The sequence below is a fragment of the Rheinheimera texasensis DSM 17496 genome (assembly GCF_000711985.1).
GTDB classification, from domain to species: Bacteria; Pseudomonadota; Gammaproteobacteria; order Enterobacterales; family Alteromonadaceae; genus Pararheinheimera; species Pararheinheimera texasensis.
In genome coordinates this window covers 315,313-430,655 of sequence record NZ_KL544005.1, presented here as the reverse complement: position 1 = coordinate 430,655, position 115,343 = coordinate 315,313, and the positions used below count along the sequence as shown (strand labels likewise).

89 protein-coding genes and 1 other RNA gene (2 of these 90 only partly in view) are annotated in these 115,343 nt (G+C 53.0%); 60 read left to right on the top strand and 30 right to left on the bottom strand.

Annotated features, from left to right (window positions below; translation table 11 throughout):
* The 4 genes from Q399_RS0112535 to Q399_RS0112520 form a co-directional block, all read right to left on the bottom strand.
* A protein-coding gene (locus Q399_RS0112535; RefSeq protein WP_245612882.1) for an alpha/beta hydrolase crosses the window boundary here: on the bottom strand, window positions 1-39 show its beginning. Its footprint begins 996 nt before the window's first position; only the first 39 of its 1,035 coding nucleotides appear in the window; its start codon is at window positions 37-39; the stop codon falls past the left edge of the window.
* 116 nt (window positions 40-155) lie between these two features.
* Window positions 156-572, bottom strand: coding sequence for an organic hydroperoxide resistance protein (locus Q399_RS0112530; RefSeq protein WP_031568946.1), 417 nt, complete (start codon window positions 570-572; stop codon window positions 156-158).
* A 594-nt stretch (window positions 573-1,166) separates the two neighbouring features.
* The gene (gene feoB, locus Q399_RS0112525; RefSeq protein ID WP_031568945.1) at window positions 1,167-2,984 is read right to left on the bottom strand and encodes a ferrous iron transporter B; all 1,818 of its coding nucleotides are present in this window, start codon (window positions 2,982-2,984) and stop codon (window positions 1,167-1,169) included.
* A 75-nt stretch (window positions 2,985-3,059) separates the two neighbouring features.
* Window positions 3,060-3,332, bottom strand: coding sequence for a FeoA family protein (locus Q399_RS0112520; protein WP_051685951.1), 273 nt, complete (start codon window positions 3,330-3,332; stop codon window positions 3,060-3,062).
* 214 nt (window positions 3,333-3,546) lie between these two features.
* Here Q399_RS0112520 and Q399_RS0112515 point away from each other — a divergent pair, with 214 nt between their 5' ends.
* Window positions 3,547-4,182, top strand: a complete 636-nt coding sequence (locus Q399_RS0112515; protein WP_031568943.1) for a hypothetical protein — start codon at window positions 3,547-3,549, stop codon at window positions 4,180-4,182.
* Between the two features lie 78 nt (window positions 4,183-4,260).
* Here Q399_RS0112515 and Q399_RS0112510 read toward each other — a convergent pair whose 3' ends face one another.
* Window positions 4,261-4,860: a hypothetical protein gene (locus Q399_RS0112510; RefSeq protein WP_031568942.1), complete on the bottom strand. Its 600-nt coding sequence runs from the start codon at window positions 4,858-4,860 to the stop codon at window positions 4,261-4,263.
* A 27-nt stretch (window positions 4,861-4,887) separates the two neighbouring features.
* Complete coding sequence (locus Q399_RS21590) at window positions 4,888-7,305, bottom strand: collagenase (RefSeq protein ID WP_051685950.1); 2,418 nt, start codon at window positions 7,303-7,305, stop codon at window positions 4,888-4,890.
* A gap of 823 nt (window positions 7,306-8,128) precedes the next feature.
* Here Q399_RS21590 and Q399_RS21920 point away from each other — a divergent pair.
* The 13 genes from Q399_RS21920 to Q399_RS0112440 all read left to right on the top strand — a co-directional run bounded on the left by Q399_RS21920 (window position 8,129) and on the right by Q399_RS0112440 (window position 16,026).
* A complete protein-coding gene (locus Q399_RS21920; RefSeq protein WP_031568940.1) occupies window positions 8,129-8,476 on the top strand; it encodes a 2OG-Fe(II) oxygenase family protein in 348 nt (115 codons plus the stop codon).
* A 97-nt stretch (window positions 8,477-8,573) separates the two neighbouring features.
* On the top strand, window positions 8,574-9,008 hold the full coding sequence (locus Q399_RS0112495) for a hypothetical protein (protein ID WP_031568939.1): 435 nt from the start codon (window positions 8,574-8,576) through the stop codon (window positions 9,006-9,008).
* Window positions 9,009-9,094: 86 nt separating this feature from the next.
* A complete protein-coding gene (locus Q399_RS0112490; protein WP_031568938.1) occupies window positions 9,095-9,805 on the top strand; it encodes a DUF4184 family protein in 711 nt (236 codons plus the stop codon).
* Between the two features lie 37 nt (window positions 9,806-9,842).
* A complete protein-coding gene (locus Q399_RS0112485; protein ID WP_031568936.1) occupies window positions 9,843-10,298 on the top strand; it encodes a hypothetical protein in 456 nt (151 codons plus the stop codon).
* Window positions 10,299-10,358: 60 nt separating this feature from the next.
* Entirely contained in the window at window positions 10,359-10,811 is a 453-nt protein-coding gene (locus Q399_RS0112480; RefSeq protein WP_031568935.1) for an SRPBCC domain-containing protein, read from the top strand.
* A 111-nt stretch (window positions 10,812-10,922) separates the two neighbouring features.
* Window positions 10,923-11,657 (top strand): AKAP7-like phosphoesterase domain-containing protein, encoded by a 735-nt coding sequence (locus Q399_RS0112475; protein WP_031568933.1) that lies wholly within the window; start codon window positions 10,923-10,925, stop codon window positions 11,655-11,657.
* Window positions 11,658-11,788: 131 nt separating this feature from the next.
* Complete coding sequence (locus tag Q399_RS0112470; RefSeq protein WP_031568931.1) at window positions 11,789-12,085, top strand: DUF6172 family protein; 297 nt, start codon at window positions 11,789-11,791, stop codon at window positions 12,083-12,085.
* Between the two features lie 102 nt (window positions 12,086-12,187).
* A complete protein-coding gene (locus Q399_RS0112465) occupies window positions 12,188-13,522 on the top strand; it encodes a DEAD/DEAH box helicase (protein ID WP_031568929.1) in 1,335 nt (444 codons plus the stop codon).
* Between the two features lie 164 nt (window positions 13,523-13,686).
* Complete coding sequence (locus Q399_RS0112460) at window positions 13,687-14,412, top strand: SIMPL domain-containing protein (protein ID WP_031568928.1); 726 nt, start codon at window positions 13,687-13,689, stop codon at window positions 14,410-14,412.
* A gap of 70 nt (window positions 14,413-14,482) precedes the next feature.
* Entirely contained in the window at window positions 14,483-14,926 is a 444-nt protein-coding gene (locus Q399_RS0112455; protein ID WP_031568927.1) for a hypothetical protein, read from the top strand.
* 127 nt (window positions 14,927-15,053) lie between these two features.
* A complete protein-coding gene (locus Q399_RS0112450) occupies window positions 15,054-15,266 on the top strand; it encodes a DUF4287 domain-containing protein (RefSeq protein WP_031568925.1) in 213 nt (70 codons plus the stop codon).
* Window positions 15,267-15,316: 50 nt separating this feature from the next.
* A complete protein-coding gene (locus tag Q399_RS21135) occupies window positions 15,317-15,742 on the top strand; it encodes a DUF1801 domain-containing protein (protein WP_051685949.1) in 426 nt (141 codons plus the stop codon).
* Entirely contained in the window at window positions 15,742-16,026 is a 285-nt protein-coding gene (locus Q399_RS0112440) for a hypothetical protein (RefSeq protein WP_031568922.1), read from the top strand. The genes Q399_RS21135 and Q399_RS0112440 overlap by 1 nt, the downstream gene beginning before the upstream one ends.
* A gap of 130 nt (window positions 16,027-16,156) precedes the next feature.
* On the opposite strand, the gene Q399_RS0112435 is transcribed toward Q399_RS0112440, so the two are convergent.
* Genes Q399_RS0112435 through Q399_RS0112415 form a run of 5 tightly spaced genes read right to left on the bottom strand, consistent with a single transcriptional unit; the run spans window position 16,157 to window position 25,776 of the window.
* Window positions 16,157-18,478 (bottom strand): GH92 family glycosyl hydrolase, encoded by a 2,322-nt coding sequence (locus Q399_RS0112435; RefSeq protein WP_031568921.1) that lies wholly within the window; start codon window positions 18,476-18,478, stop codon window positions 16,157-16,159.
* Window positions 18,479-18,480: 2 nt separating this feature from the next.
* Entirely contained in the window at window positions 18,481-20,898 is a 2,418-nt protein-coding gene (locus Q399_RS0112430) for a GH92 family glycosyl hydrolase (RefSeq protein WP_031568919.1), read from the bottom strand.
* A gap of 1 nt (window position 20,899) precedes the next feature.
* Window positions 20,900-22,111: an AGE family epimerase/isomerase gene (locus tag Q399_RS0112425; RefSeq protein WP_031568917.1), complete on the bottom strand. Its 1,212-nt coding sequence runs from the start codon at window positions 22,109-22,111 to the stop codon at window positions 20,900-20,902.
* Window positions 22,112-22,135: 24 nt separating this feature from the next.
* Window positions 22,136-23,371, bottom strand: coding sequence for a sugar MFS transporter (locus tag Q399_RS0112420; RefSeq protein ID WP_031568915.1), 1,236 nt, complete (start codon window positions 23,369-23,371; stop codon window positions 22,136-22,138).
* The gene (locus Q399_RS0112415) at window positions 23,371-25,776 is read right to left on the bottom strand and encodes a GH92 family glycosyl hydrolase (protein ID WP_051685948.1); all 2,406 of its coding nucleotides are present in this window, start codon (window positions 25,774-25,776) and stop codon (window positions 23,371-23,373) included. The genes Q399_RS0112420 and Q399_RS0112415 overlap by 1 nt, the downstream gene beginning before the upstream one ends.
* 457 nt (window positions 25,777-26,233) lie before the next feature.
* Here Q399_RS0112415 and Q399_RS0112410 point away from each other — a divergent pair, with 457 nt between their 5' ends.
* The 12 genes from Q399_RS0112410 (at window position 26,234) to Q399_RS0112340 (ending at window position 47,380) form a co-directional block, all read left to right on the top strand.
* Window positions 26,234-27,241, top strand: a complete 1,008-nt coding sequence (locus tag Q399_RS0112410) for a LacI family DNA-binding transcriptional regulator (RefSeq protein ID WP_031568912.1) — start codon at window positions 26,234-26,236, stop codon at window positions 27,239-27,241.
* A gap of 558 nt (window positions 27,242-27,799) precedes the next feature.
* Entirely contained in the window at window positions 27,800-30,778 is a 2,979-nt protein-coding gene (locus tag Q399_RS0112400) for a TonB-dependent receptor (RefSeq protein ID WP_084164292.1), read from the top strand.
* Window positions 30,779-30,822: 44 nt separating this feature from the next.
* Window positions 30,823-33,657 (top strand): discoidin domain-containing protein, encoded by a 2,835-nt coding sequence (locus Q399_RS0112395; protein WP_211253313.1) that lies wholly within the window; start codon window positions 30,823-30,825, stop codon window positions 33,655-33,657.
* A 31-nt stretch (window positions 33,658-33,688) separates the two neighbouring features.
* Complete coding sequence (locus tag Q399_RS0112390; RefSeq protein ID WP_051685947.1) at window positions 33,689-34,723, top strand: glucosamine kinase nucleotide-binding domain-containing protein; 1,035 nt, start codon at window positions 33,689-33,691, stop codon at window positions 34,721-34,723.
* Entirely contained in the window at window positions 34,720-35,778 is a 1,059-nt protein-coding gene (locus Q399_RS0112385; RefSeq protein ID WP_211253311.1) for a glycosylasparaginase, read from the top strand. The genes Q399_RS0112390 and Q399_RS0112385 overlap by 4 nt, the downstream gene beginning before the upstream one ends.
* Complete coding sequence (locus tag Q399_RS0112380) at window positions 35,775-37,697, top strand: endo-beta-N-acetylglucosaminidase (RefSeq protein WP_031568902.1); 1,923 nt, start codon at window positions 35,775-35,777, stop codon at window positions 37,695-37,697. Before Q399_RS0112385 ends, Q399_RS0112380 begins: the two co-directional genes overlap by 4 nt.
* On the top strand, window positions 37,694-38,401 hold the full coding sequence (locus tag Q399_RS21130; RefSeq protein WP_051685946.1) for a copper homeostasis protein CutC: 708 nt from the start codon (window positions 37,694-37,696) through the stop codon (window positions 38,399-38,401). The genes Q399_RS0112380 and Q399_RS21130 overlap by 4 nt, the downstream gene beginning before the upstream one ends.
* 120 nt (window positions 38,402-38,521) lie before the next feature.
* Window positions 38,522-41,149: a beta-mannosidase gene (locus Q399_RS0112365; RefSeq protein WP_051685945.1), complete on the top strand. Its 2,628-nt coding sequence runs from the start codon at window positions 38,522-38,524 to the stop codon at window positions 41,147-41,149.
* Complete coding sequence (locus Q399_RS0112360; RefSeq protein ID WP_211253309.1) at window positions 41,149-42,960, top strand: sodium:solute symporter family protein; 1,812 nt, start codon at window positions 41,149-41,151, stop codon at window positions 42,958-42,960. The genes Q399_RS0112365 and Q399_RS0112360 overlap by 1 nt, the downstream gene beginning before the upstream one ends.
* Before the next feature lie 5 nt (window positions 42,961-42,965).
* Window positions 42,966-45,185 (top strand): GH92 family glycosyl hydrolase, encoded by a 2,220-nt coding sequence (locus Q399_RS0112355; RefSeq protein ID WP_037046107.1) that lies wholly within the window; start codon window positions 42,966-42,968, stop codon window positions 45,183-45,185.
* Between the two features lie 27 nt (window positions 45,186-45,212).
* A complete protein-coding gene (locus Q399_RS0112350; RefSeq protein ID WP_084164290.1) occupies window positions 45,213-46,109 on the top strand; it encodes an endonuclease/exonuclease/phosphatase family protein in 897 nt (298 codons plus the stop codon).
* 1,037 nt (window positions 46,110-47,146) lie between these two features.
* A complete protein-coding gene (locus Q399_RS0112340; protein WP_157836288.1) occupies window positions 47,147-47,380 on the top strand; it encodes a hypothetical protein in 234 nt (77 codons plus the stop codon).
* Between the two features lie 22 nt (window positions 47,381-47,402).
* On the opposite strand, the gene Q399_RS0112335 is transcribed toward Q399_RS0112340, so the two are convergent.
* Window positions 47,403-48,473: a zinc-binding alcohol dehydrogenase family protein gene (locus Q399_RS0112335; protein ID WP_245612881.1), complete on the bottom strand. Its 1,071-nt coding sequence runs from the start codon at window positions 48,471-48,473 to the stop codon at window positions 47,403-47,405.
* 144 nt (window positions 48,474-48,617) lie between these two features.
* On the opposite strand from Q399_RS0112335, the gene Q399_RS0112330 reads away from it, so the two are divergent.
* Window positions 48,618-49,526: a LysR family transcriptional regulator gene (locus Q399_RS0112330; protein ID WP_031568888.1), complete on the top strand. Its 909-nt coding sequence runs from the start codon at window positions 48,618-48,620 to the stop codon at window positions 49,524-49,526.
* A 14-nt stretch (window positions 49,527-49,540) separates the two neighbouring features.
* Here Q399_RS0112330 and Q399_RS0112325 read toward each other — a convergent pair whose 3' ends face one another.
* Both Q399_RS0112325 and pyrC read right to left on the bottom strand, forming a co-directional pair.
* Window positions 49,541-51,523, bottom strand: coding sequence for a tetratricopeptide repeat-containing sensor histidine kinase (locus tag Q399_RS0112325; protein ID WP_031568887.1), 1,983 nt, complete (start codon window positions 51,521-51,523; stop codon window positions 49,541-49,543).
* Window positions 51,524-51,602: 79 nt separating this feature from the next.
* Entirely contained in the window at window positions 51,603-52,637 is a 1,035-nt protein-coding gene (gene pyrC / locus Q399_RS0112320; protein ID WP_031568885.1) for a dihydroorotase, read from the bottom strand.
* Window positions 52,638-52,758: 121 nt separating this feature from the next.
* Here pyrC and Q399_RS21585 point away from each other — a divergent pair, with 121 nt between their 5' ends.
* The gene (locus Q399_RS21585) at window positions 52,759-54,675 is read left to right on the top strand and encodes an ATP-binding protein (RefSeq protein ID WP_051685943.1); all 1,917 of its coding nucleotides are present in this window, start codon (window positions 52,759-52,761) and stop codon (window positions 54,673-54,675) included.
* The gene (locus tag Q399_RS0112310) at window positions 54,672-55,361 is read left to right on the top strand and encodes a DUF599 domain-containing protein (RefSeq protein WP_031568881.1); all 690 of its coding nucleotides are present in this window, start codon (window positions 54,672-54,674) and stop codon (window positions 55,359-55,361) included. The genes Q399_RS21585 and Q399_RS0112310 overlap by 4 nt, the downstream gene beginning before the upstream one ends.
* Window positions 55,362-55,406: 45 nt before the next feature.
* Here Q399_RS0112310 and Q399_RS0112305 read toward each other — a convergent pair whose 3' ends face one another.
* From Q399_RS0112305 to Q399_RS0112290, 4 genes are read right to left on the bottom strand one after another with little or no spacing between them, the layout of a single operon-like run.
* Complete coding sequence (locus tag Q399_RS0112305; protein ID WP_031568879.1) at window positions 55,407-55,955, bottom strand: BON domain-containing protein; 549 nt, start codon at window positions 55,953-55,955, stop codon at window positions 55,407-55,409.
* Window positions 55,956-55,966: 11 nt separating this feature from the next.
* The gene (locus tag Q399_RS0112300; protein ID WP_031568875.1) at window positions 55,967-56,557 is read right to left on the bottom strand and encodes an SIS domain-containing protein; all 591 of its coding nucleotides are present in this window, start codon (window positions 56,555-56,557) and stop codon (window positions 55,967-55,969) included.
* 12 nt (window positions 56,558-56,569) lie between these two features.
* A complete protein-coding gene (locus Q399_RS0112295) occupies window positions 56,570-56,911 on the bottom strand; it encodes a YraN family protein (protein WP_031568873.1) in 342 nt (113 codons plus the stop codon).
* Window positions 56,908-58,791 carry a penicillin-binding protein activator gene (locus Q399_RS0112290; RefSeq protein ID WP_157836287.1) on the bottom strand — a complete coding sequence of 628 codons (1,884 nt, stop codon included), beginning with the start codon at window positions 58,789-58,791 and terminating at the stop codon, window positions 56,908-56,910. Before Q399_RS0112290 ends, Q399_RS0112295 begins: the two co-directional genes overlap by 4 nt.
* Window positions 58,792-58,931: 140 nt before the next feature.
* On the opposite strand from Q399_RS0112290, the gene rsmI reads away from it, so the two are divergent.
* Window positions 58,932-59,789 carry a 16S rRNA (cytidine(1402)-2'-O)-methyltransferase gene (rsmI, locus tag Q399_RS0112285; protein WP_031568866.1) on the top strand — a complete coding sequence of 286 codons (858 nt, stop codon included), beginning with the start codon at window positions 58,932-58,934 and terminating at the stop codon, window positions 59,787-59,789.
* 184 nt (window positions 59,790-59,973) lie between these two features.
* The gene (locus Q399_RS0112280) at window positions 59,974-64,911 is read left to right on the top strand and encodes a tetratricopeptide repeat protein (RefSeq protein WP_031568864.1); all 4,938 of its coding nucleotides are present in this window, start codon (window positions 59,974-59,976) and stop codon (window positions 64,909-64,911) included.
* Between the two features lie 188 nt (window positions 64,912-65,099).
* Here Q399_RS0112280 and Q399_RS0112275 read toward each other — a convergent pair whose 3' ends face one another.
* Window positions 65,100-65,672 carry a porin family protein gene (locus Q399_RS0112275; RefSeq protein WP_031568862.1) on the bottom strand — a complete coding sequence of 191 codons (573 nt, stop codon included), beginning with the start codon at window positions 65,670-65,672 and terminating at the stop codon, window positions 65,100-65,102.
* Window positions 65,673-65,832: 160 nt separating this feature from the next.
* Between Q399_RS0112275 and rnpB the strand changes: the two genes are divergently transcribed.
* Window positions 65,833-66,197, top strand: an RNA gene (rnpB, locus tag Q399_RS21745) — RNase P RNA component class A.
* A 97-nt stretch (window positions 66,198-66,294) separates the two neighbouring features.
* Here rnpB and Q399_RS0112270 read toward each other — a convergent pair.
* Entirely contained in the window at window positions 66,295-70,311 is a 4,017-nt protein-coding gene (locus Q399_RS0112270) for a S8 family serine peptidase (protein WP_031568860.1), read from the bottom strand.
* A 389-nt stretch (window positions 70,312-70,700) separates the two neighbouring features.
* Here Q399_RS0112270 and Q399_RS0112265 point away from each other — a divergent pair, with 389 nt between their 5' ends.
* From Q399_RS0112265 to lpxC, 18 genes are all read left to right on the top strand, one after another.
* Complete coding sequence (locus tag Q399_RS0112265) at window positions 70,701-73,787, top strand: efflux RND transporter permease subunit (RefSeq protein WP_031568858.1); 3,087 nt, start codon at window positions 70,701-70,703, stop codon at window positions 73,785-73,787.
* Entirely contained in the window at window positions 73,774-74,880 is a 1,107-nt protein-coding gene (locus tag Q399_RS0112260; RefSeq protein ID WP_051685942.1) for an efflux RND transporter periplasmic adaptor subunit, read from the top strand. The genes Q399_RS0112265 and Q399_RS0112260 overlap by 14 nt, the downstream gene beginning before the upstream one ends.
* A gap of 486 nt (window positions 74,881-75,366) precedes the next feature.
* Complete coding sequence (mraZ, locus tag Q399_RS0112255; RefSeq protein WP_031568854.1) at window positions 75,367-75,837, top strand: division/cell wall cluster transcriptional repressor MraZ; 471 nt, start codon at window positions 75,367-75,369, stop codon at window positions 75,835-75,837.
* Entirely contained in the window at window positions 75,834-76,790 is a 957-nt protein-coding gene (gene rsmH / locus Q399_RS0112250; RefSeq protein WP_031568851.1) for a 16S rRNA (cytosine(1402)-N(4))-methyltransferase RsmH, read from the top strand. The genes mraZ and rsmH overlap by 4 nt, the downstream gene beginning before the upstream one ends.
* The gene (gene ftsL / locus Q399_RS0112245; RefSeq protein WP_031568849.1) at window positions 76,787-77,095 is read left to right on the top strand and encodes a cell division protein FtsL; all 309 of its coding nucleotides are present in this window, start codon (window positions 76,787-76,789) and stop codon (window positions 77,093-77,095) included. Before rsmH ends, ftsL begins: the two co-directional genes overlap by 4 nt.
* Window positions 77,092-78,837, top strand: a complete 1,746-nt coding sequence (locus Q399_RS0112240) for a penicillin-binding transpeptidase domain-containing protein (protein ID WP_031568847.1) — start codon at window positions 77,092-77,094, stop codon at window positions 78,835-78,837. Before ftsL ends, Q399_RS0112240 begins: the two co-directional genes overlap by 4 nt.
* Entirely contained in the window at window positions 78,827-80,338 is a 1,512-nt protein-coding gene (locus tag Q399_RS0112235; protein WP_031568845.1) for a UDP-N-acetylmuramoyl-L-alanyl-D-glutamate--2,6-diaminopimelate ligase, read from the top strand. The genes Q399_RS0112240 and Q399_RS0112235 overlap by 11 nt, the downstream gene beginning before the upstream one ends.
* On the top strand, window positions 80,338-81,714 hold the full coding sequence (locus Q399_RS0112230) for a UDP-N-acetylmuramoyl-tripeptide--D-alanyl-D-alanine ligase (RefSeq protein ID WP_031568843.1): 1,377 nt from the start codon (window positions 80,338-80,340) through the stop codon (window positions 81,712-81,714). The genes Q399_RS0112235 and Q399_RS0112230 overlap by 1 nt, the downstream gene beginning before the upstream one ends.
* Window positions 81,708-82,790: a phospho-N-acetylmuramoyl-pentapeptide-transferase gene (gene mraY / locus Q399_RS0112225; RefSeq protein WP_031568841.1), complete on the top strand. Its 1,083-nt coding sequence runs from the start codon at window positions 81,708-81,710 to the stop codon at window positions 82,788-82,790. Before Q399_RS0112230 ends, mraY begins: the two co-directional genes overlap by 7 nt.
* 19 nt (window positions 82,791-82,809) lie before the next feature.
* Window positions 82,810-84,144, top strand: a complete 1,335-nt coding sequence (murD, locus tag Q399_RS0112220) for a UDP-N-acetylmuramoyl-L-alanine--D-glutamate ligase (protein WP_031568840.1) — start codon at window positions 82,810-82,812, stop codon at window positions 84,142-84,144.
* Complete coding sequence (gene ftsW, locus Q399_RS0112215; RefSeq protein ID WP_051685941.1) at window positions 84,141-85,340, top strand: putative lipid II flippase FtsW; 1,200 nt, start codon at window positions 84,141-84,143, stop codon at window positions 85,338-85,340. Before murD ends, ftsW begins: the two co-directional genes overlap by 4 nt.
* Entirely contained in the window at window positions 85,333-86,442 is a 1,110-nt protein-coding gene (murG, locus tag Q399_RS0112210) for an undecaprenyldiphospho-muramoylpentapeptide beta-N-acetylglucosaminyltransferase (protein ID WP_051685940.1), read from the top strand. Before ftsW ends, murG begins: the two co-directional genes overlap by 8 nt.
* 1 nt (window position 86,443) lies before the next feature.
* Window positions 86,444-87,901 (top strand): UDP-N-acetylmuramate--L-alanine ligase, encoded by a 1,458-nt coding sequence (gene murC, locus Q399_RS0112205; protein WP_031568836.1) that lies wholly within the window; start codon window positions 86,444-86,446, stop codon window positions 87,899-87,901.
* Window positions 87,898-88,812, top strand: a complete 915-nt coding sequence (locus Q399_RS0112200; RefSeq protein ID WP_031568834.1) for a D-alanine--D-alanine ligase — start codon at window positions 87,898-87,900, stop codon at window positions 88,810-88,812. The genes murC and Q399_RS0112200 overlap by 4 nt, the downstream gene beginning before the upstream one ends.
* Window positions 88,809-89,570 (top strand): cell division protein FtsQ/DivIB, encoded by a 762-nt coding sequence (locus tag Q399_RS0112195; RefSeq protein ID WP_031568831.1) that lies wholly within the window; start codon window positions 88,809-88,811, stop codon window positions 89,568-89,570. The genes Q399_RS0112200 and Q399_RS0112195 overlap by 4 nt, the downstream gene beginning before the upstream one ends.
* Window positions 89,567-90,802: a cell division protein FtsA gene (gene ftsA / locus Q399_RS0112190; protein WP_031568830.1), complete on the top strand. Its 1,236-nt coding sequence runs from the start codon at window positions 89,567-89,569 to the stop codon at window positions 90,800-90,802. Before Q399_RS0112195 ends, ftsA begins: the two co-directional genes overlap by 4 nt.
* Window positions 90,803-90,827: 25 nt before the next feature.
* The gene (gene ftsZ, locus Q399_RS0112185) at window positions 90,828-92,039 is read left to right on the top strand and encodes a cell division protein FtsZ (RefSeq protein ID WP_031568828.1); all 1,212 of its coding nucleotides are present in this window, start codon (window positions 90,828-90,830) and stop codon (window positions 92,037-92,039) included.
* 142 nt (window positions 92,040-92,181) lie between these two features.
* Window positions 92,182-93,093 carry a UDP-3-O-acyl-N-acetylglucosamine deacetylase gene (gene lpxC / locus Q399_RS0112180; RefSeq protein ID WP_031568826.1) on the top strand — a complete coding sequence of 304 codons (912 nt, stop codon included), beginning with the start codon at window positions 92,182-92,184 and terminating at the stop codon, window positions 93,091-93,093.
* A 65-nt stretch (window positions 93,094-93,158) separates the two neighbouring features.
* On the opposite strand, the gene Q399_RS0112175 is transcribed toward lpxC, so the two are convergent.
* Window positions 93,159-93,638, bottom strand: a complete 480-nt coding sequence (locus Q399_RS0112175; RefSeq protein ID WP_031568823.1) for a DUF721 domain-containing protein — start codon at window positions 93,636-93,638, stop codon at window positions 93,159-93,161.
* 26 nt (window positions 93,639-93,664) lie between these two features.
* Here Q399_RS0112175 and Q399_RS21120 point away from each other — a divergent pair, with 26 nt between their 5' ends.
* The 3 genes from Q399_RS21120 (at window position 93,665) to mutT (ending at window position 97,873) form a co-directional block, all read left to right on the top strand.
* Window positions 93,665-94,618: a M23 family metallopeptidase gene (locus Q399_RS21120; RefSeq protein WP_051685939.1), complete on the top strand. Its 954-nt coding sequence runs from the start codon at window positions 93,665-93,667 to the stop codon at window positions 94,616-94,618.
* An 18-nt stretch (window positions 94,619-94,636) separates the two neighbouring features.
* Entirely contained in the window at window positions 94,637-97,348 is a 2,712-nt protein-coding gene (gene secA, locus Q399_RS0112165; protein ID WP_031568817.1) for a preprotein translocase subunit SecA, read from the top strand.
* A gap of 120 nt (window positions 97,349-97,468) precedes the next feature.
* Window positions 97,469-97,873 carry an 8-oxo-dGTP diphosphatase MutT gene (gene mutT / locus Q399_RS0112160; protein ID WP_031568816.1) on the top strand — a complete coding sequence of 135 codons (405 nt, stop codon included), beginning with the start codon at window positions 97,469-97,471 and terminating at the stop codon, window positions 97,871-97,873.
* Here the strand turns inward: mutT and yacG are convergent.
* The 9 genes from yacG to Q399_RS0112110 form a co-directional block, all read right to left on the bottom strand.
* Window positions 97,870-98,106 (bottom strand): DNA gyrase inhibitor YacG, encoded by a 237-nt coding sequence (gene yacG, locus Q399_RS0112155; RefSeq protein WP_031568814.1) that lies wholly within the window; start codon window positions 98,104-98,106, stop codon window positions 97,870-97,872. The two genes, mutT and yacG, sit on opposite strands and share 4 nt — an antisense overlap.
* Window positions 98,107-98,147: 41 nt before the next feature.
* Window positions 98,148-98,909 carry a cell division protein ZapD gene (gene zapD / locus Q399_RS0112150; RefSeq protein WP_031568812.1) on the bottom strand — a complete coding sequence of 254 codons (762 nt, stop codon included), beginning with the start codon at window positions 98,907-98,909 and terminating at the stop codon, window positions 98,148-98,150.
* A 36-nt stretch (window positions 98,910-98,945) separates the two neighbouring features.
* Window positions 98,946-99,587, bottom strand: a complete 642-nt coding sequence (gene coaE / locus Q399_RS0112145; RefSeq protein WP_031568810.1) for a dephospho-CoA kinase — start codon at window positions 99,585-99,587, stop codon at window positions 98,946-98,948.
* Entirely contained in the window at window positions 99,588-100,481 is an 894-nt protein-coding gene (locus tag Q399_RS0112140) for a prepilin peptidase (RefSeq protein WP_281172240.1), read from the bottom strand.
* Window positions 100,481-101,707 carry a type II secretion system F family protein gene (locus Q399_RS0112135; RefSeq protein WP_031568807.1) on the bottom strand — a complete coding sequence of 409 codons (1,227 nt, stop codon included), beginning with the start codon at window positions 101,705-101,707 and terminating at the stop codon, window positions 100,481-100,483. The genes Q399_RS0112140 and Q399_RS0112135 overlap by 1 nt, the downstream gene beginning before the upstream one ends.
* A gap of 25 nt (window positions 101,708-101,732) precedes the next feature.
* Entirely contained in the window at window positions 101,733-103,427 is a 1,695-nt protein-coding gene (pilB, locus tag Q399_RS0112130) for a type IV-A pilus assembly ATPase PilB (protein ID WP_031568805.1), read from the bottom strand.
* A gap of 187 nt (window positions 103,428-103,614) precedes the next feature.
* The gene (locus tag Q399_RS0112125) at window positions 103,615-104,031 is read right to left on the bottom strand and encodes a pilin (RefSeq protein ID WP_031568804.1); all 417 of its coding nucleotides are present in this window, start codon (window positions 104,029-104,031) and stop codon (window positions 103,615-103,617) included.
* 392 nt (window positions 104,032-104,423) lie between these two features.
* Window positions 104,424-105,305: a carboxylating nicotinate-nucleotide diphosphorylase gene (gene nadC / locus Q399_RS0112115; RefSeq protein WP_051685938.1), complete on the bottom strand. Its 882-nt coding sequence runs from the start codon at window positions 105,303-105,305 to the stop codon at window positions 104,424-104,426.
* A 7-nt stretch (window positions 105,306-105,312) separates the two neighbouring features.
* The gene (locus Q399_RS0112110; RefSeq protein ID WP_031568801.1) at window positions 105,313-105,867 is read right to left on the bottom strand and encodes a retropepsin-like aspartic protease family protein; all 555 of its coding nucleotides are present in this window, start codon (window positions 105,865-105,867) and stop codon (window positions 105,313-105,315) included.
* 114 nt (window positions 105,868-105,981) lie between these two features.
* On the opposite strand from Q399_RS0112110, the gene ampD reads away from it, so the two are divergent.
* The 7 genes from ampD to Q399_RS0112065 all read left to right on the top strand — a co-directional run.
* Window positions 105,982-106,533, top strand: coding sequence for a 1,6-anhydro-N-acetylmuramyl-L-alanine amidase AmpD (gene ampD, locus Q399_RS0112105; protein WP_031568798.1), 552 nt, complete (start codon window positions 105,982-105,984; stop codon window positions 106,531-106,533).
* Window positions 106,530-107,435 carry a regulatory signaling modulator protein AmpE gene (gene ampE, locus Q399_RS0112100; RefSeq protein WP_031568795.1) on the top strand — a complete coding sequence of 302 codons (906 nt, stop codon included), beginning with the start codon at window positions 106,530-106,532 and terminating at the stop codon, window positions 107,433-107,435. The genes ampD and ampE overlap by 4 nt, the downstream gene beginning before the upstream one ends.
* A 309-nt stretch (window positions 107,436-107,744) precedes the next feature.
* Entirely contained in the window at window positions 107,745-108,506 is a 762-nt protein-coding gene (pdhR, locus tag Q399_RS0112095; RefSeq protein ID WP_031568793.1) for a pyruvate dehydrogenase complex transcriptional repressor PdhR, read from the top strand.
* A 65-nt stretch (window positions 108,507-108,571) separates the two neighbouring features.
* The gene (gene aceE, locus Q399_RS0112090) at window positions 108,572-111,238 is read left to right on the top strand and encodes a pyruvate dehydrogenase (acetyl-transferring), homodimeric type (protein WP_031568791.1); all 2,667 of its coding nucleotides are present in this window, start codon (window positions 108,572-108,574) and stop codon (window positions 111,236-111,238) included.
* 11 nt (window positions 111,239-111,249) lie between these two features.
* A complete protein-coding gene (gene aceF / locus Q399_RS0112085) occupies window positions 111,250-112,887 on the top strand; it encodes a pyruvate dehydrogenase complex dihydrolipoyllysine-residue acetyltransferase (RefSeq protein WP_031568789.1) in 1,638 nt (545 codons plus the stop codon).
* Between the two features lie 219 nt (window positions 112,888-113,106).
* A complete protein-coding gene (gene lpdA / locus Q399_RS0112075) occupies window positions 113,107-114,519 on the top strand; it encodes a dihydrolipoyl dehydrogenase (protein ID WP_031568787.1) in 1,413 nt (470 codons plus the stop codon).
* 325 nt (window positions 114,520-114,844) lie between these two features.
* On the top strand, window positions 114,845-115,343 hold the beginning of the coding sequence (locus Q399_RS0112065; protein ID WP_031568785.1) for a glycine C-acetyltransferase. Its footprint extends 698 nt past the window's final position; only the first 499 of its 1,197 coding nucleotides appear in the window; the start codon lies at window positions 114,845-114,847; its stop codon lies off the right edge, out of view.

The window sequence follows — 115,343 nt, the reverse complement described above, 5'->3', positions numbered from 1 at the left end:
AATGCTGTAACCAATAGATTTCTGTAAATTTTTCATCATCTTGCTCCGGTATTCAGTGTGCGGCCTGTGGCCTGCTTGGGTTAATGCTTGCTAGTTCGTTAAATGTTATTGCGATAACTATCTACTGAAAAAAAACCGTCCGGGACGGACGCTGGTTACACCAGCGTCAGACGAACTTGTAAAGAGTTACGGGTCGCATTTGAGTACGGACACACCTGATGGGCTTTTTGCACCAGCTCGTTCGCCACATCTGCTGAAACACCTGGCAGGTCGATGAAGAGCTCTACATCCAGACCAAAACCGCCCGGGATTTGGCCGATGCCAACTTCAGCGCGAATGTTCGCGTCAGCCGGGATGACGATTTTGCTTTGGCCAGCGACATATTTCACGGCGCTTAAGAAACAGGCTGAGTAGCCGGCAGCAAACAGTTGTTCCGGGTTCGTCGCAGCACCACCGGCACCACCCAGTTCACGTGGCGTGCTTAATTTCACATCCAGGTTGTTGTCGCTGGACACTGCACGTCCGTCACGGCCTGAAGTACTGGTTACAACTGCTTTATAGATAACTTGCATGATTCATCTCCAATGTTTGATTTGTGATTTTCGCGCTTTGCGTATTTCGCAAAGTGTTATCGCGATAACTATTTACTTAAAAAAACAACCTTCGTTTTGTTGCTGCAGGCAGGGTGTTCACCGTACCGCAGTCTGCTCACCAGGTCATTTGTGTTCTGGCTTGGATGTATATTATTGCGATAACTATTATTGCGCAAGCATAATTTTTTAATTTGAGTGAATTTGATGTATGCACTTGATTATTAACTAATAATTTTTTTGGTGATTGGATTTATCAGGTGAAGCTGACCTTGCGGGCAGTTAGATATTGGCTTGGTCGCTGTGATAGACATGAAATCTGGGTTTCATTGTACGGCGACGCTTCGCTCGCCGATACCTACCCATTCATTCGCCGCGTAAGTATTGCCCAGCGTCAGCGCTGCCGTACTCATTCATTCTCATTGTAGGTATCGGCCAGCGTCAGCGCCGCCGTACAGAACCTGTCAAACGATGGCAGCTTGCCTCTGGACGCCAGGAAGAGCATAGATGGTTACGGCAGATGGAAGAGGAATGGATAGGGCGATTGCCAGTCAGCAATCGCCCGATTAGGTGTATTTACAGCAGATTCGCCGCCAGATAGGCCAGCGCATAGGCCAGCAGGCCATAACCGATCACCAGCCCTGCCGCGATGCGGTTGCTGCCGGTTTCTGCGCGGATAGTCGCGACCGTCGCAACACATTGCAGCGCGACCACGTAGAACAGCAGCAGGCCAAAGCCGGCGCCAAACGCCAGGCCGTCAGCCTGAATATTGGCGGCAAGACCGGCGATGTTCTCGTCCGCGCCATCGATACCAAACAGCGTGCCGAGTGCGCCAACAAAGACTTCGCGCGCCAGGAACGACATCAAAATCGCCACGCCATAACGCCAGTCAAGGCCAAGCGGTTCAAACACCGGTTCAATAAAATGACCAATCTGGCCTAAATAAGAATGCTCCAGGCCACCGGCATCATGCGGGAAATAACCGAATAACCAAATCAGCACAGTCACGGCAAAAATCACCGGGCCTGAGCGATAGACAAAGCTTTTTGCTGCACTCATCACGCGCACAATCAACGGCTTCCAGTGCGGTAGCCGGTAGTTTGGCAGTTCCAGAATAAACGGCATATCGGATTTTTCGTCACGGCTTACCACAAAACGCGACAGCATCAGACTGACCAGCAGCGCCACGATAATGCCCATCAGATACAGGCCAAAAAACGCCACGCCCTGTAAATTCACCAGGCCACCCAGATAAGCGCGCTCAGGAATAAGCACAGAAATCAGCAGCGCATAAACCGGCAAGCGGGCAGAGCAGGCCATCAGCGGAATCGTCATCATAGTGATTAAGCGTTTGCGCGGCGATTCAATAGTGCGCGCCGCCATAATGGCCGGAATGGCGCAGGCGTGGCCCGACAGATACGGGATAAAACTGCGACCGGATAAACCAAAGTAACTCAAAGGCCGGTGGCAAATCAGCGCCGCGCGAGCCAGATAACCACTGTCTTCCAGCAGGCCGATGATCAGCGTCAGCATCATAATTTGCGGCACGAACACCAGGAATGAACCAACACCGCCAAAAATGGCATCGTTAAGGAAATCGCTGGTTGTGCCTTCGCCGATAAAACCGGTGACCCAATGTGCGACGGCACCAATACCGGCTTCCACGGCATCCATCAAAGGTGCAGCGAGGGTGAAAATGCTCTGGAATAACAGGAACATCACCAGCAAAAAGGCAAGGCCGCCACTTAAGTTATTCAACATAAAGCGGTCGATGCGATTTTGGTTTTTCAGCACCACACTGGACGCCAGACCATAAGTACGGGCCAGGCTGCGGCTGAACTGACGCAGCGCCTGTTCATCGCCGTGCTCCAGCGCCGGCACTGCCGGTTCGGCCGCATTGGCAAGTGCCAGCAAGCCCTGACGAAACTCATGAATACCCAATAAGGTTTTGGCAGAAATGGCAAATACCGGGCTACCAAGTGCGGCGCTTAATGCGGCGGTGTCGAGCTGATGGCCAAAGCGTTGCAGTTCGTCAGCCATATTTAACGCAAATACCAGCGCTTTTTGATGAGCACGCGCTAACGCCTGCACCTGCAAACCAAACATCAGGCTGCTTTCCAGCCGTGTTGCATCGAGATTACAAATCACCAGCGCGGTATTAGGGTCTTGCAGCGCTTCATTGAGTTTATTCACGGCAATTTCTTCGTCGCGCGACAAACTACTCAGTGAATAAGCGCCCGGATAATCAATCAGTTCAAACTGTTCAAAACGGCCGCTTTTCAGCTCAACGGTGACTCCGGGATAATTAGCGACTTTCTGCCGTAAACCGGTCAGCTGGTTGAATAACAGGCTTTTACCGGAATTGGGTTTACCTACCAAAACGATTTTTTTCATCAGAAGCCTTTTCTGCAAGCTGGCGCTGGGGGTTCGCCCGGCGCCCGGAGAATATCAAGGGCGGTGATACCGCTGTTAAAGCTGCGGTTCGATCAGAATATGCTGAGCGACCTGTTGCTCCAGCGTGTAAACGCAATCCTGGATCTGCACAACAACAGGGCCATTAAATGGGCCGCGGCCTAAACAGATCAGCGGCTGGCCGGGTTCCAGCCCCATTTCTCGCAAGCGGTTCAGCACCAGTGGGTTCAGGCAGGCAGCGAGTTCTACCACAGATACAGCAGCTTTTTTCGGCGCGTCCCACAAAGTGTGACGTGCAGAAACAGCACCCGCAGGGTTTAATACAGTCATCAGGCCACAACTCCCGGCAAGCTAAATGATAATAATTGTCATTGTCGCTAAATTAGCTGCCGAATTCAAACGCAATTTGCTGAAAGTCACACACTAACGGCTGTCATGGGCAGCCAGACTCGACGGCCTCAGCAAGATGCACCGTCAATGGCTCCGATGACGGCACAGCTTTTGCAAACTCCGCTTCAGGCACTTTTACCTGAGGCGGATCTTCATGTCACTGCAACTCCAGGCCGCAGCTACGCTGTGGCCAGCCAACACCACCGGGGTTTCCGGCAATCTCAGTGCACTGCAACAATCTGCCGGCGACAAGGCAGAACATGGCAACGAGCTTGCCAGTGAATTTGCCGCCGCGATGCAACAATCACAGGTTTTACAGCAGCAGCTGCGCAGTGCTCCGGCCGAAGCAGAGCAGGCCGAAGCCGGCGCTATCACTTCAAGCCAGAACGGCCAGAGCGTGAGCGGCAGTAGCCAGACCCGCGGGTCCTCCGGCAACAACACAGGCGATGAGTCAAACAGCGAACCCAACAGTGAACAAGCGCAAAAATTCCTCGATGGCCTGATGGAGCAGTTGCTGGCGAACCGGCTTGGGATTAATAAAAAAGAAATGGACCGGCTGAAAGAGAAAATTGCTGAGTTGGAGTTAAAACGTAAAGAGCTGGCAGATCAGATGAATAAAGGTGGCAATGATCAAAATCTGGGGAATTCTATCCGGCAGATTGACCAGCAAATCACCGCGCTGGAAAAACAACTGCAGCAGCTGGTGCGTGAAAACGAGCTGAGTAAAAACAACCCGGACGATGATAAGCGTCGGGAGTGGTCGGCACAGAGTTTGGGCCAGTCGGCATAATCCGCTCGGTGTAGCAGTGTATTGCTGATTGAGAGGCAGACTGCAACAGTCTCCGGCCCGTTGCAGTCTGTCGTCAGCTTATTGCTTTATAGCAGCGCGACGCTGCCGCACCAGCAATAACAAAGCACCACACATCAGCAACAACGGCGCCGGTGCCGGCACTGTGGTGGTATCAGTGACACTGAATCTGCTGCCAATCCAGTCAGCGCCTTCCAGCTCGCCACCGGCGGTCAGGAACCCCAGATACGCCGGGTCCAGATTCAGGTTGAATAAACCAGTGCCGCTGGCTTTAAACTGGATAGTCGCCAAAATGAAACTGCCGTTTTGCTTGGCGGCTAAAGTCGCCAGTGCAGCAGCCCAGTCAGCATATTCTTCCAGCGCCAGCCGGCCTGAGCTGTGGTCTGAGAACTGGTAAGAGCCAAAACCATCATCAAAGCCGCCGCCAAAGCTGAAGTTTTGCAGCGACAACTGCCCCGGCTGATACTGCAGCGCCAGGAAAAAGCCGGTCAGCACGTCGCTGAATGCATTGGCTTTAACCGTGGCTGTGATGAGCTCGCCGCTTTGATAACTGCTTTTGTTGGTCTCAATCTGAATCACACCGGCTTGCGCCGTGCTGCCCAGGCTACAGGCGCTGGCAGCCAGCAATAAACTACTTAATAATTTTCTGATTTTATTCATGATATGACTTCTCTTTAATTATTTGTTTTAGCCGGCAATTGCACAGCGGGCGCGGTCACAGAGTTTGCTCATGGCGCTAACATCACGCTGGTCGACTTTTTTGTCGCCGTTAAAATCTAAATCCATGGTTAAGTTGGTTTTTGTCCGCAGGCGCTGGTTAAACAGGTTGATGTCGCGGCTGTCGATGGCGCCGTTTTGGTCTAAATCAGCCGGGCGGTACTGACTGCAGCTGCCGTTGCCTGCCACCAGACAATCCAGCCATTGGTGGAAGCTCACATCAAAGCTGGTGCCCCAGCGGGTCAGAATGTCCTGATAAGGCGTATGCGGCGGTAATTGTGGTTCAGCAGTTTTTTGCTGGCCACAGGTCCAGACCCAATAACCCGAGCCCCAGGCGCTGTCGTCATAGAGCCAGCTCCAGTTGTTGGCTATCGCCACTGGTTTTTCCTGCCAGCCCCAGGCAAAGCTGCAAGGAGCTGAAGAAATCACATATTTGGCGGCGCGTAATGACGGCAACAACGGGTCGTTGATTTCAGCGCGCTGGCGTTCAAACATGTAACGTACGGCGAGGTAACCCCAGTGATAAGTGCGGCTGGTGTTGCTGTTGGAGTAGGTGGTCTGGAACAGCTGGCTGAGCTGGTAAGTTTTTTGTGGTGCTGCGGCCAGCGCATTGGCGTTGGTTGGTGGCTGCGACAGATATTCGGCCAGGCCTTCACCCCACCAGACGGAGTTTTCCGGCTGGTCATTAAAGCTGCCCCACTGGTTATAACGGCCATCCAGATAATGGATATATTCGTGCTCTAAGTTCCATACAACAAAAGCCGGCTGCAACCAGGTGGCCTGATAGGCGATGAATCGTGCCTGATTGTCCGGGTCAGACGGCGTGCCTTCGAGATACATACCGCCATTATTGGTATTGATATCAAAGAATTGACCGGCATAGTTCTGATAGTCAGTGGAGGATTTGAAGATCACCATTTCAAGATCTTCGTTCTGGTCATTGGCCACCGGCCGATTGCTTTGGGTACCAAAAGTCTGGTGGAACAACTGTTCTTCCGCACCGAGTTTGCTACAGATCTGGCTTAAGTTGGCGGCGCTGATACTACCCTGATAACGCAGTTTTAGCCTGTTGCTGCACTGATGTTTGCCGGAAAGCACAGTGTCTTCGAGGTTAAAAGTACAGGCGTTGCCGTACAAAGCGCAGTTGGCGCTGTCGTAGGCTTTGACCATGCCCTGCGCATTGACCCAGGCCTGCGAGCCGGTGCCGCCATAGCTGTAAGTACTCAGGATGTGCTGCAGCGCCGGGCGCACTGTGTCGGCTACAGTGCCACCGAGTTTCAGCAGGCGGCCGAGTTCAGACACTGCATCATTCAGTTGATATTCGCGGGTATGACCGAGCAGCCACTGGCCGTCCGTCAGCACAAAATCACGCAGCCGGGTGACGATTTGCGGCTGCTGCGCCAGCAAAGTTTGCAGCTCAGCGCTACCCTGATTGACCGCATTAAAATAATGCGTCAGCAGCTGGGTCATGCCGTTTTCTTCATAGGCGATGCCCCAGTTATTGGCGCGGTTGACACTGCTGGCATAACCGCTGATGGCTTCGCTGATGCGCGGTAAAAACTGCAGCGACTCTGTGCCTGAGCTGTTGATTAAAATCAGCATTTCATAGCGCAGCATAAAATTACGCGACACATCACCGTCAAAGCGGACAAAATGCGCACCGTTCACATATTGGCGCAGCGCCTGTTCTAACTGGGTTTTATAAGCGCTCTGGAACACCCGGCCGTTGCCAGACTCCGCCCAGTGCATCGCCCGCAAATATGTCACCAGCTTTTCCAGCACGGCAGCGCCGGTGGCGTCCGAACCGTCAAACACGGCCAGTTTGCTGTTGATAGCAGTGGCGACGGTCAAAATTTTCTGGTCGCTGAAATGTGCAGTACCAACATAAGCCACGTTGTACAGCTGATACAAACAGCTGGTCAGGCTGCTGTTGCTGATGGCGTCAATCAGTGCCTGGTCCTGCAGTGGCAATAAATCAGCCGGGCTTGTGCAGCCAGCAGCCTGCAAGCTGGGAGCATCTACTGCTTGTTCGTTGCTGGTCTTTTGTATTTTGGCGGCTGACTGGCTGGGCTGATCTGCGGTTAAAAATGCTTGTTGTGCCGCGGTTTGCCATTTCGCCGGCAAGGTCACGCCATGCTGCTGCGCATAAATCTGCGCCTGAGTTTTCTCAAATTCTGCCGGCGACACCAGCCGCGGCTGTTGCGGCGCCAGCAAAGTGCCGGGGGTTTTGGTGGTTGCAGGTGACTTTTGTTGTTGCGCCAAACGCTGCTGCAGATGCTGTTGCTGTAAATCCTGATCCAGCTGCCCCGGATGCGACAAATTCACATCCTGCGCCATAACCAGACCACTGCCGAGCAAAAGCGACAGTGCCAGAGGTTGAAGATTCATTGCTGATGTTCCTGTTTTGTTATGTATCGTTATCTTTGTGTGACCTGCGCAGGCTGATTTAACTTAGCATAAAGGATATTGTATACAGTATCCTTTATGAGTTTATTTTGCGCATAGCTGTGGATTTTTAAGACGAATTGGTTATAAAAGCAGCGGGCGGGGGATGAGCGGTAGGTGCGCGGTAGGTACGTGCGAGCGAAGCCCGCTGGCCACCACGTGGCGTACATGGACTCACGGCAATCATGTGTCGTATGTTCACCGCAGCCGTAAGGAGTCACACATTGGACAATCAATCCTGTAGCCGCAGTTTTTTTAACAACTGTGTGAATGAAGGGTTAGTAACGAACTCTGCGAGTTCATCCCCACTTTGAACCAGCAGTTCAAACAATATTAGGTACAAGCGCTTGAGAGCCTTGGATTTATGCGGTAGCGTGAGGTTATCTGGAAAAGGCACCGGGGATGTTCAGCACTTTACAGCGAGGGGCGTCCTGTTGATGAAGTTGTTGTAAACCACAGGGATAGTTCATTTGAATGTCAATGCCACGTTATACGGCGAATTTGTACTCATATTTGCGTTAATCATGGGCGCATTGTGTTATTTCGTGGCTCGCCGTAAAACCCAAAGACCAAAAATGGCGGGTTTATTGGGTGCTGTATTATCAGTTATTCCGATTCTTAGCGTTATTTATCTGTTCGTACTTTTGTATAAAAAAGATATAAACCCCACTTCTAATGCAGTAAGTCGGTAAGGTGTTTTATAACAATCAAAAGGCAGCTAACACTTACCGCGCAGCTGCATTTAGCGTTATGTACCAAAGGATTGATGAGTATCTTAAGAAATCTATTTAAATGGCAAAAAGGTCGCCAGAAAACAGGGTATGAAAAAATGCTATTGGCTGGAGCAATTTGGCCAATCAAATTTGATTTTTATTTGCTCAGATTCCCTGAAGGATGTGAGGTTCCACCCCACACAGATAATGTAAAAAATGGCAGACATTACCGTCTGAATATTGTTCTCAAACAAGCAAAATCAGGCGGTGAGTTTATCTGTAAATCGCCAATTTATTGCAGCAAACGTATTAAGTTTTTTAGACCGGATATTTGTGAGCATTCAGTAACTAAGGTCATTTCGGGTAATCGCTATTTACTTAGCATTGGCTGGGTTCGTTGAACATATAACAAGCGTCAGCACACAGTGCCTGCTGTGCCGGGCTCGCATCAAGTTGCTCGACACTCAGGCGATTGTTATGTTCATTAGGAGAGTGGTGATGAAATCAAATATTTTTGCATGGATTGCAGGTGGGGTATTTACTTTAATTGTTTTCTTTGGCGGCTTTATATCGGCCTTCTATTTAAATTATTCGACTTTAGCGAATACATATACAAAAGAGCACGTTGATAACGGTCGTTTTATGCTTTGGGCTTTAAAATTCCTGGAAAACGGTGAAACAGAAAAAGCTAAAGATTTTTTGCGCAGTCAAGTGACAACTAAAGTATTAATAGTTGATGGTTCGCGTTTACCACCTACCAGTCAAAGAGAGCTTGAGTTAATTGAAAGCTTTTATCTTGAAGTTATAAACTACTTCGATGCTAAAGGTGGATTGAATGAAACCTGGCAGGTTATGGAAAACGATGTTTGGGTCACTAAACCAACACCCTCAATGAAAATTCTTGAGGAGTTTAAAAGTGAACATAACAAATAAATTTTATCGCTCGCAGATAGTGTTGGCTGCGACGGATAACGCGTGCGTGTTTTTTCCGCTGTTAATTTGGTAGTTCAACCAAAACCATGCCCTTTACCATCTCACACGCCATCGCAGCTTTTCCGCTGCATCATCTGACCCGCAGAAAAATCCCGGTGATGCCTGTGGTGATTGGCAGTATGTCGCCGGATTTTCCCTATCTGTTGTTTATGACGCCGGTACACGCGCCAGGGCATTCAATCCCTGGAGTTTGGATTTATTGTTTATTGCCGGCGTTGTTGATGCTTGCGCTGTGGTATCGGTGGCTGGAAAAACCCATATTAAATTTGCTTGCGCTGCCGCAGGGCCAAATAGTGTGGAATATTCGCGAAGGCCTGCTCGTGATTTTGGGCGTGCTGCTTGGCGCTTATAGCCATCTGCTGCGGGATGCGACCAGTCACAGTTATGGCTATTTTGTGCAGAACAGTGAGTTTTGGCACGCTGAGCTGTTTGGCTTGCCGCTGTATAAGCTGAATCAATATGGCAGTGGCGTGTTGGGTTTGGCAGGGCTGGTGTTGTGGTATGCAAAACTTAAAACAGAAAGCCAGCAAGTGGTTGAATCAACTCACTTAAAAATGGCGTTTGTCATCTATACCGGTAGTATTTTGTTGTTTGTGCTGGCGGCTAATTTGCTGCACGAGTCCGCCGGACTGTCGTATGTTGCGGTGCGTTCGGCTATTGGCTTGATAAACGGCATCGCGATAGGCTGTGTTATTTATGCTGTCTGGAGTAGCCGAAGCTCGCAAAAAAGCCGGTAGCAGTTCCGGGTGATCAATAATCCTTGAAGGCGCAGGTATGCAAACCAATCCGAATAAATTTCTGCTCGCTGCCGCGCTCTGCTGTGGTCTCGCGGCCTTGGCGCACGCCGGTTGCATCCTGTTTGGCGCAGCTTGGTACCGGTTTTTTGGTGCCGGTGAGCAGATGGCGCTGCTGGCTGAACAAGGGCACTGGTATCCGGTGGTAGTGACTTTGGTGATCACGCTGCTATTGCTGGTGTGGGCCTGTTATGCGTTGTCCGGTGCCGGTGCTATCCGGCGATTACCGCTGACGCGGTTGGCGTTAGTGCTGATTAGCACTATCTTGTTGCTGCGGGGCCTGGCCTTTGTCTGGTTGATGCCGCTGTTTCCTGAAAATAGTCTGTTGTTCTGGCTGATCAGTTCCATGATTTGCCTGCTGATGGGCACTTTGTTTGCGGCAGGTAGCTGGCAACAATGGCCGAAACTTAGCGCCAAAACAGCAGCGCTTGCCTGAAGGCTTTTTAGTCTGAAAGCTGTTTACCTGAATCCTGGTTATTGAGCACGGAGCCTGACCATGCCTGACACTAACACGACTGAAGACAATACTTTCACGACCAGCCGCAGGTTGCCATTTCCGGCGTCGGCGATATACAGCGCTTTTGCCCGTGCGGAGCAACTGGCCGCCTGGTGGGGGCCGGCTGGTTTTTCTAACCGCTTTGAGCTGTTTGAATTTACCCCCGGCGGGCGCTGGCATTTTGTCATGCAGGGGCCGGATGGCCAGCAATATCCGAATCAGAGTGTTTTTGCCGAACTTGAAGTCAACCGCAAAATCGTTATCCGCCACGACTGCGCGCCGTTTTTCACTTTAACAGTCGAACTGACGCCGCTGGAAGCCGACACTGTGCTGCGCTGGCAGCAGGTGTTTGACGATGCCGATATTGCACAGGCGGTGCGGCATATTGTGGAGCCGGCCAATGAGCAGAATCTGGACCGGCTGACGCAGCTGCTTTGTGCCGCAGGCGGATAAGTTTTTTCATCGTGCTGGCGCGGATCAATTCGTACCGCACAGCAACAATTCGCCAAAATGCCGAACTTAATCTGGTAAGCTCGGGCTTTCTCCGGTCAAACTACTGAAGCTATGGCAGTCGAGATTTATCAGCAGTTGTGGCAACAATTTTGCGACGCGTTATCGGCGCAGCAACTGGAAACCGATGCTTTGACTGACGACCCGGCCGACGATCGGCGCGGCATCACGGCACTGGCTTTTCTGCAAACTAACTGCCCGACGGCTTGTTTGGAAGTTGAACGCTTCCAGCAGCAAATGAAAGCGTTGGAACCTGCGCAATATCTGCAGCCGGCGGCAGAGCTGCATCTGACCGTGCTGTCGATTATTTCCTGTATCAGTGGTTTTACCCTGCAGCAAATAGATGCAGCGGCATATATCCGGGTGTTTCAGCAGGTGTTGGCGGAGCTTAACGAAGAGATCCGGCAGCAACAGGTAGCGCCAATCCAAATTGAACTGCGCGGCGTCACTGCATCCGCATCTTGTATTTTGCTGCAGGGGTTTGTCCAGGGCGAGGGGCTGAGCATTTTGCGCGATAAACTACGTTTGGCTTTTACTCAAAGCGGCCTGCGGCACAGTATCGATAGCCGATACCGTCAGCAAAGTGCGCATCTGACCTTGTGTCGCTTCACCGAGCCGCTGCAGCAGCCTGAAGCGGTGCTGGCGCTGTGCCAGCAATATCGCGATTATCATTTCGGCCATCTGCCACTGCAGCAAATTGAGCTGGTGTTTAACAACTGGTATCTGCACAGCGCCATCACCCGGCCTTTAGCTGTGGCAGCGCTGCCCGGCCCTGATGTGTGGCGCTGATGCCTTAGCGGCGTCAAGGCTGACTTTTACCGCCAACGCAGATTTAGGCGGCCAAGGCGCGCCCTTGCGTGTACAATACAGGGTTCAGGCTTTGCGCCGTTATTGTTGATTGCCCCTCTGTAGGAACTCTGATGAAAAAAAATTTTTCCTTTACGCACCCAAAAATTCAGCCGGCCCGTGTGGCTGACGCCGTCAAACACGAAATCAAAAAATACTTAAACCGGGAGCGACGTAAAGCATTGCCGGCTGGCATGGATTACTGGACTTTTGATTGCCGCTTTGGCGCAACAGAAGATGCTGCAGAAAAAATCTTCACTTCGGAAATTAACAAGCGTATTGATGCGGCGCTGGAACAGCAACTGGCTGGTTTTTATGTCGAAATTCTGGCGCGTGCTTGCCAGCATCAGCCACGTGACGCGGCTGAATAACGCAGCCAGATTGCACAAAATGCAAACAATGCTCTGCGTCGGGGCGAAAATGCTGTATATTCCGCCGCTCTTTTTTGATGGTCGCTTTCCACCGAGGTTTTTATGCAATTTTCATCTTTAGATTTGGCTGTCGACTTACATCGGGGCCTGGTGGACTGTGGCTACAGCGAAATGACGCCGGTACAGGCGCAGGCCATAGTGCCGGCGCGTCGTGGTAAAGACTTACAGGTCACAGCCCAAACCGGTACCGGCAAAACCGCAGCTTTTGCCGTGCCGATCCTGCAGCGCATGCTGGATACACCAAAAGCCACGGCAGAAAAACGCCCGCGCACATTAATTCTGACGCCAACGCGCGAGCTGGCCGAACAAATCGCCGACAATGTCGCCGCTTATGCCAAGTATCTGCCGCTCAAAGCCACAGCGCTGTACGGTGGCGTCAAACTGGGCGGTCAGGCCGCCAAACTCAATGCCGGTGTTGATATTGTGATAAGCACTCCAGGCCGCCTGTTAGAGCATCTGACTCTTGGCAATGTGATTTTATCCGACGTCGAATTTATCGTGCTGGACGAAGCCGACCGCATGCTGGATATGGGATTTAGCACCGATGTGCTGAAACTACTGCAACTGACCGCAACCAAACGCCAGACCATGTTGTTCTCTGCGACCACGTCTCCTGCGGTCAACGAGCTGTCGCACAAAATCCTGCGTAACCACCAGCAAATCAAAGTGACCAAGGTCAACAGCACCGCCGACACTGTGCACCATGTGGTGTATGAGGTGGAAGAAAGCCGCAAAATCGAATTGTTTGAAACTTTGCTCGAAGAGCAAAACTGGTTCCAGGTGCTGGTGTTCACCAGTACCAAAGAGCAGGCTGACAAGCTGTTGGCGGGATTGCAGCAACGCAGCATTAATGCGGCGGTGTGCCATGGCGATAAAAGTCAGGGCGCCCGCCGCCGTGCTATCGCCGATTTTAAATCGGCCAAGTTGCAGGTGCTGATCGCCACTGAAGTGGCGGCCCGTGGTCTGGATATTCAGGGCCTGGATTATGTGGTGAACTTCAATCTGCCTTACTTACCGGAAGATTATGTCCACCGCATTGGCCGCACCGGCCGTGCTGGCGCCGCAGGGAATGCCATCTCTTTTGTCAGCCGCGAAGAAGAACTGACCTTAGAGCGCATCCAGAAGCTCATCGGCAGTAAAATCAGCCGCATCGTCAAACCAGGCTTTGAAGTCAGCAACCGCGGCTCTTTGCTAAAAAGTATTTCGAAGAAAGTGGTAACAGGCCGTTCAAATAAAGCCAGCGAAACGGTGATTGCCGTTGGCAATGCCGAAAAGCCAAAAGCGCCACGTCGCGCCAAGCCCGCACCAACAGCGCCTATCGGTGGTAAAAAGCCATCGGCAAAACCACAAACAGGCAGAAAGCCTGGGTCGCGTTAAGCGCTTGCTGTAGTGATAACAAAGCCGCCATCAGGCGGCTTTGTGTTTTAGAGGGGCTGCTCGCTGAGTGTTGCCGCAAGGCCTGCGAAAATGCAACTTTGCCACCTGCTGTGCAGTCAGTAAGATGAAGCATCAACCGAACTGTTTTTTAAAGGATACCTGCAATGAAGTTTTATCTTGGGATCATCTTTGCTCTATGTACTTTTTGCGCTGAAGCATCTGTTTTACCCGATTTTCCTTTCGTCGCCGTCACCGGCCAAAGCAGTAAACAAGTAGCACCGGACAGCGCCAAACTGAGTTTCCGCATCAGCACTTTTCATCAAAGCAGTGAGGTGGCCAATGCCCAGCTGACGCAGTCGGCCAATAAAGTGTTGGCGCTGTTAAAGGCTAATAGCATTGCTGACAAACAAATCACTGCGTTTGAGCTGGATAAGTCTGAAAAGCGCAAACGCGACGACAATTACAATGAACTGGAAATTCTGGGTTATGACCTGAACCGGCGTTTTGAAGTCGAAATCAGCGATTTAACCAAGTATCCGGCGCTGATGCAGCAGCTGTACGCCACAGACTATGTGCATGACCTGAATACAAGTTTTGATACCAGCACGCGTGACGAAGTCGAAACTGCACTGATCGGTGCTGCGGCCGCTCAGGCGAAGAAAAAAGCCGAACAAATGGCTGAAGGCCTGGGCGTGAAAATCCACAGTGTTTTTGCCTTTAACGACAACGGCTCTTTTGACCGGTTTTTTGCCACTTTTGGTACCGGCGAGAGTGTAATGGTGAGCGGCGCTATGATGTCGGATGGCGAAACAGCTCAACAGCGGGTGTTTATCCCGCAATCCATCGAAATCTCCAAAACCGTCAATGTGATTTATAAAATTACGCCTTGAGTGATGTTGAAATCATCAGCTCATCGTAAGCCGCGTACGTTAATAGCGCGGCGAGACTAGGGAATTGGTCATGCAATGGCATTTTTCTGTGCAGGAACACCGGAAAGCCGGTTGGGTATTGATTTGTATCGCGTTGTTGCAGCTGGGTTTGGCTGTGTTGCTACAACAAAGCATGCAGACGATGCGCGACGCCGCAGCTGTTCATCTGCATTGTGAACAGTTGCACGATGAAGCGCGGGCTGATTGCTCGCGCCAGCAAGTGCAGCAGGTGGTTGCAACAGAGATATTTGAGCAACCGCTGCTCAGAAACGGCCTGTATCTGTTTAATTTGCTGATTGGCATTCAGATGATCTGTTTATTGACCTTTAAAATTGATTGGTTTCAGGCCGTAGCCTTTGCAGTAATAAATGTCGCAGCGTTTATTTCACTTGATTCGTTATTGATAATGCTTTGGCTAAGTCCTTTTTTAATACTGTCGCTGTGGCGGCGCTATCAAGCCGCGTGGCAGCTATAGGCAATTGGTATGACATTGGCCAATGGCTTCAGACTCTGGTGCTTTACAACGATAAAGGCCGTTATTGTCAAATCGCCAAAGCCAGTAACTTTATCGCTAGCAGAGGATTCACAGACAAGGAAAACAAATGACAGACACAGCAAAAGTAAAAGGACCTGCGTCGTATTTCCCGTCGATTGAGCAAAAATATGGCCAGCCGATCAGCCACTGGTTGACGCTAGTGGCTGGTTTACCGCCGATGAAGCATATGGAAATTGTGGCTTTGCTGAAGTCTGAACACGGTTTGGGCCATGGGCATGCCAATGCAATTGTGGCTTATGTGCTGGCGGGCAAAGCATAACAAGAGCCTTGGCGGCGGTGTTCTGCTGCTTTTAACCCGAAGAGGTGCCAATGCCTGAAGCGCAAAACGCAAAATCCAGCCGCCTGATGCTGTTCCCCGACGCGGTGCCGCATCAACCGGCTATCGACGACTGGTTTGCGGCAAAACCGGCGCTGCTTGGTGACATAGCCCGGCATTGGTTTGGCGTGCTGCGCCAATGTGGGCCTGATGTGCAGGAGTTGCTGCATGACCATCATCCAACCGCTTGTGTCGGCACAGCGGCATTTGCTGAAGTGAATGTGTTTACAGCCCACGTGAATGTTGGGTTTTTCCTTGGCGCTTTATTACCAGACCCGCAGGGGCTTTTGCAGGGTACAGGCAAATTTATGCGCCATGTGAAGTTAAGGCCAGGTGAGCCTGTTGATGCGGCAGCTTTGTTGCAATTGATTCAGAGCGCTTATAACGATATGAAAATTCGGGCAGCCGGAGAGATTTGATGCTGAACCAAAAACATCCAATGTTAGCGCTCTCTGTGGTGCTGTTGTGGCTGGGGACAGTGCTGACAGCACTATTCAGTGCTTACCACGGATTGTTTGCAATACTGGCAGCGGTGGCGACTGCTGCTTTGTTTTTCTTCCCTATCCGCTATGACAGCCGGCAACAGGTTGCGGAAAAAGCCCGCACACCATTAACCGCTGCACGTTCGCCGTTGTTGTTGTGGGGCCTGCTTGTTGTGCTTTTCATCGGGTTTTGTGTGCTGATATTTGGTTTTGGCCGGTGACTGTACGACGTGTGACGTCACACGTTGGGCGCCACACGCCGTACCTGGCATTTAAATTTGTCCGTAGATACGGTAAGCAACGCCCGCTGGGCGTCACACACCGTACAAGAATCAATGGCCGACTTGTTGATTAATCCTTGGCACTTAACTCCAACACACCACCTTGTACCAGCGCCTGATGGGACACAAAAGGCGTCGCTAGCGCTTGTTGATTCCACAGTAGCTTACCGCTCAATTTCTGTTTAATTTCAATTACTTTGCCCGGATAAAACTGCGGGTCCAGCGCGATGCGGGCGGCTTTGGCACGTGGTTGAAACAGCGTGTAATTTGGTGTGCCGGGTTCGGTCGGGTAGAGGCCTAGCATGCTGAACACCAGCCAGGCGGACAGGGTGCCAGCGTCGTCATTGCCCGGTAAACCAGCGGCGCTGAGGCCATAGTGCTGCTGAATAAGTTCATGCACGCGTTGGCTGGTGGCGGCGCGGCTGCCTGGGCGTTCTGCTTCTAAGTAATTGTATAAAAACGGATAACTGATATCCGGCTCATTCGCCATATCAAATTTTTTCAGTGTGAAAGTCTGGTCAAGCGCCGCACGAAAGGCGTCTGGCCCGCCGGTTAAGTCAATCAGCTGAGGCATCGCATGCGGCAGGTAAAAACGGTAGTTCCAGGCGGTGCCTTCGATATAACCGGGGGTGGGTTCAAAATTGCGCCCGCCATCCGGGTTAAAACCATCCAGCCACTGACCATTTTTTTGTTTTGGCCTGAACATGTCGCTGTCTGCATCAAACAAGCGGGTAAATAGCTGCGCCTGCGCGGCAAACCGTATCGCATCGGCGTCGTGGCCTAAGGCTTTGGCAAAGCCAGCAAGGTTAAAGTCGGCGAGATAATATTCGAGGCTGGTCGATACCGAGCCATCAAAGGGGCCTTCATCATCGACCGGCACATAACCCAGCGCCAGATAGTCACTGTTTTCCGGCCGGACTGGGTTTTTTGCCTGCATCCGCGCCGCTTGTTGCTGGCCTGGTTTGGCGCTGAAATCTGGTTTGCTGACACTGGATGGCGTCAGCGCTGCGCGGCGCATCGCCTGATAAGCGGCGTTGTGGTCAAAATCGGTCAGGCCACGCTGATAACTGTCGTTCACCATCACAGTCGCCGGGTCGCCGACCATCACGGCTTTTTCCATGCCGGCCAGTTCCCACTTCGGCAGATACCCGGCTTCTGTGCCCATCGCAACGACTGAACGCAGCATCTGGGTCTGAATAGCCGGATACACCAGGCTCAGTAGCGGATGCAGATTGCGGTGGGTGTCCCATAACGAAAACACACTGTAACGCGGGCTGCTGCTATTGCCAGTTCCGCTGCCGGCCGGGCCAAATTTGGGGTAGTCGCCATTGACGTCACTAATCACCGACGGGTGAATGAGGCTATGGTACAGCGCAGTGTAAAAACGGATTTTATCTTCAGTCGCCGCGTCGATGTCGATACGGCTAAGCAGTTGGTCCCAGGCGGCGCGGGCTTGCTGGTGTGTTTCGTCAAAAGCAAACTTAGGTTGTTCACGCGCCAAATTTTGCCGGGCGTTGGCGATGGAGACAAAAGAAATCGCCAGCTGCAGTTCCAGCTGTTCGTTTTGCTTCAGGTCGTAGCTGAAATAAGCGCCGATATCATCGCCGGCCAGTTCCTGGTGGTAGTTCGGGTAGGGCTTGTAGCTTTGATTGTGTGAGCTCCAGTCGGCTTCGACTGCGCGTACAGTCGGCATTTTTTTATAAAGGCCAGCGACTTTCGGCGCTTTGTTGACGCGCGCGACAAAATACACCGGCCGCGCCTGCTCGCTGTGATAACAAAAGGTACCGATTTGGCGGTAACCTTCCACTTCAGTGTCCGACACCAGCCTGGCCATAGCGCCGCTTTCATTGCTAAGGCCAAGGCCTAAATTCAACAGAATATGCGCTTGCCCGGCCGGAAAAGTGTAACGGCTGATGCCACTACGCAGCGTGCTGGTCATCTCCGCGCGCGTCTGATATTTGCTTAAGGTCGTGGCGTAATAGCCAGCGCTCGCGCGCTCTTGCTGATAAGTGCTGCCATACAGCGCCGGGTCGAGTTGCAAAGCGCCGGTGGTTGGCATCGCCAGTAACACACCTAAATCGGGACAGCCGACGCCGCTTAAATTGACATGGCTAAAGCCGGTTAAAAACTGGTTTTCTTTGATATAAACCCGCGAATTCCAGGCGGCGTCTTTGTCAAAGGCGTTGAGTTTGCCGCCGAATGCGACGTTAAAAGGCGCCACCGATAACAGCGCATGCGGATACTGCGCGCCGGGATGGGTGGCACCAAAGTTGGCCGTGCCAATCATCGGGTCGACATATTGCGACGGGGCGGGGCTGTAAGGAGCAGGTGTGGCAGCCACAGCTGCCGGGGCCAGCAGTGAGCTTAATAACAAAACCAAACTTATTCGCATCGTCAAATACTCCCGGTTGGCGCTGGATTCGCGCTCATATCAAACTCCAGCAATCCGCCTTGCATTAAGGTCTGATGTGACAGCACGGCGCCGCTAAGCGGTTTGCCATTGAGCCGCACTGCTTTAACATACGGATGCTGCTCATTTTGATTATTCGCGATAATTTTCAGCACTTTACCATTACCTAGCTGCAGCGTCGCCTGGCGAACCAGCGGCGAGCCTAACACATAATCACCCGACACCGGGTCGACCGGGTAAAAGCCCAAAGCACTGAACAAATACCAGGCCGACATCTGGCCGGCGTCTTCATTGCCCGCGAGGCCATCCGGAATGGGCTGGTATAAAGTGCGCATAATCTGCCGCACTAAAGCCTGAGTTTTGTCGGGCCGGCCAGCGAGGGCGTATAAATAAGGCACATGGTGGCTCGGTTCATTGCCGTGCACATACTGGCCAATAAAACCGGAGATCCATTCCGGCAGGCCGTGATTGTCTCCCAACGCGCCAGCGATATGTACCGGATCTGCAACGCCTTTTTTCTGCTGGCCGGTTAAAAACATCGTATCCAGTTTGGCGACAAACGCCTGCTGGCCGCCATGCAGGCTGATGAGACCGCTGACGTCATGCGGCACAAAAAAACTATATTGCCAGGCGTTGGCTTCACAATAATCTTCCGGGTGATAAGCCTCCGGGTCAAACGGCAGGCGAAACTGGCCTTGCTGGTCTTTGGCGCGCATAAAACCGCTGTCCGCATCGAAATGCTGGCGGTAGTTTTGTGCGCGGCGGTCAAATTCTGCAGCGATATCAGCCTTACCAAGCCGGTGGGCGAGGCGAGCGATGGCTGAATCGTCAAAGGCATATTCCAGCGTCAAAGCGACGTTCCAGGGCCGCTCGCTAAAAGGTACATAACCAAGCTCGCGATAACTCTGGATACCGAATTTGTGGTCGTTGGCGCTGACCAGCGCTGCCTGCAAAATCAACGCACCGAGGCTGCCATCCGGGTCCGGCAACAGGCCTTTGAGGTAACTGTCGACCAGCACCGGCACGGCGTGATACCCCAGCATCATGTCGGTTTCATTACCCTGGAAATTCCATACCGGCAGCCGGCCAGCGTGTTGATAATGCTCCAAAAGGCTAAACATCATCGCCTGATGGCGTGGGGTATCAAACAGCGTTTTCCACGGATGGAGGGCACGGAAAGTGTCCCACAGGCTGAAAAAATCATAATGCTGATTGCTGCTCAGGGCCTGGTTTGCCGCTTTGTTACTGCTGCGCTGCAACCGATGCACCTGGCCATCCGGGCCTCGGTACTTGCCGTCGGCGTCGCTGTAGACCCGTGGCGCTAAAGCACTGTGATACAGCGCGGTATAAAACTGGGTTTTGGTTTGGGCGTCGGCGTCAATGTCGACTTGCGACAGTTCAGTACGCCAGGCCGTTTGGGCCTGTTGCAAAGTGACGGCGAAGTCGCCGGTTTGTGGTTCAGGTGTTGATGCGCTGACTGTTTGTGTTGCCAGGTCAGCGGTTAAATTGGCCGCGGCGCCAGCGATGCTGACAGAGCTCAGCGCGGTGCGCAGCAGCAACTCACGACGTGGCGTGTTGCTGTCGCCAGCAAACTGCGCAGTAAATAGGGTCGGTCCAGTTTGGGCACATTGGCTGAAGTCCGCTGGCAGCGTTTGTGGCAATGCTTTCACCGGCAGCAGCGGCACCGAACTTTTACTGTAGAAAAATACTTTTTGATCTTTAGCCCAGCCGCTGGAAAAGCGGTAGCCGGCGAGCGTGTAAGCGTCTGGCTGATATAAACAAGTAGCCGTGGTGCTGTCCCAGTTGCGGCTGTAAGTTAGATCCAGCTGCAACATCGTCGGCGCACCGGCTTTTAAATAACGGTAACGCTGCAGACCGGAGCGCAGCGCTGCGGTCAATTCCACTTCAATCTGGCTGTCTTCCAGCAACACCCGGTAATAACCTGGGCTTGCCGTTTCAGTGGCGTGGCTAAAGCGTTCGCTGCGTACCAAAGCCTCTTTGCCGCCCGCCGCCGGCAGGGTTTGAAAAAACTCGCCGCTAAAAGGCAAAAACGAGATGTCGTATAAATCACCGGCACCAGTGCCGGATAAATGCAGGTGGCTGAAGCCGGCGATTTGGCGGTCGGGATAAAAATAACCGCTGATCCAGTCCCAGCCACTGCGGCCATTGTCGGGGCTTAATTGCACCATGCCATAAGGCACAGTAGCGCCGGGGTAGGTTTTGCCTTTGCCGTCGGTGCCAATGAACGGATTAACCCAAAGTAGCGGGTCGGTGCTCGCTGTTGTGGCCGGCTTTGCAGGCACTGAGGCAGTGGGTTGCTGCTGACAAGCACTTAGCAGCAAGCCTGAGACTGCTAAACCTGGAACAAGCCAGACTAACCGCAACTTCTGACCCCGGCCCATCTTAAACTCCGCTATTTGTGACAGATGTGACACCCATACCGCGCAGCACTTCAATCACTGCGCATAGCGTGTGGTAATCACACTTGGCACCGGCGGCGGATTTTTCATTGCTGAGCTTGTTGTTCGTGCGCGTCAGTAAGCGGAACCAGGCACCATACTGGTGATCAACCAAATGTTCCCAGCTGTATTGCCACAGCGCCTGATAAGCAGCCATGTAGCTGATATTGCTGGTGGCCTGATACAGCAACGCCGCTGCCGCCATCGATTCGGCCTGCACCCAGAAATATTTGTCGTCGTCACACCAGCGGCCATCCGGCGCAAAGCCATAAATCAGACCACCGTGCTCGTGGTCCCAGGCTTGTTCATAAGCGCGGTCAAACAAGGCGCGGGCGCGGTTTAACATCCAGTCTTCCGGCTGGTGGCGGTGCAGAATTAGCATCAGCTTGGCCCATTCGGTCTGATGGCCGGGCTGGAAACCCCAGGGCCGGTACAGGTTTTTCGGGTCGTCTTTGTTGTATTCGACATCGATTTTAAATTCAGGCGTGTAATGCTCCCACACCAGACCGTCGGTTAAATCGGCCTGACGCACGGCAATATTGGTCGCCAGTGTATAAGCGCGGTCTAGAAATAATTGCTCGCCGCAGGCTTCAAAGGCGGCCAGCATGGCTTCGCATAAATGCATATTGGCATTTTGGCCGCGATAGTTGCTGAGTACCCCTTGTTGGCTCAGCTCGTCGGCGTAGAGGCCAAAATCAGCCTGCCAAAAACGTTGTTCCAGCAGCTGATAGACGCGGTGCAGCGTGGTTTTGTCGCGAAGACCGGCTTTGACCGCAGCGGCATACGCCAGCAGCACAAAAGCATAACCATAAGCTTGCTGCGTGTTATCAAGCGGCTGATGGTCCTGCAAAGTCCAGGCATAACCGCCACTGCCGTCGGCCATCAGTTGCTCGCGCCAGTGCACCTGCTCCAGATACTTAAGGCCATGTTCGGCGATGGTTTTATAGTCGTCACGGCCAAATAACAGTGCGGCGCTGACATAGTTGACGATAATGCGTGTGCTGCTGACCAGCTGGCGAAAACCCGGCGCAAACAAAGTGCCGTCATCCAGATAGTTGTGAAAATAACCGCCGGACGGGTCGACCACTTTGTCGTCGTAAAATTTCAGGATGTCCTGGCAATGCTGTAATAAAAACTCAGAGCTGTAAAAGTTCATCAAATCACCTTTTTCGAAATCAGATCAAACGGATACGCGGCTTTGCCGCCAGTGCCACCCAGCAAAACCGGCGATGTACACATAAGCCAGCAGCGGCACGATAAAACTGTGTTGCACGCCAATGCTGTCGGCGGCCACGCCCTGCATCAAAGGCACTAAAGCACCGCCAACAATGGCCTGACAGAGCAAACCTGAACCCCGGCTGGTCAGGTTGCCGAGGCCGGCAATGCCGTGGGTGAAAATGGTCGGGAACATAATCGAATTAAAAAAGCCGATGCTAATTACGGCCACGGCGGCCAGCATGCCGGTCTGGCTCATCGTCAGCAATAACAGCGCGATAGCCACAACGGCATACAAGGCTAATACCAGTAAAGCATTGATATAACGTGTAATAACGGCACCGGCAAAGCGGCCGAGCATAGCGCCGCCCCAGTAATAACTGACCCATGTGCTAGCGGTTTGTTCGTTAAAAGCGCCTAATTCCGGCAGCGCCAGATAGTTAATCAGAAAACTGCCAATCGATACTTCGGCGCCGACATACAAAAAAATCGCCGCGACTGCGCCATAAAACGGCAGCGGCAGGCGTTGTGGTTGGTCTGAAGTTGTTCTGGTGACATTGGTCGGCTCGCTTTGCAAAACCGGTAGTTTCAGCCTTGCAAAAATCACCGTCACCAGCAGACAAAAACCGGCGAGCAACAAATAAGGCAGCTGCACGGCTTTGGCATCGCTTTGAGCGGCTGCAAAAATCAGTGCCGCGCCAAACAGCGGTGCCAACGTATGGCCCAGTGAATTGACCGCCTGCGCCAGACTCAGCCGGCTTGCAGCCGTGCGCGCACTGCCCAGTGCCGCCACATAAGGATTAGCGGACACCTGTAGCAGCGTGACGCCGCCGGCCAGCACAAAGAGCGCAGTCAGAAACAGCGGGTAAGTCGCCAGCTCTGCCGCTGGGTAAAACAGCAGACAGCCACTGGCTAAAGTCACCAGTCCGGCCAGAATACCGCCTAAAAAGCCAATCCGTTCAATCAGCCGGCCAGCCAGCGGCGACAATAAAAAATAGGCGCCAAAAAAGCACAGCTGCACCAGCATGGCCTGGGTGTAACTTAGGGCAAACGCCGCCTTCAGATGCGGGATCAGAATGTCATTGAGTGCAGTGACAAAACCCCAGATAAAAAACAACGAGGTCATCGCCAAAAACGCAAAGTGACTTCGGCCGGTGTCGGCTGTGGTGGAGGTGGATGTTGCTGCCGGGATAAATGCCATCAGTGTGAGTCCTTGTTTGAATGGGTGTCCTTGGAAGGCGCTGCAGCAGCCGACACGGAATAGGGCCGGCTTTGTTCATTCACACCACGGCTGGTATTCGGCTCGGCGCTCATGTCAAACCGCAGCTCACCACCTTGCAGTAACTCGTCATGGCGCAGGAAATTCTGCGCTACCGGCTTGCCGTTAAAGTGCAATGCCTGCACATAAGGCCGGTCTTGTTGATTGTGGAGTGCATTGATTTGCAGCTCTTTGCCTTGCGGCAGCGTCATAGTCACCGCATTAAACAGCGGGCTGCCGATGACATACTCCGGCACACCCGGCGTTACCGGATAAAAGCCCAGTGCCGAAAACACATACCAGGCTGACGTCTGGCCGTTGTCTTCATCGCCGGCATAACCATCCGGCGCTGCGCGATAAAGCTGCTGCATGATGCGGCGCACTGCGGCCTGGGTGCGCCAGGGTTTGCCGGCATAGTTGTACAGGTAGGGCATATGCTGAATAGGCTGATTGCCATGGGCATAATTGCCAAAATCGACGATTTGCATTTCGCGGATTTCGTGAATGGTAAAGCCGTAGTAAGAGTCATCAAAGGCTGGCGGCATGTTAAACACGGTATCGAGTTTGGCGCTGAACGCCTCGTCGCCGCCCATCAGTTGCTTCAGGCCGGCAATATCATGAAACACCGACCAGCTGTAATGCAGGCTGTTGCCTTCGGTAAAAGCGTCGCCCCACTTCAGCGCATTAAAAGGCCGTTGAAACTCACCATCTTTGTTACGGCCGCGCATCCAGCCGCTGTCGGCGTCGAATAAATGACGATAGTTCTGCGCTTGTACAGCAAAGCGTTTGGCATCGTCGGTTTTGCCCAGCGCTGTGGCGAGGCGCGCCAGATTAAAGTCAGCAAAGGCGTATTCCAGCGTGCGGGCGGCGTTTTCGTGAATGCCGGCATCATATGGCACATAACCGAGCTGATTGTAGAATTTCAGGCCCTCACGACCAACCGATTTAGCCGGCCGGCCCGCTTCCACCTGAGTATTTTTCAGCGCGGCCTGATACAGCGTCTCGACATCAAAACCACGAATACCTTTGGCATAAGCGTCGGCGATGATCACGGCGGAATTGGAGCCAATCATCACGTCGCGATGGCCGGGACTGGCCCATTCCGGCAGCCAGCCGGATTCTTTATAAGTGTTGACCAGGCCTTGCATGATGTCGCTGGCAAGCTCTGGGTACATCAGATGGAAGAATGGAAATACGGCGCGGAAAGTGTCCCAAAAACCGTTGTCGGTGAACATCTTACCGGGTAGCACCTGACCATTGTACGGGCTGTAATGCACGGTTTGGCCGCTGGCGTCAGTTTCATAAAAGCGGCGTGGGAATAACAACACCCGGTACAACGCCGAATAAAAGGTTTTGATATCGTCCGGATAACCTTGTTGCACCCGGATGCGGCCCAGCTGTTGCTGCCACTCGCTGTTGGCTTTGCCCAGCGTCTGGCTGAACGTATCAGCGCCAATTTCTTGCTGAAGATTGAGTTCTGCCTGCTCGGCGCTGATAAAAGACGACGCCACTTTAACTTCAATCTGCTCGCCTTTGGCGGTGTCAAACCCGAGGATAGCGCCGACATGCTGGCCGCTTTGCTCAAGGCTGTTGGTGTTCAACTGATAACCGTCGGCAAAAGTGTGCGTCAGCTTAAAGGCTTTACTGAACTCTAAAACAAAGTAGTTATGGAAATTGCCCGGTACACCACCGTGATTATTCCGCGCATAGCCGATGATTTTGCGCTGCGCTGGCAGGATCTTCACCATCGAGCCTTTATCAAAGGCGTCCAGCACTATGTAAGAGGCTTTATTTTCCGGGAAGGTAAAACGGAACTGCGCGGCGCGGGCCGTCGGCGTCACTTCCGCCGTGACGTCGTAGTCGGCCAGATAGACTTTGTAATGATGGGGTTTGGCGGTTTCAGTTTTATGCGAATACCAGGACGCGCGCTCATCCTGATTAAACTTCAGCGCACCTGTCACCGCCATCAGCGCAAAAGCGCCGTAATCATTGAGCCAGGGGCTTGGCTGATGAGTTTGTTTGATACCACGGATTTTGTGCTGGTCATACTGATAGGTCCAGCCATCGCCGATTTTGGCCGTCATCGGTGTCCAGAAATGCATGCCCCATGGCATGGCCACTGCCGGGTAAGTATTGCCGTGCGACAGTTCAAAGCTGGAATCTGTCCCCATCCGGGTGTCGACATAAGCTAATAAGTTGTGCTGCGGCCTGATTTGATCCGCTGGCAGCGACTGCGCCGCAGCCGCTGCAGTGGCAGGCGATGTGCCAGGAGGTGTGGAAGCTTGCTGCTGACAGCCGAGCAGGGCGGTTACGCCAACGCATAAAATTAAAGTCCTGATTTTAAACATGAAGTTTCAGCCTCATTCAAAGTCCTTTTGCATTTTTTTGGCGATAGAGCGGCTTTAAATCGGCTTAAAACCAGCCGGTAAATCGCAGCCAAAACGACGGTGGACGGATAAAATTTGCCCGACTGTAATCGATTACATTTAAAATTGTCCAGCGCATTTTCGGCTGGTACAGCCAGTGCTGGCTAAAATTCAGCTGCTGCGCGGCGTGCTGAATTGCTGCTATGCTGAGTTTTGTGTCAATGTTACCGTTTACATGCGCGAATGTAACAACACTTGCGGATTGTTCGCTGCGGTGGTTATATAGCTGTTGTGGTGTTTGAATTCGCGCTAAGATAGCGAAGTAAGCCGCTGATCTTAAATAAGATGATCTTGTTACAGCTGTTACTGAAACAGCTGTAACTGTTTAACAAAATCAGTGAAGCCCGATGAAAAAGCTCTGTTGTGGGAACTTTGTGCGATGACCAATATTAAAAAAGTCAGTGAACTGGCCGGTGTATCGACCGCCACAGTGTCCCGCACGCTGAAATCACCGGATCAGGTGTCACAAGCGACACGGGAAAAAGTGCTGGAAGCGGTCAAAGCGGCCGGTTACAGACCCAACTGGCTGGCCAGCAGTGTTAAATCCGGCCGTTCCAATACTATAGTGGTGCTGGTGCCCAACCTGGTGAACCCGTTTTTTATGCGCATTATTGGCGGTATCGAACAGGCGGCGCAGGAAAAAGGCTTTTCGGTGCTGCTGGGTGATACACAAGGTTCTCCTGAGCGTGAACACGAATACGCCAGCATGGTGCTGACCAACCGAGCTGATGGCTTAATCCAGCTCGACCATTCGTTTCCGTTTTCGGCGGCAGACGCCGATTTGGCCGAAGATTTGCCGATGGTCAGCGTCTGCGAACGCATAGCCTCAGAGAAAAAATATCCGGTGATTGAGCTGGATAACTATGCCGCCAGTCGGGCCTTAGCGCACCATTTGCTCGGTTATGGCCACAAACATTTTGCTGCCATTGTTGGCCAGATCAGCAGTCAGATTTACCGCGAGCGTTTGGCCGGCATCCGCAGTGTGCTGCAGGAAGAACAAATCCCGTTTGAACAGGCGCAAATTACCGGTGGCGCTTATACCATCGAAGCCGGCATCGCCGGCGTTGAACATCTGCTCAGTTTGCCACAGCGGCCGACGGCGATTTTCTGTTTTAACGACGATATTGCTATTGGTGCTGTGCACGCCATCAAAAAAGCGGGTCTACGTGTGCCGGAAGATATCTCAGTAGTTGGTTTTGATAACATCAAAGTCTCGGCTTTTATTGACCCGCCGCTGACCACAGTCGACCAGCCGGCTTATGATATGGGCCGGCGCGCGGTGGAAGTCCTGGTCAGCCAAATCCGCGGTGAACCGCTGGTTCGCAGCAAAGAAGTCCTGCCATTTCAACTGATTGAACGCGAAAGCAGCGGCCCGGCGCCGCTGTGATTCGGCGTTAGGTCGCTACTCGGCTCGTGATATCCGTCATCTGCTAACCGCGATCGTGTGACGACACATCGTGTGACGACCATCGTGTGACGACCATCGTGTGACGACCAGAGTACCCTACGGCTCAAACATCCAGACGTCTGTTACCGATTACACCAGCGAATAAACCGCAGGAAATACTGGTCTGAACAGCCCGCTTACAGGCGTTTTTTTGCACCCACTGCACCATTCTGATGCGCCTTTACAAACTTAAATGTATGAAATTAAACAAATAATGTTGCATTGCATTTTGTTTGCACTGATTTGAACTTTTCGCGATTGTACAGATTGACAGCAATTTGTTGCTTCGCTAGTATCAATGGCGTCATGTAATCGATTACATTTTATCGACAGCGACAAAACACAACAGACCGATTTTTTGATGGCGTTGCAGGGGAGACGGATTAGCCAGGCAGTAAATTTGGCAAATCTCAATCCAACACCATGAAAATTAAATAAAAAATAAAGGGACAAACCGGGCTCACCGGTGCGTTTTCACATTTCACTGTGGAGAAGACCATGGTTAACAGGATAGACAGGGCATTTCAGCAACTACAGCAGCCACAAGGCTGGCAGCAAGGATTAAAATTATCTGTGCTGTCGCTGGCGGTGATCGCCAGCCTGAACCCGGCTTTTGCCGGTCAGACGGCAGAACAACAGGCTGCAGCGCAAAGCGAATCAACCAAGGCTGCAGCCACTGCCGCCGCGAAGAAAAAAGCCGCTGCCGGCGAAAAAATCGAAGTCATTGAAGTGCGCGGTATTTTGTCCAGTATGAGCGAAAACTTACTGAATAAACGTGCCGCCGACAGCGTGGTTGACGTGATCACCGCCGAAGACATCGGTAAATTCCCGGATAAAAACGTCGCCGACTCGCTGCAACGCGTGCCGGGCGTGGTGATCCAGCGTGATGGCGGTGAAGGTGCCACAGTCAGTATCCGCGGTCTGTCATCCGATTTAACCTTAAGCCAGCTCAACGGCAATTTTATTGCGTCCTCACCGGGCGAACCGAGCCGGTCATTCTCATATGCCTTATTACCGTCGACGATGATCGAACGCTTAGAAGTGTTTAAATCCTCCGAAGCGCGCCTCGATGAAGGCGGCATTGGCGGCACTGTCATCATGCACAGCCGCAAACCGCTGTCGATGGAGCAAAGCTCAGGTGTGCTGAACGTTGAATACAGCAACGCCGACATCACCGATAAAAATGAACCACAGTACAGCGGTATTTATTCGTGGAAAAACGACGCCGAGACCTTTGGTATGCTGGTCGGTTATACCCGTCAGGACCGCACCAACCGCTCGCAAAGTTCACGCGTCAATATCATGAACAAAAACTTCCTGTATCAGGAGCGTAAGGACAACCAGCTGGTGTCGAATGGCGCCAAAGGCTATGCCGCGCAAAGTATGGTGCAGGAAGTGCTGGAAGAAGAACGTAACCGCGAAGGCTTCCAGTTCACCAGCCAGTGGCGCTTGAGCGACAAACTGGAAGTTGGCATGAACTATTTCCGCTTCACGCTGGGGCAGAACTCGATTCTGAATCAGCTGGAATATCCGGAGTGGAACAACAACGACAACTACTGGACTGACGTACGGGTAGATGCACAAGCCGAGTTTGTCACCGGCATCGATTACTCGACCGGCGTGTCTGGTGCGCAGAAGTTATCTGCCATTCCGCGTATTAACGGCGAATACAAAATCGAAGAATCAACCTCTGATACCTTTGATTTTTATGCCACTTATGAAGGCGATGACTTTAAATCCAAAGTCACTTTTGGCCGTACTGAAGCCGAAGGCGGCCCGTCGGAGAAATACCGCGCCGCTTATTATGCCAACGAAGCTTCAAGCTTTTACGGCTATGATTTATCCGGCAAAAAAATGACCACCTACATGGACCCGAACATGATCAATAACCTGGTGGCAGGTATTGGTGGTCAGGCCGACGTCGGTGCGACAGATTCAAGTTTTATTACCGGTACCCAGGAAGAAAAATACGCAAGTTTGGATGTGGATTATTTTGCCGACTGGGGCATCGTCGACACGCTGCGGTTTGGTGTGAAATACCGCGATGGCAAAATCCACCGCGACTCTCGTAACACTTTCTATTTAGCTAAAGATTTTGATGTGGCAGCAGCTGAAGCTGCCGGTGGTATCGACCTCGACGATGACTATTCACGCAACGGCGGTATCCCACTGATCACCAACGTGATGTTGCCAAATTCGCTCGGCAATTTGTCCAGTGTGATCAATACCAATTTGTTCCCGGCCGTGAACTGGCACAAATATCAGCAGCATTTAGTGGATAACTTCCAGAAATATACGCGGATAGAGCCGAACTACGTGTACGGCGTGCAGGAAGAGATCAGCGCGGCTTATGCCCAGGCTGATTACAAATACGAAAACCTGCGCGGTAACATCGGTCTGCGGTTTGTCCGCACCACCACCACGTCCGGCTCGTCAGACAAAATTCTGTATCGCTTAGACTGGAAAGACGCCAACGGCAATCTGTTACCGGAAGCGCAGCAACGGGTGGAGAATTTCGTTTATATCGAAAAAGAAAACACAGAAAACAAAGTGCTGCCTAGCGCGAACTTAGTCTGGGATATCGATGACAACTGGGTCTGGCGTTTTGCTGCGGCCAAAGTCATTGCACGGCCGGGTTATGACGATATCGGTCAGTTCCAGACCCTGCGTTACACCTCCAACGAATACTCCGCCGACCGCTCCGCGGCCGACGATTTTGATCCGATCTACGACGGTGAAGGCTGGGTCGGTTCAGGCGGTAACAGCGCACTAAAACCGCTGGAATCCACCCAGTTCGACAGCTCGTTAGAATATTACTACGGCAAAGGCTCAGGCTTCGGTGTCGCGGTATTTAAGAAAGACGTCGACAACTTCGTGGTGCCGTTGATTATCGATACCATCCGCGATTTACCTGTGGTGGATTTCACCCTGCCAAACGCCGGTGGCAAACAAGTCACGGCCGGTGGCGATGGTCTGACCGTGCGGAACTTCAGCACTGTGGCGAACGGCACAAACGCCAGCTCCAAAGGTATGGAAGTGTTCTGGCAACATTTCTTCACCGGCGGTTTTGGTGTTTATGCCAACTACACCCGCAACAACACCAACCAGGCCAATGTCGAGCTGGACGGGCAGAAAGTCGGTGAGTCGCCATTAATCGGCAGTTCGAAGTATCAGCTGAACTTCTCAGCCTTTTATGAAGACGACCTGTTTAACCTGCGGGCTTCTTACAACAAACGTGGCCCCAGTGTTGGCGGTTATAACGCATCGTGGGAAACCAACTACTACAGCGCGGCTTATGATCAGGTCGACCTGAACGCCAACTACAACCTGACCGAAATGCTGGTGTTATCAGCCTCTGTCATCAACCTGACCAAGTCAGAAACCTATGTCCACCTCGGTAACGACACCGACAAGCGTTTTATCCAGAACGCTTACGGCGGCCGTCGTTATTACATGGGCGCGACTTACCGGTTCTAAGGCTGCGCGTTTCGCGCCGGTTAGGAAAAAATACAGAGGATTAAATGATGAAACAGTTCAAAATCAACATGATGTATGGGGTTGTCGCACTGGCGCTGACCTCGCTGTATGGCTGCGGCGGTGCTGGTGAAGCAGATCCGGCCAATATTCCGGTGACTTTAGATACCACTGCGGCTGATATCAGCGGTTCGGCGGTCAAAGGCACTTTACGTAATGCCAAAGTCACAGTGTCACAGTTAAACGGTTCTGCCATCAGCATTGGCAGTGGCGATCGCACCGGCAGCAACGGCAAAGTGGCGTTTTCGGTCACGGCGAAAGAAGGCTTTGGCCTTAATAGCATGCTCAAAGTGGACGTCGCGGCGGACGCCCAGTCCAGTATGGTCTGTGATGCGGTGAAATGTGGCCCGGTGGCTTTAGGCGAAGTGTTAAGCGGTGCGCCGTTAACCGGCACCACCTTCTCGACCTTAACCTGGGTGCAGATGCCCTATGCGTCGAAATCTGACGGCGTGGTTGATGCGCGCTTCCAGGCCAATGCGCTGACGACTGTTGCCAGCAAACTGGTGGCAGCAGACGTAGCTGCGGGCCGTAATGTGTCGGTGCGGCCATTGTATGAAATGGCGCTGGCCGATGGCTCTGCACTGCTGCTGAAAGCGCTGGGCGTGGCGGTGAAAGCCAACGTATTTACCACAGATCTGGTCAGTGCCGAGGCCTATGCAAATATGGTCACCGGCGAGACTTGTGAAAAAGACGTCTGTAAAGACACGTTAATCGCCCCTGATGCCATCAAGCTTTCTTTATTAAATGCCGCATTTGCCGCCATCGGTGAAGGCGAGACTTTTAACCAGCTGATGAACGATGTCGCTGCTGCCATTCCATTGGCGCAGGAAGGCGATGTCACGGTGTTAACGCCACTGCGCGAGCGCATGCTGGCGGCGGTAAGCGGCCTGCCTTATCTGGCCAAAGTCGGCCTGACAGCAGAAGATGTTGTTGATGTGAAACTGGCCTTTATTGACGCAGCCACCAGTTCCGGCCCGGTACGTGAAATCACCACAGATGCCGCTGTCGCCAGTGCTGTGATCACCGGCAGCAACCGCATCAGTGCGGCCGAAGCCGAAGCGATGGCTTTTGATGGCAATAACAACACCAAATGGCTGGACCACCATGACTGGAAAGGCGCACCAAGTGTCGCCAGCCCAAGCTGGGTGCAGGTGAAGTTTGCCGAGCCACAGGCGGTCAATACGCTGGTCATGACCAGCGCCAACGACGCGCCGGCGCGCGATCCGGAGAATTTCCAGGTATTAGCTTCCAACGACGGCACCAACTGGGTGACGCTGGCTGAGTTTATCGGCGAGAGCTTTGACAAACGTTTTGAGCGTAAACAGTTCCGCTTTGTCAACGGTCTGGAGTTCAGCTACTACAAAGTCAACATCACCAAAAACAAAGGCGATGACACGCTGATGCAAGTGGCGGAGATTGAGTTCGTGGGGCCGGTTTACACCAGCGCGGACCATACAGATCCGGTTGGCACCGGCATTATTACGGCACGTAACCGCATTGGTGATGGCGAAGCTGAAAGCAAGGCTTTTGATAACGACGTCAACACTAAGTGGCTCGACCATAACGACTGGAAAGGCGCGCCAACAGCCGCCAACCCAGCCTGGGTACAGATTGACCTGCCGGAAGCCAAAGCGGTCGATACGCTGGTGCTGACCAGTGCCAACGATTCACCAGGTCGCGATCCGGAAAACTTCAACCTGCAGGGCAGTAACGACGGTGGTAAAACCTGGACCACGCTGTCGGCATACCTTGGCGAGAGTTTTGATAAACGCTTTGAGCGCAAGCAGTTCAGCGTTGCCAACAGCCTGGCCTTTAGCAGCTACAAGCTAAATATCAGCAAAAACAAAGGCGATGACACGCTGATGCAAATCGCTGAGATTGGTTTAGTCGGGCCAAAACTGCCGGACTTAAACCACGCCATGATGGCCGGTGTCACTATCACAGCCCGCAATGCGATTGGCGATGGCGAAGCCGGACCAAAAGCTTTTGACGGCCGTACTGACACCAAGTGGCTGGACCACAACAACTGGAAGGGCGCGCCGACTGAAGCCGCACCAAGCTGGGTACAAGTGCAGTTCCCGACGCCGGTGGCTGTGAACAAACTCGGTTTAATCAGTGCCAACGACGCACCAGCGCGTGATCCGGAGAACTTCAATATTGAAGCCTCCGATGACGGCAAAAACTGGGTAAAACTGGCCAGCTGGATTGGCGAAAGCTTTGATCAGCGTTTTGAGCGCAAAGTGTTTAACTTCAGCAATGACCTGGGCTTTAGCTACTACCGCTTTAACATCACCAAAAACAAAGGTGATGACACCCTGATGCAAATCGCCGAAATCGAAATGATTGGCCCGCAATATCAGTCGGTGGACCACTCTGCGGCGGCCGGCGTGACTTTCACGGCCCGTAACCGCATCGGCGATGCCGAAGCAGAAGGCAAGGCCTTTGATAATGATATCAATACCAAGTGGCTGGACCATAATGACTGGAAAGGCGCACCGACTGAAGCCAATCCATCCTGGGTGCGGATTGATTTACCAAAAGCGCAAATTGTCTCAAGCCTGGCTATCACCAGTGCTAACGACGCCGCTGGCCGCGACCCGGAGAACTTTAACGTCGAAGGTTCAAACGATGGCGGTGTGACCTGGGTACGTTTAGGCAGCTGGATTGGCGAAAGCTTTGACAAACGCTTTGAACGCAAACTGTTTGAAATGGGTAACGGCTTCGCGTTCAGCAGCTATCGTATCAACATCACCAAAAACAAAGGCGATGATACCTTGATGCAAGTGGCTGAATTTGAACTGATTGGCCCGGTTCTGCCTTAAGTGTGACCCGTGTGCATGGGAGGAGGGGCCAATGATGGCCCCAAATCTCAGTCCTGACCAGCCAGCTTCTGGCCTGGTGTTTCCCCCGGTGCAGTTTGTTGCACCGGTTTTTTTACCCGGCGTTTTGCCGGTGCGTAGCTCAAGGACCTTTATGAATTCAATCGCAACTGCCTTCAACCCCGGATCTGCAGCTGAGTTGGCGCTGCCGGTCGGTATTGGTATTGACGGCGGCGGCAGCCATTGCCGCGCCTGGGTGTTTAATGCCAAAGGGCAGGTGCTGGGACAGGGCCAGAGTGGCCCGGCCAACCCGGTCGGTGGTTTAACCGAAAGTTTCGCAGCTATTACCGAAGCGGCGATGAAAGCCTTGCTGGATGCGGCTTTACCGCAACATTTATTGGCGCAGCTGCCACTGGCGGCCGGCCTTGCCGGTTTGCATTTACCGCAGTTTTATCAGCAATTTCAGCAGTGGCAGCATCCGTTTGCCAGTTTGCATCTGACCACAGATTTACAAATCGCCGCTTACGGCGTGCATCAACAGCAGGATGGCGCAGTGCTGATTTTAGGCACGGGGTTTAGCGCGCTGGCGAGCGTGGGGAGCGATCGCACTGAACTCGGTGGTTATGGTTTCCCAATTAACTGTAATGCCAGCGGTTCCTGGTTTGGTTTAGAAGCGGTCAAAGCGGTGTTATTGGCGCGCGACGGTCTGGCACCGGCGACTGTGCTGACAGAGCTGCTGCCGGATGCTGAGACTTCAGCCAGTCTCGCCAATCAGTATTTAGGCCAGGGCCCGGCGGTGTATGCCCGGCTGGCGCCTTTGGTGCTCAAAGCTGCCTTTGATGGTGACGTAGTGGCGGTACGTATCCGGACTGAAGCCGTGCAGTTTGTCGAGACTGTGGTACGGCGGTTATTACAGGTCGGCGCACCAAAGGTCGGGCTGGTCGGTGGCATCGCCGGTCAGCTGGTGCCACTGTTAGACCAAAGCTTGCCTTGTAGTTTTGTCAGCAATGCCGGCGAGCGCGGCAGCTGGTGTTTTTTAGCACAACAACTGGCTGAGGTGCGGGCATGACTAAGTCTAAGATGTCGCAACAACATAAATCACTGTTACAGGGCCGGCGCGATTTATTAAAACTGGCGGCGGCTTTGCCGCTGGCCGGTGGACTGAGCGCTTGTGCCAGCACGACTGCGTCAGATAAATCAGCCACAGCAGCGGCAACTTCCACGCCGAAACCATCTGCTGTGCGTAAACCAATAGTCGTGTCGACCTGGGAGCATGGCATGCCGGCCAACGCGGCGGCCTGGCAGGTGTTAGCGGCCGGTGGCAGCGCGCTCGATGCAGTCGAGCAAGGTGTGCGGGTGCCGGAAGCGGACCCGGCAGTACGCACTGTCGGCTACGGCGGTTATCCGGATGCGTCCGGTGAAGTGACTTTAGACGCCTGCATCATGGACCATCAGCTCAATTGCGGCTCTGTGGCAGGCCTGAAGCGCATCAAACATCCGATTTCCGTCGCGCGCGCCGTGATGGAAAAAACACCGCATGTGATGCTGGTCGGCGAAGGCGCACTGACATTTGCCAAAGCGCAGGGTTTTGTTGAAGAGAACCTGTTAACCGAACAAAGCAAACAAGACTGGCTGGTCTGGCGCGAGCAAGGCAAAGCCAAGTCGCAGATTAACCTCGAGAATCACGACACCATCGGCATGCTGGCACTCGACAGCGACGGCCATCTGGCCGGAGCCTGCACCACCAGCGGTGCGGCCTATAAATTACCGGGCCGGGTCGGGGATTCGCCGCTGATTGGCGCGGGTTTGTATGTTGATCAGGATGTCGGCGCGGCCACGGCGACTGGCCTGGGTGAGCTGATGATTAAAACCGTCGGTTGTCATTTGGTGGTGGAACTGATGCGGCAGGGCTTAAACCCGCAGCAGGCTTGTCAGCGCGCGGTTGAACGCATCGCGGCAAAAATCCCTAATGCGGCAGAGGCGCAGGTTGGTTTTCTGGCGTTAAGTGTCAGCGGTGAAGTCGGCGCTTATTGTCTGCATGGTGGTTTTAACTATGCGGTGCAGGATGCCAGCGGCGCGACGCTGACGGATGCCATTCACCTGCTGCCCGGAGTGGTGGTATGAAGGTAGTGGTATTTGTGCTTGGACTGCTGCTGGTCGCCGATGTCCAGGCCCAGTCTCAGATCCAGTCACAAAGCTCTGGCTTGACCCCAGACCAACCGCCGTTTGCGCTGACACTGGCACAGGCTAAAGCCTGGACGCCGCATGGTGCCACAGCCAGTAAAGCTAATATCAGCCAGGTGCCCCTGGCGGCGCGGCTACCGGCGCCACTGAACTCTCCTCAGGCGCTGAACCAGCGGTCGCAGGCGCTGAATCAGCAGGCGCAGGTTCTGTTTGCTCCCGATGGCATGAATAATTTTGGCAATTATTTGCAAGCGCAGCCCAAAGCCAATTTGTATAGCTTCAGCAACTGGTCACAGATCGACATCCTGAACTGGTTTGCCGGCACCGCCGATTTAACCGTGCAAATCCCGGCGCGGCCCTGGGTTGAAACCGCGCATAAAAATGGCGTCAAAGTGCTGGGCTCAGTGTTTTTGGGCATCGCACAATGGGGCGGCAGCCCGGATACGGTGGAAAAGCTGCTGGAGCAAGACGCGGCTGGTAATTTTATCGTCGCCGATCAGTTACTGCGTATTGCCGCTTATTACGGTTTTGACGGTTGGCTGGTAAATCAGGAAACCGATTTAACTTTGGTCAAAGATGCGCAAAATCAGCTGGTTATGGCGGCCAATGGCAAACCAAGGCGCGACAAAGCTCGTGGGGAGCAGCTGGCGGCGAAAATGCTGGCATTTATGCAGTATCTGACCGCCAAAGCTCCGGCTGGTATCGACATTCATTGGTATGACGCGATGATCGCCGACGGCACTGTACGCTGGCAAAACGAGCTGAATGCGAAAAATCAGGCCTATTTACAGACCGATGCCGCGTCTGCTGGTTCGCACGCGATGTTCCTCAATTACTGGTGGAATGGCGCTATGGTCAGGCAGTCGGTGGCACGGGCAAAAGCCGCCGGGTTGTCACCTTATCAGCTGTTTTTTGGTGTTGATTTATGGCCGGAGCGTGACGCGCAGCAGGCTTTTGTCCAAACGCAGTGGCTACAGGACTTACGCGCTGAGTCAGGCGTTGCTTCAGGCGATGCGAAAGGCGTGATGCAGACTTCCATCGCACTGTTTGCTCCCAATGTGAACTTCAATTTTGCCGGCAATAAAACCACGCCGGCGTACAGCACTTTTGCCAAAGACGCGCAGGATATCCAGCGCTTTTATCAGACCGAGCAGCGCTTGTTTGCCGGCGATGACCTGAACCAGGCCGTGACCGATGCCGGCAACGCCTGGCCTGGGGTTGGCGCTTATTTACCGGCTAAAACCGTGTTAACCAGCCTGCCGTTTGTGACCAACTTTAATACCGGTCAGGGGCTGTATTGGTTTGAACAAGGTCAGCGCCAGCGCGCGCCGTTTTTGTCGGACGCGCCTGATGCTTCAGCGAAAGACAGCGCGGCGCCAGCAAACACCGACAGTGGCTGGACCGATATCAGTCAGCAGGACATCCTGCCAACCTGGCAATTTGCGCTGCAAGGCAAAGCGGCGGCCGCGTCGACGTTGCGATACGACTTCAACTATGGCTGGTCTGGCGGTAGCAGTTTATTGCTGCAAGTGCGCAGAACCGGCGATCTGACGACCCCGTTGTATCAATTTGCCTTGACTCTGCCTGCAACGGCGCAGCTACAGCTACAGCTGCAAACCGATGCGCCGGGGGCGATCGAGCTACTGCTGCAAACGGACAAGGCTGTGCATCGGTTTCCGCTGGGTGACACAGCACTGGCGCAGCAATGGCAGTCGCAACTGATTGATATTTCAGCGCTTAAAGGCCAGCAATTGCAACGCCTGAGCCTTGCTCTGGCGTCGGCCAGGCCAGCAAAATTGCAGTTCAGGTTGGGTCAGATCGCGCTGACTGACACGGCTTCGTCAGGAGCCAAACCATGATCAAACTGGAACTTTGCCTGCAAACCGAAACGCATCTGGCGGCTAATGTTGCATTGGCGCGCGAGTTTGGTGTCGCCAGGCTGGAATTGTGCAGCCGGATGGATCAGGACGGCCTGACACCAAGCCCGGCCCAGGTTGCGCTGGCGCGCCAGCACTGGGGCGACGGCCCGGGGCTGGTTGCAATGCTACGGCCACGTGGCGGCGATTTTTGTTATGACGCGTCTGAAATTGCTTTGCTGCGGCACGACATGGCGCAGTTGGCAGCTGCCGGGGCTGACAGTGTCGTGCTCGGTCTGTTAACCGCCGAACACAAGCTGCATCAAAGTGCGGTCGCAGAGTTGGTGGAGTTCGCTGCTGTGCTGGGACTCACTGTGGCGTTTCACCGCGCCATTGACGCCAGCGCTGACCCGGCCTTGAGTTGGTTACAGCTAAGCCGGCTGCCAGTGGCGCGGGTACTGAGCGCCGGCACCCGCTGGGACAGTAAACTCCCGGCGACGCAGGGCATCGCACAACTACAGGCATTTCTCGCCGCGGGCGGACCTGAACTGGTGATCGGCGGCGGTGTTCATGCCGGCAATATCGCCGCGATCCGCGCGCAGTTGGCCACGGACGCCGCGTATTCATTTCATCTGCATTCTGCGGTGCAGCGCCAGGGGCTGGTCGCGGCAGATTTACTGCAGGCAGTGCAGGCGCAGCTATGTTAACCACCGCCCTGCTGTACCAATGGCTGACCGAATTGCAGTCCGAATGGCTGTCCGAATTATCGCCTGTCGGGTTGAGCCTTATATGGCCACTCAGGCTGAGTTTTCTCTGAGGATTATCGTTTGAATACAAATACTTCTGCTGGTGCTGCGGCACCGGCTTCTGCCCCGGTTCTGTCTGCCGTCAACTCAGAACGCCCACTGACTGGCTGGCAACTGCGTCAGCTGCCAACGACCGCTACGCCGTTTTTACGCATCAAAGACGCCATCCCCGCCACAGTGCCGGGTTGCAACTTCACCGATTTGTTTGCCGCCGGCGCTATTCCTGACCCATTTTTTGGCGCCAATGAAACACAATTGCAGGATATTGAACTGAGCGACTGGGTATATCAGTGTCAGTTTGAATTAAGCGCCGCCGAGCTTAAACAAGGCCAGTGGTTGTTGCAGGCTGATGGCCTGGATACTTTCTGTGAGGTGCGCTTAAACGGCGTGTTGCTGGGCGAAACCAACAACATGTTTGTGCCCTGGTCTTTTGTGCTGAATGACGCACTCCAACAAGGCAGCAATCAGCTGGAGCTGACCTTCCGTTCGCCGATTTTGCGCGCAAGGCCACAACAGCAGGCGGCCGGGCTGATTTATCCGGCCGAGAATGACAAATCCGAAGACAAACTGTCGGTGTTTGTGCGCAAAGCGCCTTGTCATTTTGGTTGGGATTGGGGCCCGCGTTTTGTCTCCAGCGGCATCTGGCGGCCGATTGCGTTGCAATGTATACCGCTGGGCCAGATTGTCGACAGTCACGCCACAGTGGTGTCGGTCAGCGCAGCTGCGGCAGAGCTGCTGGTTGAAGCTGAAGTTAATTTGATTACTGCAGCTGAATTGCAGCTTGAACTGACTTGTGACCTGCTGAACCTGCACCAGACGATTAGTGTCACACCAAAAGCCGGCAGTCAGACGCTGCAGTTTAAAGTTCAGGTCGACAACCCGCAGTTATGGTGGCCGGCCGGTTTTGGCGAAGCGTTTTTATATCCGTTTGTGCTGCGGCTGCAAGCTGTCGGAGCAACTGCTGGCGGTACCCAGGCCAGCACAACGATTGCCCGGCAGGATTTGCCGGTCGGCATCCGTCAGATTGAAGTCATCAATGAACCGGACGCTGACGGTGTGTGTTTTTACCTGAAAGTAAACGGCGTGCCGGTGTTCTGCAAAGGCGCGAACTATATTCCGGCTGATGCCTTCCCAGCGCAAATCAGCAAAGCACGGCTTGATGCCGAATTCGCTGCCGTCACCAATGCCGGCATGAATATGCTGCGGATTTGGGGCGGCGGCTATTATCAGGACGAGTATTTTTATCAGCTGGCCGACCGCCATGGCGTGTTGATTTGGCAGGACTTTATGTTCGCCTGCAGCCTGTACCCGGCCACGCCGGACTTCCAGGCCAATGTCGAAGTTGAGGCGCGCGCCAATGTGCGGCGTCTGCGCCGCCATCCGTCAGTGGCACTTTGGTGTGGTAACAATGAAGTGGATATGGGCATCGCCTGGTGGGATTGGCCGGCCAAATTTGGTTATAGCGACAGCCAGTGGCAGCAGCTGAAACAGGATTATCACGCACTTTTTGGTGAGTTATTGCCGACGGTGTTGAAGGAGCTGGACCCCACCAGCTTCTATCTGCGCTCCAGCCCGCAGGGCTTTTGGGAAGATAACACTGACCATATCGGCAACCAGCATTATTGGGGCGTCTGGCATGGTGAAGCGCCTTTTAGCGAATTCGCTCGTCGTGTGCCGCGTTTTATGACCGAATATGGTTTTCAGTCGTTTCCGCTGCCGCAGAGTTTCGAGCGGTTTCTGGCACCTGCCGACTGGGATTTACAGGCCAGCGCTTTTAAAGTGCACCAGAAACACCCGCGTGGTAATCAACTCATTCAAAGTTATATGCAGGGTGAATATGCGCCGCCGGCGGATTTCACTGCGCTGACTTATTTAAGCCAGGTGCAGCAGGCGCAGGGCATGCGTCAGGCCTTTGAAGCGCACCGCAAAGCGATGCCGTTTTGTATGGGCACTTTGTACTGGCAACTGAATGACACCTGGCCTGCCGCCAGCTGGTCTGGTATCGATTATTATGGCCAGTGGAAAGCGCTGCATTATCAGGCCAAGCGCTCCTTTGCGCCGCAGTTGCTGGTTTTTAGTGCTTTAGAAGAAGGTACTTTAGCCTTGCAGCTGGTGTCGGACAGCCGCGAAGCGCATGCGGCGACACTTGAACTGCAGCTGCTGGATTTCTCCGGTACTGTGCTGTGGCAGCAACAACAGCCGCTGCAAACCCCGGCGCTTAGCAGCACCCAAGTGTGGCAAGGTCAGCCGCCGGTGGCGACGCCTTCGCGTGCCGTGCTGCAGGCCCGATTAGTTGCTGCTGACCAACAGCTGCTGGCGGAACAACTATGGTACTTTGTGCCGCCACTGGCACAGGATTTAAAGGCTGTTACGCCAGCGCTGCAGTGGCAGCGTGAAGGTGAGCAGCTGCAGCTGACGCTCAGCAGCGACTGGGTAATACGGCAGCTGTGGTTGTCAGTGACGCAGGCAGAACAGCCTGACAGAGTGTGGAATTTCTCCGACAACTTCTTTGACTTGTTGCCGGGCCAGCCTCGCACTGTGACGCTGGACGTCGCCGGTCTCAGCGATGCAGATTGTAATCAGCTGATGGCGTCCCTGCGCTGCTACTCCATCGCCGATACAGCGGCAGAAAACACAGGAACACATTGATGGATAACGGACAAACCGTGATGCAACTGGGCTGGCTCGACGGCGCCGTCATTGTCGCTTATTTGCTTGGCACTTTGTGGCTCGGCCTTTGGGTGTCACGCCGCGCCGGTGCCAATTTGCAGGAATATTTCCTCGCCGGCAAAACCATGCCCTGGTGGTTGCTGGGGGTGTCCAACGCGTCCGGTATGTTTGATATCGCCGGCACTATGTGGCTGGTGACTGTTTGTTTCCTCTATGGTCTGAAAAGCGCCTGGTTGCCCTGGGTCTGGCCGATCTTTAATCAGGTATTCCTGATGGTCTATCTGTCAGCCTGGCTGCGCCGCTCCAACGCCTTAACCGGCGCCGACTGGCTAAAAAGCCGCTTTGGCGATGGCCCCGGCAGTTTGTGGTGTCAGGGCGTGGTGGTGTTATTTGCTGTGGTTAGCGCCATTGGTTTTGTCGCTTATGGTTTTCAGGGCATTGGTAAATTCGCTGCGGTATTCCTGCCGTGGGATTTATCGTCCGACACTTATGCGCTGATTATTTTCGCCCTGACCACCTTGTATGTGATTAAAGGCGGCATGTACGGCGTGGTGATGACTGAGCTGCTGCAATTTGTGCTGATGACCTTTGCCGCTGTGGCGGTTGGCGTCATTGCGATGCAGCAGGTAAGCCCTGAGCAACTCGCCGCCGTGATCCCGGCCGGCTGGGATTCCTTATGGTTTGGCTGGAATTTAGAGCTGGACTGGTCGGCGCAATTGCCGGCAGCCGCGGCGCAGATTGAAAAAGACGGCATGCAGCTCTTTGGCATCATGATCATGCTGATGTTGTGTAAAGGCGTATTGTTCAGCATGGCGGGCCCGGTGCCGAACTACGATATGCAACGCATTCTGGCGGCAAAATCACCTAGTGAAGCGGCCAAAATGAGCGCCGTGGTGTCCCTGGTGATGTTTATCCCGCGTTATCTGATGGTGGCCGGTTTTGCCGTGCTGGCGCTGGTGTATTTGCGCCCGGAAATCGCCGCTGCCGGCAGTAATTTTGACTTTGAACGGCTGTTGCCGGTGGCGATTGAACGGTTTGTGCCGGCTGGTCTCGCCGGGTTGTTAATTGCCGGTTTGCTGGCAGCTTTTATGTCGACCTTCTCGGCATCGCTGAACGCGGCACCTGTGTATCTGGTGCATGACGTGTACCGCAAATTTATTAACCCGCACCAATCTGAGCAGTTTTATGTCAGCCTGAGCCGTTATGTCGCCGTCGCGCTGGTGCTGGTCGGCACGGCTTTAGGCCTGATGCTCAGCAGCATCAATGACATTATGCAGTGGATTTTTGGTGCGCTGTTTGGTGGTTATGCCGCCGCCAATTTGCTGAAATGGCACTGGTGGCGTTTTAACGCCTGGGGTTATGCCGCCGGCATGCTGACTGGCCTCATCGCATCGCTGGCGTTGCCGCTGTTGTACCCGGAATTACCACCGTTGCAGGCTTTCCCATATCTGCTGCTGGCGGGTCTGATTGGTTCTGTCGCTGGCACTTTGCTGACCAAACCCGAGCCCGACGCCGTGCTTTGCCAGTTCTACAGACAAGTGCGGCCCTGGGGTGTGTGGGGGCCTATTGCCGCCAAAGTGCAGGCCGCCGATCCGACCTTTGTTCCGGACCAGACGCCGGGGCGCGATGCGCTGAATATTCTGGTCGGCATGGCCTGGCAGCTTTGCCTGGTGGTATGGCCGATTTGCCTGGTGATCCGCCAGTGGTCCGGCTTTTGGGCCGCGACCGCACTCTTTGTACTGACCAGCCTGTGGCTGTACCGCTTCTGGTATAAAACCCTGAAGGACTAATCAACATGTTAAAACTATCATCAACAGCGCTCGGCTTTGCCGCAGCGCTGACGCTCGGGGCTTGCTCATCGCCGGCCGAAACGCCTGCTCAGACTGCAGTGGCAGCCAGTGCAGACGTGCTGCAATATGTCGACCCTTTTATCGCCACCGGCGGCCATGGCCATGCTTTTCCAGGCGCTGTGGTGCCTTTTGGCATGGTGCAGTTAAGCCCGGACAATAAATCCAAAGGCTGGGACTGGACCTCGGGTTATCACTATTCCGACAACGAACTGCTGGGTTTTAGCCATACGCATTTGTCCGGCACCGGCGTCGGTGACTTGCTGGATATTTTGGTGCTGCCGTTTCACGGTGATTATGCTGCCAGCTTAAAAAGCCCGGCCGGCCGCCCGGTCGCAACTTATAGCCATGCCGATGAACAGGCGCGGCCCGGTTATTATGCGGTCCAGCTGAAAGATCAAGGCATCAGCGCTGAACTCACCGCCACCGAGCGGGTCGGTGTGCATCGTTATCAATTCAGTCAGGCCAAAGACGCCCAGCTGCTGCTCGATTTAGGTTATGCGCAGAATTATGACAAAGCTGTGGTCGGTTTTATCCGGCAGCTCGATGCCCAGACGCTGGTTGGTTATCGTGTCTCAACCGGCTGGGCCAAATTACAGCCGCTGTATTTTGTCGCGCGTTTTAACCAGCCGTTTCAGGCGCAGTTATATCAGGACGGCGCTGCGGTAAAAGGCACTTTGCTGCAAACCGAAAAAGCTGCCGCTGTGCTTAATTTTGGCGACTTGCGGCAAAAGCCGCTGGAAGTGGCGGTGGCGCTGTCGTACGTCAGTATCGCAGGCGCGCAGAAAAACCTCGCCGCGGAACTGCCGGTGCTGGATTTTGCCACAGTGAAACTACAAGCCGCCGCTAAATGGCAGGCGCAGCTCGGCCGTTTTCAGGTCGATGCCGGCACCGACGCACAAGGTGCCACCAATAAAACCAAGTTTTATACCGCGCTTTATCACAGCTATTTAGCACCGCAGTTATTCAGTGACGTTGATGGTCGGTATTTTGGCGCTGACGGTGCAGTTCATGCCGGCCAACACCAATCGCCGCGTTATACGCTGTTTTCGCTGTGGGATACTTTCCGTGGTCTGCATCCGCTTTTGACCCTCACAGATCCGGGCCGTGTCGATGGCATGATGCATTCGCTGTATGGGTTTTATCAGGAACAAGGCCTGCTGCCGACCTGGGATTTAATGTCGAATGAAACCGACGTGATGATTGGTCATCACGCCGTGCCGGTGCTGGCCGACGCCTATTTTAAAGGCCTGACCACGTTAAGCGCCCAACAGCTACTGGACGCATCTTTGGCCTCAGCGCGCCAATCACGCTTTGGTATCGATTTGTTTGGCAAATATGGTTATGTGCCATCCGATTTGGACGTCGAAGCAGTGTCAAAAACGCTGGAATACGCTTTTGACGACCATGCCATTGCGCGTTTAGCCAGCGCCGCGGGTGATACAACAACTGCGGCAGAGTTCAGCCAAAGAGCCGCCGCCTGGCAGCAACTCTTTGATAAATCCACCGGTTTTATGCGCGGCAAAACCGCCAAAGGCGCTTGGGTCAGCCCGTTTAACCCGATTTATGTCGCGCACCGCACCACCGATTACACCGAAGCCAACGCCTGGCAATACAGCTTTTTTGTGCCGCATCAAGTCGATGCGATGATCAAGAGCTACGGCGGTGCCGAGGCTTTTGTCGCGCGGCTGGACCAGATGTTTGAGATGAGTTCGCACATGGACGGCGATGTGTCACCGGATATCACCGGCTTAATCGGCCAATACGCGCACGGCAACGAACCTGTGCATCATGTGCCTTATCTGTACGCCTTAGCCGGCGCGCCGGCCAAAGGTGAAGCACGCATCCGCCATATCCGCGACACTATGTACCACGCCAAACCGGACGGCCTCGCCGGCAACGACGATTTGGGCCAGATGTCGGCCTGGTATGTGCTGAGTAGCCTCGGTTTTTATCCGGTGAATCCAGTGGATGCCGGTTATGTGCGCGGCACACCACAATTTCAGACTGTCACTTTGCAGCTGGATAATGGCAAGCAGCTGCGCATTTTGGCCAAAGGTGACCGGCAGAAGCCAGTCAAACATTGGACTTTAAACGGGGTTGAACTACCAATCAGTGTCGATTATCGTCAGCTGATGCAAGGTGGTGAGCTCGTATTTGAGTTTTAATTCAGGGTTTTAACATCGAGGTGAAGGATGCAGCAAGGACGTTCAGGGAGTTGGTGTGCGGTGCTGGCGTTGTTGCTGTTTACCAGCAGCGCTGCGCTGGCTGATACTTTTAAAGCGCTGAGCTGGAATATCCGCCTCGACACACCCAACGACGCCGAGCTCGCCTGGCCGCATCGCGCCGGTAAGGTGATCAGCCAACTGCAGCAGCAAGCGCCCGATATTATTGGCCTGCAGGAAGTGATGGTGCACCAGCTGGTGCGGCTGGAAAGTGCGCTACCGGGTTATCAACGGATTGGCGTTGGTCGTGACGATGGCAAAAACGCCGGTGAATTCAGCCCGTTGCTAATTCGCCGCGACCGGTTTGTCATTCTGGACAGCGGCACCTTTTGGTTTCATCCGAGTTGGGATCCGACACAATCAGGCACTGAAATTATCGGCTTTGAATTAATCGGCAAACCAGGCTGGGACGCCGCCTTACCACGCATTTGCAGCTGGGCTTTGCTAAAGGATAAACACAGCGGCAAGCAGCTTCGGGTGTTAAACCTGCATCTGGACCATCAGGGCGCAGAAGCCAGACGCGAATCGGTCAAGCTGATCGCCGCAAAAATCCAGCACTGGCAACGAACATCCCACGCGCCTGTGGTGGTGATGGGCGATTTTAATCCCGCCTCCGGCGACGGCCTGCTGGCGCAAATCCAAATGTCATTGCCACAATATCAAGACGCGCTTGCACAAACCAAAACACCCCAAGGCCCCAACTACAGCTTTATCCCGTGGCGCGGCAACGAAGCCGACGCGGTGCGGCTCGACTTTATGCTGCTGCGCGCAGACCAATTTAAAGTACCAGCCGCCGGCATCCTCGCCGACGGCCCACCGACACAGCTTTCCGACCATTTAGCTCTGTGGGCCGAGCTGGAGTTATAAGCCGCGGCGACTCAGATCTTTCTTAAATTCTTAGGGGTTGATAGCTGATTTGAGCGATAGTTGTGCGCGGATTGCCGGGAATCTGCGTATCGTGGCAAAGCCAACATCGCCACCACAGCGTTCGCCCGTTCGCGCCTCCCGCGCTCACTCTTGCTCGCTCACTCCGCGGCTGCCAGCGCTGGCTTTGTTGGGGTTTGGGAACAGCAGCTTTGAGCGAAAAGCAGATCTAATAATGCCTGATTTTCGAAAAAACTAAATGACCGCTTTGCTGTTGTTGTGGGCATTGGTGAAACGTTCTGTACGGCGGCGCTATCGCTTGCCGGTACCTACTAGCTAATTGAGATCGTAGGTACCGGCAAGCGATAGCCTCGCCGTACGATGACTGCAATTAACTCTTAGCGGACATTGCCTTTTCCTTATCGCAAATGACCGCTTTTGGCACAAAGCGACGATTCAAATGAACTCTCAAAACGGCCGGATGATTACTAAAGCAGATCGTCAGCCGCAGGGATAGCGGCTGACGAGCCTACAGGGACGTATCTACGGCGTGTCTGCTGTGTAATCGTCCGTGTCATTTGCTGCAGTTGCGAGCCGCGAGTTCATTTTCGCTGTTGACACAAAGTGACGCCCAGTCTGTAACCTAATCTGCTAAGTCGCTTGCCGTGGCTTCGGCTCACGCTGCCATGCCGCCACCCATCGTATCCACGGTTGCTTTTCCTGCGAAATGGCGTATGGTGCGATTTCATCTGGTTTTGGGGCATTGCGGGCTGAACCGCGGGTTGCTGGCCAGTATCCTTTTCCCATTTTATTCAGAGGTTTTAGTGTCACTGTTTATCGCGCTGATGCTGTTATCTGTGTTTACTGCCTGCCTTTCTTAAGCCGGTTCCGCGCTGCGGGGCCGGCGCTGTCTGATTTTCCCTGATTTTCCCGACTGAACATTGCTGAATTAGTGCTTGCTGAGCCTTGGCCTCAGCCTTAGTGCCGGATTGAAACCGGCCTTTGGGCTTTGGCGCAGCCCCAGCGGGTTGGCGGAATTTATGAACAAGTTTTTTGCGTTACCGGCCCTGGCCGGTTCTTTGACCGGTATTGCGGCTGCGCGCTGGTTAGCGCTGCGGTCTGTCTGGCCATTGCGCGTGGCGGCGTTGTGGCGGCTGCAACAGTGTTTACCAGCTGATGCGGCGGCCTCTACAATGGAAGGCGCGACACCAGGCCACTGTTTGTTATTAAAAGAGAACCACAGTGGCCGCCAACACTGCCAGCAACTTCGCTGACTAGTACACAGCTGACTTGTATTTAGTTTTGAGCAAAACCAGCCAGTACCAGCTTACCAATCACTTTGCCTTGCTCCAGCATGGCATGCGCCTGACGTAAATTTGCAGCGTTAATCAGCCCCAGATGCTGACCAGCGGTGCTTTTTAATAAACCGGCGTCGACCAGCGCCGCCACTTCGCGCAGCAGTTTTTGCTGGGCAATCTGGTCTGGAGTCTGAAACAAAGAGCGGGTGAACATCAACTCCCAGTGCAGGCTTAAACTTTTTACTTTCAGCGGGCGGATATCCAGCGCTTCTGCCGGGTCATCAATCAGCGCCAGTTTACCTTGCGGCGCTAAGGCGTCGATAAACTGCTGATAATAAGCCGCGGTATCCACCAGACTAACGACATGGCTGACGGCATCAATACCAATGCGTTTTAGCTCATCGGCCAGCGGTAACTGGTGATTAATCACCGCATCGGCACCTAAAGCACTGACCCAGGCCTGCGATTCTGGCCGCGACGCGGTCGCGATGACAAAAGCATCGGTTTTTAATTTCGCCAGTTGCACCAGCACAGAACCGACACCGCCGGCAGCGCCGCTGACCAGCAGCACTTTGCGGCTAAATTGCGGCGCTGGCTTATCCAGCTGCAGCCGGTCAAATAACAATTCCCAGGCGGTGATGGCGGTCAAAGGTAAAGCGGCGGCGTCAGCAAAAGACAGGCTTTGTGGTTTCGGGCCGACCAAACGTTCGTCTACAACATGATAAGCACTGTTGGCGCCGGGGCGGTTCAAAGCGCCGGCATAAAACACCGCATCACCAACTTGGTAATGCTGCACAGCAGCACCGGTCGCGGCCACCACACCAGCGGCGTCCCAGCCCAATACTTCAGCGCTGACGATGCCATCTTTGCTTTGTGGCGCGCGGCGCTGGCGGATTTTATAGTCCACCGGGTTAGCAGCGATGGCTTCGACTTTCACCAGCAAGTCATAAGGCCCAGGTGTTGGTACCGGTAAAGCTAAATCAACCAGCGCCTGCTCATTGCTGACAGGCAGCGATTGCAGATAACCAACGGCTGGCATCATGGCTGGAATGGAATGAGAGGCAGACATAATAAACTCCTGATATTTCAATCGAAAAGGGCGCTTCGCAATCGCGATTCAGCGTAACGTTCAACAGATGCTGCGCATTGTGCCGGATTGACATTGATTGAAAAACCGCATAATTAAGCATTCTTTATCAAATGAAATTTGAAAATGCTGCAAATTCAGGATCTCCGGTTATTTCAGCAGATTGTCCGTAGCGGCAATATCAGTGCGGCGGCGCGGCAGTTTGACTTCACGCCGGCGGCGGCTTCGGCGGCGCTGAAACGGCTGGAACAACACCTTGGCGCAGCGCTATTGCTGCGCAGTACCCGAAGTTTAAAGCTGACGCCAGCCGGTGAATTGTTTCTGCAACATTGTCAGAACGCGTTGGAAGCGTTGGAGCAGGGCGAGCAGGCGCTGAAAAATCTGGCGGTGGATATCGGTGGCGAGCTGCGACTGGCGGCGCCCAGTGATTTGGGCCGCAACTGGTTATTGCCCAAGCTCGATACGTTGTTGGCACGCTTTCCACAGCTGAAACTACGGCTGGAACTGGGAGACCGGGTGGCTGGGTTACAGCGCGAACCGGTCGATGTGGCGCTGCGGTATGGCGCTTTAACAGACCCGGCCTTGGTGGCATTTTTTATCGCCGAAGTGCCGCGTATTGTCTGTGCCGCGCCAGACTATCTGGCGCGCGCTGGTACTCCGACACAGCCGTTGCAGCTGCAGCAACATAATTGTTTGCTGTACATGATTGAAGAACGCACTTTTGACCGCTGGCGTTTTAGCGGGCCGCAAGGGCTGTTGCAGGTTAATGTGCAGGGCAACCGTAGCAGCAATGACGCCGAACTGGTGCGGCGCTGGGCGGTGGCAGGGCATGGTATTGCGCTGAAATCGGCGCTCGATATGGCAGCGGATTTACGCGCCGGCCATGTGGTGTCGTTGCTGTCAGATTATCCGGCGCCGAAATTACAGCTGCATTTAGTTTGTGCCAGCCGGCATCAGGTCACGCCGGCGGTGCTGGTACTGCGCGATGAACTGCGGGCGTGGGTGGCGGCTGAACTGGCCACGCTCAAGTTGTGAAGCAACAGTGATGACTAAAGCGCCGGTAAACGGACCAGGAAACAACAGCTACTTGGCTGTGGCAAATGCTCGAGGCAACCACCAATCGCCTGCAGCTGGTTATAGGCAATGTTCAGGCCCAGTCCCAGATTGCCCTGACCCAGTTTAGTGGTAAAAAACGGGTCAAAAATTTTATCCAGAAGTTCAGGCCTGATGCCCTGGCCATTGTCAGAAAAATACAGCAGCAACTGAGTGCCGTCAGGTTCTGTGGCCAGCTGCAGGCGGATTTGCAGCGCACCTGCAGTTGGTTCGGCGTGTTGCAGTGCGTTGTCCAGCAGCGCCGATAGCACCTTGCCCAGCACATTGGTATCAAAGCGCCACTGTAAGTCAGCACCTTCGAGTTCAAGGGTCACCTCACGCGGCTGTAACGCCAGATGGCTGTGCAGCCACTGGCCGGCAAACTGCAGTACCAGCTGAGTATCAACGCCGGATTGCGGCGATGTGGCAGAGATCAGTTTAAAACGTTCGACCAGACCGGCGGTGCGCTCGGCGCTCTGTTCAGTCAGTGCCATCAGCTGTTGTTGTTCGTCGATAAACTGCTGTAGTTCCTGCAGGTTGAGTTTTTTGTCGGTCAGTTTTTGCAGCAACAGCTGCAGCTGCTCCCGGCTGCAGGACACTGCAGTCAGAATAGTGCCCAGCGGCGTATTCAGCTGATGTGCCATGCCACTGACCAGCTGGGTCAGCGCCGCCAGTTTGCGCTGCTCGACCAGCTGCTGCCGGGTACGCTCCAGAGTCTCCAGACTGTGTGCTAAGGCGCGGTTTTTCCGGCGGATTTGCCAGCTAAAACCCAGACTGACCAGCAATATTAGTAAGACGGCAGCGATCCCGCCATATAACTGTTGCTGGCGGGACTGACTGATTTGTTGTTGCTGCTGCAGCCGCTGAATTTCAATTTCGCGGGTGCTGATGCCGACTTCTGCACTTTGCTGCGCCACTGTTAAGCTAAAACGTTGATCGGCAAGCTGTTGCTGCGCTTTTAGCGCCTGCTGCATTGCCACCACGGCCTGCGCATATTTTTGCTGGCGCAGTGCCAGGTCGGCCTGTAATTGCCAGCCCTGCAGTAACTGATCGTGCGCGCGAAGCTCAGTGGCGAGCTGCAGGCTTTGCTGCAGTTGCCGATCGGCACTGATGCTGTCACCGGTTAACAGCAGTGCTTGCACTAATAACAAGCCTGCCTCGGCTTGTTCGCGTGCATGCCGGCTTTGGCGTAGCTGCAGGCTATGCCGGGCCAGCAGCACTGCTCGTGGGCCATCCTGCTGTGCCAGCGCTACCCGGGCCAGATTAAAAAAAGACCAGGACGCCTCCAGCTGGTGTAAACCGCGGATAGCCAGCGCCTGTTGATGATATTGCTCTGCTGCACTGACAGCGCCACTTTGTAATGCGGCTTCACCGAGATTATTCAGCGCTACCGCCTGGGCGCTTGGACTGTTGTCACGCAGAGCTTGCTGATAAAAACGCTGAAAATATTGTGTCGCTTCGTGGGTCTGGCCGAGTCTTAACAGCGCCAGCGCCAGATTATTTTCGGTCTGGCTGATAAAAAACGGTTTAGCCAGCAAAGTTGCCAGTGATAAGGCTTGCTGATAATGCGTGATAGCTTGCTGATACAAACCCTGTTCGCGGAAAATTCCGGCAAGAATATTGTGGTAACTGTATAAAATAGAGCGATCTTTTGATTCCAGACTCATGCTTTTACACCAGGCCAGTGTTTTGAGCGCCGCTTCGGTCTGATTACTGCGCTCCTGAAAGATCGCTTTGTGGTAGTTCAGCCGGATTTGTTGTTCAAGCGTCAGGTTGAGTTGGTGCTGTTGCAGCAGCTGGTCAGTGTCGCGCACCGCCTGGCTGTAATTGATGGCGGCACCTTTGAGCAAAGGGCCGCGCAGTTTTTCAAAATCGGCTTCTGGCATTGCTGTGACGGACAGGCTCAGCAATGCCAGCAATCCGTAGCAGCAATATTTCATCCGGTGACTTCAGTCAGGTGTTTTTGCCAGTATAGCGATCTGGTGACAGAGCGCCATACCGGCTAAAACCGCCGGAGGTTTAGTCTTGCAGTTTCCAGTGCAGGGTTTGGCCAGCGTAAAACGGCACTATCGGGCTGCCGTCGGGCAGGGTAATTTCTTCCGGCACAGTCCAGCTCTGCTTGACCAGCGTGATCTGGCCGCTGTTGCGCGGCAGGCGGTAGAAGTCAGCGCCATAGTGACTGGCAAAACCTTCTAATTTTTCAATCACACCAAGCTCTTCAAAAACCTGGGCATAGAGTTCAATCGCACTCCAGGCGCTGTAACAGCCGGCGCAGCCGCAGGCGGTTTCTTTGCGGTGTTTGGCGTGTGGCGCCGAATCTGTGCCTAAGAAAAACTTCGGGTTGCCGCTGGCGACAATGGCGCGCAGCGCTTCCTGATGGGTACGGCGCTTCAGCACGGGCAGGCAATAGTTGTGCGGGCGGATACCACCGACCAGCATGTCATTGCGGTTTAACAGCAAATGCTGTGGCGTGATAGTCGCTGCGACATTCGGCCCGGCGTTTTTAACAAATTCGACGGCATCAGCGGTGGTGATATGTTCCAGTACAATGCGCAAATTCGGGAAGCGGTCGACGATTTGGCGTAAGTGCTGCTCAATAAACACTGCTTCGCGGTCAAAGATATCGACGTGGTTGTCGGTGACTTCACCGTGCACCAGAAACAACATGTCGTGTTCGACCATGGCTTCGAGCACCGGATACAGCTTGCTCAAGCTCGACACGCCGGAGTGCGAATTGGTAGTAGCGCCGGCCGGATACAGTTTGGCGGCTAAGACGCCGGCCGCTTTGGCGTCGGCAATATCCTGCGCTGTGGTGGTGTCGGTCAGATAAATCGTCATCACAGGTTCAAAGCTGCTGCCGGCTGGGCGGGCGGCCAGAATACGCTCGCGGTAGGCGCTGGCTAAAGCGCCGGTGGTGACCGGTGGCACCAGGTTGGGCATCACCACCGCTCGGCGGAAACAACGGGCGGTCGCCGGGACAGTTTCCTGCAGCATATCGCCGTCACGGAAATGTAAATGCCAGTCATCTGGGGTGGTCAGCTGTAATACGGTCACGGGGCTCTCCTGAGGCGAAAAATTAACTGTCGGAAAAGATGACCGAGTGTATCATTAACCATGGTTTTCAGGCAGCGCTCAGGTCGCCTGATTTAACGAAATCTAACGCTACGGGTGCAATTTGCGGGCAGGGGTTTTCAGTTTAGCGCGGCTGCAAAGCGCATTATTAGTGCTGCTTATCCTGTTATTTGGTGCCGTCGCTGAATATCTGGCGCTGCAGGAACAACGCCGTACTGATGCACAGCAAGTGCGTGATACTGTTGAAAGTGCCGCCCAACTGCGTGCGCTGCTGGAAATGGAATTAAATGCACCGCTGCAGCTCAGCCAAGGCCTGGTGGCGCATGTGCAGGCGCTGGAAGGCAACACCAGCGCGCAGGATTTTCAGATGTTGCTGCCGAACCTGGTACGCCAGGGCAAACACATCCGTAACATGGGCGTCGCGCCCGGTAACCGCCTGACTTATCTCTATCCGCTGGCCGGCAATGAAGCCGCAGTAGGCTTGTATTATCCCGATCTGACTGGCCAGTGGCCCGATATCGAACTGACAATCCGTAGCCGTAAAGCCAAACTCAGCGGTCCGCTGCAGCTGGCACAGGGCGGTCGTGGTTTTGTCTACCGTATCCCGGTCTACCTGACAGACGGTAAGTATTGGGGCATCGTTAGCACCGTATTAAATGTCGATGATATCTGGCGGTTGCTGAAACAAAAAGCGCAAGCGCTGCAGGTCGGCGTCGCGGTTCGCCATCTCAATGGCGGGCAAGGCGGGGAGATCCTGTTGGGTGAATTGCAGCAGTTTCAACCACCCGCCGCGCTGTTGGCATTAAATGTCGCCGGCTCCGACTGGCAGCTGGCAGTCTGGTCCCTGCAGCCGGCAGTGAGCCTGGCGGTCTGGTTCCGCTTAGTCGGCTGGTGTACTGCGCTGCTGTTGGTGTTGCTGCTTGCCAGTGTGTTTCGGGCTAACCGGCGCTGGCAGCAGACCAGCCTGGCCTTTGAGCAAAGCGAACAATATTACCGCACCGTGCTCGACAATGTGGCTGACGCTATTGTCGTGCTGAATCCAGCCGGCCAAATTCACACTTTTAATCACGCCGCTGAACAGATGTTTGGATATCAGGCCCGGCAGCTGCGTGGCTTGCCGTTTCAGATTTTATTTCCGCAGCCGCCGGCGCTGGAACCGGGGCAAGGGCCACAGGAATTAACAGCACAGCGCTTGCACGGCGAGACGCTGCAGGTCGAGCTGCTGCACACCCGTATCGAGCTGCAGGATCAGTCGCTGCAGGTGCTGTTATTCCGAGATATCACGGCACGTAAGCGCATGGACCGGCTGAAATCAGAGTTTATTTCGACCGTCAGCCACGAGTTACGTACACCGCTGACGGCGATTAACGGTGCGCTGACCTTGGTCACTGCCGGTGCTGTCGGGTCTTTGTTACCGGCCCAACAGCAAATGCTCGATATTGCCCGCAGCAATGCCGATCAGCTGATGCGGCTGGTCAGCGACATTCTGGATATGGAAAAACTGCAGGCCGGTAAATTGTCACTGCAGCTGGAGTTGCAGCCGGTACTGCCATTGCTGCAGCAGGCTGTGCAGCGCCACAGCGCGCTGGCGTTGTCCTGTCAGGTGCAACTGCAGTTGTCTGCGGCTATCCCACCGGATTTACAGCTGACGCTCGATGGTGGGCGTTTGCTGCAGGTGCTCGGCAATCTGCTGAGCAACGCCATTCGTTTTTCACCGGCGCAAAGCACTGTAGAGCTGCGTGCTGTACTGAGCGGCGACATGCTGCAGCTTATGGTCAGCGATCAGGGGCCTGGTGTACCGCCGGACTTTGTGCCGCATCTGTTTGATAAATTCTCGCAGGCCGACAGTTCGGACAGCCGGCAACAAAGCGGCAGCGGGCTTGGCCTTGCGATCTGCAAAGAGCTGCTGGAACGGATGGGCGGCCAGATTTATTATCAGCAGGCGGCGCAGGGTGGCGCTTGTTTTTATTGTGAAATTCCGCTGCAAGGCGTTGCAGCAACACAACAGGAGAGAATGTGAGCTGGCAGCAGTTTCCGTGGCTGGATTTAATCGCCGTAAGTTGGTTTGTCGGGGTCTGGGTCGGTTATACGCTATTTGCCAAACGCCGGGCGCGGGAGGTCAGTTGTCTATCCTACGAATTGCGGCGCAAACGCACCGCCTGGATGGAACAAATGATCATTCGCGAAAACAAAATGGCGGATGTGGCACTGATTTCCACGCTGGAACGCAATGTGAGTTTTTTTGCTTCTAGTTCGATGCTGATCCTGGCCGGTTTACTGACGGCGCTGGCGTCGAGCGACAAAATCGCCACAGTGCTGATGCAGGTGATGCCATGGCTCGACCATGTCGACGGGCTGCTGCAGTTTAAAATTCTGTGTTTGGTGCTGATTTATGTCTTTAGCTTTTTTCAGTTCACCTGGTCGCTGCGTCAATATGGCTTTGGTGGTGTGTTGATTGGCGCCGCACCGGACGGCCGCGAACTGCCACAGGCAGAGCGTAGCCAATACGCCAATAAGGCCGCCAAAGTGATAGATCAGGCGGCGCATTCGTTTAACTACGGCCTGCGCGCCATTTATTTTTCGCTGGCGACACTCGCCTGGTTTATCAATGTCTGGTTATTTATGGCAGCAACTGTGGTGGTATTGCTGGTGATGAAACACCGGGAGTTTCACTCTAAGGCGCTGAAAGCGCTGCAGGATGTCTGAGGTGAGGACAGGGCCGGGCGGTAACCGCCTGACCCTGTTGTAAACTTAGTTATATTGCGTCTCAAACGCCTTAATCACCCGCGATACGCCGTTGACGTGGCGGGCAATCTCGACTGCTTTGTCGCCTTCCTGTTCTGTCACTATGCCCATCAGAAACACTTCGCCGTTTTCGGTGATGACGCGGATATTCAGCGCGCTGATCTCTTTATCAGCCAGTAGCAGCGATTTGACGCGGGTGGTGATCCAGCTGTCGCGGCTGCGGGTGGTAAATGAGGTTGGGTTGCCGACGCGGATTTGGTTTTGCACATCCTTCGCGCCTTGTACCGGCCGTACCAGTTCACCGGCTTCGTCCACCATGCTCTGATTTGGCGCCTGGCCAGTCAGCAGAATAATACCGTTGTAACTGTAAACATTAATATTGGCTTTTTCGTCCAGCGTTTTGTTCGCTTCGATGGCATTGCCGGCTTTGATCACGATGCTGTTGTCATCGATTTGTGAGCCCAGCGTCCGGCGGTCTTTGGCGGCGCAGCCATTTAACATCACAGCGACTGTGGCGATAGCGGCCAGTTGCAGCAGATCACGCAGCTTAAACATCAGATTCTCCTTTAGATGAGGTCAACATCTTGTTGTGGGAACAATGTGTTATCGATGAGTTCGACCACACAGTGTAATAAAAACGCATAACATTCATAGACACGTGCCGGCCGGTGGGCTGGCACCCGCAGCTCAACGTCGGTATTGCCAAGCAGGCCGGACAGCTCGCCGTTGTTATCGACGGTGAGCGCAATGACAGTCATATCTTTGGTCAGCGCGGCTTCAACGGCACGTATCAGACTGGTTTCGTCGCCGCTTAATGACAGTACCAGCAAAATATCGCCTTCCTGACCCAGCGCGCGTACTTGCCGGGCCAGATAATCCTGTTGCTGCGATGCCTGCACCAGGCCGGAATTGTCGTTATTCAGCGCACAGGCCGGCAAACAAGGCCTTTCAGTTTCAAACTGGTCGAGTAACAAGCGGGCGAAATGGCCAGACAATGCCGTGGCTGCGCCTTCGCCGGCACACAACACTTTGCGGTCGTTGATCAGCGCCTGCACTATGGTCAGTGCTGCGCTTTCAATCGGGCCAGCCAGCGCTTCGCCGGTGGCGATCATGGTTTGAATATTTTCGGAGAACAGCTGCCGGATATGTTCCTGCATCGATACGGATCCTTAAAATGCATTTTTCAGCCAGCTGAACTGATAAGGCGCATCGCCTTCAATCGCCAGCACATCAAATCTTGCAGCGCCACGCCACTGCTTTTGTTGCAGATACCAACTGGCGCTCAGGCGCAACTTCTGTTGCTTCGCCGTGGTCACCATTGCTGCGGCGCTGCCAAAAGCACTGGATTGGCGATATTTCACTTCAACAAACACCAGGCAGTCGCGGTCTTTACAAATTAAATCCAGCTCGCCAAAGCGACAGCTGACATTGCGGGCCAGCAACTGTAAGCCTTGCTGTTGCATATACTGCGCGGCAAGGGTTTCAAATTGCTGACCACGCTCGCGGCTCACGGCGCTTTTTTATCCACCAGCTGCAGCTTGCCCTGACGGTACTGTGCCAGTGTTAACTGCCGCTGAATACTGTGGCCATCCGCCAGGCGTAAACTGCCGGTCAGGCCATGATAGGCCATGGCCGGGAACTGTTGTTGTTGCTTCAGGTGACCCACCAGCATCAGCGCATCGTGGCCCATCGCAAACAAGCGTTGCAGTTGTTCTTCCTGTTCGGCAAACAAGTTGTCAAATTCCTGCCGCAGCGGCGTGGCTGTTGCCGCTTGTGGTAATAACCACGGCATTTCGGTCATGGTCAGGCCGGCCAAATCGCGTTGGTCGGTTTTGTCGACTTTCAGACTGTGGCTGCGCGAACTGGTAAAAATTGGCAGCCGGCGTGCGGTCGGGCTAACGGTGACGTCAATAAAAGGTTTAAAAAAGCGCGTCTGCACCGGGTCGGCAATCAGATAAATTGCGTCGATGTCCTGGCGGCTATGTAATTCGGCTTTGATCGACTGGCCGATTAAACGGTTGATTTCCTTGGCTCTTTCTTCGCTGGCTTCGGCTTCGAGGAATTTATTAATCAGAGCCTGCAGTTGTTCCTGCGAGCCGTAACTGTAAGTTTCAACCGCGCTGCCGCCGCTTTCACTCCAGCGGCTCTGGAAATGCTGCGCCATGCGCTGGCCAATCGGATTGACCGCATAAATCAGCACCGGGTGCTGATACTGGCGCTGACGGAACACCTGCACCATCTGCGCGGCTTCATCCTCCCAGGCCAGCGCAAAGAAATATTGCTCTGCTTTTGCCGGCAAATCGCCTTTACCGTTTAAAAACAGCGTGGGCCATTGCCAGTCCGGCAGTTGCTGGATTTTGTCGATGTCCTCGCGAAGCAGCGGGCCAATCACAAATTGCACCTGCGCAGCCGCCACTTCAGCCTGCAGTTCGGCGGCCGGCTTGGCTGAATCAATAAAAACTAAAGTGCGTTTTTGTTTGGCGGCCGCTGCAGCCAGACCGTATTGCACGGCATCACCGAGGCTTTTCAGCGGGCCGGATAATGGCAATAACACTGCAATTCGTTCCGGGTTATAGGCTGGGGTTTGACTGAGTAACTGCACGTCTTTGGGCAGTTTATCCAGCTCCGGTAACATCGGATGGCGTTGTTGCCAGTCAGTCAGCGCCTGTTGAATGGCGAGCTGATCACCGGCAAAACCCTGGGTTAACTGCAGTAATTCCAGCCAGGCCTGCGCCCGTGGATGTTGTTGTGTGCCTAATTCCTGCAGTTCAGCGCCGGATAATTTCACCAGCTGCTGCCAGAGTAAATCCTGCGCTGTGCTGTCGGCGCTGTTGCCAAGCCAGGCGTCCAGCGCCAGCAAAGTTTGAGTGGCGCGCACGTTATCATCCTGCTGGCGATAATGGCCGGCCAATACAAGGGCAAAGGCCTGGCGGTCGGCTTCCGGCACGTCGGTCAGGCTGATTTGGTTGGCCAGCTGCTCGGTCAGCGCCAGCTGTTTGTCAGCGATTGCAGACTGTAGCAAAGGTAAAAGGTTCTGCGCGCGGATTTGGCTATACAGCGATTGTTGTAACTGATAACAAATCGCCAGCGTGCGTTTGGGGTCGGTGGCGAGCGCGGCTTTGGCCTGCGCCAGCAGTTCGCGTTGCAGCTGTTCGTCCTGGTCCTGCGCCACCGGTAAGGGGTCAGTGTCGACCTGCTGATAGCTGACTTCCGCTTGTTCAGTCGACAGCGGTTCAGCAACCGCTTCGGGTTCCTGCGGTGCGGTTTGCACCGGTTGCACTGGGGCTGTAGCGACCGTTTGTACCGGCGCCGGCGTGCTGCCACAGCCGGACAACAGACCAAGGCCGAGCAGCAAGGATGTTAAACGAAGCGGGAATTTGCTGGATTTCACAATGCGCAGGTACAATAGCTGATTGAATGGCCGTTAGTTTATACCATTTGTCCGGACCGGTCATCCCAAGAGCGTGCCACGATGAATGCATCATTTGACCGGCTGCTGAGCTATTAACTGTTGATTACCGGGAATGCCTGATGTCTGCCTCTGAAGCCGTTTTATACATTGTTGCCACGCCTATAGGCCATCTGGATGATATCAGTCAGCGCGCGGTAGCCGTGCTACGTGAAGTTGCCTGGGTCGCCGCTGAAGATACCCGTCACAGCGGTAAGTTGCTGAGTCATCTAGGAATTTCGGCTCGGTTTTTATCTTTACACGACCACAATGAAAAACAACGCGCTGCCAGTCTGGTGGAAAAAATCAAAGCAGGGGAGAACGTCGCACTCATTAGTGACGCCGGCACCCCGCTGATTTCAGATCCGGGTTATAGCCTGGTCCGCTTGTGCCGCGACGCCGGCGTCAGAGTGGTACCCATCCCCGGCCCTTGCGCGCTGATTGCCGCTTTATGTTGTGCCGGTTTACCGACAGATAAGTTTCATTTTATCGGCTTTTTACCGGCCAAATCCGGCCAGCGTCAGCAGGTGCTGAAAGACATTCCGTCAGGCGTCGGTACGGTCATTTGTTACGAAGCGGCACGCCGGGTTATTGATACGCTGCAGGATGTGATTGCTGTGTACGGCGCTGAGCGCGAGCTGGTGCTGGCGAAAGAGCTGACCAAAACCTTTGAGCATTTTGAACACGGCACAGCGGCACAAATTATCGCCTGGCTGGAAGAAGACCCGCAGCGCTGTCAGGGCGAAATGGTGCTGATGATAGCGCCGCCCGCCGAAAAAGCCGCCGATGATATCAATCCGGTCGCGCAGCAGACACTGCGGCTACTGATGGCGGAATTGCCACTGAAAAAAGCCGCGGCGCTGACAGCAGAAATTCATGGCGAAAAGAAAAATGCCTTATATAAGTTGGGGCTGAGCTGGAGTGGACATACTTCTGACTAAAGCGGTTTAACAGAGTAGTCGAAATCGCTAGCTTGAATACAAAATATAATTTCAATCAGCAATTGTTTAATAATGGTTAACCAATGTGTTTTTTGTGGGTTATATTGACGTTGTTCGGTTAAGACTCCTCTGTTAGTGTTCGACAAGCACTACAACAAAAAATCATGAAAAGCAGGAAATTGTCATGGATTTGACGCTTTCGACCCCGCATGTTGATCTTTTAATCGACATCAAAGCACTCATCAAAAAAGACCAATATCTCAGCGCTTTGGAACTGGCAGAGTTGCACTTTGGCCCTTGGCAACAGTGGCTTGGATCTGAGCAGATTAAAATTGCTATTCGTGTTTTAAGCCATTTGGGGAACGATCGCGCGAGTACTGCGCTGCAGCTAAAAGGCTGGCGACGTTTTCCACAAGACCCAGACTTCTGCCAGCACTATCTGTTTCATCTGCTGAGTTCTCATGGTCCCATAGTGATGGAGCGACAACTACAGCGTTATCGCCTCTTGCATGGTCAAGGCGAGAAAGGAGAGTTAGACAATATTCTGGCTGACGCCCTTTTGCTGTTGGAACGAAAGGATGTCGATGGCGCCGAATTGCTGATAGATGAAGTGTTACAGCGGCAACCGGATTATCTGTGGGCACGTCGTCTTAAGGTGAGTTTGTTTGATACCCGCGAAGATCGAGCTGCATATTTAGCTGCTGCCGAGGCCTTGTTTGCAGAGCGGCCGGTGCTCTCAACACTGAACATGTGGGTATCGGCGCTGCGAAAAAATCAGCAGTTAGAGCAGGCGTGTGAATTGCTTTGGGCGCACGCATCGCGGTTTCAATCAGTTCGCCCATATCGCCAACTCATTACCCTTTGCCAAAAGCTAAACGATTTTGCCGGAATGGCAAAAGCGCTTGACTGTTATCAAGCCCTGTTGCGGCATCCTGACCGCGACGAAACCACTATTCTGGCGGCCGCAAAAGCCAGGCTTGCGTTGCATCAGGGGGATTTACTGCTGGCGCGCGAGCAGATGGCTCAAACTCAGGGCAGCCATTACCAGTTATTGCATCACCACCTTCAAGCGGCGACTGCTGACGATATCTATCCTGTGGTCTTGCCGGTACCGCATGAGCAACAGGGACATCTGACTTGCGCGCCTGCGACTATGACAGCGTTATGTCGCTATTTTGGTTATCCCGTTTCACAACAGGATATTATCCAAGCCATTTGTTATGACGGTACACCGGATGTTCTGGAGCGGCGCTGGTTAACTCAGCATGGTTTTTGTTTTATCGAACGTTCGCTCACTCCTGAGCTGTGTTATCAGTTGATTGATGCGCAGCTGCCTTTTGCTTTTGTCACCACCAGCGGTAGCACCTCGCATTTACAAGCTGTTATTGGCTATCACAAAGCGCTTGGTGTGGCGCTGTTGATGGACCCTGGGGTTGATACACCAGTGGAATATCTATTGGCAGAGGGTTTGGCGGATGAACAAGCGGCAGGTGCTCGCGCTTTAATTTTCGTGCCACAAGAGCAAGCCAATCGTTTGTCACCCTTTTATTGCGATGAGGTGCAGCTGTTTGCGTTGTATGCGGAATATCAGCAAGCAGCTACGGTGCAGGATATAGTGCTGATGAAGCACAGCATAGCCAACATGGAAGCGCAGTTCCCAACCCATTTGCTGACCACCATGGCGCGACGCTCATTAGCGATTGAACTTGAAGATGAACGTGCGATTTCTGAGTTAACCTTGCAACTGCTGGCAATCTTCCCGGACTCGGTGCCATGGCGATTGTCTTATGTGCAGAGTCTCCTTACGCAAGGGCACAATACGCAAGCGATCGATTATTTACAAAACGAACTTGCTGTTCGCCCCCATACTGATTTGCGTTTACGCCTGTTCCGCATGATTTATAGTTTGCAGCCATATCAATGGTTAACGTTAAAAATACGGCAACAACTGGAACGTTTTGGTAGCTACAACGCGCGGGTCTACGACGCTTTAGCGGACTATGCATGGCAACAAAAAAACTATGAAGATGCGACACGCCACTATTATTTCGCCTGTTGCCTGGACGATACTTATATCGACTATTTTGAGTCGTATTTTAAAGCCTGTCGTTTTTTAAATCGTCCAGATGTTGGGCTTGCGCTAGCACAGGGCCAGTTCAATAAATACGCAATACGTTCAGTGCAGCCTGCTAAGTTGTTGTATCAACTGTATGCTCAACAAAAACAATACCGACAAGCCCTGCAAATACTGGAGCAGGCAAAACAATTACGACCTGGCGATCCCGCAGTGTACGAATTTGCTTTAGGCGAGTTGTTGAATCAAGCACAAGTGGAAACCTTTGACCAATGGGGCGATGCGGCGTCAGCATTATTGCCTGCTAGTCGAATGCATTACTGGTATGGTCGGCGTGCTGAGTGGCATGGCGATTTGAGCCAGGCCGCTGAGCATTATCAGTTGCTTTTTGCGCAAAGCCCCCTTAACTACCAGTTGGCATCCCCGTATCTTCGCACGTTGAAAGCCGCAGGGATGCAAGACACCTTATTAGCACAATTGGGAAGTCTGGCGCTGCAGGCCGAGCATTATCCGGTGGTGCTGGATTATCAGGCAAATTTCCATCCGGAGCCTGCAGTGCGTAACCAGGCTGTTGCGACCTTGGCTGCGTTGTATCCTTATCATGTTGGTCGTCAACGAGAGTACATCCGTTGTTGTTTAGATGAATTGCGGCTAGACGATGCGTTGATGCGCGCTGAGCAGCTGGTTGCGCATCAGCCGGATCATATTGAATTCAAAGTACTCTTGGCCCGGGTGCTCAAAGCTATGCAGCGTCTGGAGCAAGCTGAAGTGTTGCTGCGGCAAGTATTGGCTGAGGATCCCGATCACGATGACGCCAGTACATTACTGTTGCGTTTGCGCGTGAGCACAGCGTGGAAACAGCAGCAGATCGACTTTTTGCTGGATCAACTCATCAGTCACACGCTCTATGGCAACGGCATATTTGATTGTTGGTTCGAAGGGCAACAAGTGATGACACCGGCCCAGCGAGCTCGTTTGATTAACCAAGTGGTCAAACCCAATGTGCATTTGTGGCAAAGTCGGCTGGTGTGGGCTTGGTCACTGCAAGCCACTGATTTGCCAGCCGCTATCGCTCAGTTGGAACAAAGCTGTCGGGATTTCCCTTTAATGCCGCGTCCATTTGTTGAGCTGGCCCAACTATATCGTCTTAACCAGCAAGTGGATGAGGCTATTTCGGCGTTTGAAACCGCGCTGACGTTAAATCCATCCTGGTTCTTTGCCTCGCGTTTATTAGCAGAATGTTTGGCAGCTCAAGGCCGTTATGCTGAGGAAGTCGAGGTTTTGCAGCAGGCGTTGCGGCATGACAGCGCTGACGCTGTTTTGCATGGCTTTCTGGCCGATGCCCATAAGCACAATCAGCAACCAGAGCTGGCAGTTTTGTGCCTCCAACGCGCGGTAGCGCTTGACCCTGATTATATCTGGGCCTGGCGTTTTTGGTTTGAGCTAGTCAAACAGGATGCGGAATCTCTGCAATCGCTACAGAACGCAGCCTCTACTGCGGTAGAGTCTCATCCCTTTGCTGTGGGGCCTTTGCGCATCTTAGCGGAGTGTGTAGATGACCCTGAGCAAGCATTGGATTTTTTAAAGAAGGCGATCGCACGTCAACCGCAGAACGACAGTGTGCATCATGAGTTCCTGATGCAGCAGTTAACACTCGCACACTATAGCGAGGTATTCGCACATTTAGCGCACTATTACCCAACCGAGCGGCCACTACTGATTTTGGAGTTGCAGGCGCGCGCACATGTCGAAATTGGGCAGGGGCAGGCCGCCGCAGATCTGTTGGCCAATTATCTTCGCCATGCTCACGACGATGTTTGGTATTACGGCAAACTATTTGGGTTGTTACAGCAACTTGACGACAAAAAGCAGTTGGCTGAATTTGCATTGTTGTTGATCGAGCGGGAGCCTCATGATGCTGCCGCGTTGTGCCGCGCAGGCGAAGCGCTCGAGGGTCTCAAACTAGTCCAGTATCAGCGTCAAATCACTGATAGTTATCAACGTGCGTTTGCGTTAAGGCCTGCCGATCAATATATAGGTTTAACGCTGATTGATTGGCTGCATCAGCAAAAAGATTGGACTGCGGCGGAAGAAGCGCTGACGCAATTATGGCAATATTCCCAGGATGGTTGGGTACTATCGCGCCGGGTAATCAGCGCTGCAGCTCAACAGCATGCAAGTTTGTTAGAGTTGTGGCAGCAATTGCTACAGTTCAATCTTGATAACCACTGGGTGTACAACACCCCGCTCAATGCTGCGGGGCAAGCGAAAGCGGCAATGTTGGACTTGTTGCAGCAATATTTAGTGCAAGGCTCGGATGCGATGGGGCGGGTCTACGCCGAGCATATGCTATCTTCACAGCAAGTGATGCTGGAGCAATTTTTGTTATCAGCACCTCTCTCGGCGGGGGTCGCTGGTGCCTGGATTGGTTATTTGTGGCATTTCCACGCTATTGAAAAACGCCCGGTACACAGCATGTTTGAGCAGCAGTTTAATGCCTGGCAATTCTGGCCGGATATTTTGCTGGTCGCGGCGGAAATTTGTAATGCCCATGCACATTGGTGGACGACATTACAACTATTGCAAGCTGTGCCTGCTGAGAAGCAAAGCATGCAGCTGAATTATAAACAGTTGATGGCATGTCTTGCTTTAGGGCGTATCGATCAAGCCAGGCAGCTTGCCGCTCATGCAGCTGAGCAGGAGCGTGATGACTTTTTTCACAATATTTTGTTGTGGGATTTGGCGCTGCAAGGCTCAATAGCTCCAACCGACTTTGATTTAGCTACGCAATTAAATCCGGCCGAATTGACAGAGATTGAGCAATGGGTATGTCAATTGTTGGTGCATTTGCATGATATTCAGCAGCAACAACTCGTTGGCAAAGCGGCATTAGTAAGAGTCAGCCAATGGCGCCGAAATAGACCACCATCAGCGAGTTATCTACATCTTGCATGGTTAAGAAAGGTGCTTTTGTCACAGAGAGTGAATGGTTTAGGTCATGACTGGTGGTCGAGAATTCAACTTGCAGTCTTGTTTGCTCGATTATGACTAAAATCTTTGGTTGTTTTCGGACTGATCGTGTGCGGGACTTTGCCCACAATGCGCGTCACGAGTTGGCTTAAGTAATCTAAATTTCTCTAATAGACAGGCTGCTGACTCGGCTTAGCTTCTCTTACGCGTCATATAAGATGTAAAAAAGCGCCGCAAGGCGCTTTTTAGTATCCAGAGCAAGGTTATCAGAACGCGTAGCTGGCAGTAAAAGTCAGCGCTTTAGCGTCTGCGTTTATGCCGGTACCGGTCAGGCGGTCATTTAAATCTTCTTCCGGTAACCATTGTTGTTCTACTGCGACTTTCCATTGTGGTGTCAGCAGATATTCAACACCTGCCGCATAACCGGCGCCACTTTGATCAAAACGAACTGCATAACCGCCGCTGCCGTTTGGCGTCACACGCATTTCGTAGTTTGAACGCACGTGGCTCAGGGTGGCATAAACGCGTACTTGTTCCAGTACCGGGTAGTGTGCCCGCAACTGAACCTGGAACTGGCTGTTAACTTTCACTTTGACCGGGCCCAGTTCATCCGAGTTGCTGTCTTTCAGCGCGCGGCCTTCCAGAGCAAAGTAGTCGGCGAATTCATAACCCAGTGCCACACCAGTCATAGCTGGTTCGAATTTGGCATTGCCGCTGACTGTATTGATTTTCAGCGTATTGGATTGCAGGACCAGACCTGCGTACAACGGATTTGCCGATTCAGCCTGAACTGCACTCGCTGCCAGCAGCAAAAAACCTAAAACAGATTTATTTAACATCTTTTATATATCCTTATAAAAATAAAAGCGCGCCATATTACACAATGAGTGTATTTGACGAAAGTATTTATCTTTGTTCGCGGCTGAAACGGCTTGAACCGGAGAATAAGCACCGAAAGCTTGCTGCGTTCTGCTGAAGATCTGCGTATAATCCGCGCCGTGAGTTGGCCAAGGCAATCGCTGCCTGCGCAAGCAGGGGGAGGAAAGTCCGGGCTCCACAGGGCAGGGTGCCAGGTAACGCCTGGGGGGCGCGAGCCTACGACCAGTGCAACAGAGAGCAAACCGCCGATGGCCCGCAAGGGATCAGGTAAGGGTGAAAGGGTGCGGTAAGAGCGCACCGCGCGACTGGTAACAGTTCGTGGCACGGTAAACTCCACCCGGAGCAAGACCAAATAGGCCCCCTTTGGCGCGGCCCGCGTTGGGGGCGGGTAGGTTGCTTGAGGCTTACGGCGACGTAAGTCCTAGAGGAATGATTGCCACTCTGGCAACAGAGCACAGAACCCGGCTTAACGGCTGACTCACACTTCATTCCAAAAAAACGGCGCGGCAGATTTTCTCTGCCGCGCCGTTTTTTATGCCCGTATCGATCAGTTTCGACCGACACAGGCTCACTTAGCCAGAGTTACACCAGACGGTGTGGAAATCGCCGGACGCCAAGCAATAGCAATCCCAGCCACCACCAATCGAGACTGCCACCGCCTGAACTGCCGCTATTACCTGAGGTATCCGTGCCGGTATTGCCACTCGTTGCCGGTTTGTCTGCTACTGTCGGGTTGGTATTGCCCTGATATTCCTGCAGCGCGGTTTTACCATCGTTGTCGGTATCTGAAGCTGCGTCTGCCGCGCTGAGTGGGTTCAGGCTGTATTTGGTTTCCCATCCATCTGGCATTCCGTCATTGTCGGTGTCTGCTTTTGTCGGATCCGTTTGTGCTTTGAATTCAGCGCTGTTGATTAACTCGTCTTTGTCAGTATCAGTCCCGGCATCTGCTGCGCTGAGTGGATTAAGCGCATATTTCGCTTCCCAGCCGTCCGGCAGACCGTCGGTATCTGAATCCGCTTTAGCCGGATCTGTGCCGGCTTTATATTCTGCCGAGTTGATTAACTCGTCTTTGTCACCATCCAATGAACCATCAGCGGTCAGCAGCGGATTCAATGCATTTTTCACTTCCCAGCCGTCCGGCATCTTATCCAGATCAGTGTCCGGTTGGTGCGGCAGAGTGCCCAGCGTGATTTCCTGCTGGTTGGTTAAGCCGTCTTTATCGACATCACCCGTTAAATCATTTTGGGTCGGATCCATCTGATAACTCAGCTCCAGGATATCGCTAATGCCATCATTGTCATCGTCAGCATCTTTATAATCGGCCAGCCCGTCTTTATCCTGATCTAGCAGTTTGGCTGCTGTCGGATCGCCGGCCACGAAGGCATTTGGAATAATCATGCTGTAGTTAGTGCCAGTGTCATTGGTTGTCATGATCTGAAGCGGGATCAGCAGTGCCTTATCCGTGACACTGAATTCTGCCCGCCAAATCGATAGGCTGTCAGGATTGGCAGACTGTTGCTGCAGATTCAGCGGATGCCATTGGCCACTGTGATAAATCGCCGCTGCCGGAATTGTGGTGTTTGTGGCACTGATTTGCACCCAACCATTGCCGTTCTGCAGCTCCCGGCTATTTTTCTTGCCGCTGCCAATGGTCAGGCCGCGTATACCACTGAAATAACCCTGTTTAACATCTGTCCAGTTGATTCTGGCCATGCCTTCGTTTGCTTCGCCCCATAATTGGGTAGTGAAGCTAAGACGTGCACTGAGGTGTTGGCATTTTTTATCAAATTCGTAGCTGTTAAATATTCCCCCCTTTTTTACTTCCTGTTCCGCGGCAAAGTCGCAGCGCAAATAAGAGGATGCAGCGGGTTTGTTTTGCAATTCGGTTAACCTGATTTCGTGTCCTGCAAAGTTATATTCTCTCGTCGTGATTTCGATTTTTGGTTCATCGGCTGCACCAAATTGCATATGCCGCTGCCAGCCCAGATCTGTACTCAACAGCTGGTGTCCGACCATATTTACATCACGATATCTATGTCCTCGGCTGTATGTATCATTAACAAACGTATAGTAATCATCGATATAGCCTGTTCCGCCTCCGGGTATGAAGCGGAAATAATCTGAAACGATTTGATTGTCAGCATAATCAATATGATATTTACCGACCCCAAAAAAGGGGGCCAGCGTAATTCCGTCGCCGTACCAGGTTAAATTTGCAGTTTCTCCTGGATTTGTTTCGGCAGCCCGAAAGCCATATCCGCCAACCCGAAGGCTGCCTTTCATCCATGGGTATTCAATAGTATTTAATTGTGTGTCTACAAAATATCCAATAGTGAGACTGGAAACTGTGCTGGCAACAGGTAATTCAGATTGTTGTTTATTCATGTTACGGGCATCAAGCTGCAGGTTCTCACCTGATGTCACTCCGGACAGACGCCGAACCGTCGAATAAATACTCACTTGATTTTTGACTACGACTGGCGGATACCAGCTGCCGGAAATTGCTATTTGATAATCAGCAGACAAGTCAGACAGATACAGGGCTTTATCTCCCAGCATGCTAACCGATAGACCCAGCCAATTTTTTTGTGGATATAAACGATTGTAATAAATCGATTTAGTCTTATGGCGCAATTCAACAGCTTCTAATCCGCCAGTAATACTCGTTAAATTAACAGCGTTGCCTTGCTCATCGTTTATTTGGCTCATTGCAAATTTGTGTCTGGCCAAAGCCGGGTCCAGATTAACAGTGTTGGCACTGTTCACAGACTGCTTTTCCAATACCACCAGTTTCAGCCGGTCATAATCCAGATACTCGGCGATATAGTCGTATGTGCCGGCCGTCAAACGAATGTTTTGACTATTAAACGCATAGCCGTTGTAAATCCGTTCGCCGGAATCATTGAAAATAACCAGGTTATTCAGATGCTGGCCCGCGGTATTGATAGTTTGATTGTGATAATCCATCAACGCCAGCGGCATACGGTACTGATTGCTGCCGTCTGATAACTGCAGGACCAGGCCTTGCATCAGGCTATTGGATTGCGACTGATACTGACTGGTATTCACCTGTATCTGCAAGCTCACTTCGAGCGTGGCGCCGGCAGCAATCTCTGCGTCAGCTGCCAGTGATGTTTGCAGGCTGATACCAGCCGGCAGGGGCGGTAGCGTCAGTTTTAATTTTTTGCTGCTGTTAGCGTGATTAAACAGCGTGAATTTGCGTTCGGCCTGCCATAGGCTCTGACTTCTGTCCAGTTTGCCAAAGGACAACGATTGCGGCGCAATTGTCAGTGCAGCTTGTGTCGCTGTGAGTACATCGAGCCTGCCACTGCCTTGTTCGGCGACGGTTGCACCTATGTCTTTGGCCTGACTCATTAACAAAGACTTGATCATCGCAGGGGTGCGAGTGGGTTGTTGTTGTTTTAGCAAAGCTGCCGCGCCTGCGACATGAGGCGCTGCCATCGATGTACCGCTTTTGTACTGAACCTGATTGCCAGGGGTGGTAGACAAAATCTCGTCACCTGGGGCTGCTAAATCCGGTTTGATAAACAGGTCAGTATCGGCGGGGCCATATGAGCTGTAACTTGTCATCTGATCGGTTTTTGTCGTCGCTGCCACAGTAATGGCAAGCTCAGCATTAGCCGGAGCACCCAAAGCGCCGTAGGCCCTACCGTCATTTCCTGCCGAAGCCACCACCACAATACCGGCTTTGACGGCATTGTTAGCCGCGATAGTCATCGGGTCATCTTGTGTGCCTGGGCCGCCCAAACTTAAGTTCACCACATCCAGCGCATCTTGGGTCAACGGGTTCTGGTCCGGGTTGGCCGCCCTTTCCAAAGCCTGAATGACACCTATGGTTGAACAATAGTAGCTACAGACCCGGTAAGCATATAAAGTGGCATCTGGTGCTACACCCGGCTGACTATCGCTTTTGCCGGCGATGATCCCGGCGACGTGTGTGCCGTGACCGTCCTTATCCTGTGGATCGGCGTCGTTATCGTAATAATCGTAGCCGCCGGCGACTTTACAGCCTTCACCAAAGCAGCCGCCCAATTCCGGATGGGTATAGTCGATACCACTGTCCAGGACGCCAATCCGCATCCCCTGGCCTGTCAGATTTTTTTCCGTGTTGTTAGTTAATTTCCACACCTGATCGACCCGGATCAACGGAATGGATTCGCGGCGATGTAATTGGATCTCTCGGTCTGGTGTGATGCTTTTGATGCCTGGGTAGGAACGTAATAATGCCACATTGGCGGGATCTGCAGTGACCACAAGACCGTTCAGCAGCAATTGTGTGCTGTCGAGCACTTCACTAATCAGCCCCTGATTCTGCAGCACACTGCTGAGTTCAGTTTGTTGCTGTAGCACCTGATAAGTGGCCTGCATTAATTGCGGAACCGGTATGTTGTTGACCGTCAAAGACTGTGTTGAGGCACTCGCTATCATTTCAGGTAACACCGCAGATTGCTGCAGTTCAATCAAATAGCGTTGCTGGCCATTCGGGAGCTCCCTGATTGGTTCACGGACCTTGCTGCCATCAGGTTTTGCAATAATCCGGTATGCGGTTGCAGTATCGCCGGAGGTTGGTTCTGCCATGGCAGAGAGCGGCACATTGAATAGAGCTGCAGGAATCAGACATAGTCCAAGCAATTTCGCGGAAGAAACATCAATCCTTGGGTACAATTTTTTTCCTTAATGGTTAAATTGTGTCAGCAGATTCACCTATGGTAAATGAAATGTAATTTGTATTGTAGAGGAAAATTTAACAGCACTGTCGCGTCTGATCTCTGCCAGATAGTCGCTACTGTTTTATCCACGGAACCGCGCTTATTTGCGACCAAATGCTGCCCGTTCACGACCAGTCACCCAACTAAATATTTTGTTGCATTTAATCCCTTATCCGTCCCAGATTTGACTGGGAATTTCAGCCTTGCCTCATATACTCGGCGCATCAACCTTGTGGAAATCGCTGTGGAATTGATGCCATGAATCTGACCCGAGCGGCCTGCAAAAACCCTGCAGCGACCTTTGTGCTGGTGTGCCTGATTTTATTATTTGGCCTGCTGGCGTTATATAAATTACCGATCCAATTACTGCCGGATTTAGACCGGCCGCAGATTTTTATCAATAACGGCTGGCGGGCTGCTGCGCCGCAGGAGATGGAAGCAACCATCATTGAGCCGCAGGAGAACACGCTGCGCAATGTGCCCGGAGTTGTCGAAATTCAGAGTAATGTCGGTCAGGGCTTTGGTTCTATTTCGCTGACCTTTGAAGTGGGTCAGGACATGCAACGTGCCATGCTGGACGTGATTAATGCGCTGAATCAGGCGCCGCCCCGGCCACGCGAAGCGGCCGAGCCACAGATTAATGTCGGCAGCGGCCGTGGTAACGTCGCGTCTATTCTGATTAAACAAATGAACCCTGCGGCCGGTGATGATTTTGGCCCTTATCTGAAACTGATCCGTGACAACGTTGGGCCGCGGCTGCGCGCCATTGCCGGCGTCAGCAATGTACAGCTGGCGTCTGATTTACCGCGTGAACTGCATATCACTTTTGACCCTTACAAAATGGCCGCACTTGGCATTGGTATTGAGCAGCTGCAAAGTAGTATCAGCCGCTCAGTCAATATGTCCGGCGGTTTTGCTGAAGTCGGCCGCCGTCAGTACACAGTGCGCTTTGAAGGCCAGTTTGAGCCGGCCGATTATGCCCGGATGATAGTGTCTTATAACCAGGGCCGGCCGGTTTACCTGCAGGAAATTGCTGAAGTCGAACTCGGTTATCCGGAAATCAACGGCTTTACCAAACGCAACGGCTTGCCGGCCTATTATCTGACGCTGGAACGCGGTGAAAACTCCAATACAGTGGCCATTCTGGATGAAGTGAATAAAGCCATAGTGGAGCTGAACCGCGACATTCTGGCCCCTAAACAGCTGGAAATGGAACTGAGTTTCGATGCTTCAATCCATATCCGCCGCGCCATCGCGCTGGTCAATTCCAATTTGTGGCTTGGCGTCGCGCTCAGTCTCGGCATTTTGTATCTGTTCTTGCGCGGCTGGAAAGCTACGGCCTTGATTGGCCTGACCATTCCGGTTTGTTTATTGATTGCGTTTGTCGTGCTGCAGGCCTTTGGCCGCAGCCTCAATGTAATTTCGCTGGCGGGGCTGGCTTTTGCTGTCGGCATGGTGCTGGATGCGGCCATTGTGGTGCAGGAAAACATAGTCCGGCTGATGCAGCAGGGGCTGGCGCTCGGGGCGGCGATAAAGCTCGGCTGCCGGCAGGTCGGTGGTGCTTTGTTAGCTTCCACTGCGACTACTGTCGCGATTTTCCTGCCGGTGCTTTATATGCAGGGTGTCGAAGGGCAGCTGTTTTACGATTTAGCGCTGACGCTGGCGGTGTCAATTTCGGCTTCAATGCTGGTGGCGCTGACTTTGTTACCGGTTTGCACCATGCTGTGGTTTAAACCGGCTGACATCAAACCAGACCCGCTGGCAGCACGCTGGGCGCTGTTGAGTCGTGGTGTGATGCGCCTGACCAAAGGCAAAACCCGTGCTATCGGCTGGTCTTTGGCGTTAGTACCGGGCGCTATGCTGCTGATGTCGCTGTTATTACCTAAAGCGGACTTTTTGCCACAGGCCAACGGCGACGGCATTTTCACTGGTTTTACCCTGCCGCCTGGGGGCAATATCAAAGTGATGGAGCAGGAAATAGGCCAGTTACTGGTAAAGCGCTTAAAGCCTTATTACGAGGACAAAAAGTATCCGGCGATCAAAGGCTACAACCTGTCGATGTTCTCAGCTTTTAATGTGCTGTTTGTATATCCGGAAGACCCGCGTTCGGTCAATGATATGTTGACCTTGCTGCGTACCGAAATTTTAAAAGACCTGCCCGATACTGAATCTTTTAGTTTCCGCGCCAGTTTACTCAATTTTGGCTTTAACTCCGGCCGGGAAATGTTTGTCGATTTTCAGGGGCCTGACACTGATTTCCTGATGACGCAGGCCGCTGCGGCCAAAACCATCATCGAGCAAAAGCTGCCGGGCGCCAATGTGCAGGCGGAACCCGGGCTGCAACAGAACCAGCCGGAGCTGCGTATCCTGCCGGATGAACACAATATTGCCCAGGCCGGCGTGGACCGCTTTTCGGTGGCGACTGCCATCCGGGCTGTTACCGACGGCATTTATGTCGGTGAGCAGTTCGATGGCAACGAGCGGATGGACATTATTCTGCGCGCACCCGCCTGGGACAATCCGGAGCAGTTGCAGGCCACGCCGATTTTCACCCAACAGGCTGGTGTGCAGACGCTGGGCCAGCTGACACAGATGCAGCGCACTGTGGGCCCCACCACTTTACTACGCGTCAACGGCCTGCGTACCGTCAGCCTGCAGGTTTCACCACCGGCGACTATGGCGCTGGAAGATGTGGTTAATGTGCTGCAACAGGACATAGTGCAGCCGCTGCGTAACAAACACGGCAACGACATGACGGTGCAATTTCGTGGCAGCGCCGACCGGTTGGAAAAAGCGATGAATTCAATGCTGGTGAATTTTATCGTTGCCGTGCTCATTCTGTTTTTACTGATGGCAGCTTTGTTTAAGTCCGCACGGGACAGTCTGCTGGTGTTGCTGACGATGCCCGTGGCACTGGCTGGCGGTGTGGTTGGGCTGAAATTGCTGAATCTGTTTGTGTTCCAGTCGCTGGATTTACTCACCATGATTGGTTTTATCATTTTGCTGGGTCTTGTCGTCAACAATGCCATTTTGCTGGTCGAGCAATATCGCCAGTCGTTGGCTCTTGGGATGGCGCAGCTGGAAGCCATTGAGTTTGCAGTACAAATCCGCGCCCGGCCGATTTTGATGAGTACCTTAACCAGTATTTTTGGCATGTTGCCGCTGGCGTTGATCCCAGGCGTCGGTACTGAGATTTATCGGGGTCTTGCCATCGTTATTGTCGGTGGTATGACGTTTAGTATGTTGTTCAGCTTGATTTTAGTGCCTGCGATGCTGCAGGCGTTACCGGCCAAACGCCGGGAAAAACCAGTCTATGTTGCCGAGGTATCCCATGAAATTGCCTGAGAAAAAACTCCTGCTAAGCCTGCTGTTTGGTGCTGTGCTGACAACGCCAGGCCTTGTCACCTTCGGTGCGCACGCCCAGAAGCAAACCCCGGCGCGGGTAGTCAGTACAGCGCCGGTACGTATTATGTCGATCGCGCCGACCATGATGGTGTCCGGCCAGGTGCAGAGTAAATATCAGTCAAATTTAAGCACTGGGGTCGACGGCCGGCTGGATTGGATAGCCGAACCCGGCCAGCAAGTGCAGGCCGGTGAAGTGCTGGCGCGGCTTGATCTGAAACCCTTACAGCTGCGCGCCGCAGAACTGCAGGCGCAGCTGAAACGGGCGCAAATTCAGTCGTTGCGACTGGACAAAGAACTGGTGCGCCAGCGCAGTTTGCTCAGCAAAGCGCTGGTGTCGCAGACTTTGGTCGATCAAACTCAGGCTGAGGCTGATCTGGCGCGCGCCGATATCGAATTGAGCCAGGCATCATTAGCACAGTTGCAGGATCAGCTGAGCCGCGCTGAGTTAAAAGCGCCTTTTGCCGGTGTGGTCAGTCAGCGCTTTCATCAGCTGGGTGAAGAGATCAGCCGCAGTGCGCCTTTGCTGCAACTGGTCAATCTGGAACAACTGGAAGTGCGGATCTACGCGCCACTGCAATATGCGCCATTTGTACAGCCGGGCCAACAGGTGGCGGTGTTTGATCAGCAAGGTCAACGTTCGCTGAAGGTCGTGTCGATTATTCCGGTGTCTGACAGCCGCTCGCAGACCTTTGAAGTGCGGCTGCAGGCGAAAGACAATGGTTTTCAGGTCGGCCAGCTGGTCAGTGTTGGTATTCCGACGGCTGTGGCAAAAGAAAGTCTGGTGATCCACCGCGATGCGCTGGTGCTGGCGCAACAACAGCATTCAGTGTTCCGGGTGGCTGCCAATAAAGCGCAGCAAGTAAAAGTGGCTTTGGGCCAGGGCCAGGGCGAATGGTTGCAGGTGGAAGCTGAACTTAATAATGGTGACCAGCTGGTGGTGCGCGGCGCTGATACCCTGACCGATGGCGCCGCAGTGCGGGTGCTGAGCGCTGATGAATTTAAACTGACCGGCAGCCGTGCCGGCGTGCAATAACATCAAATGAGATCATAGATGGGGGTCAGATCAGCCCCCCCTTTAAAACAAATCGTAGGTAGCAGCAAGCGAAGCCTGCTGGCCATCAGGTGCTGGCCACCATCTGGCGTACATCACCAGGTGCCACTTTTGCCTATCACGTTCTAAGAAACGAACCAATCCTGTCAGCTCATCCCACACCTCTCACTAATGGTCATAGATGGCTGGATAGCTAATTGCAATTAGCCGCGGCGACAGACTTTTGCTTTAGGTTACGCGGCACTTTTTAAGTATTGATCTACCGATCAGTGGATTTTTCTCCCACTTTTTCCCCCTTTTTTCCCACCTCAGCCGCAAGCCGCATTTTTATTGGATCTTATTCGATCGATCCGTTGGGGTTTCGCCTTGACAATGCCGAATTTTCAGCCCTAAACTGTGACATTGTGGAAGATTGTGGGTCAATGTGGATCTTTCACGGATCAAATAATAACCAAGTGGGATCAATTCATGTTTCGTGGGTCATTTGCTCTGAGCCTGGACGACAAGGGACGGTTAACGCTGCCAACGCGTTACCGTGACCTGCTGTTGTCTGAAGCCAGCGGCCAATTGATCTGCACCATCGACCATAAAGATCCCTGCTTGCTGCTGTATCCGTTGTCTGAATGGGAAGAAATCGAAGAGAAGCTGAAACGGCTGTCGAGCTTTAACCCGCAGGAACAACGCTTAAAACGGCTGTTACTGGGCCATGCCACCGATTGTGAAATGGACAAAAACGGCCGCATTCTGTTACCCGCCACGCTGCGCTCCCACGCGCATTTAAGCAAAGGCCTCCGCTTGGTCGGGCAACTGAACAAATTTGAGATCTGGGACGAAGAGACCTGGCATCAACGCGTGGCTGAAGATATGGCCGCTGAACAGGAACTGGCCCAGGCCGGCGATGCCGAGCTGTCTGAGCGCTTAATGGACTTATCGCTATGAGCCAGCCCGCACACATTTCAGTCTTGTTAAGCGAGACCATCGAAGGCCTCGCCATTCGGCCGGGCGGAGTTTATATCGACGGTACATTTGGCAGGGGAGGGCATAGCCGTGTCGTGTTAAGCCAGCTCGGTCCACAAGGCCGCTTGTTTGCCATTGACCGCGACCCGTCAGCTATCGCTGCGGCTGCTGCTGATGAATTTGCCAAAGACGCTCGTTTTCATATCAGCCATTGCGCATTTGCTGAGCTTGCCACTGTGGCGGCAGACCAGCAAATCACTGGTCAGGTTGACGGTATTTTACTGGATTTAGGCGTGTCGTCGCCGCAATTAGATGATGCTGAACGCGGTTTTAGTTTTATGCGTGACGGCCCACTGGATATGCGGATGGACCCAACGTCCGGCATTTCAGCGGCCGCCTGGCTGGCCAAAGCTGACGTTGAAGACATCACCTTTGTGCTGCGCGAATACGGTGAAGAGAAATTCGCCTGGAAAATTGCCAATGCCATCGTTGAAGCCCGTGGCACTGAGCCTTTTACCCGCACAGCACAGCTTGCGGCACTGATAGCCCGCGTGGTGCCAAAGAGTTTCAAAGAGAAAAAACATCCTGCCACCCGCAGTTTTCAGGGCATCCGCATTTATATCAACAGCGAACTGGAACAAGTGAATCAGGCGCTGGAAGCGGCATTGACGGTATTAAAACCGGGCGGCCGTCTCGCGGTGATTAGCTTCCATTCGTTGGAAGACCGGCTGGTAAAGCAGTTTATGCGCAAACACAGTAAGCCGGCACAACTGCCCAAAGGCATTGTGCTGACTGAAGCGCAAATGCGCCAGGACCTGGCGCTGAAACTGATTGGCAAGGCCATGATGCCTTCCGATGCTGAGCTTGCGGCCAATCCGCGTTCCCGCAGTGCAGTGCTGCGCGTCGCCGAGCGGATGGGGAGTCCCAAGGCATGAGCGCTATCCGGCTGAACCAGCTGATTTTGCAGGATTTAGGCCAGCATAAGCTGGTGATTTTATTACTGGCAGCGGCAATTGGATCTGCGCTGGCGGTGATCGAACTGACCCATATGAACCGGCAGCTGACGATTAGTCAGGACAAATTATTTCAACAAAGAGATGCGCTGGATATGGAATGGCGCAATTTATTGGTCGAACAGCGAGCTTTGTCTGAACATAGCCGCGTTGAAGAGCTGGCAAAGAAACAGCTGCTGATGGTTCGTCCGCTGGGACAGCAAGATATAGTGGTGGATGAACCATGAGAAAAGGCACTGCTCGTCAGGCTAAGGCCCGTAAACAACCAACGTTAATCAGCTGGCGTTTTGCCTTTGTTGTGTTGTCGTTGTCCACTATTTTTGTTGGCTTGATTGCCCGTGCTGCTTATTTACAGGTTATTGAACCGGATAAATTAATCGAACAAGGCGATTTACGCTCGCTGCGTGTTAAATCCGACGAAGTGCTGCGCGGTATGATCACCGACCGTCATGGCGAAGAGCTGGCAGTCAGTGTGCCGGTTGAATCTATTTATGCGGATTCCAAAATGGTGATTGAATCCGGTGCGAACAAAGACCAGCGCCGTTGGCATGCCTTAGCTGAAATGCTGCAAATCACGCCGGAAGAACTGACGAAAAAAATCGCCACTGACAAGAAAAAACGTTATGTCTATCTGCAACGTCAGGCCAGTCCGGCCACTGTGGACTACATCCGTAAGTTGAAAGTGCCGGGACTGTATTTCAAACAGGAATCCAAACGCTATTACCCATCGGGTGAAGTGACAGCGCATATTCTTGGTTTTACCAACGTCGATGACCACGGGGTCGAAGGTGTTGAACGCCAGTACGACAGCATTTTAAAAGGCACGCCAGGGCGTAAACTGGTACGTAAAGACGCCAAAGGCCGTGAAATTGAAGTGCTGGAAGAAGAGCAGTCAACAGCTTCCCGCAATCTGCAGTTATCGATTGACCAGCGCATACAGGCGGTGGCGTATCGTGAGCTGAAAAAAGCGGTGCTGACTTTTGGCGCAGCATCAGGTTCTTTAGTGCTGGTTGACGTGCATACGGGGGAAGTGTTGGCTATGGTCAATAGCCCGTCATATAACCCGAATAACCGCAAGAATACGGCAGTGCACCGGTTCCGTAACCGCGCTATTACCGACACTTTTGAGCCAGGCTCAACCATCAAGCCATTACCGGTTTTGGCTGCGCTGGAAAACGGCACTGCCAATATGAATACAGTGATTTCCACTGGCTACGGCGCGATCATGGTTGGTGGCCGTCGTGTGCAGGACACTAATGGCTACGGCGACCTGGACCTGACCGGCATCATGCGCAAATCATCCAATATCGGTGTGACTAAGCTGGCCCTGGGCATGCCGCATGAAGACTTGCTGGATATGTATTACGAGATGGGCATTGGCTCAGAAACCGGTCTGGGTTTGATTGGTGAAAGTGACGGCATGTTGCGTGAGCGCTCGCGCTGGTCAGATCATGAGCGCGCCACTTTATCCTTTGGTTATGGTTTGTCTGTGACCGCAGTCCAGTTGGCAAAAATGTATTCCGCTATTGCCAACGGCGGTGTGGTCCGGCCGCTGACTTTATTAAAAACAGAACAACCGCCGGCTGGCAAACAAGTAGTGTCAGAGCAATATGCTGATGCCATGGTCGAAATGCTGGAGCAAGTCACCGAAAAAGGTGGTACTGCGACCAAAGCCCGTGTGCCTGGTTATCGCGTTGGTGGTAAAACAGGTACTGCGAAAAAAGCCGTGGCCGGTGGTTATGGCAACGATTATATCGGCTCTTTTGCCGGCATAGGCCCGATTTCAAGTCCGCGCCTGGCTTGTGTGGTGATCATTAACGAGCCCAGTGGCGATTATTATTATGGCGGTGAAGTGGCTGCGCCTGTATTCAGCACCGTGATGGGCGCTGCAATGCAGTTGCTGAATCTACCACCGGATGGCAATGACAGCCGTATTACTAAGGTGACCGGAGGTCCCGATGCAGGTTAACCGACTTCAGCGCTGGTTGACTCCGTTCAAAGCGACTGCCGCAGGGCAGTCGCTTTGTGCGTTAGAGAAGCTGCCAGAAATAAGCAATACTGCCGAATTGCAGTACAACACTAAACAATTGAAAGCTGGTGATATTTTTCTGGCTTTGCCCGGTGTAGGCGGTCATGGCAACCGTTTCATCCGTCAGGCACTGGCGCAGGGCGCAGCCTTTATCCTGACCGACAGTTTGCCAGACACCGAAGCGCACCTGGCGCTGGAGCCGCAGCTGTGTGTCTGGCCAGATATGCTTAGTGTGCTGCCACAACTGCTAAGCAGCTTTTATCAGGACGCCGCCAAACGGCAGGAGCTGATAGGCATTACCGGGACTAACGGCAAATCCAGCACGGCGATTTTCGTCAACCAATTATCAGATTTGCTAGGTAAACCGGCCAGCGTGATCGGTACTTTGGGTTATGGCTCGTACCGCAACCTGACTCCTTTACAAAATACCACGCCGCACCTGGCTGATTTACACCGGATTTTTTATCGCGCCTGCGAACAAGGCCAACTGCGCACCGCGATGGAAGTGTCATCGCATGCGCTGGTGCAGCAACGCGTTGCCGGGCTGCAGTTTAAAGTGGCGGTCTTTACCAACTTAAGCCGCGATCACCTGGATTATCATGGCACTATGGAAGCTTATGGCGCCGCTAAAGCGCTGCTGTTCAGCCCTGAGCTTTGCCAGACCGCCGTAATTAACGTGTCTGATGAGTTTGGTAAAACACTGGCGCAGCAATGCAAGGTGCCGCTATTGGTGTACGGCCGCAGCAGTGACTGTGCCGGTTACAGCCAATACTTAAGCTACGACCAGCTGCGCTCCGACGGCAAAGGTTTTCAACTGCGTCTGCATAGCCATCTGGGTGATTACGATGTGCATATTCCGCTTTTGGCTGAATTCAACGTGCAGAATGTACTGGCCGCCATTGGCGCCTTAGTGCAGTGCGGCCACAAGTTATCCGCGATTCTGGACGCTGTGAAAAAACTGAAAGCTGTGGCGGGTCGGATGGAAATGTGGCAGTTCCCGGATGATGTCGCGCTGGTGGTTGATTATGCGCACACGCCGGATGCACTGATGCAAAGCTTGCAGGCGCTGCGGCAGCAATGCCGGGGCCGGATCTGGTGTGTGTTTGGTTGTGGCGGCGACCGCGATAAAGGCAAACGGCCTTTAATGGGACAAATCGCCGAACAACACGCAGATCATGTTATCATTACCGCCGACAACCCCCGCACTGAAGCTGTACTCGATATCTGTAAAGACATTGCTGCCGGAATGCAAACCGGCGCCAACTGCCAGATCGAACCTGATCGGGAATCTGCCATTAAACTGGCCCTGATCGAAGCCCACGCGCACGACATGATTCTGGTGGCCGGTAAAGGCCACGAGACTTATCAGATATTGGGAAATGTAGTGCGGGACTATGACGAACGTAAATATATCAATGATTTATTGGCGGAGATGAGCTGATGATCACTTTAATGACCAGTGACATTGCCAAAGCATTATCGGCCCAGCTGATTGGCCCCGATATCGAGGTAAACAGTGTCAGTACCGACAGCCGGAATATTCAGGCCGGCGATTTGTTTATTGCCCTGCAAGGTCCAAATTTTGACGGCCATAAGTTTGCCGAAGAAGTCGTGAATAAAGGAGCCTGTGCGCTGGTGGTGACCCGGCACCTGGATGTGCCGGTCCCACAATTAATAGTAGCGGACACTCGTTTGGCGCTCGGGCAGCTCGGCGCACTGGTCAAAAACCGGCTGAAAGTCAAAACTGTGGCCGTGACCGGCAGCGTCGGCAAAACCACTGTCAAAGAAATGATGGCGGCGATTTTATCGCGAATTGGCAATGTATTAGCCACAGCCGGCAATTTTAATAACGAAATTGGCGTGCCGCTGACCTTATTACGGTTGAACGAAAGCCACAATTTTGCCGTGATGGAGCTTGGTGCTAATCACTTAGGCGAAATTGCCTACACCAGCTCGTTGGTCAAACCGGACGTGGCAATGATCACCATAGTGGCGCCGGCGCATATTGAAGGCTTTGGCGACATTTTTGGTGTGGCCCGTGCGAAAGGCGAGATTTATAGCGGTTTATCCGCCGGTGGTACTGCCATTCTGCCGCTGGATTCTGAATACCACAGCTATTGGCTCCCTCGCGTGCAGCACCTGCAGGTACAAAGTTTCAGTGCCACCCAACATGCTGATATCTACGCCGACAACATTGAACTGGACGCTGAAGGCTGTGCCGGTTTTGAACTGCACACGCCAAAAGGTCATTGCTTTGTGCAGCTGACCATTCCGGGCAAACATAATGTGCATAACGCCTTAGCCGCCACTGCCGGCGCACTGGCGCTCGGCGCCAGCTTGACTGACGTGCAGCTGGGACTTGCCGCGATGCAACCGGTCAAAGGCCGCATTAATGTCTATCAGCCAACACCTGGTGTGCGCATTATCGATGACACCTATAACGCTAACGTGGAATCTGCCAAAGCGGCCATCGATTTACTGGCTGCTTACGGTGGTCAGCGATATCTAGTGTTGGGCGATATGGGTGAATTAGGGCCAGATGCGCGCATTTACCACGAAGAAGTGGGTATTTACGCTAAACAGGCAGGGATTAACGGTCTGTTCACTTTAGGCGTGTTATCTCAGAATGCCAGCGAACAGTTCCATCAGCACGGCGCGCATTTCAGTTCGCGTGACCATTTGCTGCCTAGATTGCATGGCTTGTTACAGAGCAAAGAAGATGTATCCATTCTGGTGAAAGGCTCGCGCAGTGCCCGGATGGAATTAGTAGTACAAGACTTGCTAGAAAGATGTCAGCAGGAGAAAAGCGCATGTTAGTCTGGTTGGCTGAGTTTCTGACTCAATATATCAATGCTTTTAACGTCTTTAGCTACCTGACGTTCCGCGCCATTCTTGGCGTGTTGACCGCCTTATTACTGAGTCTGTATTTTGGTCCGAAACTGATTGCCGCGCTGCAGCGCCTGCAAATCGGCCAGACAGTACGCAATGACGGCCCTGAGAGTCATTTCTCGAAAAAAGGCACTCCGACTATGGGCGGTTTGTTGATATTGGGTTCTATCGCCATCAGCACTCTGCTGTGGGCGGACCTGACCAACAAATATGTCTGGGTGGTGCTGTTTGTACTGCTGGCTTACGGCTGGATTGGTTTCATCGACGATTACCGCAAAGTCATTCGCAAAGATCCTAAGGGCCTGATTGCGCGCTGGAAATACTTCTGGCAGTCGGTGTTTGCTATTGCCACGGCGTTTTTCCTGTATGCCACCGCCGAGCGGCCGGCCGAAACCAGTCTGGTGGTACCATTTTTAAAAGACGTGCTGCCACAGCTCGGGTTGTTCTTTTTGGTCACCACTTATTTTGTCATGGTCGGTTTTTCTAATGCGGTCAATCTGACGGATGGCTTGGATGGTCTGGCGATAGTACCGACTGTGATGGTAGCCGCCGCTTTTGCCATTATCGCTTATGTCAGCGGCAACGCTGTATTTGCCAATTATCTGCATATCCCGCATTTACCGCTGACTTCCGAACTGGTAGTGGTTTGTACCAGTATCGTCGGCGCCGGCCTGGGTTTTTTGTGGTTCAACACCTACCCGGCGCAGGTATTTATGGGTGACGTTGGTTCACTCGCTTTAGGTGCGTTACTAGGTGTGATCGCTGTGCTGGTGCGTCAGGAAATTGTGTTGATTGTGATGGGCGGTATTTTTGTTATCGAAACCATGTCGGTCATTTTACAGGTTGGTTCATACAAACTGCGTGGCCAGCGTATTTTCCGCATGGCACCCATTCATCACCACTATGAGTTAAAAGGCTGGCCGGAGCCACGCGTGATTGTGCGGTTTTGGATCCTGTCGATTATTTTTGTGTTGATTGGTCTGGCGACGCTGAAACTGCGTTGATCTGAAAGGAAATAAAGGCATGACAAAGCTGTTTCAGGGTAAAAGAGTGGCAGTGATTGGCCTCGGGGTAACCGGGCTTGCCACTGTGCGTTTTTTGCTGAAACAAGGCGTGAAGCCGGTGCTGATGGATACCCGGCTGAAAGTCGCCGGCCTTGATGCAATTCCGGCAGAAAAAGTCGATGGTATTTACCTCGGTGAGCTTGATGCCAACCGGCTGGCCCGGATGGACGTGCTGTTGGTCAGCCCAGGCCTTGATACCAGTCATCCGGCCATTCGTTTTGCCACGGCGCAAGGTGCACAGCTGATGGGGGACGTCGAGCTGTTTGCGCTTTGCAATGAAAAGCCTGTGGTGGCTGTCACCGGTTCTAACGGCAAATCGACTGTGACAACGCTTGTCGAATTTATGCTGAACTGCAGCGGTATTCCGGCGTTAGCGGCCGGCAATATTGGCCTGGCGGTGCTGGATGCGCTGGAGCGCAACGACGCCAGGGTTTATGTACTGGAGTTATCGAGTTTTCAGCTTGAAACCACGCATAGCCTGAAATTACGCGCTGCCGCCAATTTAAATGTCACTGAAGATCATCTGGACCGGCACGGTACTATGGCGGCTTATGCTGCGGCCAAACAACGCATTTATCTGCATACTGACCTCGCGGTGTTTAACGCTGAGGACAGCCTTACCCGGCCACTGGGCTGTGCCGCACCACAAATTGGCCTGAACCTGCAGCAACCGCAGGATGGTTATGGTCTGGTGCAACATCAGGGCGAAAGCTGGTTGCTGGTGGCTGGTGAGCCTTTAATGCCGGTCCGTCAGATGTCGATGGTCGGCCGGCATAATCAGTTTAACGCGCTGGCGTCCTGTGCCCTGGCATTGGCCGTGGGTTGCAGTCGCGAAGCATTAGTGCAGGCGTTACAAACTTATCAGCCACTGCCGCATCGCTGCACTTTAGTCGCTGATCATCAGGGTATTCGCTGGGTCAATGATTCCAAAGCCACTAATGTTGGCGCAACGCTGGCGGCAATCGCCGGTTTGCGTGCAGATGTACCGGGCAAGCTGATTCTGATCGCCGGTGGCGATGGTAAAGGCGTGGATTTTCATGAATTGGCGGCTGTGCTGAAGCAGCAGGTCGATCAGGTCATTACTTTAGGCCGCGACGGTCCGGCGATTGCGGCTTTGGTGCCCGGCGCGATTCAAGTGGCGGATTTAACTGCGGCGGTGAAACAAGCCGCGGCCATCGCTAAATCCGGCGACATGGTGTTGTTATCACCGGCCTGTGCCAGCCTCGATATGTTTAAAAACTACGAAGAACGCGGCCGTCTGTTCGCCGAAGCTGTGTTGCAGGTGCTGAAATGAAAGCATGGCTGGCGCAGCAATCCGAGCAGTTCGTCGAACATTGGGTCGACTGGTGGCGGGCTGAAGACGGAGTCAGTTATGACCGGTTTTTCTTTACGCTGATGGTGTTGCTGCTCGGCGTTGGTTTTATCATGGTGACCAGTGCCTCAGTGCCGGTGGCAGAACGTCTGTTCGGCGCGCCGCTGCATTACAGTATCCGGCATCTGGTTTATATTCTGATTGGACTCGGTTTTGCCTATCTGGCGCTGAACGTGCCGATTGACCGCTGGCTGCAGGGCAGTATGGTGCTGCTGGTGTTAGGCATTTTCGGTTTGATTGCGGTGCTGGCGTTTGGCCGCAACGTCAACGGCAGTACGCGCTGGCTCTATGTCGGCCCTATTGGTATTCAGGCGGCGGAACCTGCTAAATTGTTCTTTTTTATCTATTTATCCAGTTATCTGGTGCGCCGGCACGAAGAAGTTATTGAAAATTTTAAAGGCTTTTTAAAACCACTGCTGGTGTTGTTTGTGTTTGCCGTCTTGCTGCTGATGCAGCCTGACCTCGGTACTGTGATCGTGATGTTTGGCACCAGCGTGGTGTTGTTATTTTTAGCCGGCGCCAAGCTCTGGCAGTTTTTTGGTCTGATCCTGACAGGCCTGGCGTCGATGTCAGTGTTAATTGTCTACAGCGAGTATCGCTGGCGGCGGGTTACGGCTTTTCTTGACCCCTGGGCCGACCCTTTTGGCAGTGGTTATCAGCTGACACAATCTCTGATGGCTTTTGGTCGTGGCGGTTTATCCGGCCAGGGCCTGGGGAACTCAGTGCAAAAGCTCGAGTATCTACCTGAGGCGCATACGGATTTTATTTTGGCGATTATTGCCGAAGAAACCGGTTTGCTTGGTGTGCTGGCAGTGGCGAGTTTGCTGTTTCTGATGATGGTGCGCGCCTTGTGGATTGGCAAAAGAGCTGTGCAAAAAGGCCTTAGTTTCCACGGCTTTCTGGCCTATTCCATCGCGATTTGGATTGGCTGCCAGACCTTTGTGAATATCGGTGTGGCGACAGGCGCTTTGCCGACTAAAGGTCTGACCTTGCCTTTTGTCAGCTCCGGTGGCAGTAGTCTCATCATTATGCTGGTGGCCGCCGCCATAGTGTTGCGCATTGATTTTGAAGTCCGGCTCAAAGGCCGCCACGCGATTAGCGGAGGCGCCCATGCCTGACATGACTGAACGCGCGCTGGGAGCTCCGCGGCCGACTGTGCTGATTATGGCCGGCGGCACCGGTGGACATATTTTCCCGGCCCGCGCCGTCGCTGATGTTCTGGCGGCAGAAGGCTGGCAAGTGCATTGGCTTGGTACCGCAGATCGGATGGAAGCGCGTTTAGTGCCGCAGTTCGGTTATCCGCTGCATACCATCGGTGTTGCGGGGCTGCGCGGTAAAGGCTGGCGCTCCATGCTCAAAGCACCTGTGATGCTGCTGCGTTCTTTATTGCAGGCGCGGGTGCTGGTGAAGCAGTTAAAGCCAGATCTGGTCCTTGGCTTTGGCGGTTACGCCAGTGGTCCGGGTGGTCTTGCGGCCTGGACTGATGGTGTGCCGTTGGTTATTCACGAGCAAAATGCTGTCGCGGGCACGACCAACAAGCTGCTGGCGCGTATTGCTGATCAGGTGCTGGTCGCCTTTCCGCAGGCCTTTTCTGCTCAGAAAAACCGGCTGGTGTTGGGAAATCCGGTACGCAGCGAGCTGATTGGGCAAAATCCGCAGAATTATTTGCAGAAAAGCTTAAATATTTTGATCGTCGGTGGTAGTTTAGGAGCCAGGATTTTTAATCAGGCGCTGCCACCGATCCTGAAGCAGGCCGCGGCCTGCGGCCAGATCCGGGTGCGTCATCAGACCGGGCAACATGAGCTGGCACAAACCGAATTGGCTTATGCGGATAAGCCGGAAAATCTCGATGTGCAAGTCACTGCTTTTATTGATGATATGGCTGAGGCTTACCGCTGGGCCGATTTGGTGATTTGTCGTGCCGGTGCACTGACAGTCAGTGAAGTGGCGTGTGTTGGTGTAGCTGCCTTGTTTGTGCCTTTGCCAACAGCGATCGATGATCACCAGACCGCAAATGCCAATGTGCTGGTCAGCAGGCAGGCCGCATTGTTATTGCCACAGGCAAAATTAAATCCCGAACATTTAGTGCCGCTGTTGCAGGGCTGGTTGTCTGACAAGACGCCGCTGGTACACATGGCACAACAGGCACGATCTTGTGCCATCGACGATGCCGCCGAACAGGTGGCAGCAGTTTGTCGACGTATTACAGGTGTAAATTAAGATGATAACAAAAACCATGCACCCGGAAAAAACAGCAATGCGTCGTGTTGAACGCATTCATTTTGTCGGGATTGGTGGTGCAGGCATGGGCGGTATCGCCGAAGTCCTGCTCAATGAAGGCTATAAAATTTCCGGCTCAGATCTGGGCCCAAATCCGGTGGTTGAACGCCTGACGGCATTAGGTGCTGACATACAGTTCGGCCACAAAGCAGAGAATATTCAGGGCGCCAGCGTTGTGGTGGTCTCCAGCGCCATTAAAACCGATAACCCGGAAGTGAACGCTGCGCTCGAACAACGCATTCCGGTGGTGCGCCGCGCCCAGATGCTCGCTGAGCTGATGCGCTTTCGCCACGGAATCGCTATCGCCGGCACTCACGGCAAAACCACGACGACCAGCCTGGTGTCGTCGATTTTCGCCGAAGCCGGTGCAGACCCGACTTTTGTCATCGGTGGTTTACTCAATTCAGCCGGTACCAACGCGCGTTTAGGCGCAGGCCGTTATCTGATAGCCGAAGCCGATGAAAGTGATGCGTCCTTCCTGCATTTGCAGCCGATGGCCGCCATCATTACTAATATCGAACCAGACCATATGGAAACCTACCAGGGTGATTTCGAAAAAATGAAATCAACTTATCTGGAGTTTTGCCATAACCTGCCATTTTACGGCGCTGTGGTGCTATGTATCGACGACCCGGTGTTACGGGAACTGATGCCACGCATTGGCCGCACCATCATTACTTATGGTTTTAGCGCCGATGCGGACTATCGTATCAGTGACTTCAGTCAGTCCGGCACCAGAACACAGTTTATCGTGACAGACCCAAGCGGCCACAGCCGCACTATTGAATTAAATCTGGCGGGTCGCCACAACGCTTTAAATGCCACAGCAGCTTTTGCCATGGCGCAGGACGAAGGTGTGCCTGAAGCGGCAATCCTCGCGGCCTTCAGTAAATTTGAAGGCATTGGCCGGCGCTTCCAGCAATATGGCGAATTCGACACCGGCCGTGGCAAAGTGTTGTTAGTCGACGACTATGGTCATCACCCCAGCGAAGTCGCGGCCACTGTTGCAGCAGCTCGCAATGCCTGGCCAGAGCGCCGGCTGGTGATGGCGTATCAGCCACACCGTTACACCCGCACTCGCGATTTGTACGAAGATTTTGCCAAAGTGCTATCGACTGTCGACAGCCTGTTGCTGCTGGAAGTTTACAGCGCCGGTGAAGCGCCAATTGCCGGAGCGGATAGCCGCAGCCTTTGCCGCAGCATTCGTGCCCGCGGTCAGCTCGACCCGATTTATGTCGCAACTCCGGCGGATTTACCGGCAGCTTTAGCGGACGTGTTACAGGACGGCGACGTGCTGATGACACAGGGCGCCGGTAATATCGGTGCCTTGGCCAAACAACTGGCCGCACAAAAACTACATATCGAAACGATGAAACAATCCACAGGGAGCCAGTCATGAGCAGTAAATTTGGCAAAGTGGCCGTGATGTTAGGTGGCACCTCCGCCGAGCGTGAGGTGTCGTTAAAATCAGGCGCTGCAGTATTAAAGGCATTGCAGGCGCAAGGCATTGACGCCCATGCCTTTGACCCAAAAGAGCAGCCGCTGAGCGACCTGGAAACCCAGGCCTTTGACCGGGTTTTTATCGTGTTACACGGTCGTGGCGGCGAAGACGGCACTATGCAAGGCGCATTGCAATTGCATGGTATTCCTTATACCGGCTCCGGCGTGCTCGGCTCTGCACTGGCGATGGATAAAATCCGCTGTAAGTTTCTGTTCAGTGCCCATGGTTTACCAACAGCACCGTTTCGGGTGGCACAAAAAGGTGAAACCATTGATTACGCCGCGATGCTGGCACAGCTCAATGGCAAAGTGATGGTCAAGCCTGCCAACGAAGGTTCCAGTATCGGCATGTCGGCAGCGACCACGCCGGCAGAACTGGAGCAGGCATTAGCCCTTGCTTTTGACTATGACGATGCGGTGCTGGTGGAGCAGTGGATCAACGGTCGCGAATTCACTGTGTCGATGTTAGATGGTCAGGCTTTGCCGGTCATCGAAATGCGTACGCCTCGCGCTTTTTATGATTACGAAGCCAAATACCAGTCCAACAGCACTGAATATTTATGTCCGGCGCCAATTACTGCAGAGCAGACGGCCAGTTTACAGCAAGCGGCGATGGCAGCGTTTAAAGCTGTGGGCGCCAAAGGCTGGGGCCGTGTTGATGCGATGCTCGACAGCGATTGTGAGTTCCGTCTGCTGGAAGTGAACACAGTGCCTGGCATGACCGAAAAGTCACTGGTACCGATGGCGGCGCGGGCGGCGGGTTACAGCTTTGAACAGCTGGTGGCAAAAATATTAGAGCAGGCGTTATGAGTTCATTGCGTCAGAGCCAAAAAACACCTTTCACCCCGGCTTTTGTCGGTGGTGTGGTGTTTTTCCTCTGCGCAGTAGCCCTGGTGATTTGGTTTGGTGTCAAGGTCAGCCAATGGGCGGCACATCAACAAACAGCGCCGATTAAACAGGTGAAATTATATGGCGATTTTGGCCATATCAAGCCGCAGACATTACACAGCAAACTGCAGCAGCATCTGGTGGGCAATTATTTCAAGCTGGATGTCGACGAAGTTGCCGCTTTTTTACAACAGCAACCCTGGGTACATCAGGTGGCCGTGCGTAAACAGTGGCCCGGCACTTTAGTGGTGGTCGTGACAGAGCACAGCCCGGTCGCCATCTGGAATAAAGAGTATTTGCTGAATAAACGCGGCGAAGTGTTCCGCGCACCACTGGAGCAACTGCAGGCAACTTTGCCAAAACTGAATGGTCCGGAAGGCGCTGAGCAGGACGCACTCAGCATGTACGGCAAAGTGCAGGCACTGTTGGCATTACATCAGTTCGAGGCGGCCGGTTTGTCGGTCACCGAACGTTTCGCCTGGGAAGTGCAGCTCAGCAACGGTATTGCGCTGAAGCTTGGGCGGGAAGATACGTTAAAGCGGGTGCAGCGATTTATCGACCTGTACCCGGTGGTGGTGAAACATAAACCGGAAGCGATAGTACAAGTCGATTTACGGTATGACACAGGATTAGCGGTGCAATATGCGCCGCCGGTGATAACGGAAAAGAGAAAAGCATGACCAAGTCGTTAGATCGGGATCTGATCGTCGGGTTAGATATCGGCACCTCGCAAATTAAAGCCGTGGTCGGTGAGATCACCGCAGATAACCAGCTGGCGATTGTCGGCGTCGGTACCCATATTGCCCGCGGTATGGATAAAGGTGGTGTGAACGATCTGAATCTGGTGGTGCAGTCAGTGCAACGCGCCATTGATGAGGCCGAATTGATGGCGGATTGCCGCGTGTCTTCAGTGTATTTAGGCATTACCGGCAAACATATCCGCTGCCAGAACGAAAGCGGCATGGTACCGATTAACGATACGGAAGTGACCGCTGATGATGTCGCCAACGTGATCCACGCAGCGAAATCGGTGCCGATCTCCGCTGAACGCCGGTTATTACATGTGTTACCGCAAGAATTTTCCGTCGACATGCAGGAAGGCATCAAAAGCCCGATTGGCATGTCCGGTGTGCGGATGGAAGCCAAAGCGCACATCATCACTTGCGCCAACGACATGGCGAAGAACATTGAGAAATGTGTCGAGCGCTGCAGCTTACATGTTGATCAGCTGATATTCAGCTCGCTGGCGTCAAGCTTTGCCATCCTGACGGAAGATGAAAAAGAGTTAGGCGTCTGTGTGGTTGATATGGGCGGCGGTACTATCGATATCTCGATTTATACCAATGGCGCGCTGCGCCATACCGCGGTGATCCCGGTGGCCGGCAATCAGGTCACCAGCGACATCGCCAAAATCTTCCGCACGCCGATTGGCCATGCCGAAGAGATTAAAATTCAGTACGCCTGTGCGCTACGCAGCATGGTCGGCAAAGAAGAAAGTATTGAAGTGCCAAGCGTCGGTGGTCGTCCGGCCCGCAGCATGTCACGGCATACATTGGCTGAAGTGGTTGAACCACGTTATCAGGAATTGTTTGAACTGGTGGTGGAAGAAATTCGCGCCAGTGGTCTGGAAGAGCAAATCGCCGCCGGCGTGGTGTTAACCGGTGGCACCGCCAAGATGGAAGGTGCTGTTGAGTTTGCTGAAGATATCTTCCAGATGCCGGTGCGGCTGGGCTATCCGGCCCATATTACCGGCTTAACCGAATATGTAAACGACCCGGCTTATGCCAGCGTGGTCGGTCTGTTATTGTATGGCAAAGATGCGCGTGCCCAGCAGAAAAAAGCAGTGGCGGCACGGGAGTCGGTTGGTGGTTTTGTCAAAAAACTGACCAGCTGGTTTAAAGGCGAGTTTTGAGTAAGCGTAAAACGGAGAGAGCAACATGTTTGAGTTAATGGAAAACCACAGCGAAGAAGCTGTCATCAAAGTGGTTGGCGTCGGTGGCGGTGGCGGTAACGCTGTCGAATACATGGTCGCCAGCAACATTGAAGGGGTGGAATTTATTGCCGCCAACACCGATGCGCAGGCACTGCGTAATTCATCGGCCAACGTCACGCTGCAATTGGGTGCCAATGTCACTAAGGGTTTAGGCGCTGGCGCGAACCCTGATGTCGGCCGTCGTTCAGCTGAAGAAGATCGCGACACCATTAAAAAGACCATTATGGGCGCTGATATGGTGTTTATCGCTGCCGGCATGGGCGGTGGTACTGGTACTGGCGCAGCACCAATTGTGGCGCAGGTTGCCAAAGAGCTGGGTATTCTGACTGTTGCTGTCGTGACTAAGCCTTTCCCGTTTGAAGGCAAAAAACGTTCTAATTATGCCGACGAAGGCATCAATGAACTGGCAAAACACGTCGATTCACTGATCACCATTCCAAACGACAAGTTATTAAAAGTATTAGGTAAAGGCACCAGCCTGCTCGATGCGTTTAAAGCCGCCAATAACGTGCTGCTGGGCGCTGTGCAGGGTATTGCTGAACTCATTACCCGTCCGGGTCTGATTAACGTCGACTTCGCCGACGTGCGCACCGTGATGTCAGAAATGGGCACTGCGATGATGGGTACCGGCCGTGCCACTGGCCCGGACCGCGCTGAAGAAGCGGCCGAACAGGCGATCTCCAGCCCACTGCTGGAAGATATCGATTTGTCTGGTGCTAAAGGCATTCTGGTCAATATCACGGCTGGTTTGGACCTCACCATCGAAGAATTTGAAATCGTTGGTAATGCAGTGAAAGCTTTTGCCTCAGAAAATGCCACTGTGGTTGTTGGTGCGGTCATTGATCCGGAAATGTCAGACGAGCTGCGTGTCACAGTGGTTGCGACTGGTATTGGCGCAGAACGTCGTCCGGACATCAGTCTGGTCCACGGTCATCACCGTGCAGAGCCTGTGCGGGGTGGTTACCACACTGCACCGGCAGCCTTTGGTCACGGCGGCAGCGTGTACGGTCATGCCGGCAACACTGCGCGTGAAATGCGTGAAGCCCAGCCAGCAATGGCAGCAGTCGAAGCGCCACAAAGCAAGCCACAGGCCGATAACAAAGCCAATATTGATATTTTCGACATCCCGGCATTCCTGCGTAAGCAAGCCGATTAATCGAAAAAATAGCTGGATTTAAGCTGAATTTTTCAGCCATAACGCCAGTCTGAAGTCGGACCTGTAGCATTGGCATTGTTGTTAACATATGCTATGCTGCGCCGCCGTTTGGGATTGTTCAGTTTTTGAACAGGAAAAAATGATGATTAAACAACGTACTATCACGAAGACCATCAGCTCCATCGGAGTGGGTTTACACAAAGGCGAAAAGGTTACGCTTACTCTCCGGCCTGCGCCCGACAACACAGGTATTGTGTTCCGTCGTGTAGATCTGAATCCGGTTGTTGACTTTAAAGTCGCACCAGAACTGGTGGGTGACACAGTGATGTGTACCTGTCTGATTAATCCTCAGGGCGTCCGGTTATCGACCACTGAACACCTGATGGCGGCTGTCGCCGGCCTCGGCATCGACAATCTGATTGTTGAAGTTGATTCCGCCGAAATTCCAATCATGGACGGCAGCGCCAATCCATTTGTTTATTTGTTACTGGAAGCTGGTGTCTCAGAGCAGAAACTGGCGAAAAAATTCATTCGCATCAAAAAGACAGTGCGGGTCGAAGACGGCGACAAATGGGCCGAGTTTAAGCCTCACCACGGTTTCCGCATCGACTTCGCCATCGACTTTGATCATCCGGTCATTGCCGAGACCCGTCAGCATATGAAAGTTGATTTCTCTGCCGCCGGTTTTATCAAAGACATCAGCCGCGCCCGTACTTTTGGTTTCCTGCAGGATATTGAATATCTGCGGGCCAATAACCTGGCGTTAGGTGGCAGTTTTGATAATGCTGTAGTTCTTGATGAGTTCCGCGTGTTGAACCAGGATGGTCTGCGCTACGACGACGAATTTATCAAACACAAAATTCTGGATGCCATCGGTGATTTATATATGGCCGGTTACAGCATCCTCGGTGAGTTCAAAGCCTATAAAACCGGTCACGCACTGAATAATCAGTTGTTATGTGCCGTGCTGGCGAACCAGGAAAACTGGGAGTTTGTCACTTTCGACAAACCGGCACAGTTACCGATTTCTTATCTGGCGCCGCAACTGGCCTGATTGAACAGACCTGAATGAAAAAGGTGGCTTAGGCCACCTTTTTCATTTTCGGCATGTGCTTTTACTTATTCAGCTTTTTTGCGTTGTTGCGCCAGCTTGGCCAGCTTGCGGAGTTTTTCAGCCAGCACCGGATCTGCATTTTCTGCGCTGGCCAGTAAATAAGTTGCGGCCTGTTCGCTGATTTGTCGGGCCTGCGGCTGTGCTGCGCCTACCGGTTCTTGTGTCTGATAACGTAAATCGAGATTTGGATTGACCTCAATATCAATACCCATACATTCGGGCAGGACATTCTGGCGGAATTTCGTTAGAATGTCGGCGTTCTGCATTTTCAGCCGCGTTGCCCAGCTGGCGGAGCTGCACATTATTTGTACCCGGCCGGCCTGAACCCGGTTGACCTTACAGAAAGTCAGCTTTTCCAGTTGCAAGATCTGCATTAATTCGGTATTAAGATGTCGCACTATGTCTGCTTGCTGTTGCCCCTGATACACAGGGTTTTGTTGCAACAGCGTCATCAGGTCGACCGGTTTGCGCGAGTAGCGGGCCATAACAAAAACACAGAAACTGAGGTCCCATGAGTCTAACAGTTTTTCCGGATGACCGACATCAGCACGGTCGTTTTGGGACAACCGCCAGTCAGCGGTTAGTCAGTGCGGCATTGCTGTTCTGTATCGCAGTTGGCGCCGGCGTGGCACTAGGCCGCATCTGGACCAATCCGCAATCCTACCCGTTGAATCCGCTGCCTCAGAGTACTGAGACCGCCGAGATTGACGCTATCCGTTTACAGGCGGAACATCAAATCGCGGCATTAACTGCTAAAGTTGCCTCTCTGCAGGCTCAGGTCAACCGGCTGAATATGGTTGGCGAGCGGTTGATTGACGCCGCAGATTTGCCGGCAGACCAGTTTAATCTGCGCCAGGCTCCGCCAATGGGTGGTCCGGCCCAGACTTCAGTTGATGACAGTTTGTTTGCTGTATCTGAAGTCCTCACCCGGATGTCGGAGCTCGAACAAGATCTGCAACATGAACAATCCCGCTTTAGCCTGCTTGAATCTCTCGATTTGAATCACCATATCGGTTTAAACAGTCAGTTGTCCGGCCGGCCTGTGCTTACCGGTTATCTGTCTTCTGCTTTTGGTGTGCGGACCGACCCTTTTACCGGCGAACCTGCGATCCATCAGGGCGTTGATTTTGCCGCCGAAGAAGGCAGTGCTGTGATAGCGACTGCCGGTGGCATCGTGACCTGGGCCGGAGAGCGTTTTGGTTATGGCCGGATGGTAGAAGTTGAACATGCGGGCGGTTATCGCACCCGCTATGCGCACGCTAAAGCCGTCAATGTACAGATCGGACAGCTAGTTGATAAGGGCCAGCAAGTCGCCACACTCGGTAATACCGGCCGTTCGACCGGGCCGCATGTGCATTACGAAGTACTGAAAAACGGCAAACAAATAAACCCGCAGGCTTTTATCGGCCCGCTCAATAACAGATTATATGGCTCTGCCAGGACCGCCCAGCGGTCTCAACATTAAAATAGTGGTACCAGGACAATGTTAGGAAAGCTTTTTACCAAATTAATTGGTAGCCGGAACGACCGTTATCTGAAAAAACTGCGCAAAACGGTCGACCAGATCAACGCGATGGAAAGCCAGTATGCGGCGCTGTCAGATGCGGAACTGCAGCAAAAAACAGCCGAATTCAAGCAACGCTATGCCGCTGGTACCTCGCTGGATGACCTGCTGCCTGAGGCTTTTGCAACAGTCCGTGAGGCCAGTAAACGTATTTTTGGCATGCGCCATTTTGATGTGCAGCTGATTGGCGGCATGGTGCTGCATCAGGGCAAAATCTCTGAGATGCGCACCGGTGAAGGTAAAACGCTGACCGCGACTTTGCCGGCGTACCTGAACGCGTTAAGCGGCCGCGCTGTGCACGTCATCACGGTGAACGATTATCTCGCCAAGCGTGATGCGGCAACCAACGAACCGCTGTTTAACTTCCTCGGACTGACGGTCGGTGTCAACGTGCCGGGTATGCAACACCTGGAAAAGCAGCAGGCTTACAACGCTGATATCACTTATGGTACCAACAATGAATTCGGCTTTGATTATTTGCGCGACAACATGGCATTCAGCATGCCGGACCGTGTTCAGCGCGACTTAGCCTTTGCTATTATCGATGAAGTCGACTCTATTCTGATTGACGAAGCCCGTACCCCACTGATTATCTCCGGTCAGGCCGAAGACAGCTCTGAGCTGTACCGTCAGATTGACCAGGTGGTGCCAATGTTGCAACGCCAGGAAAAAGAAGACGAAGAAGGTGAAATGGGTGATGGCCATTACACCATCGACGAAAAAGCCAAGCAGATTTATCTGACCGAGCGCGGCCAAATCCGCGTCGAAGAAATTCTGGTGGAACGTGGGTTGATGCAGCAAGGTGATTCGCTGTATTCAGCCACTAACATTACGCTGTTACATCATGTCTACGCCGGATTGCGCGCACACAATCTGTTTAAGAAAGACGTGGATTATGTCGTCAAAGATAATCAGATTGTCATCGTTGATGAGCACACCGGCCGGACTATGGAAGGCCGTCGCTGGTCTGAAGGCCTGCACCAGGCGATTGAAGCCAAAGAAGCTGTGCGCATTCAGAATGAAAACCAGACTTTGGCCTCTATTACATTCCAGAACTACTTCCGTTTGTACGACAAACTGGCCGGCATGACCGGTACTGCAGATACCGAAGCTTTTGAATTCCAAACTATTTATGGTCTGGAAACTATCGTCGTTCCAACCAACAGACCTATGGTACGTAAAGATATGCCAGACCTGGTGTATCTGACCGCTGAAGAAAAGTATCAGGCCATTATTAAAGACATCGAAGCGACCCGCGCATTGCAGCGGCCCATTCTGGTTGGTACCGCATCGATTGAAAGCTCAGAATATTTGTCGTCGCTGCTGCATAAAGCCAAAATCCCGCATCAGGTATTAAACGCCAAGTTCCACGCCAACGAAGCGCAGATCATCGCAGAAGCAGGCCGTCCGGGCACTGTGACAATCGCCACCAATATGGCAGGTCGTGGTACTGATATCGTGTTAGGCGGTAACTGGCAGGCTGATGTTGCCAAGCTCGACAACCCGACTGAACAACAAATCGCCGCATTAAAAGCTGAATGGCAACAGCGGCATGATGCTGTCATCGCAGCCGGTGGCTTACATATTATCGGTACTGAACGTCATGAATCCCGTCGGATTGACAACCAGCTGCGTGGTCGTGCCGGTCGTCAGGGTGACGCTGGTTCCAGCCGTTTTTATCTGGCACTGGATGACGCCTTAATGCGTATTTTCGCCTCAGACCGCATGGCGGGCATGATGCGTAAACTGGGTATGGAGCCGGGCGAAGCCATCGAGCATCCGCTGGTTAGTCGTGCGATTGAAAACGCGCAGCGTAAAGTGGAAGCGCGTAACTTTGATATCCGTAAGCAGTTACTTGAATTTGACGACGTCGCCAACGACCAGCGTAAAGTGGTTTACGAACAACGTAACGAGCTGCTGGCTGCAGATGATATCACTGAGACTATTGCTGCTGTGCGCCACGACGTGGTTGAGTCGGTGATGAGCCAATATATTCCGCCGCAGTCGCTGGACGAAATGTGGGATATTCCAGGCCTCGAAGCTCGTTTCCGTGCAGATTTTGCCATTGATATGCCAATCGCCAAGTGGCTGGCTGACGATAACAAACTGTTCGAAGAAAAACTGCGTGAGCGTATTCAGGACGTCGTAGAGAAAACTTACCAGCTCAAAGAAGAGATGGTCGGTGCGCCAGTGTTACGTCAGTTTGAAAAAGCCGTGATGCTGCAAAGCCTCGATACGCACTGGAAAGAGCATCTGGCAGCGATGGACCACCTGCGTCAGGGCATCAACCTGCGCGGTTATGCACAGAAGAACCCGAAACAGGAATACAAGCGCGAAGCCTTTGAGTTGTTCTCCAATATGCTGGACCAGCTGAAGCTGGACGTGATTGGCGTGCTGAGTCGCGTACAGATCCGCGCGCCGGAAGATGTTGAAGCCGTCGAAGAACAGCGCCGCAAAGCAGAACAGGTCGAAATGGCCTATCAGCATGAAGAAGCTGAACATATCGGCGGTGAAGTCCCGGCAACGCCACCTGGACCGGTATTCCGCGATGCCGAGAAAATCGGCCGGAATGACCCTTGCCCTTGCGGCTCCGGTAAAAAGTACAAACAATGTCATGGTAAGCTGAGCTGATTAAGCCATCAGAGTGACCAAAAAAGCAGAGCTCGCTCTGCTTTTTTCTTTTTGCGTGCCGGAAGCAAAACGATATGTTGGCGCGTATCTGAATCAATTTAAGCCAAACGAGGAAAAGCAATGAAATCTATCCATGTCGCCGTTGGTGTGATCACTCGTGGCGAACAAGTCTTTATCAGTAAAAGACTAGATCAGCTCCATCAGGGGGGCCGCTGGGAGTTTCCCGGTGGTAAAGTCGAGCCCGGCGAAAGCGTGTTACAGGCCTTGCATCGGGAGCTCTGGGAAGAAGTCGGGCTGACGGTAACAGATGCAGAGCCGTTATTACAGCTCGAATATGACTACCCTGAAAAACGGGTATTGCTGGATGTCTGGCATGTGGTCAATCCACAGGGCGAGGGCGAAGGGCGGGAAGGCCAACAAGTGGGCTGGGTACATCACAGTGAATTGGCCGGCTATCAGTTTCCGGATGCGAATGCGCCGATCCTGAGCGCAGTCGCAACCTTGTTTCCGTCTGTGGCCAGCTAGTCTTTAAAAAACTGGTTGTCCTGCTGCATCAGTTCATCTTCCAGCGCCAGTAAATCCGCATCGCCAATCCCAGCTTCAATCGGGCTTTTATCGGCGATACGGCGGCTTTCACTGGCCCATTCGCCTAAATCAATCAAGCGACAGCGGTCGCTGCAAAAAGGCCGGAAACGCGATTCAGGCTGCCAAATCACATCGGTTTGACAGGTCGGGCATTTGACAATAGTCGGAGACATCAGGGTTACTCAACAGGAAAAAACTGGCGGTATTATAAGGCTTAACAGCAGGCCAGCTCAAAGCCAATGTGTTGATCTGTCGTGGCGCGGCCTTGTGTGTCGCACAGCTGCATAAAACGGATGGCATAGCGGTATTTGTTGCCGCTGATCGTCGGGTAACAGCCGTAACTCAACGGGTAACGCAGGCGCAATAATTCAAACTGTTCAGTATTGCTCTGGAAAAAACCATTTTCGGCGCTGACGGATTGAAACTGACCACGTTCGCGAATAAAAGTCAGCACAAAGCTAATGGCCTGTTCGACCAGCGTGAGTTGTGCGAGCCAATCCTGTGCCTGTTTCTGTCGTGCGGAAAGTTCCAGTGTGTACCAATACTGCAATTGCGGTAAGTCAAAATAACAAGTGCCGCCGGGGATAAAAAAACGCTGTCGCAGCGGGCCTAAAAATTTATCGTCTTTGAGCACATTGGCAAATTTAGCGCCACGCAGCAGTTCGCTTTGCAACCGGACAGATTTTTGCAACATATTGCTGAGCAAGTCATCGGAAATATGCGGATGGCGCGACCAGTTGACCAAAGCCCCTTCACAACGCTCGACGTCTTTAATCAGGTCTGGCCGGATATCATTGCGGTCCAGCACTTCAATTAAAGCAAATAACGACGTAAAAAAGCCCAGCTGCTGTGATTCATTGGCGAGTGCCAACTGATGATGGACTTGTTGGAACAGGTATTCGACGCGCAGATAAGTACGGACTTTTTCGTTCAGCGGATGTTCGTAGACCAGGCAGCTGTCAGTCAAAAGTTCCATACTCCGTTTTATGCAGATAATAGGTTTAAAATAAACCTAAGTCAGCGATTTGGCTAGTTTTTCTTCAGCTAACTGCAGAAAGACCCGATGCAGTTTTGCTACCTCGCCAGCCAGCATGGCTGGTGGTGCTTCATTGTCGATGACATAGTCCGCTGCCGCGAGGCGTTCGGCACGGCTGCACTGTGCGGCCATAATAGACTGCACCAGTCCGGCGCTGTTGTTGTCGCGCTGCATCGTACGGCTTAACTGTGTTTCCGGCGACACGTCGACCACTAACACAACATCAACCAGCAGATTTAACTGATTCTCCAGCAGCAGCGGCGCCACTAAGATACTGTATGGCGAGGCTGCACTGTCGAGTTGTGCCAGCATTTGCTGACGAATACGCGGATGCAACAGCTGATTCAGCCAGTTTTTTGCTGTGCTATCGGCAAAGACAATTTCTCTTAACCGGGCTCGGTCCAGCTGGCCGTCTGCACTCAGCACATGCTCGCCGAAATGGCCGCTGATTTGTGCCAGCGCATCAGAGCCAGGCGCGACCACAGCTCTGGCGACAATGTCGGCATCTACTATTGCGATACCAAGCTCGGAAAAAGCCGTTGCCACTGTCGATTTACCGCTGCCTATACCGCCGGTGAGGCCAACGCGAAAATGGCGGGCGGTCTGTGTTGCGTGCATTTAAAGCCCGATACTGTGCAAATAGGCGTCGCTGATTTGGCTGCCCCATAACATCGCAATCCAGCCAGCTGCAGCGATATAAGGTCCAAACGGAATGGCGGTGCTTTGCTCTTTTTTCTGCACAGCGAGCATCACACTGCCAATCACCGCGCCGACCACCGAAGACAGCAGAATAATCAGCGGCAATTGCTGCCATCCTAACAGCGCACCAAAAATCGCCATGAGTTTAAAATCACCGTAGCCCATGCCTTCTTTACCGGTCAGCAACTTAAAACCCCAATACACTGACCACAGGGACAAATAACCACAGGCGGCACCAATAATGGCTTGCTGCGGTGCGATGCCTATTCCGGAGGCAGAGGCCGCGAGCACCAGCCACAGCAACGGCAAGGTGATTTGATCCGGCAGCAGCATTTTGTCGATATCAATAAAGGTTAATGCGACCAGACACCAGGTCAACACCAGCAGCAGCAAGCCATAGGCGGTCGCGCCGGTTTGCCAGATCACCAACCCGGACAGCAGCGCTGTCAGCAGTTCTACTGCCGGGTAACGGCTACTGATCGTTGCCTTACAATAACGGCATTTACCGCCAAGGCTGAGCCAGCTCAGCAGCGGAATATTGTCCAAAGCGCTTAACTGCGTCTGACAATGCGGGCAACGCGAACGCGGCGTTGCCAGATTAAAAGTTTCAACTGCTGGCTGCGGGTCATCCGGCTGAAAGTATTCGCGATATTCCTGCTGCCAGCTTTTTTCCATCATCAGCGGTAAACGGTAGATCACGACATTGAGAAAACTACCAACGCACAAACTGAATAACACGACAGCGCTGATCAGCCAGGCCGGATTTTGTTGTAAAAAACTGACGATTAGCGAGAGTTGTTCCGGCATAGACATTATTTGATCACCGCACCCATTTGGAAAATTGGTAAATACATCGCAATGATCAGACCACCGATCAATACACCAAGCACCGCCATAATCAGCGGCTCCAGCAGCGCGGTCAGACCGTCGACTGCATCGTCGACTTCCTGCTCGTAAATATTGGCGACCCGCGCCAGCATGTCATCGAGTGAGCCGGATTCTTCACCAATTGACACCATCTGAATGACCATTTCCGGGAATCGGTTGGTCGTTTTCATCGAGCTGAACATCTGGCCACCAGCTGAAACGTCAGCGCGCACTTCCATAATGGCGTTTTTGTAGATTTCATTGCCAGCGGCGCCCGCCGCGGATTCCAGCGCTTCAATCAACGGCACGCCGGCGGCAAAAGTGGTGGATAGAGTGCGCGCGTAACGCGCCACTGCGGCTTTATTCAGGATGTCGCCAACCACCGGTGCTTTGAGGATCATTGCGTCCGCAGCGGTGCGAAAATTCAGGCTGGTTTTGTACATTTTGCTGATGACTTTAAAGGCGATGACAATAGCGCCGAGTACCACCCACCAATAAGCCTGCATTAGCTCGGACAACTTCACCACAAATAAAGTAAAGGCCGGCAACTCGGCGCCAAAGCCTGCAAAGATCTCAGCAAACTGCGGTACCACAAAAATCAGCAAAATTGAGGTCACAATTAACGCAACGATAATCACCGCCACCGGGTAAAACATCGCTTTTTTGATTTTTGACTTCAGCGCTTCGGCTTTCTCTTTGTAAATCGCGATACGGTCAAAAATGCGGTCGAGCGCCCCGGATTGCTCACCGGATTTCACCAGGTCGCAGTAGAGGTCGTCGAAATATTTGGGCTGTTCGCGCAGCACCTCAGACAAGGGCAAACCGCCCTGAACTTTTAGCGAGATTTTTTGCATCAGCACGCGCAGATTCTTTTTTTCTGAGCCCGATGCAATCAGATCAATCGACTGCACCAGCGGCACACCGGCCGCCAGCATGGTCGCGATCTGCCGGGTGACGATAGCGATATCGACCGGCACAATTTTAGGGTCGCCACCAAACAATGGCTTGGCCTGTTTACGCACCAGCGAAGGTGTGATGCCTTGCTGGCGCAACAGGGCTTTCGCTTCCATCACCGAGCTGGCTTTGATTTCGCCCTGAGTTTTTTTGCCGCGTCTGTTGATACCTTTCCAGTCGTAGCCATCTAACTCTTTGATTTTTGGAGCCGCCGCCATAAAGTTTCCTTCCTGCTACGTCTTGTCAGACGTTGGTCACCCGATTGATCTCGGCCAGACTGGTGAGGCCAGCCGCGGCTTTCAGCAAGCCTGATTGCCGCAGGTTATTGACGCCTTCACGCTGCGCCTGTTGGGCGATTTCCAGTGAATTGGCACCCGCCATGATTTTTTCTGCGATGACGCCCGAAATTGGCATGACTTCATAAATACCGACCCGGCCCTTGTACCCGCCGGTGCAATATTCACAGCCAACTGGCTTAAACAATTTCATCGTTGGTAATTGTTCCGCGGTAAAGCCCTGTTTCAGCAATTCCTGTTCAGGCAAATGCTCAGGCGCTTTGCAATGGTTGCATAAACGCCGCGCCAGCCGCTGCGCAATAATCAGCGACACCGAACTTGCCACGTTATAAGCCGGCACGCCCATGTTCAGCAAACGGGTCAGTGTTTCCGGTGCGGAGTTGGTGTGCAGGGTACTGAGTACCAGGTGGCCGGTCTGGGCCGCTTTAATCGCAATCTCGGCTGTTTCGAGGTCGCGGATCTCACCGACCATGATCACATCCGGGTCCTGCCGTAAAAACGCCTTTAAGGCGATAGGGAAGGTGAGGCCAGCTTTGGTGTTCATTTGCACCTGGTTAATACCGGGCAAGTTAATTTCAACCGGATCTTCAGCGGTAGAGATGTTGGTCTCTTCGGTATTCAGAATATTCAGACCGGTATAGAGCGATACGGTTTTACCGCTGCCTGTTGGACCCGTGACCAGAATCATGCCTTGGGGCTGTTCCAGCGCGCTCAGGTAGAGTTTTTTCTGTACTTCCTCGTAACCCAGGATGTCGATCCCGAGCATCGCGCTGTCGGAATCGAGGATCCGCATAACAATCTTTTCGCCCCACAGCGTGGGCAGACTACTGACACGAAAATCGATGGATTTCTTTTGTGACAGTTTTAGTTTGATCCGGCCATCCTGTGGTACACGTTTTTCGGCGATGTCCAGTTTGGACATGACCTTTAACCGCGCCGATAAACGACCGGCGAGCGCGACAGGCGGCGAGGCTACTTCGTGCAAAATGCCGTCTATGCGAAAACGGATGCGGTAGCTTTTCTCATAGGGCTCAAAGTGCAAATCCGATGCACCTTTGCGTACAGCATCATGCAGCATTTTGTTGATAAAAGTGATGATCGGCTGGTCTTCAGCTTCGCTGCCGGGTTTTTCATCCAGCTCGTCACTGTCGCCAACCCCCAGCGATGACAAATCCCAGTCTGAGCCGGTGAAGTTGTCGGCATTCTTACTGTCAAATACCCGGTCAATCAGCTTCAGCAGTTTGTCGTATTCAACGACGATCAGTTCGGCATGCAGGCCGGTACTGAATTCAAAGTCTTCCACCGGCTGCATATCGGTGGGGTCTACTACGCCGAGGAATAAAGTGCGGCCTCTTTTACCGAGCGGCAACACCAGATGTTTGCGCACCAGTTTTTCGTTGCGTTCTTGTTCCGGCACAAAATCCAGATCATAAAAATCCAGATCTATCAGACTGTGCATGGTAAAGGCGGCGACGCTTTCGGCTAAAGCTTTGGCGCTAATGAGTTTTTCGGTGATGAGAAGTTCGGCAACGCTTTGATATTGATGTGCTTTTTCCTGGATAAGGCGTTGGGCCAACCCAGTCTCCACTAAACCTGCCTGGCTCAGTCGACGCAGCAGTATGGATTGTGGGTTCAGTGCCATAAAAGCGGTCCTGCAAAACAGCAAAAAATCAGTATATCTCTGATTATGCCAACAAAAATAGCTGATTCAAGTTTAATTACGGTGATTGGCTGGATAGAGTTCATATTTACACTTGTTCAGGAGCGGGTACTCGAAAAGCAAAAAAAGAGCCGCATTTAGCGGCTCTAATTTCCAAGCGTATTTCAGATTAGCAAAGACCGTTTGCTACGCATGTACCAGTTTTAGCCCACGTAACTTGTCCGTTCACCAATGTAGGGGTAAGAATGTAGGTAGACCCATCTACTGCCGCTGTACCTGTCGCTGTGATAGCACCTGTTGCTGCAACTGTAACTGTCGCTACGCTGCCATAAGGAGCAGCTAAGTTTGCAACGCTGTAACCTGGACCTGTAGCGCCGTTACCACAAGCAGCAATTGGGGAAACGTTGAGGCTAATGGCACAAATCTCAACTTGGCCTTTGATACCAGAAGTCGCATTGACCACTTCAACGAATTTAGACTTTTTGGTGTAGCCTTGATACGCCGGCAGGGCGACCGCCGCCAGGATACCGATGATTGCAACAACGATCATTAATTCAATTAAGGTGAAACCTTGATTACGTTTCATAGTACATCTCCGTTTGTGTGTAGTTAACCCGGGGGGCTGTTTTCTATTCTGGACAAATTTAAATGTTACGCAAGAAAAAAATTCGATTTTGTAATTATTTATTTTTTTTCATCGTAACGTCATGAAAAATATATTTATTTTTATGTGTTTTTCCGTTTTGGGAATGGTGATTTTGGCAGGTTGGTTTAACTTTTGAATAAAATGCAATTTTTAGGCCGTTGTTTTTTAGTCATTGAAATATATAAAGAATAAGTTTTTGTTAATTAAATGAGGCTGTATTGTGTCTTTCCGGCTGGCAGTGGCAAAACTTGACAGCGCAACTTTTTTTGGTTCAAGCGGATAAAAAAAAGCCAGCAAATGCTGACTTTTTATCATATGACCCGGTGTTGCCATTAGCGCACCCGCAGGCGCATAGATAAATCAATTGATTGCACGTTTTTGGTCAAAGCGCCGCTGGATATATAGTCGACATTGGTGCTCGCCAGAGCCTTCAGTGACTCAGCGGTAACGTTGCCCGAGACTTCCAGCTTGGCTCTACCCTGATTGATCGCGACGGCCTGCATAATGTCAGCGATATGGAAGTTATCCAGCATGATGATGTCGGCGCCTGCGGCCAGCGCCTGTTCCAGCTCGGTTAAATCTTCCACTTCCACTTCCACTGTTTTACCCGGAAAGTTGTGGCGGGCGGTGCTGACTGCATTGGCGATAGAGCCGGCGGCAGCGATATGATTCTCTTTGATCAAAAAAGCATCGTATAAACCAATGCGGTGATTTTTGCCACCGCCGCAGCTGACGGCATATTTTTGCGCCAGTCGCATGCCGGGTAAGGTTTTGCGGGTATCCAACAGACGGGTTTTACTGCCACTCAGCAATGCGACATATTTCGCTGTGGTGGTGGCCGTACCGCTTAAGGTCTGCAGAAAATTCAGCGCGGTGCGCTCGCCGGTTAATAAAATGCGCGCCGGACCGCTGATTTCGCACAGAACTGTATTGGCGGCGACTTTTTCACCATCCTGCACAAACCATTGGATCACGGTTTCGTCAGACAACTGGGCAAAGACTTCATCGACCCACTGCGTGCCGCAGATCACACAGTCTTCGCGGGTGATCACTGTAGCGGTTGCCTGCTGCGAGGCAGGGATCAGCGATGCGGTAATATCGCCCTGTTGAATTGGCAAATAGCCTAAATCTTCAGCCAGTGCATGGCTGACGCCACGGCGAATTTCCTGCATCAGGCGTTCCTGATGGCTCAGTTCAGTATCGGTATGTGACATAACATTCTTATCGTTGTAAAAGGCGCAGCTGTTGCTGCTGTTTGCTGAATTCTAAATGGTTTAGCGCGCTCATTCCTAGCAAAATCTCCGCGCCGGCCAGATTCGGCACTATGCTGGCTTCCAAATCATAAAGCACAATAGACCCAAGCCGCAGCTCGGCGATGCGGCTGCGGTGCACAGTCACCACGCCATTGGCGGTGGAACTTTGATAAGGCGCGCCTCTTGGCATGCCGGTGCGTTCAGCCACTGCTTCGGATACTGCGACTGCAGTGGCTCCGGTATCCAGTAAAAATTCCACCGGCTGGCCATTAAGCTGCAAAGTGCCGACATAATGCCCCTGGCGATTGGCATCCAGCACCACGACACGCTCACCGGCCGCACCTTGTTCCTGACGTAATTGCTGGTTGGGATTGCGCTGCTGAGTCAGGCTGTCGTCGAAAAACAGATAAATCAGCCCCAGGATTAATAACCAGGCAATCCAGGCAAAACCACGGCCGAAACGGGCGATGCTATCCGGGGAAGCCGGTGGCGGGGCAGAAGAGGACGGATCCGGAGCTTGCATTCGACAGCCATGACGCAGAGAATAATGCCACAGCATAACCAGTGAGGATTGGCTTTGCCAAGTGCGGCCCGAACCGAAGCGACAGACTTTTCTGCGCCATTGCCACCATTTAAAATGATTACCAGGCCTTGTACTCATTATGATGACAGGCCAGATCCGGCAGACATCAGTCTGCTGGTGATCCACAACATCAGTTTGCCACCTGCCACTTTTAATACACCTTATATTGATGACTTCTTTGGCGGCAGGCTCGATTGCAATGCGCATCCTTATTTCGCCCGTTTAGCCGGTGTGCGGGTGTCTGCGCATTGCGTGATCTTCCGTGACGGCCGCATCTGGCAATATGTGCCTTTTGCCAAACGCGCCTGGCACGCCGGCCTCAGTTTGTTTGACGGTCGGGATAAATGTAATGATTTTTCCATCGGCATTGAGCTTGAAGGCGCCGACGATGTGCCTTTTACTGCAGCACAATATCAGGCGTTGAGCCGCCTGTGTCACTGGTTGCTCAGCCAGTATCCGACACTTGCACCTGAACGGATCCTCGGTCACAGTGATATAGCCCCAGGCCGTAAAACTGACCCCGGTCCGGCGTTTAACTGGACTTATTTTCGGCAATTACTGGCTGAGCAACAGTCAGCACCACCAGCAGCAGGAGAGCCCGCATGACCTTGTTAACGATGTTGATTGCCTTAATTGTCGAGCGTCTGGCGGTGCGGGGCAGCGTGTGGCAGCTGACCACTTATTTGAGGCCATTCCTGCAGCGTGGCCAACACATGGCTTTACCCGGATTGCCGCAGACATACATGATGATGTTGTGGTGGTTATTACCGGCTCTGCTGGTGTCGCTGCTGATATACAGTGTGCAATTCTGGTTGTTGCAACTGGTGCTGAATACGCTGGTGTTGCTGCTTTGCATCGGTAGCTGGTCTTACCGGCAAACTTACAAACAATTTCTAAATGCGGCACAGCGCGACGATCAGGAAGCAGCTTTTTTATCGATGCAACAAATCCGTATCGCACAAGGCGCGCCGGAACTGAGTTATGGCCCGCAGCTGATTTGGCTGAACTTCCGTTATTACGCCGCGGTGTTGTTCTGGTATGCGCTGCTGGGCGCTTTTGGTGCTGTGGCTTATGCCTGTTTGCGTCAGCTGTCTGAGCCCGGACCTGCGGCTGAGACCATCACCGACGAAGTGGCAGGGCAAGCCGCTGCAGATAACCCGGCGCCTGAGCCAGCGCCTGCAGATGTGGTCGTTGATGAACAATGGCGGCGTTTTGCTGACGACCTGTTGCATTGGGCCGACTGGCTGCCGGTGCGGTTGTTTGGTTTGGGCCTTGCGCTGGTTGGCGATTTCAGCCGTACTTCTGCTGTGTTATTACAGCATGCCGGCGCGCTGCAGCTGAGTGCGCCGGATTTACTGGCCGAACTAAGCCTGGCTGCTGAGCCTGTTCCGGAAGATCTGCTGAATACGCCGGATGCCGCCGTCAGTGCTGTAGCACTTGCCAAACGTAATGTGCTGTTTTTCCTCGCCTTGATTGCCGTCTTAACGCTTAGCGGCTGGTTGAGCTAAGTCGTTGAACTGTGGGATTGGGGTCAAGACCTGACCTCAAGCCTGCATCCAATATAATCAATGGTCTGACCAATTCCGTTTTTTCTTGTCCCTTCGCTTTTTCTAGAGTTTTAGCTCTAACTATTCTGCGCAAAAATTCAACGCTGCAGCTTGCATCGATTTACAGTGCAGGCCTTTTCTGCTAATTTGATGCGCATTAAAGTAAAATGGTCTTACCAATTTACACGATGTGGAAGCTTTCACACCGACAAGAACAACAGCTCTGGACAGGAATGACAAACAGCGACGCTTTGCTACGCTGTTGAAGCCATGAAAAACGCACTCAAAATTAAACCGGCTAAATTGTCGGATCAAATTGTCGGACAGCTGGAGCAAATGTTGCTCGAGGGCAGTTTTGCGCCTGGCCAGAAATTACCGACCGAACGCGAACTGGCCGAACAATTTGAAGTGTCGCGGCCCTCGGTGCGCGAAGCGCTACAAAAACTCGAAGCCAAAGGGTTGGTCAGCCGTAAACAAGGTGGCGGCACTTTTGTTTGCGACACCTTAGTCGGTGGCCTCACAGATCCGTTATTTGAACTGATTGGCCGCCACCCTGAATCCCAATTTGATTTACTGGAATTTCGTCACGCCTTAGAAGGCATTTGCGCCTATTACGCGGCGCTGCGTGGTACAGCCAACGATTTCAGTCAGATTAAACAACGCTACGACGAGATTTGTCTGGCGCAGCAACAGCATGACATCAATGCCGAGGCCGCTGCGGTTGGACGTTTTTATTCAGCAGTGGCAGAAGCATCCCACAATGTGGTGCTTTTGCATCTGGTGCGCGGCTTAACGCCGCTGGTGGAGCAGAATATCCGGTTAAACCTGGAAATTCTGCAGCAGAAGGACGGCATTGTGGGCCAGCTGAATTCACATCGGCAACGGTTAATGGAAGCGGTGATCAATGGTGAGCCGGAACAAGCCCGGCAAGCCAGCAACAGCCATCTGGCCTTTATTGAAGAGGCTTTGCTGGAAGCCGACCGGGAACGCTCACGACTTGAACGCTCGCTGCGTCGTTCGCAACAGAACTGAAACAGCACAGCAGAACAATAACAGCAAGGTCCTGCGCGGCAGGACGGTTTGAAAGGAAAATTGATATGTCTGAAGTCAATAAGCTTGACGTCGACGTGCTCGAAACCCAGGAGTGGTTGGAAGCGCTGGAATCCGTAGTACGCACCGAAGGTGTCGAGCGGGCGCAATTCCTGCTCGAGCAGGTGCTGGAACAGGCGCGGCTGGAAGGGGTCGACATGCCAACCGGCGTCACCACCAACTATATCAACACTATTCCGCCGCAACAGGAACCGGCTTATCCGGGCGATGTGAATCTGGAAAAGAAAATCCGCTCCGTCATTCGCTGGAACGCCATCATGATCGTGCTGCGCGCCTCGAAAAAAGAGCTGGAATTAGGCGGCCATATGGCGTCTTACCAGTCTGCTGCCGCGTTTTACGAGACCTGTTTTAACCACTTCTTCCGTGCGCCGAACGAAAAAGACGGCGGCGATTTAGTCTATTACCAGGGCCATATTTCACCGGGTATTTACGCCCGTGCTTTTGTTGAAGGCCGTTTAACTGCGGACCAGCTGGACAACTTCCGTCAGGAAGTGGGTGGCGAAGGTTTATCGTCTTACCCGCACCCGAAACTGATGCCGGAATTCTGGCAGTTCCCGACTGTGTCGATGGGTTTAGGCCCGATTACTTCAATTTATCAAGCGCGATTCCTGAAGTATTTACACGGCCGTGGCCTGAAAGACACCAGCGCACAGCGCGTGTACGCTTTCCTCGGTGACGGTGAGATGGACGAGCCGGAAAGCCGTGGTTCGCTGTCTTTTGCGGCGCGGGAAAAACTGGATAACCTGTGTTTCCTGGTCAACTGTAACCTGCAGCGTTTAGATGGCCCGGTGATGGGCAACGGCAAAATCATCCAGGAACTGGAAGGTTTATTCCGTGGCGCCGGCTGGAACGTGATCAAAGTGGTATGGGGCAGCGGCTGGGACAAGCTGTTGGCCAAAGACACCACCGGCAAACTGCTGCAACTGATGAACGAAACCATCGACGGCGATTATCAGACTTATAAATCCAAAGACGGTGCTTATGTGCGTCAGCATTTCTTTGGCCGTTACCCGGAAACTGCGGCATTAGTGGCTGACATGACCGACGAAGAGATCTTCGCGTTAAAACGTGGTGGTCATGAACCTTCCAAACTCTACGCTGCATTTAAAGCGGCACAAGAGACCAAAGGTCGTCCGACCGTCATTCTGGCCAAAACCATCAAAGGGTATGGCATGGGTGAAGCCGCTGAAGGCAAAAACATCGCCCACCAGGTGAAGAAAATGGATATGACGCATGTGCTGCAAATCCGTAAGCGTCTGAATCTGGAAGAATACCTGTCTGAAGAAGACGTGCATAGCCTGCCATATCTGACGCTGCCGGAAGGCTCGCCTGAGCATCAGTACCTGCATGCGCGTCGTAAGGCGTTAAACGGCTACACGCCGGTACGTCTGCCGAATTTCACCAAGCCACTGACCCTGCCGGAATTGCCGGCGTTTGAAGGCTTGCTGGAAGAGCAAAAACGCGAAATTTCGACCACTATGGCATTCGTGCGTGGCCTGAACATTCTGTTAAAAGACCCGAATATCGGTCAGCAAATTGTGCCGATTATTGCCGACGAAGCCCGTACCTTTGGTATGGAGGGCTTATTTCGTCAAATCGGTATTTATAACCCGCACGGCCAGACGTACACGCCGGAAGACCGCGCCATTGTTTCTTACTATAAAGAAGAAACTTCAGGCCAGGTACTGCAGGAAGGTATCAACGAACTGGGCGCCATGGCATCCTGGGTGGCGGCGGCAACGTCGTACAGCACCAATGACCTGCCGATGATCCCGTTCTACATTTATTACTCCATGTTTGGCTTCCAGCGCGTCGGCGATATGGCCTGGCTGGCAGGTGACCAACAAGCGCGTGGTTTCCTGTTAGGCGCCACCGCCGGCCGCACCACATTAAACGGTGAAGGTTTACAGCATGAAGACGGTCACAGCCATATTCTGGCCGGTACAGTACCAAACTGTATCTCTTATGACCCGACTTACGCCTATGAACTGGCAGTGATCATGCAGGACGGTATCCGCCGCATGTATGGCCCGGCGCAGGAAAACGTCTACTACTACATCACTGTGATGAACGAAAACTATCATCACCCGGCCATGCCACAAGGCGCCGAAGAAGGCATCCGTCGCGGTATTTACAAGCTGGAAACGCTGACCGGTAACAAAGGCAAAGTGCAGTTATTAGGTTCAGGCACCATCCTGAACGAAGTGCGCCGCGCCGCTGAAATTCTGTCAGAAGAATATGGCATTGCTTCAGATGTCTACTCAGTGACCTCATTCAACGAACTGGCACGCGACGGTCAGGACTGTGAACGTCACAATATGCTGCATCCAAATGAAGCCGAGAAAGTGCCTTACATTGCACAAGTGATGGGCAAAGAGCCGGCGATTGCCGCTACCGACTACATCAAAAACTATGTCGACCAGGTCCGTGCTTTTGTGCCGGCAGTGTCGTACAAAGTGCTGGGCACTGACGGCTTTGGCCGCTCTGACAGCCGCGAAAATCTGCGCCGTCACTTTGAGGTGAACGCTGGTTACGTCGTACTGGCAGCGCTGCGTGAGCTGGCCAAACAAGGCACTATCGACAAACAACTGGTCGCCGATGCCATCGTGCGTTTTGGCATCGACACCAATAAGCCGAACCCACTGTTCGCATAAGAGGAATGGCAATGACAATCGAAATTTTTGTGCCGGATATCGGCGCGGATGAAGTGGAAGTCACCGAAATTCTGGTGAAAGTCGGCGACACTGTCAGTGTGGACCAGTCACTGCTGTCGGTCGAAGGCGATAAAGCCTCGATGGAAGTACCAGCTGCTCAGGCTGGCGTTGTGCAGGAAATTCGGGTGAAAGCCGGTGATAAAGTCAAAACCGGTTCGCTGATTATGGTCTTTGCCGGTGCCGGTTCTGCAGCCGCTGTGGCTCCGGCAGCTGCGCCAGCGCCTGCTGCGGCCCCTGTTGCTGCAGCGCCAGCTGCTACCACCGCGCCAGCGCTTACAGAAAGCAAAGACGTCAAAGTGCCGGATATCGGCGGTGACGCGGTGGAAGTCACTGAAGTATTGGTGAAAGTCGGTGACGTAGTTAAAGCTGAACAGTCGCTGTTATCGGTCGAAGGCGACAAGGCCGCGATGGAAGTACCAGCGCCATTTGCTGGTACTGTAACGGAAGTGAAAGTCAAAGTCGGCGACAAGGTTCAGACTGGTTCGCTAGTCTTTGTATTTTCGACCGGTGCGGCAGCGCCAGCAGCAGTTGCTGCAGCGCCAGCTCCGGTTGCAGCTCCGGCACCGGCCGCTGCACCAGTTGCTGCGGCACCTGCAGCTGCTCCTGCTGCAACCCCAGCCGTGGCCGTCAGCGACAGCGAAGTCACGCAAAGCTCAGCTTTTGCTCACGCTTCGCCGGTGGTACGCCGCTTAGCCCGTGAATTTGGCGTCGACCTGTCGAAAGTGGCAGGCACAGCGCGGAAAGGCCGGGTACAACGTGAAGACGTGCAGAATTATGTGAAAAACATTATTGCTCAGGTCACTGCCGGCAAAGGCAGTGTCACCAGCAGCGGCAACAGTGTTGGTTTTGACCTGATCCCATGGCCGAAAGTGGATTTCAGCAAATTTGGCGCTGTGGAAGAAAAACCACTGTCACGTATTCAGAAGCTGTCTGGTGCTAACTTACACCGCAACTGGGTGCGCATCCCGCATGTGACGCAGTTTGACGAAGCGGACATCACAGATCTGGAAGATTTCCGCAAAGAGCAAAACGCGCTGGCCGAGAAGAAAAAACTCGGTGTGAAATACACCCCGCTGGTGTTTATCATGAAAGCCGCGGCGAAGGCGCTGGAAGAATTCCCGACCTTTAACAGCTCGTTATCAGAAGACGGCGCGAGCCTGATCCTGAAGAAATATGTGCACTTAGGCATTGCGGTCGATACACCTAATGGCTTAGTGGTGCCGGTGGTGCGTGATGTCAACAAAAAAGGCATTATCGAGCTGTCGCGTGAGCTGCAGGAAATCTCGGTGAAAGCGCGCGAAGGCAAGCTGACGGCGGCGGATATGCAGGGTGGTTGTTTCACTATTTCCAGCCTCGGTGGCATCGGCGGTACTGCCTTTACGCCTATCGTGAACGCGCCGGAAGTGGCTATTCTCGGGGTGTCAAAATCTGACATTAAACCGAAATGGGATGGCAAAGCCTTCCAGCCGCGTCTGATGGTGCCACTGTCGGTGTCTTATGATCACCGCGTGATCGATGGTGCTTTAGCGGCGCGTTTCACTGCGACGCTGGCGTCATACTTGGCTGATATCCGTCAGATTATTATGTAAAAAGCAAAGCGGTAGCTTCGGCTGCCGCTGCTGTTGTTGCGGTGCAACAGCGCTGCCGGTGTTGAGATGTCTGATGTTGATGTGGCTGAAAAGTTACGGGACATCTTTCAGGCAGGGTGCTAAAATCCGCCAACTTTTACGCTGTGCCACCGGCGCTGCCGTGGCAACCTACGAGCCCGATGCAAGTAAAATTGCAAGCTAAAATAGCAAGGTAAAACAATGAGCAACGAAATCAAAACTCAGGTAGTAGTGCTGGGCGCTGGCCCTGGTGGTTATTCAGCTGCATTCCGCGCAGCAGATTTAGGTCTGGAAGTGACCCTGGTTGAAGCCCGCAGCACCCTCGGCGGTGTTTGCTTAAACGTTGGCTGTATCCCGTCTAAAGCCTTATTACACGTTGCCAAAGTCATTGATGACGCGAAAGAGATGGCATCTCACGGCGTTACTTTCGGTGCACCACAAATCGATTTAGATAAAATCCGAGCCTGGAAAGACAAAGTAGTAGGTCAGCTGACCAACGGTCTGTCTGGCATGGCCAAAATGCGTAAAGTCAAAGTCGTCAACGGCTACGGCAAATTCACCGGCCCAAACACTTTAGTGGTTGGTGATACCACTATCACTTTTGACAGCGCCATCATCGCTGCCGGTTCTGAGCCAGTTGCACTGCCATTTATTCCAAAAGATGACCCACGCGTCATCGATTCAACCGGCGCACTGGAACTCAAAGACATTCCTGGCGAAATGCTGGTATTAGGTGGCGGTATCATCGGCCTGGAAATGGGCACTGTGTACCGTGCTTTAGGCTCTAAAGTATCTGTGGTTGAATTCGCTGACCAGCTGGTTCCGGCAGCAGATGCGGACCTGGTTAAAGCCTACACCAAATACAACAAAGACAATTACACCCTGATGCTGTCAACCAAAGTGACTGCTGTTGAAGCCAAAGCTGACGGCCTGTACGTCACGTTTGAAGGCAAAAATGCCCCGGCTTCACCAGTGCGTTACGACAAAATCCTGGTGGCCGTGGGTCGTCGTCCAAACGGCAATCTGTTAGATGCAGCGAAAGCTGGCGTGAACGTCGATGAGCGTGGTTTCATCAACGTCGACAAACAGCTGCGCACCAACGTGCCACACATTTTCGCGATTGGCGACGTGATTGGTCAGCCAATGCTGGCACACAAAGCAGTGCATGAAGGCCATGTGGCTGCAGAAGTCATCTCTGGTATGAAACACTTCTTCGACCCACGTTGCATTCCTTCTGTGGCTTACACAGATCCGGAAATGGCCTGGGTGGGTATCACTGAAAAAGAAGCCAAAGAAAAAGGCATCGCGGTGGAAACTGCCACCTTCCCATGGGCTGCGTCTGGCCGTGCTATCGCCTCAGCCCGTACTGAAGGCTTCACCAAACTGATTTTCGACAAAGAATCACACCGTATCCTGGGTGGCGCTATTGTTGGTATCAACGCCGGTGAGATGCTGGGTGAAATTTGTTTAGCAGTTGAAATGGGCGCAGATGCTGAAGATATCGCACTGACTATCCACGCGCACCCAACACTGAACGAGTCTATTGGCCTTGCGGCTGAGATTTACGAAGGTTCAATTACTGACCTGCCAAATCCAAAAGCGAAAAAGAAATAAGCTCGGTGTGAACTGAACTTGACCGAACAAAGGCCGCAGCAGCGGCCTTTGTTGTTTCTGCCCGACCAATTCGTGCTTTGAGGCAAACAGTCCCTGCTGTGCACCGACCAGCCGCAAATACACTGCCATAGCTGAAGGTTTACGGTACAATCGGCAGCAAATTCTAATGAAGCAGCGATTTGTTGTTTATCGAAAATAAATAATGATTTCGAATGCTTTCGATAATAAGATATACCCAAATCTTTGCAGTTTGAGTCAGGCGGCCAAAACCGCCCTATCTGCAATGACGAAGGGTATAAATACCAATGTCCCAACAGGAGGCGTTATGCGCAATTCCGCGTTCCTCAGCCATATCCAACACCAAATCGATGACGTGAAAGCCGAAGGCCTGTACAAAGGTGAGCGGATCATCACGTCGCAGCAATTCTCTGATGTCACCGTCAACGGCGAGCAGGTGTTAAACTTCTGCGCCAACAATTACTTAGGCCTCGCTAATTCACCGGAACTGATTGCTGCGGCTCAGCAAGGCCTCGACAGCCACGGTTTTGGTGTCGCCTCAGTGCGTTTTATCTGCGGTACCCAGGATATTCACAAAACCTTAGAAGCGCGCATCAGTGCGTTTTTAGGCACTGAAGATACCATTTTGTATTCGAGCTGCTTTGACGCCAATGGTGGTTTGTTTGAAACCATTTTAGGCGCGGAAGATGCGGTGATCTCCGATGCGCTGAACCATGCGTCAATCATCGACGGCGTGCGCTTGTGTAAAGCCAAACGGTACCGCTACGCCAACAACGATATGGCGGAACTCGAAGCGCAGTTACAAC

Coding starts and splice junctions, on each gene's coding strand:
- Q399_RS0112530 (WP_031568946.1), bottom strand. CDS start 572: ATGCAAGTTATCTATAAAGCAGTTGTAACCAGTACTTCAGGCCGTGAC.
- feoB (WP_031568945.1), bottom strand. CDS start 2,984: ATGAAAAAAATCGTTTTGGTAGGTAAACCCAATTCCGGTAAAAGCCTG.
- Q399_RS0112520 (WP_051685951.1), bottom strand. CDS start 3,332: ATGACTGTATTAAACCCTGCGGGTGCTGTTTCTGCACGTCACACTTTG.
- Q399_RS0112515 (WP_031568943.1), top strand. CDS start 3,547: ATGTCACTGCAACTCCAGGCCGCAGCTACGCTGTGGCCAGCCAACACC.
- Q399_RS0112510 (WP_031568942.1), bottom strand. CDS start 4,860: ATGAATAAAATCAGAAAATTATTAAGTAGTTTATTGCTGGCTGCCAGC.
- Q399_RS21590 (WP_051685950.1), bottom strand. CDS start 7,305: ATGAATCTTCAACCTCTGGCACTGTCGCTTTTGCTCGGCAGTGGTCTG.
- Q399_RS21920 (WP_031568940.1), top strand. CDS start 8,129: ATGAGTATCTTAAGAAATCTATTTAAATGGCAAAAAGGTCGCCAGAAA.
- Q399_RS0112495 (WP_031568939.1), top strand. CDS start 8,574: ATGAAATCAAATATTTTTGCATGGATTGCAGGTGGGGTATTTACTTTA.
- Q399_RS0112490 (WP_031568938.1), top strand. CDS start 9,095: ATGCCCTTTACCATCTCACACGCCATCGCAGCTTTTCCGCTGCATCAT.
- Q399_RS0112485 (WP_031568936.1), top strand. CDS start 9,843: ATGCAAACCAATCCGAATAAATTTCTGCTCGCTGCCGCGCTCTGCTGT.
- Q399_RS0112480 (WP_031568935.1), top strand. CDS start 10,359: ATGCCTGACACTAACACGACTGAAGACAATACTTTCACGACCAGCCGC.
- Q399_RS0112475 (WP_031568933.1), top strand. CDS start 10,923: ATGGCAGTCGAGATTTATCAGCAGTTGTGGCAACAATTTTGCGACGCG.
- Q399_RS0112470 (WP_031568931.1), top strand. CDS start 11,789: ATGAAAAAAAATTTTTCCTTTACGCACCCAAAAATTCAGCCGGCCCGT.
- Q399_RS0112465 (WP_031568929.1), top strand. CDS start 12,188: ATGCAATTTTCATCTTTAGATTTGGCTGTCGACTTACATCGGGGCCTG.
- Q399_RS0112460 (WP_031568928.1), top strand. CDS start 13,687: ATGAAGTTTTATCTTGGGATCATCTTTGCTCTATGTACTTTTTGCGCT.
- Q399_RS0112455 (WP_031568927.1), top strand. CDS start 14,483: ATGCAATGGCATTTTTCTGTGCAGGAACACCGGAAAGCCGGTTGGGTA.
- Q399_RS0112450 (WP_031568925.1), top strand. CDS start 15,054: ATGACAGACACAGCAAAAGTAAAAGGACCTGCGTCGTATTTCCCGTCG.
- Q399_RS21135 (WP_051685949.1), top strand. CDS start 15,317: ATGCCTGAAGCGCAAAACGCAAAATCCAGCCGCCTGATGCTGTTCCCC.
- Q399_RS0112440 (WP_031568922.1), top strand. CDS start 15,742: ATGCTGAACCAAAAACATCCAATGTTAGCGCTCTCTGTGGTGCTGTTG.
- Q399_RS0112435 (WP_031568921.1), bottom strand. CDS start 18,478: ATGCGAATAAGTTTGGTTTTGTTATTAAGCTCACTGCTGGCCCCGGCA.
- Q399_RS0112430 (WP_031568919.1), bottom strand. CDS start 20,898: ATGGGCCGGGGTCAGAAGTTGCGGTTAGTCTGGCTTGTTCCAGGTTTA.
- Q399_RS0112425 (WP_031568917.1), bottom strand. CDS start 22,111: ATGAACTTTTACAGCTCTGAGTTTTTATTACAGCATTGCCAGGACATC.
- Q399_RS0112420 (WP_031568915.1), bottom strand. CDS start 23,371: ATGGCATTTATCCCGGCAGCAACATCCACCTCCACCACAGCCGACACC.
- Q399_RS0112415 (WP_051685948.1), bottom strand. CDS start 25,776: ATGTTTAAAATCAGGACTTTAATTTTATGCGTTGGCGTAACCGCCCTG.
- Q399_RS0112410 (WP_031568912.1), top strand. CDS start 26,234: ATGACCAATATTAAAAAAGTCAGTGAACTGGCCGGTGTATCGACCGCC.
- Q399_RS0112400 (WP_084164292.1), top strand. CDS start 27,800: ATGGTTAACAGGATAGACAGGGCATTTCAGCAACTACAGCAGCCACAA.
- Q399_RS0112395 (WP_211253313.1), top strand. CDS start 30,823: ATGATGAAACAGTTCAAAATCAACATGATGTATGGGGTTGTCGCACTG.
- Q399_RS0112390 (WP_051685947.1), top strand. CDS start 33,689: ATGATGGCCCCAAATCTCAGTCCTGACCAGCCAGCTTCTGGCCTGGTG.
- Q399_RS0112385 (WP_211253311.1), top strand. CDS start 34,720: ATGACTAAGTCTAAGATGTCGCAACAACATAAATCACTGTTACAGGGC.
- Q399_RS0112380 (WP_031568902.1), top strand. CDS start 35,775: ATGAAGGTAGTGGTATTTGTGCTTGGACTGCTGCTGGTCGCCGATGTC.
- Q399_RS21130 (WP_051685946.1), top strand. CDS start 37,694: ATGATCAAACTGGAACTTTGCCTGCAAACCGAAACGCATCTGGCGGCT.
- Q399_RS0112360 (WP_211253309.1), top strand. CDS start 41,149: ATGGATAACGGACAAACCGTGATGCAACTGGGCTGGCTCGACGGCGCC.
- Q399_RS0112355 (WP_037046107.1), top strand. CDS start 42,966: ATGTTAAAACTATCATCAACAGCGCTCGGCTTTGCCGCAGCGCTGACG.
- Q399_RS0112350 (WP_084164290.1), top strand. CDS start 45,213: ATGCAGCAAGGACGTTCAGGGAGTTGGTGTGCGGTGCTGGCGTTGTTG.
- Q399_RS0112340 (WP_157836288.1), top strand. CDS start 47,147: ATGAACAAGTTTTTTGCGTTACCGGCCCTGGCCGGTTCTTTGACCGGT.
- Q399_RS0112335 (WP_245612881.1), bottom strand. CDS start 48,473: ATGTCTGCCTCTCATTCCATTCCAGCCATGATGCCAGCCGTTGGTTAT.
- Q399_RS0112330 (WP_031568888.1), top strand. CDS start 48,618: ATGCTGCAAATTCAGGATCTCCGGTTATTTCAGCAGATTGTCCGTAGC.
- Q399_RS0112325 (WP_031568887.1), bottom strand. CDS start 51,523: ATGAAATATTGCTGCTACGGATTGCTGGCATTGCTGAGCCTGTCCGTC.
- Q399_RS0112305 (WP_031568879.1), bottom strand. CDS start 55,955: ATGTTTAAGCTGCGTGATCTGCTGCAACTGGCCGCTATCGCCACAGTC.
- Q399_RS0112300 (WP_031568875.1), bottom strand. CDS start 56,557: ATGCAGGAACATATCCGGCAGCTGTTCTCCGAAAATATTCAAACCATG.
- rsmI (WP_031568866.1), top strand. CDS start 58,932: ATGTCTGCCTCTGAAGCCGTTTTATACATTGTTGCCACGCCTATAGGC.
- Q399_RS0112280 (WP_031568864.1), top strand. CDS start 59,974: ATGGATTTGACGCTTTCGACCCCGCATGTTGATCTTTTAATCGACATC.
- Q399_RS0112275 (WP_031568862.1), bottom strand. CDS start 65,672: ATGTTAAATAAATCTGTTTTAGGTTTTTTGCTGCTGGCAGCGAGTGCA.
- Q399_RS0112270 (WP_031568860.1), bottom strand. CDS start 70,311: ATGGCAGAACCAACCTCCGGCGATACTGCAACCGCATACCGGATTATT.
- Q399_RS0112265 (WP_031568858.1), top strand. CDS start 70,701: ATGAATCTGACCCGAGCGGCCTGCAAAAACCCTGCAGCGACCTTTGTG.
- Q399_RS0112260 (WP_051685942.1), top strand. CDS start 73,774: ATGAAATTGCCTGAGAAAAAACTCCTGCTAAGCCTGCTGTTTGGTGCT.
- mraZ (WP_031568854.1), top strand. CDS start 75,367: ATGTTTCGTGGGTCATTTGCTCTGAGCCTGGACGACAAGGGACGGTTA.
- rsmH (WP_031568851.1), top strand. CDS start 75,834: ATGAGCCAGCCCGCACACATTTCAGTCTTGTTAAGCGAGACCATCGAA.
- ftsL (WP_031568849.1), top strand. CDS start 76,787: ATGAGCGCTATCCGGCTGAACCAGCTGATTTTGCAGGATTTAGGCCAG.
- Q399_RS0112240 (WP_031568847.1), top strand. CDS start 77,092: ATGAGAAAAGGCACTGCTCGTCAGGCTAAGGCCCGTAAACAACCAACG.
- Q399_RS0112235 (WP_031568845.1), top strand. CDS start 78,827: ATGCAGGTTAACCGACTTCAGCGCTGGTTGACTCCGTTCAAAGCGACT.
- Q399_RS0112230 (WP_031568843.1), top strand. CDS start 80,338: ATGATCACTTTAATGACCAGTGACATTGCCAAAGCATTATCGGCCCAG.
- mraY (WP_031568841.1), top strand. CDS start 81,708: ATGTTAGTCTGGTTGGCTGAGTTTCTGACTCAATATATCAATGCTTTT.
- murD (WP_031568840.1), top strand. CDS start 82,810: ATGACAAAGCTGTTTCAGGGTAAAAGAGTGGCAGTGATTGGCCTCGGG.
- ftsW (WP_051685941.1), top strand. CDS start 84,141: ATGAAAGCATGGCTGGCGCAGCAATCCGAGCAGTTCGTCGAACATTGG.
- murG (WP_051685940.1), top strand. CDS start 85,333: ATGCCTGACATGACTGAACGCGCGCTGGGAGCTCCGCGGCCGACTGTG.
- murC (WP_031568836.1), top strand. CDS start 86,444: ATGATAACAAAAACCATGCACCCGGAAAAAACAGCAATGCGTCGTGTT.
- Q399_RS0112200 (WP_031568834.1), top strand. CDS start 87,898: ATGAGCAGTAAATTTGGCAAAGTGGCCGTGATGTTAGGTGGCACCTCC.
- Q399_RS0112195 (WP_031568831.1), top strand. CDS start 88,809: ATGAGTTCATTGCGTCAGAGCCAAAAAACACCTTTCACCCCGGCTTTT.
- ftsA (WP_031568830.1), top strand. CDS start 89,567: ATGACCAAGTCGTTAGATCGGGATCTGATCGTCGGGTTAGATATCGGC.
- ftsZ (WP_031568828.1), top strand. CDS start 90,828: ATGTTTGAGTTAATGGAAAACCACAGCGAAGAAGCTGTCATCAAAGTG.
- lpxC (WP_031568826.1), top strand. CDS start 92,182: ATGATTAAACAACGTACTATCACGAAGACCATCAGCTCCATCGGAGTG.
- Q399_RS0112175 (WP_031568823.1), bottom strand. CDS start 93,638: ATGGCCCGCTACTCGCGCAAACCGGTCGACCTGATGACGCTGTTGCAA.
- Q399_RS21120 (WP_051685939.1), top strand. CDS start 93,665: ATGAGTCTAACAGTTTTTCCGGATGACCGACATCAGCACGGTCGTTTT.
- secA (WP_031568817.1), top strand. CDS start 94,637: ATGTTAGGAAAGCTTTTTACCAAATTAATTGGTAGCCGGAACGACCGT.
- mutT (WP_031568816.1), top strand. CDS start 97,469: ATGAAATCTATCCATGTCGCCGTTGGTGTGATCACTCGTGGCGAACAA.
- yacG (WP_031568814.1), bottom strand. CDS start 98,106: ATGTCTCCGACTATTGTCAAATGCCCGACCTGTCAAACCGATGTGATT.
- zapD (WP_031568812.1), bottom strand. CDS start 98,909: ATGGAACTTTTGACTGACAGCTGCCTGGTCTACGAACATCCGCTGAAC.
- coaE (WP_031568810.1), bottom strand. CDS start 99,587: ATGCACGCAACACAGACCGCCCGCCATTTTCGCGTTGGCCTCACCGGC.
- Q399_RS0112140 (WP_281172240.1), bottom strand. CDS start 100,481: ATGTCTATGCCGGAACAACTCTCGCTAATCGTCAGTTTTTTACAACAA.
- Q399_RS0112135 (WP_031568807.1), bottom strand. CDS start 101,707: ATGGCGGCGGCTCCAAAAATCAAAGAGTTAGATGGCTACGACTGGAAA.
- pilB (WP_031568805.1), bottom strand. CDS start 103,427: ATGGCACTGAACCCACAATCCATACTGCTGCGTCGACTGAGCCAGGCA.
- Q399_RS0112125 (WP_031568804.1), bottom strand. CDS start 104,031: ATGAAACGTAATCAAGGTTTCACCTTAATTGAATTAATGATCGTTGTT.
- nadC (WP_051685938.1), bottom strand. CDS start 105,305: ATGTCACATACCGATACTGAACTGAGCCATCAGGAACGCCTGATGCAG.
- Q399_RS0112110 (WP_031568801.1), bottom strand. CDS start 105,867: ATGCAAGCTCCGGATCCGTCCTCTTCTGCCCCGCCACCGGCTTCCCCG.
- ampD (WP_031568798.1), top strand. CDS start 105,982: ATGATTACCAGGCCTTGTACTCATTATGATGACAGGCCAGATCCGGCA.
- ampE (WP_031568795.1), top strand. CDS start 106,530: ATGACCTTGTTAACGATGTTGATTGCCTTAATTGTCGAGCGTCTGGCG.
- pdhR (WP_031568793.1), top strand. CDS start 107,745: ATGAAAAACGCACTCAAAATTAAACCGGCTAAATTGTCGGATCAAATT.
- aceE (WP_031568791.1), top strand. CDS start 108,572: ATGTCTGAAGTCAATAAGCTTGACGTCGACGTGCTCGAAACCCAGGAG.
- aceF (WP_031568789.1), top strand. CDS start 111,250: ATGACAATCGAAATTTTTGTGCCGGATATCGGCGCGGATGAAGTGGAA.
- lpdA (WP_031568787.1), top strand. CDS start 113,107: ATGAGCAACGAAATCAAAACTCAGGTAGTAGTGCTGGGCGCTGGCCCT.